86 protein-coding genes and 9 pseudogenes are annotated in these 115,343 nt (G+C 57.8%); 44 read left to right on the top strand and 51 right to left on the bottom strand.

Features of this window, described 5'->3' with window-relative positions; genetic code table 11:
• Window positions 1-223 precede the first annotated feature (223 nt).
• Window positions 224-1,549, top strand: a complete 1,326-nt coding sequence (locus L9059_RS03045; protein ID WP_247287350.1) for a sigma-54 interaction domain-containing protein — start codon at window positions 224-226, stop codon at window positions 1,547-1,549.
• Between the two features lie 92 nt (window positions 1,550-1,641).
• On the opposite strand, the gene L9059_RS03040 is transcribed toward L9059_RS03045, so the two are convergent.
• Window positions 1,642-2,820 carry a trans-sulfuration enzyme family protein gene (locus L9059_RS03040; RefSeq protein ID WP_247287348.1) on the bottom strand — a complete coding sequence of 393 codons (1,179 nt, stop codon included), beginning with the start codon at window positions 2,818-2,820 and terminating at the stop codon, window positions 1,642-1,644.
• The gene (locus tag L9059_RS03035; protein ID WP_247287346.1) at window positions 2,817-4,193 is read right to left on the bottom strand and encodes a pyridoxal-phosphate dependent enzyme; all 1,377 of its coding nucleotides are present in this window, start codon (window positions 4,191-4,193) and stop codon (window positions 2,817-2,819) included. Before L9059_RS03035 ends, L9059_RS03040 begins: the two co-directional genes overlap by 4 nt.
• Window positions 4,194-5,031: 838 nt before the next feature.
• On the opposite strand from L9059_RS03035, the gene L9059_RS03030 reads away from it, so the two are divergent.
• Window positions 5,032-5,679 carry a hypothetical protein gene (locus L9059_RS03030; protein ID WP_247287344.1) on the top strand — a complete coding sequence of 216 codons (648 nt, stop codon included), beginning with the start codon at window positions 5,032-5,034 and terminating at the stop codon, window positions 5,677-5,679.
• Between the two features lie 283 nt (window positions 5,680-5,962).
• Here the strand turns inward: L9059_RS03030 and L9059_RS03025 are convergent, their stop codons facing one another.
• Window positions 5,963-6,373 carry a RidA family protein gene (locus L9059_RS03025; protein WP_247287335.1) on the bottom strand — a complete coding sequence of 137 codons (411 nt, stop codon included), beginning with the start codon at window positions 6,371-6,373 and terminating at the stop codon, window positions 5,963-5,965.
• Window positions 6,374-6,494: 121 nt separating this feature from the next.
• Here L9059_RS03025 and L9059_RS03020 point away from each other — a divergent pair, with 121 nt between their 5' ends.
• Together L9059_RS03020 and L9059_RS03015 are read left to right on the top strand one after the other, a co-directional pair.
• A complete protein-coding gene (locus tag L9059_RS03020; protein ID WP_247287333.1) occupies window positions 6,495-7,439 on the top strand; it encodes a LysR family transcriptional regulator in 945 nt (314 codons plus the stop codon).
• A 288-nt stretch (window positions 7,440-7,727) separates the two neighbouring features.
• Window positions 7,728-10,313 (top strand): bifunctional diguanylate cyclase/phosphodiesterase, encoded by a 2,586-nt coding sequence (locus L9059_RS03015; protein ID WP_247287331.1) that lies wholly within the window; start codon window positions 7,728-7,730, stop codon window positions 10,311-10,313.
• 102 nt (window positions 10,314-10,415) lie between these two features.
• On the opposite strand, the pseudogene L9059_RS03010 reads toward L9059_RS03015, so the two are convergent.
• The 8 genes and pseudogenes from L9059_RS03010 to L9059_RS02970 form a co-directional block, all read right to left on the bottom strand.
• Window positions 10,416-10,658: pseudogene (locus tag L9059_RS03010) on the bottom strand (hypothetical protein); the annotation flags it as partial.
• A 171-nt stretch (window positions 10,659-10,829) separates the two neighbouring features.
• A complete protein-coding gene (locus L9059_RS03005; RefSeq protein ID WP_247287329.1) occupies window positions 10,830-13,007 on the bottom strand; it encodes a TonB-dependent siderophore receptor in 2,178 nt (725 codons plus the stop codon).
• Window positions 13,008-13,435: 428 nt separating this feature from the next.
• The gene (locus tag L9059_RS02995) at window positions 13,436-14,074 is read right to left on the bottom strand and encodes a VOC family protein (protein WP_247287327.1); all 639 of its coding nucleotides are present in this window, start codon (window positions 14,072-14,074) and stop codon (window positions 13,436-13,438) included.
• Between the two features lie 139 nt (window positions 14,075-14,213).
• Window positions 14,214-15,140: a universal stress protein gene (locus L9059_RS02990; RefSeq protein ID WP_247287326.1), complete on the bottom strand. Its 927-nt coding sequence runs from the start codon at window positions 15,138-15,140 to the stop codon at window positions 14,214-14,216.
• A gap of 239 nt (window positions 15,141-15,379) precedes the next feature.
• Complete coding sequence (locus tag L9059_RS02985) at window positions 15,380-16,447, bottom strand: ArsO family NAD(P)H-dependent flavin-containing monooxygenase (RefSeq protein ID WP_247287323.1); 1,068 nt, start codon at window positions 16,445-16,447, stop codon at window positions 15,380-15,382.
• A gap of 88 nt (window positions 16,448-16,535) precedes the next feature.
• The gene (locus L9059_RS02980; RefSeq protein ID WP_247287313.1) at window positions 16,536-17,873 is read right to left on the bottom strand and encodes a TolC family outer membrane protein; all 1,338 of its coding nucleotides are present in this window, start codon (window positions 17,871-17,873) and stop codon (window positions 16,536-16,538) included.
• A 1-nt stretch (window position 17,874) separates the two neighbouring features.
• Window positions 17,875-19,221 (bottom strand): HlyD family type I secretion periplasmic adaptor subunit, encoded by a 1,347-nt coding sequence (locus L9059_RS02975; RefSeq protein ID WP_247287303.1) that lies wholly within the window; start codon window positions 19,219-19,221, stop codon window positions 17,875-17,877.
• Window positions 19,222-20,958 carry a type I secretion system permease/ATPase gene (locus L9059_RS02970; protein ID WP_247287301.1) on the bottom strand — a complete coding sequence of 579 codons (1,737 nt, stop codon included), beginning with the start codon at window positions 20,956-20,958 and terminating at the stop codon, window positions 19,222-19,224. It lies immediately after the preceding gene.
• Window positions 20,959-21,271: 313 nt separating this feature from the next.
• Between L9059_RS02970 and L9059_RS02965 the strand changes: the two genes are divergently transcribed.
• Window positions 21,272-21,970 (top strand): response regulator, encoded by a 699-nt coding sequence (locus L9059_RS02965; RefSeq protein WP_247287299.1) that lies wholly within the window; start codon window positions 21,272-21,274, stop codon window positions 21,968-21,970.
• Here L9059_RS02965 and L9059_RS02960 read toward each other — a convergent pair whose 3' ends face one another.
• A complete protein-coding gene (locus L9059_RS02960) occupies window positions 21,971-23,461 on the bottom strand; it encodes a sensor histidine kinase (protein WP_247287297.1) in 1,491 nt (496 codons plus the stop codon).
• 73 nt (window positions 23,462-23,534) lie between these two features.
• On the opposite strand from L9059_RS02960, the gene L9059_RS02955 reads away from it, so the two are divergent.
• Window positions 23,535-29,456, top strand: a complete 5,922-nt coding sequence (locus L9059_RS02955; RefSeq protein WP_282615311.1) for a peroxidase family protein — start codon at window positions 23,535-23,537, stop codon at window positions 29,454-29,456.
• 66 nt (window positions 29,457-29,522) lie between these two features.
• Here L9059_RS02955 and L9059_RS02945 read toward each other — a convergent pair whose 3' ends face one another.
• The 5 genes from L9059_RS02945 to L9059_RS02925 all read right to left on the bottom strand — a co-directional run bounded on the left by L9059_RS02945 (window position 29,523) and on the right by L9059_RS02925 (window position 34,300).
• The gene (locus tag L9059_RS02945) at window positions 29,523-30,224 is read right to left on the bottom strand and encodes a VIT1/CCC1 transporter family protein (protein ID WP_247287287.1); all 702 of its coding nucleotides are present in this window, start codon (window positions 30,222-30,224) and stop codon (window positions 29,523-29,525) included.
• 3 nt (window positions 30,225-30,227) lie between these two features.
• The gene (locus L9059_RS02940; protein WP_247288278.1) at window positions 30,228-31,226 is read right to left on the bottom strand and encodes an FAD:protein FMN transferase; all 999 of its coding nucleotides are present in this window, start codon (window positions 31,224-31,226) and stop codon (window positions 30,228-30,230) included.
• Window positions 31,216-33,396 carry a PepSY domain-containing protein gene (locus L9059_RS02935; RefSeq protein ID WP_247287277.1) on the bottom strand — a complete coding sequence of 727 codons (2,181 nt, stop codon included), beginning with the start codon at window positions 33,394-33,396 and terminating at the stop codon, window positions 31,216-31,218. The genes L9059_RS02940 and L9059_RS02935 overlap by 11 nt, the downstream gene beginning before the upstream one ends.
• Before the next feature lie 25 nt (window positions 33,397-33,421).
• Window positions 33,422-33,892 (bottom strand): DUF2271 domain-containing protein, encoded by a 471-nt coding sequence (locus L9059_RS02930; protein ID WP_247287275.1) that lies wholly within the window; start codon window positions 33,890-33,892, stop codon window positions 33,422-33,424.
• Between the two features lie 84 nt (window positions 33,893-33,976).
• Entirely contained in the window at window positions 33,977-34,300 is a 324-nt protein-coding gene (locus L9059_RS02925; RefSeq protein WP_247287273.1) for a PepSY domain-containing protein, read from the bottom strand.
• A 131-nt stretch (window positions 34,301-34,431) separates the two neighbouring features.
• On the opposite strand from L9059_RS02925, the gene L9059_RS02920 reads away from it, so the two are divergent.
• Together L9059_RS02920 and L9059_RS02915 are read left to right on the top strand one after the other, a co-directional pair.
• Window positions 34,432-35,091, top strand: a complete 660-nt coding sequence (locus L9059_RS02920) for a response regulator transcription factor (protein WP_247287271.1) — start codon at window positions 34,432-34,434, stop codon at window positions 35,089-35,091.
• Window positions 35,088-36,422 (top strand): sensor histidine kinase, encoded by a 1,335-nt coding sequence (locus L9059_RS02915; protein ID WP_247287269.1) that lies wholly within the window; start codon window positions 35,088-35,090, stop codon window positions 36,420-36,422. Before L9059_RS02920 ends, L9059_RS02915 begins: the two co-directional genes overlap by 4 nt.
• A gap of 86 nt (window positions 36,423-36,508) precedes the next feature.
• Here the strand turns inward: L9059_RS02915 and L9059_RS02910 are convergent, their stop codons facing one another.
• On the bottom strand, window positions 36,509-38,857 hold the full coding sequence (locus L9059_RS02910; protein WP_247287267.1) for a response regulator: 2,349 nt from the start codon (window positions 38,855-38,857) through the stop codon (window positions 36,509-36,511).
• Window positions 38,858-39,484: 627 nt separating this feature from the next.
• Between L9059_RS02910 and L9059_RS02905 the strand changes: the two genes are divergently transcribed.
• From L9059_RS02905 to L9059_RS02880, 6 genes are all read left to right on the top strand, one after another.
• Entirely contained in the window at window positions 39,485-41,026 is a 1,542-nt protein-coding gene (locus L9059_RS02905; protein WP_247287265.1) for an NAD(P)H-hydrate dehydratase, read from the top strand.
• 169 nt (window positions 41,027-41,195) lie between these two features.
• Window positions 41,196-43,568: an Orn/Lys/Arg family decarboxylase gene (locus L9059_RS02900; RefSeq protein WP_247287263.1), complete on the top strand. Its 2,373-nt coding sequence runs from the start codon at window positions 41,196-41,198 to the stop codon at window positions 43,566-43,568.
• A gap of 53 nt (window positions 43,569-43,621) precedes the next feature.
• Window positions 43,622-45,877 (top strand): Orn/Lys/Arg family decarboxylase, encoded by a 2,256-nt coding sequence (locus L9059_RS02895; RefSeq protein WP_247287244.1) that lies wholly within the window; start codon window positions 43,622-43,624, stop codon window positions 45,875-45,877.
• 3 nt (window positions 45,878-45,880) lie between these two features.
• Entirely contained in the window at window positions 45,881-47,404 is a 1,524-nt protein-coding gene (locus L9059_RS02890) for a basic amino acid/polyamine antiporter (RefSeq protein ID WP_247287242.1), read from the top strand.
• Window positions 47,405-47,536: 132 nt separating this feature from the next.
• Window positions 47,537-47,986: a c-type cytochrome gene (locus tag L9059_RS02885; RefSeq protein ID WP_247287241.1), complete on the top strand. Its 450-nt coding sequence runs from the start codon at window positions 47,537-47,539 to the stop codon at window positions 47,984-47,986.
• 173 nt (window positions 47,987-48,159) lie between these two features.
• Window positions 48,160-50,241, top strand: coding sequence for a copper-transporting P-type ATPase (locus L9059_RS02880; protein WP_247288276.1), 2,082 nt, complete (start codon window positions 48,160-48,162; stop codon window positions 50,239-50,241).
• A 78-nt stretch (window positions 50,242-50,319) separates the two neighbouring features.
• On the opposite strand, the gene L9059_RS02875 is transcribed toward L9059_RS02880, so the two are convergent.
• The 4 genes from L9059_RS02875 to L9059_RS02860 form a co-directional block, all read right to left on the bottom strand.
• Window positions 50,320-51,114 (bottom strand): PRC-barrel domain-containing protein, encoded by a 795-nt coding sequence (locus L9059_RS02875; RefSeq protein WP_247287239.1) that lies wholly within the window; start codon window positions 51,112-51,114, stop codon window positions 50,320-50,322.
• A gap of 161 nt (window positions 51,115-51,275) precedes the next feature.
• Window positions 51,276-52,559, bottom strand: coding sequence for a C4-dicarboxylate TRAP transporter large permease protein DctM (dctM, locus tag L9059_RS02870; RefSeq protein WP_247287237.1), 1,284 nt, complete (start codon window positions 52,557-52,559; stop codon window positions 51,276-51,278).
• Entirely contained in the window at window positions 52,559-53,188 is a 630-nt protein-coding gene (locus L9059_RS02865) for a TRAP transporter small permease (RefSeq protein ID WP_247287235.1), read from the bottom strand. Before L9059_RS02865 ends, dctM begins: the two co-directional genes overlap by 1 nt.
• 65 nt (window positions 53,189-53,253) lie before the next feature.
• A complete protein-coding gene (locus tag L9059_RS02860) occupies window positions 53,254-54,249 on the bottom strand; it encodes a TRAP transporter substrate-binding protein (RefSeq protein WP_428480247.1) in 996 nt (331 codons plus the stop codon).
• A gap of 444 nt (window positions 54,250-54,693) precedes the next feature.
• Here L9059_RS02860 and L9059_RS02855 point away from each other — a divergent pair, with 444 nt between their 5' ends.
• The 12 genes from L9059_RS02855 (at window position 54,694) to L9059_RS02800 (ending at window position 65,062) form a co-directional block, all read left to right on the top strand.
• The gene (locus L9059_RS02855; RefSeq protein WP_247287233.1) at window positions 54,694-55,458 is read left to right on the top strand and encodes a Crp/Fnr family transcriptional regulator; all 765 of its coding nucleotides are present in this window, start codon (window positions 54,694-54,696) and stop codon (window positions 55,456-55,458) included.
• A 128-nt stretch (window positions 55,459-55,586) separates the two neighbouring features.
• Window positions 55,587-57,065, top strand: a complete 1,479-nt coding sequence (atpD, locus tag L9059_RS02850; RefSeq protein ID WP_247287231.1) for a F0F1 ATP synthase subunit beta — start codon at window positions 55,587-55,589, stop codon at window positions 57,063-57,065.
• Window positions 57,046-57,450, top strand: coding sequence for a F0F1 ATP synthase subunit epsilon (locus L9059_RS02845; protein ID WP_247287224.1), 405 nt, complete (start codon window positions 57,046-57,048; stop codon window positions 57,448-57,450). The genes atpD and L9059_RS02845 overlap by 20 nt, the downstream gene beginning before the upstream one ends.
• Complete coding sequence (locus L9059_RS02840; RefSeq protein WP_247287223.1) at window positions 57,447-57,788, top strand: AtpZ/AtpI family protein; 342 nt, start codon at window positions 57,447-57,449, stop codon at window positions 57,786-57,788. The genes L9059_RS02845 and L9059_RS02840 overlap by 4 nt, the downstream gene beginning before the upstream one ends.
• Window positions 57,781-58,107 (top strand): ATP synthase subunit I, encoded by a 327-nt coding sequence (locus tag L9059_RS02835; protein WP_247287221.1) that lies wholly within the window; start codon window positions 57,781-57,783, stop codon window positions 58,105-58,107. Before L9059_RS02840 ends, L9059_RS02835 begins: the two co-directional genes overlap by 8 nt.
• Complete coding sequence (locus L9059_RS02830) at window positions 58,098-58,799, top strand: F0F1 ATP synthase subunit A (RefSeq protein ID WP_247287211.1); 702 nt, start codon at window positions 58,098-58,100, stop codon at window positions 58,797-58,799. Before L9059_RS02835 ends, L9059_RS02830 begins: the two co-directional genes overlap by 10 nt.
• 42 nt (window positions 58,800-58,841) lie before the next feature.
• On the top strand, window positions 58,842-59,132 hold the full coding sequence (locus tag L9059_RS02825; protein WP_247287182.1) for a F0F1 ATP synthase subunit C: 291 nt from the start codon (window positions 58,842-58,844) through the stop codon (window positions 59,130-59,132).
• A gap of 3 nt (window positions 59,133-59,135) precedes the next feature.
• The gene (locus L9059_RS02820; protein ID WP_247287180.1) at window positions 59,136-59,909 is read left to right on the top strand and encodes a F0F1 ATP synthase subunit delta; all 774 of its coding nucleotides are present in this window, start codon (window positions 59,136-59,138) and stop codon (window positions 59,907-59,909) included.
• The gene (locus L9059_RS02815; RefSeq protein WP_247287169.1) at window positions 59,906-61,504 is read left to right on the top strand and encodes an alternate F1F0 ATPase, F1 subunit alpha; all 1,599 of its coding nucleotides are present in this window, start codon (window positions 59,906-59,908) and stop codon (window positions 61,502-61,504) included. The genes L9059_RS02820 and L9059_RS02815 overlap by 4 nt, the downstream gene beginning before the upstream one ends.
• Window positions 61,504-62,412 (top strand): F0F1 ATP synthase subunit gamma, encoded by a 909-nt coding sequence (locus L9059_RS02810; protein WP_247287167.1) that lies wholly within the window; start codon window positions 61,504-61,506, stop codon window positions 62,410-62,412. The genes L9059_RS02815 and L9059_RS02810 overlap by 1 nt, the downstream gene beginning before the upstream one ends.
• A 202-nt stretch (window positions 62,413-62,614) precedes the next feature.
• Complete coding sequence (gene arcC, locus L9059_RS02805) at window positions 62,615-63,565, top strand: carbamate kinase (RefSeq protein ID WP_247287155.1); 951 nt, start codon at window positions 62,615-62,617, stop codon at window positions 63,563-63,565.
• A gap of 174 nt (window positions 63,566-63,739) precedes the next feature.
• Complete coding sequence (locus tag L9059_RS02800) at window positions 63,740-65,062, top strand: chloride channel protein (protein ID WP_247287153.1); 1,323 nt, start codon at window positions 63,740-63,742, stop codon at window positions 65,060-65,062.
• Here L9059_RS02800 and L9059_RS02795 read toward each other — a convergent pair.
• Entirely contained in the window at window positions 65,056-66,351 is a 1,296-nt protein-coding gene (locus tag L9059_RS02795; RefSeq protein WP_247287151.1) for a DUF2254 domain-containing protein, read from the bottom strand. The two genes, L9059_RS02800 and L9059_RS02795, sit on opposite strands and share 7 nt — an antisense overlap.
• 298 nt (window positions 66,352-66,649) lie before the next feature.
• Here L9059_RS02795 and L9059_RS02790 point away from each other — a divergent pair, with 298 nt between their 5' ends.
• The 3 genes from L9059_RS02790 (at window position 66,650) to L9059_RS02780 (ending at window position 70,862) form a co-directional block, all read left to right on the top strand.
• The gene (locus L9059_RS02790) at window positions 66,650-68,104 is read left to right on the top strand and encodes a TrkH family potassium uptake protein (protein WP_247287149.1); all 1,455 of its coding nucleotides are present in this window, start codon (window positions 66,650-66,652) and stop codon (window positions 68,102-68,104) included.
• A 161-nt stretch (window positions 68,105-68,265) separates the two neighbouring features.
• On the top strand, window positions 68,266-70,140 hold the full coding sequence (locus L9059_RS02785) for a DUF294 nucleotidyltransferase-like domain-containing protein (protein WP_247287147.1): 1,875 nt from the start codon (window positions 68,266-68,268) through the stop codon (window positions 70,138-70,140).
• The gene (locus L9059_RS02780; protein WP_247287136.1) at window positions 70,140-70,862 is read left to right on the top strand and encodes a 3'-5' exonuclease; all 723 of its coding nucleotides are present in this window, start codon (window positions 70,140-70,142) and stop codon (window positions 70,860-70,862) included. Before L9059_RS02785 ends, L9059_RS02780 begins: the two co-directional genes overlap by 1 nt.
• A 121-nt stretch (window positions 70,863-70,983) precedes the next feature.
• Here L9059_RS02780 and L9059_RS02775 read toward each other — a convergent pair whose 3' ends face one another.
• From L9059_RS02775 to L9059_RS02760, 4 genes are all read right to left on the bottom strand, one after another.
• Window positions 70,984-72,471 (bottom strand): SulP family inorganic anion transporter, encoded by a 1,488-nt coding sequence (locus tag L9059_RS02775; RefSeq protein ID WP_247287134.1) that lies wholly within the window; start codon window positions 72,469-72,471, stop codon window positions 70,984-70,986.
• Between the two features lie 326 nt (window positions 72,472-72,797).
• On the bottom strand, window positions 72,798-73,919 hold the full coding sequence (locus tag L9059_RS02770; RefSeq protein ID WP_247287132.1) for a mechanosensitive ion channel family protein: 1,122 nt from the start codon (window positions 73,917-73,919) through the stop codon (window positions 72,798-72,800).
• Between the two features lie 100 nt (window positions 73,920-74,019).
• On the bottom strand, window positions 74,020-75,690 hold the full coding sequence (locus L9059_RS02765) for a BCCT family transporter (protein ID WP_247287130.1): 1,671 nt from the start codon (window positions 75,688-75,690) through the stop codon (window positions 74,020-74,022).
• A 312-nt stretch (window positions 75,691-76,002) separates the two neighbouring features.
• The gene (locus tag L9059_RS02760) at window positions 76,003-76,650 is read right to left on the bottom strand and encodes a BON domain-containing protein (protein WP_247288266.1); all 648 of its coding nucleotides are present in this window, start codon (window positions 76,648-76,650) and stop codon (window positions 76,003-76,005) included.
• Between the two features lie 211 nt (window positions 76,651-76,861).
• Between L9059_RS02760 and L9059_RS02755 the strand changes: the two genes are divergently transcribed.
• Window positions 76,862-77,554: an HAD family hydrolase gene (locus L9059_RS02755; RefSeq protein ID WP_247287112.1), complete on the top strand. Its 693-nt coding sequence runs from the start codon at window positions 76,862-76,864 to the stop codon at window positions 77,552-77,554.
• Here the strand turns inward: L9059_RS02755 and L9059_RS02750 are convergent.
• Genes L9059_RS02750 through L9059_RS02740 form a run of 3 tightly spaced genes read right to left on the bottom strand, consistent with a single transcriptional unit; the run spans window position 77,541 to window position 81,225 of the window.
• Entirely contained in the window at window positions 77,541-78,584 is a 1,044-nt protein-coding gene (locus L9059_RS02750) for a class I fructose-bisphosphate aldolase (RefSeq protein ID WP_247287110.1), read from the bottom strand. The genes L9059_RS02755 and L9059_RS02750 overlap by 14 nt on opposite strands.
• Window positions 78,581-81,004, bottom strand: a complete 2,424-nt coding sequence (locus tag L9059_RS02745) for a phosphoketolase family protein (protein WP_247287108.1) — start codon at window positions 81,002-81,004, stop codon at window positions 78,581-78,583. Before L9059_RS02745 ends, L9059_RS02750 begins: the two co-directional genes overlap by 4 nt.
• A gap of 2 nt (window positions 81,005-81,006) precedes the next feature.
• Complete coding sequence (locus L9059_RS02740) at window positions 81,007-81,225, bottom strand: hypothetical protein (protein ID WP_247287106.1); 219 nt, start codon at window positions 81,223-81,225, stop codon at window positions 81,007-81,009.
• Window positions 81,226-81,700: 475 nt separating this feature from the next.
• On the opposite strand from L9059_RS02740, the gene L9059_RS02735 reads away from it, so the two are divergent.
• Window positions 81,701-82,564: a sensor domain-containing diguanylate cyclase gene (locus L9059_RS02735; RefSeq protein WP_247287104.1), complete on the top strand. Its 864-nt coding sequence runs from the start codon at window positions 81,701-81,703 to the stop codon at window positions 82,562-82,564.
• 75 nt (window positions 82,565-82,639) lie between these two features.
• On the opposite strand, the pseudogene L9059_RS30835 reads toward L9059_RS02735, so the two are convergent.
• The 9 genes and pseudogenes from L9059_RS30835 to L9059_RS02690 all read right to left on the bottom strand — a co-directional run.
• Window positions 82,640-83,074: pseudogene (locus L9059_RS30835) on the bottom strand (methyl-accepting chemotaxis protein); the annotation flags it as partial.
• 108 nt (window positions 83,075-83,182) lie between these two features.
• Window positions 83,183-83,866, bottom strand: a pseudogene (locus tag L9059_RS30830) (PAS domain-containing protein); the annotation flags it as partial.
• 357 nt (window positions 83,867-84,223) lie between these two features.
• Complete coding sequence (locus L9059_RS02720; RefSeq protein ID WP_247287102.1) at window positions 84,224-84,364, bottom strand: DUF2256 domain-containing protein; 141 nt, start codon at window positions 84,362-84,364, stop codon at window positions 84,224-84,226.
• A complete protein-coding gene (locus L9059_RS02715; RefSeq protein ID WP_247287100.1) occupies window positions 84,361-85,899 on the bottom strand; it encodes a cryptochrome/photolyase family protein in 1,539 nt (512 codons plus the stop codon). Before L9059_RS02715 ends, L9059_RS02720 begins: the two co-directional genes overlap by 4 nt.
• A gap of 25 nt (window positions 85,900-85,924) precedes the next feature.
• On the bottom strand, window positions 85,925-86,230 hold the full coding sequence (locus L9059_RS02710) for a DUF6482 family protein (protein WP_247287098.1): 306 nt from the start codon (window positions 86,228-86,230) through the stop codon (window positions 85,925-85,927).
• Window positions 86,231-86,244: 14 nt separating this feature from the next.
• On the bottom strand, window positions 86,245-86,955 hold the full coding sequence (locus L9059_RS02705) for an SDR family oxidoreductase (protein WP_247287096.1): 711 nt from the start codon (window positions 86,953-86,955) through the stop codon (window positions 86,245-86,247).
• Entirely contained in the window at window positions 86,952-87,494 is a 543-nt protein-coding gene (locus L9059_RS02700) for a DUF3833 domain-containing protein (RefSeq protein WP_247287093.1), read from the bottom strand. Before L9059_RS02700 ends, L9059_RS02705 begins: the two co-directional genes overlap by 4 nt.
• Before the next feature lie 120 nt (window positions 87,495-87,614).
• Window positions 87,615-88,175, bottom strand: coding sequence for a GTP cyclohydrolase I FolE (gene folE / locus L9059_RS02695; RefSeq protein WP_247287084.1), 561 nt, complete (start codon window positions 88,173-88,175; stop codon window positions 87,615-87,617).
• 281 nt (window positions 88,176-88,456) lie between these two features.
• A pseudogene (locus L9059_RS02690) lies at window positions 88,457-88,822 on the bottom strand (oxidoreductase); the annotation flags it as partial.
• A gap of 133 nt (window positions 88,823-88,955) precedes the next feature.
• Between L9059_RS02690 and L9059_RS02685 the strand changes: the two are divergent.
• From L9059_RS02685 to L9059_RS02645, 9 genes are all read left to right on the top strand, one after another.
• Complete coding sequence (locus L9059_RS02685) at window positions 88,956-89,762, top strand: HpcH/HpaI aldolase family protein (protein ID WP_247287082.1); 807 nt, start codon at window positions 88,956-88,958, stop codon at window positions 89,760-89,762.
• A 21-nt stretch (window positions 89,763-89,783) separates the two neighbouring features.
• Complete coding sequence (locus tag L9059_RS02680; protein ID WP_247287079.1) at window positions 89,784-91,892, top strand: TonB-dependent receptor family protein; 2,109 nt, start codon at window positions 89,784-89,786, stop codon at window positions 91,890-91,892.
• 75 nt (window positions 91,893-91,967) lie between these two features.
• Entirely contained in the window at window positions 91,968-93,167 is a 1,200-nt protein-coding gene (locus L9059_RS02675; protein WP_247287078.1) for an ATP-grasp domain-containing protein, read from the top strand.
• Window positions 93,164-94,945, top strand: coding sequence for an IucA/IucC family protein (locus L9059_RS02670; RefSeq protein ID WP_247287076.1), 1,782 nt, complete (start codon window positions 93,164-93,166; stop codon window positions 94,943-94,945). Before L9059_RS02675 ends, L9059_RS02670 begins: the two co-directional genes overlap by 4 nt.
• Window positions 94,930-96,072: an MFS transporter gene (locus L9059_RS02665; protein WP_247287074.1), complete on the top strand. Its 1,143-nt coding sequence runs from the start codon at window positions 94,930-94,932 to the stop codon at window positions 96,070-96,072. The genes L9059_RS02670 and L9059_RS02665 overlap by 16 nt, the downstream gene beginning before the upstream one ends.
• The gene (locus tag L9059_RS02660; RefSeq protein WP_247287072.1) at window positions 96,069-97,844 is read left to right on the top strand and encodes an IucA/IucC family protein; all 1,776 of its coding nucleotides are present in this window, start codon (window positions 96,069-96,071) and stop codon (window positions 97,842-97,844) included. Before L9059_RS02665 ends, L9059_RS02660 begins: the two co-directional genes overlap by 4 nt.
• A complete protein-coding gene (locus tag L9059_RS02655) occupies window positions 97,841-99,025 on the top strand; it encodes a type III PLP-dependent enzyme (protein WP_247287063.1) in 1,185 nt (394 codons plus the stop codon). The genes L9059_RS02660 and L9059_RS02655 overlap by 4 nt, the downstream gene beginning before the upstream one ends.
• 375 nt (window positions 99,026-99,400) lie before the next feature.
• Window positions 99,401-100,216, top strand: coding sequence for a hydantoinase B/oxoprolinase family protein (locus L9059_RS02650; protein ID WP_345894247.1), 816 nt, complete (start codon window positions 99,401-99,403; stop codon window positions 100,214-100,216).
• A 312-nt stretch (window positions 100,217-100,528) separates the two neighbouring features.
• Window positions 100,529-101,746, top strand: coding sequence for a DUF3422 domain-containing protein (locus L9059_RS02645; protein ID WP_247287061.1), 1,218 nt, complete (start codon window positions 100,529-100,531; stop codon window positions 101,744-101,746).
• Between the two features lie 130 nt (window positions 101,747-101,876).
• On the opposite strand, the pseudogene L9059_RS02640 reads toward L9059_RS02645, so the two are convergent.
• Window positions 101,877-102,246, bottom strand: a pseudogene (locus L9059_RS02640) (IS30 family transposase); the annotation flags it as partial.
• Here L9059_RS02640 and L9059_RS02635 point away from each other — a divergent pair.
• Complete coding sequence (locus L9059_RS02635) at window positions 102,182-102,403, top strand: hypothetical protein (protein WP_247288317.1); 222 nt, start codon at window positions 102,182-102,184, stop codon at window positions 102,401-102,403. The pseudogene L9059_RS02640 and the gene L9059_RS02635 overlap by 65 nt on opposite strands.
• A gap of 57 nt (window positions 102,404-102,460) precedes the next feature.
• On the opposite strand, the gene L9059_RS30825 is transcribed toward L9059_RS02635, so the two are convergent.
• The 6 genes and pseudogenes from L9059_RS30825 to L9059_RS30820 form a co-directional block, all read right to left on the bottom strand.
• Entirely contained in the window at window positions 102,461-102,691 is a 231-nt protein-coding gene (locus tag L9059_RS30825; RefSeq protein WP_428480246.1) for a DUF7693 family protein, read from the bottom strand.
• A gap of 35 nt (window positions 102,692-102,726) precedes the next feature.
• A complete protein-coding gene (locus L9059_RS02630; RefSeq protein WP_247287036.1) occupies window positions 102,727-103,167 on the bottom strand; it encodes a PAS domain-containing protein in 441 nt (146 codons plus the stop codon).
• 163 nt (window positions 103,168-103,330) lie between these two features.
• Window positions 103,331-103,471: pseudogene (locus L9059_RS02625) on the bottom strand (short-chain dehydrogenase); the annotation flags it as partial.
• Window positions 103,465-103,596, bottom strand: a pseudogene (locus L9059_RS02620) (GTP cyclohydrolase I FolE); the annotation flags it as partial. The pseudogenes L9059_RS02625 and L9059_RS02620, both read right to left, overlap by 7 nt.
• 145 nt (window positions 103,597-103,741) lie before the next feature.
• Entirely contained in the window at window positions 103,742-104,206 is a 465-nt protein-coding gene (locus tag L9059_RS02615; protein ID WP_247287034.1) for a thiol-disulfide oxidoreductase DCC family protein, read from the bottom strand.
• Between the two features lie 284 nt (window positions 104,207-104,490).
• Window positions 104,491-105,018 (bottom strand): annotated as a pseudogene (locus L9059_RS30820) (methyl-accepting chemotaxis protein); the annotation flags it as partial.
• A gap of 1,850 nt (window positions 105,019-106,868) precedes the next feature.
• Here L9059_RS30820 and L9059_RS02605 point away from each other — a divergent pair.
• Together L9059_RS02605 and L9059_RS02600 are read left to right on the top strand one after the other, a co-directional pair.
• Window positions 106,869-107,966, top strand: coding sequence for a carboxynorspermidine decarboxylase (locus L9059_RS02605; protein ID WP_247287030.1), 1,098 nt, complete (start codon window positions 106,869-106,871; stop codon window positions 107,964-107,966).
• A 29-nt stretch (window positions 107,967-107,995) separates the two neighbouring features.
• Window positions 107,996-109,240 carry a saccharopine dehydrogenase family protein gene (locus L9059_RS02600; protein WP_247287028.1) on the top strand — a complete coding sequence of 415 codons (1,245 nt, stop codon included), beginning with the start codon at window positions 107,996-107,998 and terminating at the stop codon, window positions 109,238-109,240.
• Between the two features lie 205 nt (window positions 109,241-109,445).
• Here the strand turns inward: L9059_RS02600 and L9059_RS02595 are convergent.
• Window positions 109,446-109,682 (bottom strand): annotated as a pseudogene (locus tag L9059_RS02595) (TonB-dependent siderophore receptor); the annotation flags it as partial.
• 183 nt (window positions 109,683-109,865) lie between these two features.
• On the opposite strand from L9059_RS02595, the gene L9059_RS02590 reads away from it, so the two are divergent.
• On the top strand, window positions 109,866-110,738 hold the full coding sequence (locus tag L9059_RS02590; RefSeq protein WP_247287025.1) for a patatin-like phospholipase family protein: 873 nt from the start codon (window positions 109,866-109,868) through the stop codon (window positions 110,736-110,738).
• Window positions 110,739-110,954: 216 nt separating this feature from the next.
• Here L9059_RS02590 and L9059_RS02585 read toward each other — a convergent pair whose 3' ends face one another.
• From L9059_RS02585 to L9059_RS02570, 4 genes are read right to left on the bottom strand one after another with little or no spacing between them, the layout of a single operon-like run.
• Window positions 110,955-111,374, bottom strand: a complete 420-nt coding sequence (locus L9059_RS02585; RefSeq protein ID WP_428480245.1) for a group I truncated hemoglobin — start codon at window positions 111,372-111,374, stop codon at window positions 110,955-110,957.
• Window positions 111,374-112,237, bottom strand: coding sequence for a DUF3034 family protein (locus tag L9059_RS02580; RefSeq protein ID WP_247287024.1), 864 nt, complete (start codon window positions 112,235-112,237; stop codon window positions 111,374-111,376). Before L9059_RS02580 ends, L9059_RS02585 begins: the two co-directional genes overlap by 1 nt.
• A 5-nt stretch (window positions 112,238-112,242) precedes the next feature.
• A complete protein-coding gene (locus L9059_RS02575; RefSeq protein ID WP_247287022.1) occupies window positions 112,243-114,600 on the bottom strand; it encodes a putative bifunctional diguanylate cyclase/phosphodiesterase in 2,358 nt (785 codons plus the stop codon).
• The gene (locus tag L9059_RS02570) at window positions 114,584-115,267 is read right to left on the bottom strand and encodes a methylamine utilization protein (protein ID WP_428480244.1); all 684 of its coding nucleotides are present in this window, start codon (window positions 115,265-115,267) and stop codon (window positions 114,584-114,586) included. The genes L9059_RS02575 and L9059_RS02570 overlap by 17 nt, the downstream gene beginning before the upstream one ends.
• Between the last annotated feature and the right edge of the window lie 76 nt (window positions 115,268-115,343).

The following is a 115,343-nucleotide window of genomic DNA, read 5'->3' as shown; positions in this document are numbered from 1 at the left end:
GGGGGCTTTTACCAAGCCGCTCACACTAAGGACTGACATTGCAATAAGTCTGCCAGGCCGAAACTGTACAGAAATACGTTATTAACTATTTGATTTTAATAGAGTTTAATTCTTCGATGGGATTGGGGGTTTTCTCCATTCGCCTCGATTTACTGCCATTGGCAGTGCTTGTTGACAGAGGTGGCAGTGTCACAACAGGATGGATGGATTCAAAGGAGCCACGATGAAGACTATCCTGCCTATCCCAACCCATTCCATCCCGGACCCGGACCAAGTGCAGTCACTTGTTTCGTTTCTTGAGCACGAGCCCCAACCGATGATCGTGCTCGATCCGGACTACAACATCCTGGCTGCCAACACGGCCTATCAGCGGCAGTTTGGCAGCGCTGATAAACCCTTTATCGGCCATAAGTGCTATCAAATCTCCCACCACTACGATGTGCCTTGTGATCAGGCGGGTGAAAACTGCCCGATGAAAAAGGCGCAGGAAATGCGCGGGCCGGATCGTGTGTTGCACATTCACCACACGCCTCGGGGTCCAGAGCATGTCGATGTCGAATTGCGCCCGATTCTAGACGAGCACGGTTCCATTACGGCCTATGTGGAGCGTCTCACACTGGTTCGCAGCGCATCAGCGCGACCCAGCAACGAAGGGCTTGTCGGCCGTTCTCCAGCCTTTAACCGTGCCCTGTCGGAGCTGCAACGGGTGGCACCGTCAATGCTGCCGGTGCTGCTGCTGGGTGAGTCCGGTACGGGCAAAGAGCTGTTCGCCCGCGCCGTACATGAAACCAGTGAGCGGGCCACTGGACCCTTTGTTGTGGTTGATTGCTCTGGATTGACCGAAACGTTATTTGAGAGCGAACTGTTCGGCCATGAAAAGGGAGCGTTCACCGGTGCCACCACGCGTAAGACCGGCTTAGTTGAAACGGCTCAGGGCGGCACATTGTTTCTCGATGAAATTGGCGATGTTCCGTTGGCCATGCAGGTGAAATTGTTGCGCCTGATTGAATCGGGCACCTATCGCCGTGTCGGCAGTGTCGAGACCCTTCACGCCAACTTCAGATTAGTGGCTGCGACCCACAAGCCATTGGAAAAAATGATGGAGAAAGGTGAATTCAGGCAGGACCTGTACTACCGCATCAGCGCCTTCCCAATTCAGTTACCGCCCTTACGCAACCGAGTTGAAGACATTGGTTTACTTGTGAATTCATTTCTACAACGTGCCGGTACAGGCAAGCGCCCGCTGACAATAGAGGCGGATGCTCTGACACAATTGCAGCAGTTTTCCTGGCCCGGCAATATCCGTGAATTACGCAATGTTCTAGAAAGAGCCAGTCTATTCGCTGACGATGGAGTGATCCGCTCCATACATTTACCCCAGGCATCTGCCGTGATATTTCCTCAGCCCTCGACTTCCGGTCCTTTTGAGGCCAGCACGTTGGTACAGGCACTCGCTACCTTTAAAGGTACCCGCAGTGAGCTGGCCAAGCACATGGGTATTAGCGAACGTACGTTGTACAGACGACTGAAAGAGCAAGGTTTGGTCTAGTAGGTCGCGCTCAGGCCGCAAGTCTGCCAATGCCTGCCAACGCTGCGGCCATGCTCGCAATTATGCTCAGATTAATTGAGACTGAGACGGCTTCAAATCAACGCCAACGCCTGCGCCAAATCCGCCCTTAGGTCCTCCACATCCTCAACCCCCACCGATAACCTCACTAACCCATCGCCAATCCCCAACTGCTTGCGGATTTCTGCCGGGATACTCGCGTGAGTCATGATTGCGGGGTGCTCGATCAGGCTCTCCACCCCGCCCAGGCTTTCGGCCAAGGCAAAAATCTGTACGTTCTCAAGGAAGCGTTTGGCCCCGGCCAGGTCGGTGTTCAGATCGACGCAAATCATCCCGCCAAAGCCGTGCATCTGCCGGCGTGCCAATTCGTGTTGTAGGTGAGAGGTCAGGCCGGGGTAGTAGACGTGCGCCACTTGCGGTTGGCGTTCAAGCCATTGCGCCAGTTCCATTGCGTTGCTGCAGTGACGCTCCATGCGCAGGGCGAGGGTTTTCACGCCGCGCAGGGTGAGGAAGGCGTCGAATGGGCCAGAGATGGCGCCGACCGAGTTTTGCAGGAAGCCCAGACGTTCGGCCAGTTCAGGGTTTTGCCCAACGATGGCGATGCCGCCGATCACGTCGGAATGGCCGTTCAAATATTTGGTGGTCGAGTGCACGACGATGTCAAAGCCCAGCTCCAGGGGACGCTGGATCCACGGGCTGGCGAACGTATTGTCGGCGACGCAGATGATGCCTCGGTCGCGGCACAGGTCTGCGATGGCAGTCAGGTCGGTTAGGCTCAGCAACGGGTTGCTCGGCGTCTCGACCCAGACCATCCGCGTGTCGTCCTGCAACGAGGCTTCGAAGGCCGCGAGGTTACTCAGGTCAACGTAACTGAATCGATGCCCGGCGCTGCGTTGGCGCACTTTGTCGAACAGTCGGAAGGTGCCGCCGTAAAGGTCATTGCCAGAGACAATATGCGAGCCGGCATCAAGCAGTTCAAGCACCGTGGAAATCGCCGCCAGACCCGAGGCGAACGCGAAGGCCTGGGTGCCACCTTCAAGGTCCGCCACACAGCGCTCCAGGGCAAACCGTGTTGGGTTGTGCGAGCGGCCGTAGTCGAGGCCTTTGTGCACGCCGGGGCTCTGTTGCAAGTAGGTGGAGTTGGCGTAGATCGGTGGCATCAGCGCGCCGGTGGAAGGGTCCGGTGTTTGCCCGGCGTGTATCACGCGGGTGGCAAAGCCTTGGTGCGCACCGCTGTCATAGTGCTTACTCATGTAAGGGATCTCCGTAAGTGATTAAGCAGGTCAACGCGGGTAATCAGGCCATGGAAGCCCGACGCGTCGGCGATGATCGCGATCAATCCGCGGTCGAGTTCGGCTTGCAATTGCGCCAGGCTGGCGCCGGGCGGCAGGGTTTGCAGTGTGTCGGTCATGGCGCTGGCCACGGTCAGGCGAAAGTGCGAAGCGTCTTCCTGCATGCCCAGCAAGATATCCGACTCGTCAATTACCCCCACCAGTTTCTGTCCGTCTACCAACACCGGCAGTTGTGATACGTCCGCCAGGCGCATGCGCTGGAAGGCCGTGAGCAGCGTGTCGCCCGGGCCGACACTGATCACTCGGCCATCCTCGAAACGCCGGGCGATCAGGTCGCGCAAGTCGCCGTAGCGTTTGTATTTCAGCAGGCCCTGATCGTTCATCCATTGGTCGTTGTAGACCTTCGACAGGTAGCGGGTGCCGGTGTCGCAGACGAACGTGACCACCCGTTTCGGTTCGGTTTGCTCGCGGCAATAGCGCAACGCAGCGGCCAGCAAAGTGCCGGTGGACGAGCCGCCAAGAATGCCTTCGGCGCGCAGCAACTGCCGGGCGTGATCGAAGCTTTCCTCATCGCTGATCGAATAGGCATGGCGCACGCTGGAGAGGTCGGCAATCGATGGAATAAAGTCTTCGCCGATGCCTTCCACCGCCCACGCACCGGGCGTGCCGAGGGTGCCGCTGCGGCTGTATTCGGCCATCACTGAGCCGATCGGATCGGCCAGTATCATTTCCAGGTCCGGCTGCACGCGTTTGAAGAAACGGGTCAGCCCGGTCAGCGTTCCGGCCGAACCGACGCCGACGACGATGGCATCCAGATTATGTTGAGTCTGCGCCCAGATCTCCGGCGCGGTGCTGCATTCGTGGGCCAGCGGGTTGGCCGGATTGTTGAACTGATCGGCGAAGAACGCATCGGGAATTTCCTTGGCCAATCTCGCGGCAACGTCCTGGTAATACTCAGGGTGGCCCTTGCCGACATCGGAGCGGGTGATGTGTACCTCGGCGCCCATGGCCTTGAGGTGCAAGACCTTCTCGGTGGACATCTTGTCCGGCACCACCAACACCACCCGATAACCCTTGGCGCGGCCGACCAACGCCAGGCCCAGGCCCGTGTTGCCGGCGGTGGCCTCGACAATGGTGCCGCCGGGCTTCAACCGGCCATCGCGTTCGGCGACGTCGATCATTGCCAGGCCAATTCGGTCCTTGATCGAACCACCGGGGTTCTGTGATTCAAGCTTGAGGAATAGCGTGCACGGGCCGGTATCAAAACGGCTGACGCGAACCAGCGGCGTATTGCCGATCAGTTCGAGCACGGCAGGGCGTGAGTTGTTCAGCATGTCGTCACCTCCTGTGAAATACGCACTGGATGGACAGTGAATGGCGGCGTTTCATCGCGCGCCAATTGAAGGTCAATCTCGCTTGGACCATAGGCCGGGATGGCGTCATTCGCAACCTTGCATCGCCAGTCGGTATGGCGTTTCGAAGTTTTGAATATAGAGTCATTAGTGAGTATTAAAAATAATCAAAGGTATAAATGGGCTTGCCAATAGTTGATGGCGGGCGGGGACATGGCATCCGAAGCAAAATAACTCAGCTTGAGCGGCCGTTGAAGGCCGATTCCGTCACGTCGCTTGCTTGCTAAATAGTATGACGTTTTGAGTGTGTGGAGGGCGTAAATGAGAGTGCGTTGCTATTGCGCCTGTTTAAAGCTGTACAGTAACTAATGGATCCAATAATCAATACATCAGTTGCTCTGTAATCGAGCAGGCCAGTTGTCATGGGCGTTGCCGAGTTAGTTGCTGCATTAGTTCGCGTTAAGAGAGCGTTAAGCGGGACTGCCGTTTGTCGGTAGCCTGCTCAAAAAATGAACATTCCTGCATTATGGGCCTCTGATTCTTCAGCACCTCACCCCATGACGTGCTTTTGCAGTCGCCGTAAAGAAGTGGAAATTGAACCTCATGTGCAGAGTATGCAAATGGGGATTTTTTTATCTGAAAATCAGGAGGCAGTACCTATACCGTTCATTGATTTGCCACGCGAATCAATGGGCTTTGCAGTGCCAAGTCCATGATTTGGCTTGTCTTGTGTCAGTAAGGTCGTGCAGGGTGTTATTAAACAATCCAGTGCCCTGTTAAAGAGCCGATCTGTACTATCTAATAAGGTGGAGAAAATACCGTGGCGATAACTACAATTATGAGCTTGCTCGAAAATAAAGAGTTCATGGAGTTTTTACGTTTAGGTGTTGTGTATGTTCATTTGGTCGCCTGTTGTGTGGCGATTGGTCTGGTGCTGACCAGTGATATTGCAATGGTTAAAGATTTGGTACAACGGAAATTACTCACTGAGCATGACAGTGCTCACATGGAAAGTCTTCAAACCTCTGTAGTCGTTGCTTTGATAGCACTATGGGTGAGCGGCATCGTCATCGTCGGCATTGATTATCTGGACAAAGGCACGGATTATTTCATGAATCCAAAACTGCAAGCCAAAGTGATCATTGTCATGATGTTGAGTTATAACGGCGTGCTGTTGCATCGCCTGGTCTTGCCGGCACTGCAAAAGGCGGGTTCCTTGCTCAATCTGGGGTTCAGCGCACGGATGCTGGCGATGTTCTGTGGCTCGTTGTCGGCGGTGTCCTGGATGTATGCCGCGATGCTGGGCGTCGGTCGTCCGTTGGCCTGGAAATATTCACTTTCTGAGCTGTTGATGGCGTATCCGGTACTGATCGTGTTGGGCTTCCTGACGATGCTGGTATTGACCTGGCGAGCGAAACAAACCGACGCCGTCGATACCCATCACCGGGCAGTGGCGAGCGCTTGCTAGAACGGTTTAGTGTTTAAGTCTCGGGGCCTCTTTCGAAGCCGGGAAATGGAAACGACCCTCTTTGTGCAGGCTGGTGATAACGGCCGGCACCGGGAAGGTCGCTTTTGTTTTAAGTCATCCCTGAGACGACGGAACCTTGGGCCGGGTTGGCGCCATCGGCAACTAATCGCTTGTCTGTCCGTCCCCGTTCAACGGCACGCCCACAACTGCTGCGGCGCTAAAAAAGCATCGATGAACGCTGCAAAGGGGGGATCCCCCCCTCGCAACAGGTTCAGTGTCTATTTCAGATGGGGTGATTGCCGCTTTCCGGCAGCTTGGCAATCACCTTGATCTCAAACTCAAAACCGTACAGCCACGTCACCCCGACGCCGGTCAGTGTCGGGTGCGGTGCCTCGCCCCAGAATTCGGGCAACACTTTCCAGATCGTGTCGAACTTCGATTCCGGGTCGACAATGAACACCGTCACATCAATCATGTCGTCGAAGGTGCAACCAGCGGCGCCCAGAATTGCGTTCAGGTTGTTGAAAGCGAGCCGCACCTGCTCCTCCAAATCCGGTTCGGGTGAGCCATCCTCCGTGCTGCCGACTTGTCCGGAAACGAACAGGAAGCCATTGGATTTAATCGCCGGCGAATAGCGATTGCGTTCATACAAGGCCTGGCGTTCAGGCGGAAAAACCACATCACGCGGGTTCATACAGTGTCTCCATCAACGGATTCAAAACAACGATGAAGTGACTGTAAGGACTTGCGCCGGCCCGATAAACGAGCAACCGTAGGTATCACTGTTTGTGATTCCCAAACAATCGGAAGCCGAAATGGACCGTTTTGATGCGATGCAAGCGTTCGCGCGGGTGGTGGAGGCGGGCAGCTTCACCAAGGCTGCCGAGACGCTGCACATGAGCAAAACCAGCGTGACGCAACTGGTGCAGCAACTGGAAGCACGCCTGCGGGTCAAGTTGCTCAACCGCACCACGCGCAAGGTCAACCTGACCGCCGACGGTGCCGTTTACTACGAGCGCGTTGTGCGGCTGCTGGCTGATCTGGACGATGCTGAAACCAGTCTGTCCACGGCAGCGGCGTTGCCTCGGGGCCGACTGCGGGTCGATGTGCCCAGTCCGTTGGCCAGCATGATTTTGATGCCAGCCTTACCGGCGTTTCACGCGCGATATCCCGACATCCAGATCGACATGGGCGTCAGTGATCGCATGGTGGACATCATCGGTGAGAACGTTGATTGCGTTGTGCGAGGCGGCGAGTTGACCGATCAATCGCTGATGGCCCGGCGGGTCGGCGACCTGCAACTGGGCGTGTACGCCGCGCCAAGTTACCTGGCGCGCCTCGGTACACCGTCACACCCCCAAGACCTTGAAGACTCGGTGCATCGAATCGTCGGTTTTCTCTGGGCGCGCACGGGCAAAGCGCTGCCTTACGCCATGCGTAACGGCAGTGAAAGCGTCAATATCAAGGGTCGCTATGTGTTGGCGGTCGATGACGGTACTGCCTACCTAGCGGCAGGCCTGGCCGGCATGGGGGTGCTGTGGCTACCGGATTACATGGCCAAGGCTCACAAAGCCCGGGGCGACCTGGTTCGCCTTTTCGAAGACTGGCGCCTCGAATCGATGCCGATTTACGTGGCGTTTGCGCCGAACCGGCACATCAGCCTCAAGCTGCGGGTGTTCATCGATTGGGTCGCTGAACTGATGGCACAACATGCACCGATCATAGTCCGACCTACTCAGCCAGCCCAGAGCCCCGGCTAGTTGCGGTCCGCCACCTTGCGCGTGATTTCATCCGTTCACGCCGCAACTCCTCGGCGAACTGCACCTTGAAAACCGTTGAACCTACCTCCGCCAAAGTGTCTTAATGTCATTCACGTATCCCGCTATCCATGCTGTAATTTCGATCCTCTACAGAATGCGGGACAAAACCTGGGCGAGCCTGCGTGAGAGGATTTAAAACGGCTTTGTGAAAGAGATGACTCACCGATCCGTTAACGCAGCCGATAGCGCTATAAGCGACTGACTTGTCTCTACGACTATCTGGAAATTATGCCAAAGAATCTCGCCTCCATCGTTTGTACGCTGACCCATCGCTCCAGTGTTTCGCTGACGCGAGCTTCTCTTTTCAAGTTTGCGGGCCTGCTGGCTGGCGTGTTTGTACTGGCCAGCGTCTCACTTGTTTACCTTGCCCACGATTTAGACCGAAAGGAGGAGGTAGAAAGCGCTTTCTATACCCAAAAGGCGATGCAATCGCTGGAAAAGTCGCTGCGTTCAACGGTAAAGGACTACGCCTTTTGGGGAGATGCTTATAAACACCTGCACACCGAAGTAGACCCAGACTGGGCTTTCGTTCGACAAAACATCGGGCCGACGGTTTATAAGGATTTTGGATTCCAGGGGCTGTTTGTTGTCGATGACGTCAATCGCACTGTGTATTCGGTGGTCAAGGGTGAGCTCAAAACCGTTGAAGTCGCAGAGTGGCTGGGGCAGTCCATTACCCCCATTCTCGATAAGGCTCGCGCTGGCGCGGAAACAGAAACGCCGACCACTGTCTTTATCAATGTAAATGGCGTACCCGCCGTCGTTGCGGCTGCCGCGATCACGCCGGGCACCGACCCCACCGTAGTGCCGGATGACAGGCAGCCGTCGGTGCTGATTTTCGTGGATGTTTTGAACAGCACCAAGCTGGCGCTGATCGGCAACGATTTCGGGGTGGATCGGCTGCAGATCGCCAGCGCCGGTGAAGCCGGCTCAGCGTCGCTGCTGCCATTGGGTGATGGCGGCGTCGCAGGCACTGTGCATTGGAAATCTTCAAAGCCAGGCCTGCGTTTGTTGGGCATCGGGTTGCCATTGATCGGCATCGCCGCATTGTTGGTGTGCCTGATGGTCTGGACCATTTTGCGTCGCACCACCGCCGGGGCACAGGCGCTGGACGCCAGTTACGCATCGCTGCAAAGCAGTCAGAACGCCCTCGCCACCAGTGAAGCGCGTTTTCGCGACGTCGTTGAAGCCAGCTCGGACTGGGTGTGGGAAATCGATGCTGGCTGGCGCCTGACCTTTTTGTCCGAGCGCTTTGAAGTCGTTACCGGGCTGTCCCGGGAGGCCTGGGTCGGTGCGACGATCGATGATCTGTTATGTACGGAACTAGGCACGCTATCCCAGTGGCTAAGCATTCCGAACCGTCGTCCGGATATCAGCGTCCAGTGCCGCTACGTCGACCCTCAAGGTCGGGAGCGCATCACTCGCCTGTCGGCGCGAGCAATGACCGGTGGAGGATTTCGCGGCACTGCGACGGATGTCACAGAGGAAGTTGAAGCCCGTCAGCGAATCGAATTCCTCTCGCAGCACGACGCCTTGACCGGGCTCCCCAACCGGACCCGCCTTCGGGAGTTTCTTGACGGCAAACTCAATGCATTGCCGACGCTGGAGCAGCCGCTGATCATGCTCAGTCTGGACCTTGATCGCTTCAAGCCGGTCAATGACTTGCTCGGGCACGCCGCCGGTGATGCCGTCCTGAATGCAGTATCGAGCCGCTTGGCCGACTGTGTGCGCGATGGCGACCTTGTCGCCCGTATCGGGGGGGATGAGTTTGTATTGATCCTCACTGACATAAGTTCCCAGGATGAAGTCGAGACGCTCTGTCGTCGTCTGATCGACTCCATTGAGCGGCCGATAGCTATCGACGAGCAGGAAGTGTTCGTCAGCGTGAGTATTGGCATCTCGATGGCGCCGACGGACGCATTGGAAGCCGCCGAGTTGCTCCGCTATGCGGACATCGCCCTGTACGAGGCGAAGAGCGCAGGGCGTAACACATGGCGCTTTTATGCCGGGGATATGAACGCCAGGATCATTGAGCGTCGTCGTTTGGAAAGTGACCTGCGATTTGGGATCAAGCACGGTGAGCTGCGGCTGCATTTCCAGCCGCGCTATCGCATCGCGGATGGCCAGATGGTCGGCGCTGAAGCGCTGGTACGGTGGCAACATCCTGAGCGCGGTTTAATCCCACCTGACACGTTTATTCCCATTGCCGAAGAGTCTGGGTTGATCATTGCTTTAAGTAACTGGGTAATCAGCACCGCTTGCCGTTGCGCGGCGCAGTGGCCGGAAAACCTGTTTGTTTCCATCAACCTGTCATCTACCGAGTTCAAGCGTGGCAACCTGGTTGAGCGCATCCAGAAAGCACTTCACGACACCAGAATCGACCCTGCGCGCGTGGAGCTGGAAATTACCGAAAGCGTGATGCTCGAAGATGCCGCTGGCGCCATGGAGGTGATGCGCACACTCAAACGCCTCGGCGTGCGCATAGCCATGGACGACTTCGGAACCGGCTATTCATCGCTGAGCTACCTGCGCACTTTCCCTTTTGATGGCCTGAAAATAGACCGCAGCTTCTTGAACCGGCTGGGTGAAAGCGAGGATGACAACGCGATCATCCTCGCCATCGTGGGCTTGGGGCGTGCGTTATCCCTTACCGTGACCGCTGAAGGCATTGAAACGGCTGAACACCTGCAACTGCTCAAAGCGGTGTCGTGCGATGAAGGCCAGGGGTATTTCCTGAGTCGGCCGCTGGAAGTTGAAGCGTTCGACGCGTTGCTGGAACGCCTGGGCCACACCGGCAGTACAAGCAACGCCTGACGCTCAATGCCCAAAACGAGGCCTGCTGTAGCGAACGCACGAAAAAGCCCGGCTGATTAGGCCGGGCTTTTTGTTGGGTACTGCGGTAAAGGCCTTCATTCATGCAGTGCGTTTTTGGATCAAATGGTCGGAACCGCCTTCAGCCACACGTTTTTCAATCAGACGATCCGAGCCACCTTCAGCGACGCGGTTCTCGATCAACCGGTCCGAACCACCCTCGGCCACTCGGCTTTCAATCAACCGGTCCGAACCGCCTTCAGCGATCATCGTATGGGCTGGCGTTGCGGCAAAAGCGTTAACTGCGAAAACCGAGAAAGCGATGCTGAGAAGAGTTTGGCGTTTCATGAGTGTGTGCTCCGGGGTGCTTATGGGTTGGGTATGGAGCGGATGTTACGCGGGGGATTTTTTATGAGAACTTCATTGATGTGATGATGACTATCGACGCGAGCAATGGTTGGGCGCGGGGAGCGTTGAACCACTGCTACCCATGCTCGGCAGCAGCGTCCTCAATCACCGTCAGAAGGTGTACTTAGCCGTCAGCGCATAACTGCGTGGGTTGCCATACGTGTCGGTGGAACCCCACGTCGTGCTGGCGCCAATGGCCGAGTAATAAACCCGGTCGAAAATGTTGTTGGCGTTCAGTTGCAAGTCCAGGTGCTTGTTGACCTGATAACCCGCCATCAAGTCCGCCACGGCGTAGCTGCCTTGCTCAAGACGGTACGTGCTATTGGCCACCGGGACGTCGTTGTACATACGGCTCTGCCAATAGACGTTGCCTCCCACCCGGAGTTTTTCCAGCGGACCCTGGAGGCGGTAAACGGTCGAGAGCTTGAACAGGTGCTCCGGCGTGTCGGTCTCGAAACGCTGATTCTTCTTCGCCGGGTCGGCGTCCTTGAGGTAGTGGGCACGGGTGTAGGTGTAGCCGCCGCCGACCTGCCAGTTCTCGGTCAGCGCGCCTTGCAACTCCATATCAATACCTTGGCTGCGCACCAGGCCAGACGCGTCGTAGCAGGTCAGCTCCGGGCAACCCAACTGAGTCGCGGATTGAGTGGCGCGGTTTTTCTGGTCGATCTGGAACACCGCCAGGCTGGCGTTGAGTGCGCCATTGAAGTACTCGCCCTTGATGCCGACTTCGTAGTTTTCCCCAACGATCGGTTCCAGCAGTTTGCCGGAGAGATCCTTTTCAGTTTGCGGGTTAAAAATATCGGTGTAGCTGGCGTACACGGAATACTGATCATCGAGCTTGTAGATCAGACCGGCGTAGCGCGTCAGGTTGCGGGTGACTTTGTAGTCGGCGTCGCCCGCGCGGTCGTCGTAGTCGTACCAGTCCAGGCGACCGCCGAGAATCAGCGTCAAGGGATCGGCCAGGCTCAAGCGCGTGGTCAGGTAAACCCCGTCCTGTGTGGTAATGCTGTGGCTTTTGCCGTCGCGCACGAAGTCCGGTTTGGGCGCGCCAATGGGCAGCCCGGTGTCGTAGGGGCTGTATTCCTTGGTGGTGTTGTCGTAGAGGCGTTTGCTGGTGCCGACCACCACTTCGTGAGTCCGGCCGAAGGCGTCGACCGGGCCGCTAGCATACGTGTCGAACGCGGTCTGCTTTTCGTCTTGGCGTGATTGCCAGGCCGTGGTCTCCAGCGGGCCGTTGTAGCGCGACAGGTAGGTGCCGGAGAACAAACCGTCCAGCGTCGAAGTCGAGCCCGCGACGTGCAGTTTCCAGCCGTTATCGAAACGGTGTTCGACGTCGCCGAACACCGTGTCGATCCGCAGCTTTTTGTTTTCCCAATCGGTGCCAGGGTAGGTGGAGCGGGGCAGGTTGAGGTGGTGCCCGTCGGTGCCAAGAGGCAAGCCGCCCCAGAAGAAATTGGTCTGGTCTTCCTGGCGCGAGAAGCCCAGCGTCGCGGTGGTGCTGTCGCTCAGGTCCGCCTCGGTAATCCCGTAGAACAGACCGTGATCGCTTTGCTCCTTGTCGCGGAAACTGTTGGCATCCTGATAAGACCCGAGCATTCTTCCGCGCAAGGTGCCGCTATCGTTGAGCGGACCGGACGCATCAAACTGACCGCGATAATCATCCCAACTGCCGGCCGTCCCCGTCAGGCTAATCTGTGGGGTGAACGTCGGGCGTTTGCGCACCATGTTGATCGCCGCCGACGGGTTGCCCGCGCCGGTGACCAGCCCCGTGGCGCCGCGAATCACTTCCACGCGATCAAACATCGCCAGGTTCGGCTGCACGCCCATGGTGTAGCCCGAATACGAACTCGGCAGGCCGTCGTACATGATGTTGTCGATGTCAAAACCACGAGAACTGTAGGTCTGACGCCCAGGCCCACTGTCCTGATTGAGGAACAGGCCGGGCGTGTTCTTCACCACATCGTTGATGCTGGTCATGGCCTGATCGTCCATGCGCTGGCGCGTAATCACCGTCACCGCCTGCGGGGTTTCACGCAGGGTCAGCGGCAACTTGGTCGCCGTCTGCATCGGCCCGGTGGTGTACGACCCCGAACCTTCGGTGGTGGCACCCAGTTGAGTGCTGGTGATGCTCGTGGCGTCCAGCTCCAGCGTCGCCGGTTTTGGCGTGGCGTCAGCGTCGACAGGCTGGGCGTCGGCGGCGCTGGCGGCTTGAGTGCTTGCCAGGCTAATGGCAAAGGCCAGCAGGCCCGGTGAAAAAAACGTACGGCTTTGCGGTTGATACACAAACATGAACCTGACACTCCCCCGATAGCCATTCCTTGGCAAATAGTAATCGTGATGATAATTATTCGCGTCAGTGTGGCAGATTGTTTCAGCGCTAAAAACCCTGCGGGGACAGGGAATTGACAAATTTTTCACATTTAGGTGGGGGAAGAAGTGCGATTTAGAGCGGTTGGCCGCGTAGGCCGGGAGGATTGTTGGCGATGAGTGTCGGGCTACAAGCGGCCTATCCCGTAGCGTGCCGGCGCCTTTACAGCGCCCGATGCCGTTGCGGTCAAACCCGTCAGCCGTCCTGCGGCCACTGATCCGCTATCTCAAACCACGACGCCTTCGACGCGACACACGCCTGCCGCTGCTTCGTCGCCTGGAACGGCGTATCCAGCGTACCGATCGCAATCGAAATCCAGAAGATTGAGCGGTTGGTGTAGGGGCGGCGATTACAGCGGCAGTGTCTTCAAACCGTCGGGCGTTTGGATATGCGCCACCAGATAGGGCGTTGAACCTGCGGCCAGTGCATGCAGACGAACCGGCCCGGAAAAGTTGATCGCGGTCAGCAGCGCCTGAATTTTCCCCGGATCAGGATCAAACACGTCCAACGCCACCAGCGAACAACCCCGATCGACCATCGCGCTCGCGGGGGGTGGCGCCTGTTCCCACTGAATCAACGTCGGCGCTGAGCCGTTCAACGGCAAGCTGCCGTCAGCGGGAATGGTGATTTGCCAGGCCAACGCGCCTCGGGTCATGGGCTCGGGGTTGCCGAGGATGTTGCGACAGGCTTCGCTCATGCCATGAATGTCGTCGGTGCGCGCCACCCACGTCGTCAGCCGTGCCGGCGCATCTACGGCCGATTGATCCATGCCAAACCAGCGCGGGCGGTCGGGACGTTTGGCGGACGGGTCGATGGCGATTACTTCCAGGTAAGTGTCCGGGCCCAGGCACAGCAGCCGATTGTGAGTGCCCATGCGCGGATGCGCACCGCCGGGTTGCAGCTCGGCGCCGAGCACGCGGGTCACGAAGGCGCAGCCGGTGTCGAGGTCGGGGGCGACGATGGCGAGGTGATCGAGGGTGCTTTTCATGTGCGGAGTGCCTTACCGAGGTTTATCCATCGCGAACAAGTGTAGGTGCTGCCGAACGCGGGCATGGGTTGATCTTCGCTCATGCAAAAAGGGGCCAACGCTCACACGTCGGCCCCTTTTTTTCGCGCGCACTCGCCGATCAGTCCTCCAGGACTTGCGGCGACACCACCCAAACACTGCAAGGCATTTTGTACAACAGATGTTCCACGGTGCTGCCCACCAACCGGCCGACACCATGATGGCCGACGCGGCCCATAACGATTACATCGACGCTGTAGGCATCGACATAACTGGCCAGGACCTTGGCCGGGTTGCCCATGACCATGTGGCGTTGCTCCGGTGGGATGCCGTTGCGTTCGGCCAGGTCGTTGAAGGCCTGGCCCTGTGCGTCGAACAGGGCCTTGGCGTTGCCTGAGGAGAAGAAGGCCGACGCATTGTCGAAGCCGAATTCATCGGCGTTGATCGAGGAAAGGTCATAGGCGTACAGCACATCGACCCGGGCATTGCACGCAGTGGCCAATTTCACCGCTTCGTTCAAGATCCGGTCGTTGACGCCTTCGTACCGGCCATCGTGATGGAAGGGGTCGACCGCCGCGACGATTCTGCGCGGCAAAGCGTGCTGCACATGACTTACAAAGTGCAGGGGCACCGGGCATTCGCGCAGCAGGTGAATATCCAGCGGGGTGAACATCAACCGCGAAAGCAGCGATTCGTGTTCCAGCGCCTTGATCAACAAGGCCATAGGCTGTTCTTTGAGGTGGATCAGGATTTCCTGCAAGGGGTTTTCGACCCAGACCACTTCGGTGGTGACGGTCACGCCGATTTTGCGCAACGGGCGGGCTTGTTCCTCCAGCCATTGGCGATGGCGCTCGACATAACCCAGGCGCATCTGCTCCAGCGCTTGTTCGTTGACCATGCCGGCGGTGGCCAGGCCCTCCAGGTAATCGAAGGCCACAATGTGCAACGCGGCGCCTTCAGCCTTGGCCAATGCGGCGGCCCGATCAAACGCGGGACTGTTTTGCATCAGGGCTGAGGCGACCAACATGAAACGTGCTTGCTCAGACATGGAAATCTCCCTTGGGTCATCACACAAACGCTGGCCCGACATGGCTGCGCGAGGTTGTTTGCGGTGACGTTTGATGACGATGCTGGCGCTGAATGGCATTTGGGGCTTGATCTGTATCAAGCAGGCGCGTTAAGGCAGTTGCCACCCCGACGTGTGGTTGCCGGGGTAACCGCAGATGCTCATGGGGTTGATCATCGGCATCGCGGGTGCCCCCAAAGGCATGGTGATAACCGCCCGACTCAGTGCTCCGTTAAAAACTGCTCAATTTCCTCGACGGTACTGCGTGCCGTGCGGGTGACGCCGATCAATGTTGCGGAGGCGGCGCCTGTCCAGTCGCCATAGCCCACCAACCACAAGCGCGGCTCCTGAGTTGAATGCGTGCCTTCGACGGCCACGCGTCCGTCGGCGGTGCAAACACCCAGTGACTCGAGATAGCCGAGGGCAGGGTGGAAACCGGTGCACCAGATCACCACATCGACCGGCGTGTGCGAGCCATCGGCCCACGCCACGCCCGTTTCGGTGAAATGCTCGAAAGGCCGAACCGCATTTAACACGCCACGCTCCCGGGCTTCGATGACGGGCGGCACCATCACGATATCGCCCAACCCGCCGACCGGTTGTTCAATAACGATGCCCGCGAGCTGGGCTTTCCAGCGTTCGGTGGCGCGTTCAAAGAGCACCCGGCCGTCAACATCATCGGCAAGAAACTGCGGCGGCTGCGGGGTGACCCATAAGGTGTCGGCTACTTTGGATACTTCGGCCAGGATCTGGGCGCCGGAGTTGCCACCGCCCACCACCAGGACTGTTTTTCCGGCAAACGGGGCGGCGTCGACGTAGTGGGCCGAATGTAGTTGCTGGCCAGTGAAGGTTTCACTGCCGGGGTAGTGCGGCAGGAAGGGATGACGCCAGGTGCCGGTCGCGCTCACCACCGCGCGGGCCAGCCAGCTGCGGCCCCGAGCCTTGACGTGCAGGCGATTGTCCCAGCGCTCAATAGCGCTCACCCAATAGGGGCGCTCTGTCGGGAACTGGTAGCGTTGTTCATACTGGCTCAGGTAATTGAGCACGTGGTCGCGGCTTGGGTATCCGTCTGTGACCGGCGGCATCATCCAGCCGGCGATGGAACTCCAGGTCGAGGGTGAAAACAATCGCAGCGAACTCCAACCGTGCCGCCAGGCGCCGCCCGGCGCGTCTTCGGCGTCGATGATCACAAAGGAGCGCCCGGTTCGGCGCAGGAAGTAAGCCACGGCGAGTGCAGACTGGCCGCCGCCGATAATCGCGACATCCACTTCGGTGCGGGTAGAAGGCATGGGGAAGCCTCAGGGGTGAGAGTCACACCAAGGTAACCCATCGGGAACAGGTATTTGTTGATGTTCCTCAAGCGTTCGGTGCATTGGCTCAAAACGCTAACTTCGGCCCCAGATAAGCATTGGCACTGGCAATGTCATCGTCCCCCAGTGCACCGACGTTGGCGGCCAGCCGCAGCTTGGCCAGCAGGTAACGCAGCTTGGCTTCGAACAGGTCGCGGCGGGCGGTGTAAATCTGTTCCTGGGCGTTGAGGATGTCGACGTTGGTACTGCTGCCGGCCAGAAAGCCTTTTTTCGAGGAGTCCAGTGAGCGTTCGCTGGACTTGACGGCTTTTTCCAAGGCATGGATACGCGCTTCGCCGCTTTGCACGCCGCGAAATTCCCGGGTGGTGCCGGAGATGATTTCTTCGCGGATGGCGTTCAAATCCTCTTCGGCCTGATCCCGGGTGGCGACACTTTGCCGGGCTCGGGCGCTGACGTAGCCGCCGCTGTAGAGCGGAATGTTTAGTTCCAGCCCGGCCGAGGTATAGCGGTTGCGCTGGTTTTGGGTGGACAGGGTTTCGCTGTCCGCAGCAGTGTAGCCCAGCACCAGATCGAGGGTCGGCCAGTGCCCGGCCTTGGCCTTGGCGACTTCCTCGTCTGCGGTGTTGACGTTCAAGCGCCGGGCCCGGATCAAGGGGCTGTCGGTGCCTGCGCGGATGATCCATTCCTGCAAGTTGTCCGGTTGCAGGGGCGGGGTGGGGAAGGTGTCCTGCAGGGTGGCGACCTCTTCGGGGGGCTGGCCGAGGTATTCCTGCAACAGGCGTCGGGCCACGGTGACGCTGTCCTCGGCCTCAATCAGTTCGGCCTGGGCCAGGTCGCGCCGGGCTGCTGCTTCGTCTACGTCGGTGATGGTTCCATCGCCCAGGTCTTTACGCCGCTGGGTCGAGGCTACTTGCTCGTTGAAGGATTTGAGTTTGGCCATTGATAGCTCTACGGTTTCGTGGGCCAGCAGCACGTCGAAGTAACGTCCGGCCAGTTTCACTGCGGCGTCCTGCGCCTTGCCGTCGAACACCGCTACGCCGTAGTCGGCCTGGTACTCGCCCTGGCGATACTCGGCCATTTTCTGTTTGTTGAAGAGCGGTTGGCGCAGTTGCAGGGTCGCGCCACGGGAGTTGTAGTTCAGATCGTTAGTGTGGCTGTTGCCGTAAAAGTCCGGCTGTTTTTGCGTGCCGTTGATGTGGTTGTCGAAGGCGGTAATGCCAATTTTAGGCAGCACCCCGGCATGGCCAATGGCACGGTTTTCCAGCGCCGCGTCCCGTTCGTGACCGGCGGACAGGTAGGTCGGCCCCTGGAATTGCATAAGGTTCCATGCTTCGCGAAGGTCCAGGGCCTGGGCCGGCGGGGCCGAGCAGACCAACACGGCGATAAGCAGACGGGCGCCGATCATGTCATTGCTCCTTGAACGCGCTATTGACGCGATCGAGCAGTGGTTTCAACAGGTAACTCAGCATGTTGCGCTCACCGGTCTTGATGGTGACCGAGGCGGGCATGCCTGCGCGGATGTGGTTACTGCCGAGCATGGCCATGCCCGCCGGCGTCACTTCGATCTGCGCCAGGTAAAACGGCTGCTTGTTTTCTTCGTTCAGCAACCGATCAGCGGAGATGGTCAGAACCTGGCCCGGAATGTTTGGTGTTTGCACATGATTGAACGCAGGAAACGAAATAATCACCGGCAGGCCCGGCGTCATGCGGTCGATGGCTTGCACCGGAATCATCGCGTCGATCTGCAACGGCTCGTGGGCTGGCACGATTTCCATGATTTTGAAACCGGGGGCGATCACGCCGCCGATAGTCGATACGCTCAAACCCTGAACCATGCCGTCGATGGGCGAGCGGATGACCGTGTGGCGCACCTGATAATCCAGGGCTTGCAAACGGTCGGTCAGGGCGCTGTTTTCCTTTTGCACATCGGCGAGCATCGACTGCACTTCCTTGCGGTAGTCGAATTCGCGCTGAAGGATGCGCAACTTGATGTCGGCCACCTGGCCCTTGGCCCGGGCAATGTTGTTGAGGTTGTCGGCCTGGGAGGCATTGAGGTCCGAACCGGTGCGTTCGAGTTCGAGCATCCGATTACGCGGCACATAGCCTTCGGCCGCCAGTTGGCGCACCCCGACCAGTTCCTGATTGAGAAAACCGATCTGCGCTGAGCGGGCGCCGTAAATGTGTTGCAAACCCTTAATTTGCGCTTCGGCGGAGACGAGTGACTCGCGCAGGATGCTGACCTCGCCTTCAAGGCTGGTGCGGCGCGTGGCGAACAGATGACGTTGCAGGTTGATGGCGTCGTTCAGGTGTTCGTTGCCGGCAAAGCGCTGCAACATGGCCGTGTCGAACACCACGTCAGGCAAGCCGTCGCGCTCGGCTTCCAAACGGTTTGCCATGGTCATGGTGGCGATGAACTGGGCGTTCACCACCCCTTGTTCCGAGAGCGCCTGGGTGGCGTCGAGCCGCACCAGTTCCTGGTCTTTGCTGACGCTGTCACCTTCGCGCACCAGAATTGCCTCGACGCTGCCGCCCGTGAGGTGCTGGATGGTCTTGCGGTTGCTGGTGACTTTGACGGTTGCGTTGGCGACGATCCCGGCGTCCAGCGGCGCCAGCCACGACCAGAGCATAAACCCGCCAAACCCCAGGACCACCAGCAACACGCCCCAGCGCGCCGGGCGATGGTCGTCGACATCGATGTTGGCCTCCGCACGGGCCAGTTCCTGGCCGCGAGGATCAAGACTCAAGGCACCCATTTATTCTCTCCCGCGAACGGCTGACAGGGTGGGGGCGCCCACGGTCGGCAGCACGCTGGTCTGGCGCAGCGCGGCAAACACTTCCTCTCGGGGGCCGAACAGTTGTGTGCTGCCTTCGCGCAGCATCAGCACTTTGTCGACGGTGCCGAGGATGCTCGGGCGATGGGAGATCAGCACTGTGGTACACCCCCGAATCTTGAGATCTTCAAGGACCTCGATCAGGGCTTTTTCCCCGGCGTCGTCGAGGTTGGCGTTCGGCTCATCCAGTACGATGATCGACGGCTCGCCGTAGAGCGCGCGGGCCAGGCCAATGCGCTGGCGCTGCCCGCCAGACAACGGATTGCCGTCCACATCCAGGGTGGTGTCATAACCGTGGGCAAAGCGCAGGATCATGTCGTGCACGCCGGCACGCTTGGCGGCCACGATCACCGCGTCACTGTCGACCACGCCGAAGCGGGCGATGTTGTCGGCGATACTGCCTTCGAACAATTCCACATCTTGGGGCAGGTAACCGACCCAGGGACCGAGTTCTTCCTTGTTCCACAGGTAAACGTCAACGCCGTCCAGGCGAACCTTGCCGCTTTGCGCCGGCCAGATGCCTACCAGCAAACGCGCCAGGGTCGATTTGCCCGATGCGGAGGGGCCGATGATGCCCAGGGATTCCCCCGGTGACAGGTTGAAGTGCGGGCCGCGAATGATCGATTGGCTCATGCCCGGCGCTGTAGCGTGCAGGTGCTCCACCGAGAGCATGCCCAATGGCCGTTGCAGCTTCATCGCATCGGCACGGGGCGGGAACTCTTGCAGCAGGTGCGTTAAGCGCGCCCAGGCCCGGCGGCTGGTCAGCAGTTGTTTCCAGGCGCCGATCAGTTGTTCTACCGGTGCCAGGGCGCGGCCGCTGAGGATTGAGCACGCGATCATCATGCCCGGGGTGATGGAGCCTTCGATCGCCAGTAGGGCGCCAGTGCCGAGGATCAGCGATTGCAGGGTGATCCGCACGAAACGTCCCAGGCCACTAATGTAGGCCGCCCGGTCGGAGGCCAGGGTTTGCATTTCCAGTATCCGCAGGTGGCTGCCAAACCAGCGCTGGGTGATCGCCGGCAACATGCCCATGGCTTCGATGACTTCGGCGTTGCGCAGGTTGTTGTTGGCAAACGTACCGGAGACCTGCGCAGCCATGCCAGCCTCGCCCAAGGGTTTTTTGGTGGCGATTTCGGTCAGCCAGGTGAGGGCCACCAAAATCAATGAACCGCACAGGGTGACGATCCCGAGCAATGGGTGAATCAGGTAGGCGACGAACAGGTAGATCGGTGTCCATGGCGCGTCGAAGAACGCAAACAGACCGTTACCGGTGAGAAACTGGCGCACCTGCGCGAGGTCTTGCAGGGCCTGCGCCGGATTGCCGCCAGCCCGTTGCAGGTTGCGTTCGAACGCCGCGCTAAACACCCGTCGGTTGAGGGCCATGTCCAGCCGATTGCCGACCCGGATCAACACCCGCGTGCGAACCACTTCCAGCATCGCCAGAAGGGTGTACAACCCGATCATCAGGATTGTGAGCATTAGCAGCGTCGTGAGGTTGCTGCTGACCAACGCTCGGTCATACACCTGCAGCATGTAGATGGCCGGCGCGAGCATCAGCACATTGATCACGCCACTGAACCCGGCCAGCGAATAGAAGGTATGGCGCAGCCGAAAAAGCACTTCGGAGAACTCGGATCGCGGCTGGGTTTTCTTGTCCATCGGGAGGTTCCAATGCCGGGGTTTTATGTACCTCAGCGTAGGAGAACGACTGTTGGTCGGATGAGGCGCCGGGCCGGGTTTATGCTGGCGGCGTTTTATTGGCGATTTATATTGGCTTCTAAAACAAAGGTTTGTAGTTGTTTATTTCAAGAAGTTGTCATGAAGACGCTTGATTGGCGATAGAAGTTCGTAAGACCTAAGTCTAATTCGCGACGCTCCAGGCCCCGGCATACCCGACCAGCGCCCGGCATACGCGCGGGTTACCTGCTATTAATCAATGGTGTCCGGACACTTGCCCTCCCAGGAGCGCGTTATGAACCCGTTTATCCGTATCGGCATTGCCGATGACCATCCGTTGTTGCGTGAAGGCGTGGCCAATACCTTGAGGAAAAGAACAGACCTGCAAGTGGTGGAGCAGGGCGCCAGCGCCGACGATGCCCGGGATATCGCGCTGCATTCGCGTCCGGATGTAATGCTGATGGACGTCAATATGCCGGGAGATGTGTTTGGCACGGTGCGGTTCATTACCACGCAGGTGCCGGACGTCAAAGTGCTGATGCTGACGGTTTCCGAGTCCGAGGATGATGCCTACTGTGCGCTGGAAGCCGGGGCTCGCGGTTATGTATTGAAGGGCGTGAGCGGGCCGGACCTGGTGCTGGCGATCCGCTCGGTCGCCCGGGGTGATACGTATATCACCCCCGAGTTCGCCAATAAGCTGCTGAGTAACTTCAAGAAACATGAAGCGCAAGTGCGCAAAATCGACCTCACCCATCGGGAGGAGCAGATCATTCGTGAAGTCTCAAAAGGCCTGACTAACAAGGAAGTTGCTTCAAAGCTGTTGATCAGCGAAAAAACCGTCAAATACTACATGACCTGTGTGATGCAGAAGCTGCATGCGCGTAATCGGGTGGAAGCCGTCACCGCCCTGCGCCGCTATTGGGAACACGAAGCCATTGGCCGATTGCACATCAGCTCGGCGGCGGCGCCAATGGACGCTCGGAGCGGTTCCTGACTACAACTTGAATTGCGCGTTCACCGAGGTGCCTTTGCCGGGGGATGAATCAATGCTGAATTGCCCCCCCAACGATTCGACCCGATAACGCAAACCCGCCAGCCCCAAGCGTGTCCGGCCGTGGGTGTCGACCACCAGGGCGTCAGGGGCCATGCCCGGGCCATCGTCCTTAACCGTAACGAGCAACTTCCCGTTGAGATGGTTCCCACTCACGACCTGGCCCTTGCCGCGGGCATGGCGATACGCATTGTTCAGGGTCTCCTGCACGAAGCGATAAAGACAAAGCTTGAGCGGCAGCGTTGCCGCGTCGGGCAACGAGCCCAGTTTCAGTTCGACCTTGGTGCCGGTGCGTTGCTCGTGCCGTTTCGCCACCAGTTGCAATTCCTCCAGCAGCGTCAGGTCATTGATTTCCGGCAGGGCCAGCCCCCGGGATAAGTCCCGCACCTCGCGCAATGCATCGGTCGCCGCGCCGCGAATGGTTTCCATAGACTCCTGATCGACGCTCGCGCAGTTTTCGGCCAGGTCGTCGAGCCTGATCAGGATCAGTGTCAACAGCTGTGCCGGGCCGTCGTGCAAGTCCGCGCCAATGCGGCGCAGGGTCAGTTCGTTGATCCGGGAAAACTCCTGGGTCGCGGTGGTCATCTTGCGCTGTAACGCGGCGTTGCTGACGTGCAACCGGGTTTGTTCCAGCAGACGCAGGCGCAACGCCACTTGCTGGCGCTGGATGATCTTGTCCCCGCGCCACACCAGAAAAAACAGCAGAATCAGCATCGCCAGGGTCGCGGCGCCGACCACCATCCAGACCTGCTGGCGTACCCGATTTATTTCCTGCTCCAGGCTTTCAGCCTTCTCATAAAACTCGCCCACCGCAATGATTTTTCCGGAGTGAAACTCTCGTAGCGGCGCATAAATTTCATAGAGCGGCACGTTGAGTGTTCGTTCGAATTCGTTCTCCTCTTGACTCAGGTCTTCCAGGTCGGTGACCACTTTACCTTTGAGCGCTTCGGCGATTTCGTCCATCGGGAATTTGCGATTGGTGATGGACTTATCCGTGCTGTACACCACCGTGCCGTCGGCTCGCCAGATCTTGATCGAGACGATGTGCCGTTTCAGCGAACGACTTCCCATAAGACCATCCAGGGACTTGATGCTGGAAGGTGCCAGCGCGTTATCGCGGCTCATCTCCTGCACGTAGGGCTCCAGAAACGCCTCCATGTAGTGGGCACCGGCCTCTGCCGCACTTTGCACGGCGGCCCGTTCTATCCGCGCACTGACCAGTTTGCCAACGAAAAACATTGTCAGTCCCAGGATCAACGCGGCGGCAATCACGAACTGGGTGGAACGGCTCAGGTTGCGCGTCTGGACCTTGATACGGCTGAACCAGTGACGGGCGTTACCGGCCTCGATGGCAGGCGCGGACTCGACCAAAGTCTCAGTCGGATCACCGCCAAAAGTCTGGTTTTTTGATTCGACTTTTGCATCTTTTGCCATTGCTTAGGTTCCGTGATGATCGTGATAAGTCGGTTGGAAAACCCTGCCACTCAACGGATATCTGGAGATTGCCATGTATGAGCTAAAGCGCTTCACCCTCAATCAAAACGATGTTTCGTTTCTTGAGCAGCAGGTTGCTTTCCCAACCATTCATGTTGTTGGCTATAACACCGCTGGTGAGCCGCTCTACGGCTACAAAGGCTCAGACGGGAATGTTCACGTACTCGGCGTATTGGGCAGCTTCAATCCGCTTGACACTCCTCCGGGAGAAACCGTCTGGTACAACGGCGCCAGGGACCCGATCGGCTTGCGTGACGTTTCCGGACACTTCAACAACTTGACCCAGGATGGGCAAAGCTGGGGCAGTTTCGATCAGAACTTCATCCGGCTGACTCGCGCGGATTTCGCGCATTATGTTCCCCAAAATCTGGCTAATGACGCCCTGGCTGGGCCGCATGTTCCGGCGGGTGCTGTCTCTGACAGTAGTTCACTGTACAGCGACCCGACAGTTTCTGTGGTGGACTACACCCCTCGAATGATCAGCCAGACGATTGTCAGTGGCGGGGTCACTTTCGAAACTGATGCTCAGGGGCATATTGTGCATACCGCCACCGGTGTGGCGAAAGTCATCGATCCGGGGCTTATCAAAGACCTGGGAGAGATCGATAATTCTTCTCCGGATTCCGGTCAGTACTTCATTCGTAACCAGAACACCGTCAGTGGTGACCCGTCGACCACTGGCTGGTTCACCCTGTTCGGGCAATTCTTCGATCACGGGCTGGACTTCATCGAAAAGCCTAACCAGAACGCCACGATCACCATCCCCCTGGCGGAGAGTGATCCACTGTATGGCACTATCGGCCCTGATGGACAGCCGGTGTATTCGATCAAGGTTCACCGTGCCACGGTCAGTGAATTCGACGGGCAAGGGCAAGCGCAATACGTCAACCTCGACTCGCCCTATATCGATCAGAATCAGACTTATGGCTCCAATGACGCCGTGACCCAATTGCTCCGCCAATGGGTGGAGGACCCTAACCATCCTGGCCAATACATAGCCGGGGCTGCACTGTTTGACGGTAACACCTTGAGTGACGAGGCGGCCTGGACCCTCAATGGCGTGCTCACCCACCAGACGCTACCGACCTTGAACGAACTGCGCGCCCATATATTGGGCACCCTGCGTGACGACCTGACCTGGGATGACATCGTCAACTTCCGCGTGCGCGATGCCAACGGCCATGTGCTCGATGCCGATCCAAGCACGCCTGGCGTGCAAGTGGTGTACACCCGCGAAGCGATCCTGCTGGACATGAACCCGCACTTCGATGATGCGCATATCGATCAGGCGAAGCTGATGATGCTGGACCCGACTATTACGAGCATTACTTTTGATGCGAATAACCCTTTCGGAATGGTCTTCAACTATGAGTCCGGGTCGAAAAACCTGTTCAGTTTCGTCAATTTCACTGACTTCTCCATTAGTGCAGCATTGGGCAGCGCCGACTATGCAGTGGCCAACGAGCTGCTTCTGGAGTCGGTGGGTGACCACTACATTGCCGGTGACGGCCGGGCGAACGAAAACTTTGGGCTGACAGCCATTCACCACGTCTTCCACGAAGACCACAACGTGCAGTTGATCAACTTGCAAAACGAGGTGCTGTCGCTGACCGATGTCGCGGTACGGCACAATTGGCAAGTGCAGGTCAGCAATGGCAGCGGCGGGTTTTACTCCGACGGTAATGGCAACTTTACGTTGGCCGACGGGGTCACGGTGTCCTGGGATCAGGACAAGCTGTTTTACGCCGCGAAGCTGACGGTGGAAATGGAGTACCAGCACGTTGCAATTGACCAGTACGCCCGGTTGATCACTCCGGATTTGCCGGAGTTCGTCAGCTACGATTCGGGCATCAACGCCAATATTTCCCTGGAGTACGGCGAGGCTGCCTTCCGTTTCGGGCACTCGCAATTGCGCGAAACTATCGATGCCCTCGAAAAAAATGCCAGCGGAGGCTACGACCTGACTGGCGCAATTACCCATTACGCGCTGGAGCAGGCGTTCCTAAACCCCGCCGGTTTTGCCGAGATAGGGCCTACAGCCATTGCGCTGGGCATGACTCGGCAGGTCAGCGCCGAGATCGATGAATTTGTCACGCCGGCGTTGCAGCAAGGCTTGCTCGGCCAGCCACTGGATCTGGCAACGATCAACCTGGCCCGTGGTCGTGACCTCGGTTTACCGACCCTGAACCAGGCACGTCAGCAGATTCATGATGCGCTGATTGCCGAGCGGGCCTCACCGGCTGGCGCGCAGCATCACACCAACCTAATCGTTGATAGCCTGACCCCCTATACCAGCTGGAGCGATTTCGCCAACAACATGATTCACCCAGAGTCCCTGGTGAACTTCATCGCGGCCTATTCGTTCGACGGTGACGTGGTTCATGCCCAGGCGATCATCGATGCCGATCAAACAGGTGTGGCGCAAACTTACGCCGGTATTACTATCACGCCCGAGGAGGCGGCTTATTTCCTCTCCGGAGCCGCGATTCCCGGGGTGGGCCACGTAGTCGGTGATGATGGGTATAACTCGATTGACCTGTGGATCGGTGGTTTGGCGGAAAAACACGTGTACCTTGGACAACTGGGCCCCACCTTCAACGCTATCTTCGAGGATCAGATGGAGCGGTTGATGGACGGTGACCGGTTCTATTACCTGTACCGCCTCGACCTGGGCTTGCCGGCGATGACCAACCTCAACGAACAGGTGGTGACCGAGCAGTTCAAGGACATCATTGAACGAACCACTGATGCCCGGCACCTGGCGGGTGATGTGTTCGGTTACGCCGACAGCTACATCGAGTTGAGCTACACCGCGACCGCCGACTACAAGAGCGAACACAAGTATGGCGATTTGATCGCGCAGAAACAGGTCGGCGTTTACTCCACGGGTGGGATTGGCGGGATCGGGGGTAACGGCTTGATGATAACCCTGACCAATCCGGAAACGCATACCACCCAAACCTATATCCGTGACTATCGTCCAGACAATGGTGAGAACCCCGATGGAACGGCGTCTGTGGGTTACAACTCACACGAAGTGCTGGTAGGTACCGACTTCAACGACTGGATCGACGCCGGTGATGGCGACGATACGATTTACGGTGAAGGCGGCGATGACATCCTCGATGGCAAGGCGGGCGCCGACCACATCTATGGCGGCGACGGCAACGACATCATCTATGGCGGTGACATCGAGGACTTCCTCGATGGCGGTGAAGGCGATGACATCATTTACGCCGGGACCAGCGCGGGTGGCATCGATATTGTGATCGGCGGTGGCGGCAACGATCACCTCTATGGCGAAGCCGGGATCGACGAGATTTACGGTGGCGCCGGCGATGACTACATCGACGCCGGGGGGGACACCGACCTGGTGCATGGCGGTGACGGCAATGATGAGATCTACGGTGGTGACGGCCCGGACATCCTGTTTGGGGATGACGGTGACGACATCATTTCCGGCGGCTCAACTGGCGACCAGGAATTTGGCGGTGCCGGTGACGACATCCTGCTGCCGGGCCTGGGTGGTGCGCCTGGCCAGGGTGACGGGGATGAAGCCATTGGCGATATCGGTTTCGACATCGTGGCTTTCAGCGATGTGAACATTGCCCTGGATGCGGCTGCCGACCTTAACAATCAGAACGTGGTCGCGGCGCCCGGCACCGGCGTCCTGTTTCAGCCCTTCAATGCCTTGTTGACGGACATTGAAGGCCTGATCGGTTCGCGCTTCAGTGACAGCCGCCCGAACTCGGCAGCACCGGGCAATCCTTCGGCGGGGCTGATCGGCGATGCCACGGAGAACTGGCTGATTGGCGGCAGCGGCGACGATGTTGTTCAAGGTAACGGCGGCAACGACGTTATTGTCGGTGACTCGATCAAACTCGCCGATTTGAATCACCTGCTTGCCAGTCAGGGCTTTAACCAGCACTTCACCGGTTTGCAGGCGAGCCGTCCCAATTTCGTCCTGGGTGACAACCATGAGGCGCCCGGTACGGCTGATGGCACGGCGGACACGGCGGTGTTCAGTGGCGACTATGCCAACTACAGCATCACCAAGTTCACCGATACCCGGCCGGGTGGCGAACTGATCACCGCCTTCAAAGTGGTGGATTTACGGGTGGGCGCAGCGAACGTCGATGGCACGGATATCGTGATTGGCGTGGAAAAACTGCGTTTCGCTGATCGCACGATCAGTCTCAACGTCAACAACCAGTTGCCCACCGGTAATGTGGTGCTGTCGGGTTACGCGACTGCACCGACCACACCGAGTCGTCCAGTCCCGGCCCAATATCGGCTGACTGCCAACACCTCGGCCATCCAGGACGCGGACGGTTTGCCTGGGCCAAGCGGCTTCTCCTATCAGTGGCAAGCGCTGGTGGGGGCGGCCTGGCTGAGTATCGCCGGGGCAAACGCGTCGACCTTTGCGCCGACCTCGGCACAGTTCGGCCAGCAACTGCGGGTGATCACCACCTACACCGATAACAACGGCACGGTGGAGCAACTCACTTCCGACCCGTCGGAGGCCGTCGGGCGCTTCATCGAAGGCACTAACTTCGGCAATGTGCTCAATGGCACCGACTTTCAGGACATTTTGCTGGGTTACTCGGGTAACGATGTCCTCAACGGCGGCTTGGGTGCCGATTTGCTCGACGGCGGTACGGGCAGCGATACGATGCGCGGCAACGCCGGCAACGACACTTACATGGTCGACTCCAGCGGCGACGTGGTTCAGGAAAACCTGAACGAGGGCTCCGACACGGTCATGTCTTCCGTCAGCTTCACTCTGGGTGCGAACGTAGAGAACCTGACCTTGCTGGGGTCGAACAACATCAACGGCACCGGTAACGGGCTGGACAACATCATCCATGGCAACAGTGGCAACAACCAGTTGAGAGGTCTGGCTGGCAACGACACGGTCTTCGGCGAGGCGGGCAACGACACGCTGCTGGCGTCGGTCAATGACGGCAACGACCACTATGACGGTGGTTCGGGCACCGACACCTATGACTTGTCGGCCACCTCGGCGGCGGCCACGGTGGATTTGCAGGCCGGGACGTCAACCAGTACCCAGACGGGCAGCGACACCCTGACAGGCATTGAAAACGTCATCGGCAGTTCCGGCAACGATCACATCCAGGGTGATGCCGCCAATAACGTGCTGCAAGGCGGGAGCGGCAATGACTGGATGGACGGTGGCAGCGGAAACGACATCTTGGTCGGCGGTACGGGCCAGGACACGCTGTTTGGCGGCCTAGGCAACGACACCTTCCAGGCTTCGCTCAACGACGGCAACGACAGCTATGACGGTGGTGATGGTATCGACACCTACGACCTGTCGGCCACCTCGGCCAATGCCTCGGTCAACTTGACCACTGGCCTGGCCAGCAGCACACAAACGGGCAATGACACGTTGACGGGCATCGAAAATGTGATTGGTAGCATGGGTGCCAATACGTTGACCGGTGACGCTGGCGACAACGTGCTGATGGGGCTCGGCGGCAGCGACACCCTGGTGGGTGGCGGGGGTAACGACACCCTGGTGGGTGGCGCGAACCGTGACACCTTGACCGGCGGAACAGGCAATGACGTGTTCGTGTTCTCGGCCATCGGGGATTCAGGAACGTTCACCCAGACCCGGGACGTCATCACTGACTTCACCCAGGGGCAAGATCACATCGACCTGTCGCAGATCGATGCCCGGACCTCCGGCGCCGGATCGGCCGGTAATCAAAACTTCACCTTCCTCGGCGAGTGGAATGGCGCCGGCAGCGAGTTCAATAACCAGGCGCAATTGAAGTACCACTTCGTCAACGTCGGCGGGGTTGATCACACCTACGTGGAGGGCAATGTCAACAACGGTAATGCGGCTGATATCCAGATCGACCTGGTCGGGCATGTCGCCCTGACGGCGAGCGATTTCGTCGGCGTGGTCTAGTCGTTAACGCAAATAAGGCGCCCCATCGAGGATCGGGCGCCTTTTGCATTTTGGAGTCTCGACGCGCTAAACCACCGCCCCAAACAACGACCCCACCAGCGCCGTGATGCCCATGGCCAGCACGCCCCACAACGTCACGCGCCAGGCGCCGGTCAATACGCTGGCACCCCCGGCCCTGGCCGCCACAGCCCCCAGGCTGCCGAGAAAAACCAGCGACATGCCGCAAATCCACGGCACAACGCTCTGCGCTGGCGCGATGAAAATTACCGCCAGCGGCAACGCTGCGCCGACCACGAAACTGGCCGCCGAGGCGAGGGCGGCCTGGAGCGGTTTGGCGGTGAGTGCTTCGCTAATGCCCAGTTCATCCCGGGCGTGGGAGCCCAGGGCGTCATGGGCCATCAATTGGTCGGCTACTTGATGAGCCAGTTCGGGCGATACACCACGATGCATGTAAATGTTCGCCAGTTCGATATGTTCGGCCTTGGGGTCGCTGGCCAGTTCGGCCCGCTCCCGGGACAGGTCGGCCCGTTCGGTGTCCGCCTGGGAATGCACAGAGACGTATTCCCCCGCCGCCATGGACATGGCGCCCGCCACCAGCCCGGCCATGCCAGTGACCAGCAGGGTGGCGTGACTGGCGTTGGCGGCGGCGACGCCGATCAACAGGCTGGCGGTGGACACGATCCCGTCGTTGGCTCCCAGGACGGCCGCGCGCAGCCAGCCGATACGATCACTGCGGTGTAGCTCGGTGTGCCGGTGCATGAATTTCATGGTTTAACGGGACTCACTGTCATTGGGCAAATCATTCGGACGGGTTTCAATGTGCGCCTGCAATTGGCCGCCGACTATAGAAATTTCCTTGAACTGTTCTCCGTCGTGCAGCACAAACAGCGCGTCCATCGCGCGTTCCTGAGCCAGCCGCGGGCCTTCGATTTCCCCCAGCACCATCAGCGCCGTGGCCCACGCATCGGCGAGCATGCACGAGGCCGCCACCACGGTGACCGCTGCCAGTGAGTTGCGCAGTGGTGCGCCGGTGACCGGGTTCATGGTATGGGCGAAGGTTTGCCCACTCATATCGACCCACTGTCGATAGTCCCCCGACGTCGCAATGGCGGCATCGCTAAGTTCCATCACACCCATGACTTCACGCACGCCCCGACAGGGTTTTTCAATGGCCACGACCCAGGGTTGCGCATCAGGCTTGACGCCACGAGCGCGCATCTCGCCGTCGATGCCCACCAAGTAGCGAGTGATGCCAAAACCTTCCAGGCAGCGGCCCAGTTCATCGACGCCGAAGCCCTTGGCGATGCCATTCAAATCAAGGTGCAGTGGCGCACGTTTGCGCACCTGATTGCGTTGCGGGTCAACCACCAGCGCTGCGCTGGCGGACAGTCGGGTGCGCGGTGAGGTTGCCGCCAGTGCCTGTTCAGTGACCGACTGTTCGCCGGGACCGAACCCCCAGGCGTCCACCAGATCACCGACGGCGATGTCGAAGGCGCCGCCCGATTGCTGACTGACCCGCAGCGCGGCGGCCAGCACCGTGGCCAGTTCCTTGGGTACTGAAAGCCACTCCTGTTCGGGGGCGGCGTTGAGGCGGTTGAGGTCGGAGTCGGCTTTCCAGGTGGACATTTGCTGGTCCACCCGGGCTACGGCATGGGCCAGGCCATGGCCGATTTCGTCAGTGTCGATGCCTGCATCGGCATAGAACAATGCGGTGTAGCGGGTGCCCATGGTCTCGCCGCTCAGGCTGTAGCGTTGCCCATCAGTAGACATCTTCACGATAGCGTCCTTGTGTCTTGAGGGTCAGCACGCTCAGGTTGATCGGTGCCAACACTTCATCCAGGGCCTGCATCACGCCTTTGGCCATTTCGCGGCTGCCACACACCAATACCTGGGCGCCTTTCTCAATCAGTCTGCGCAAGGCCAGGGCGTCGCTGATCAACCGGTCTTGCACGTAACTGCGGTCCTGAACCTGGGAGAACGCGGCACGCAATGCGGTCAGGCGTCGGTCTGCCAGGTAACGGTTGAGCTCCGGTTCGTAGAGGAAATCTGACGCCGGGTTGCGTCCGCCCCAATACAGATGCATCGGGTGCCGGGCCTTGTTGTTACGGATAAAACCGGCCAAGGGACCAATACCGGTGCCGGCGCCGATCAGGATCACCGGGTGTGCGCCCGATGCTGGCCGAAATTGCGGATTGGGCTGGATAAAGGCTTGGATCGATGCGCCAAGGCTCAAGCCATGCAGGAACTCCGAGCACACGCCACCTTCGTGTTTACGGACGCAGATTTCCAGCACGCCGTCGTCGGCGCTGCTCGCCAGTGAGTAGAAGCGCGGGACCGGGCTACCCGGCGGGACAATCCCGACCAGGTCCCCGGCTTGAAAGTCGGGAAACTTGTCCGGTGCCTTGAAGCGCAGGACGTGGGTCGGTGCATTCACCTGTTCGCCGTACACAATGCATTCCTGCAACTCCAGTAGGTGGGTAAGCGGTTGCTCGGGGGTGTGGACCAGCGTCAAGTCATGCCCCAGTACGTCGCCCAGGGCATGACCCCAGCGCGCGAACTCTTGAGAGGACTGGCGATTGACGGTTTCCAGCCCCAGTAATTGCACGCCACCGGCCTGCACCAGCGCCGCCTGCACTTGATGGGCGTACTGACAGAATTGCGCAAATTGTCGATCCCCCAAACCCAGCACCGCAAACGGCAGGCCCGGTTTTAGGCCGACCTTGCTCAGCCGTGTGAGGAAGTGCGACGCCGAGGCTGGGGCATCACCATCGCCATGGGTCGCGGTGAGGATGAATAGCCTTTGCGCACTGCGGTAATCGCCTGTCCATTCATTCATCGCTGCGCTGTGCACGCGGTGCCCGGCCTGGCGCAGGGCTTCATGCAGGGTGTTGGCAAAGCCCCAAGTGCTGTTGTTTTCACTTCCTACCAGAATCACGCTGTCAGCGGAGTGGGCGGGGGTGTTGTGGCGGATGTTCGGGCCGGCCTTGCGGCGGCGCCACCAGAGCAGGACGCCGGTCACGCTCATCAAAGGCACGCAGATTGCACAGAGCCCGAGCGGCAGGGCCAGCCACCAGAGGCCTTCACCGGTGTGCAACTGGTAGATCAGTTCGTAAGCGCTTTGCATCGAGTCGTGCGGCTGCCAGGACAACAATGTGCCGCTGACCGGGTCCACGTAGCCATCGCCCTGAGCCGTGCGCAAGGAAAACACGTCTTGCGGGTTGCCGGGGCTGGGGTAGACCAGTTCGCGCAGGTCATTCAGGTCGGTGGCCTGCAACGCTTGCAGGTTCGCCACCGGCAACGCCGCACCGGCGCTGATGTGAGTGGGGAAGGCCGGCTCGCTCTGACTTCCGTCGGCGATCAAACCGAAGGTGGTGGCGGACATGTAGAGCCCGCTCAGGGCCGACAGCAGCAGCCCGAGCAAGGCCAGACGTCCGACTTCGGCGTGCCAGCGCTGGCTGAATGTACCGCGCAGTGGCCGCAGCAGGTTGCGCCAGCCACCCAGGCGCCGGGCCAGCAGCAACGCGCCCGACACCGAGAGGATCAACATAAACAGCGCACCGACGCCTGACACCCCGTGGCCTGGTGTGCCCATGAACAGTGAGCGGTGCAGATCTTTCATCCAGCGTGAGAAGGCCGAGGGCTCATAGGGTGCAAGGCCGTGGCCGGTCAGTGGATCAACCTTTTCGGCCCCGGCCTGACCATCCTGGTTGTAGTAGACGATGACGGTTCCGGACGCGCTGCGCTGAATCTGCTCCACGCCGGGGTACTGGCTGGCAACACGGGCGGCCAATTGACCGACGTTGAGTTGCCCAGTGGCGATCGGTGCGTTGTGCAGGCGTTCCAGGATCGGGTCGACAGACAGTGCTGCGCCGCTGATGGCCAACAACATGACCAACAGGGCGGCGACCAAACCGGGCAGTGAGTGCAGCTGGCGAAGCATGTTCAGCCTCCAGAAATGGCGGGTGCTACAGATCGTAAGTGAAGGACTCGACGTAAGTACTGCCCGTCGCCGGTTTGCCTGCGCCCTTGGACGTCAGGGGTACGCTGATATCGGCGCGGGCGTCACGCTTGTCCTCGACGGCGCTGTCGATGCGGATCTGATACCCGGCATCGATCAGGGTGTCTGCCAGCTCAACGCTGACTTTAAGCGTGCGCCCGCTGCCGACACTGGCACCGCTGACCCCGTCAAACTCGCTCGGGCTCATCCCGCTGCCACGGGCCCAGTCGCCCAGGTGCTTGTAGTACTTGGCCTTCTTGCCGGCGACCCACAGGGTTTTGTGGTATTGGCCGTTGGCGTCGGTGACATAGATCGCCAGGTAGGCGTCGTTGCCGCTGTAGTCCTTGAGCTGGGTGGTCAATGTCACTTCACGGGCCTGGGCCAGCCCCGGCAGGGCAATTGCGCTGGCGAGGCAGGTTGCAGCGATGATTTTTTTCATGGGTGTGTCCTTTTAAACGTCAGGAGGAGAGCCTGGACCCGCTGGCTGACAGCAACCTGAACAGCCTGGAAAAATCGGCAACGATCATTTGCGGGCAGGGCTGGCCAGGTAATCGGCGGCGTCGCCGTCGTCACCGAAGTCGATCTGCAACGTGCGCAGCCGCAGCGACGCAGGTGCATAGCGGGCTTGGATGGCGTTGCCCTTGCGATCGGCGCCTTTGAGCTTGTAGCAACCGTCATCGACCTTGATGCGCTGCACGCTCCAGCCCCATTGCTGCTCCACTTGCTGGCGCAAGGTTTCGCGCGGTTGCCAGTCGCTGACCGGCTCGTTGCAGTCGTCATCGGCCAGGGCGTAACCGCTGAGCAGAATGCTCAACAGGGCGGTACTGGCAACAAAAGCTGATTTCATGATCTGTCTCCTGCCGGGTCGGCTTCTTTGGCATACCCTAAGGTGCATTCCTGACAACCAGCTGAATCTTCAGATTCACGTCAGGTAAAGCGGCTAGGGTGCAGCACTACAACCATCACAGGAGGTGCCAGATGCGGGTTTTATTGGTCGAGGACGCACCCGGGGTAGGGGAAGCGGTGCGCGAGCAGATCGCCGATGACGGCCACGCCGTGGATTGGGTACAGCGCCTGGACTATGCGCGCAGTAGCGTGCGCACCACGCCTTACGACCTTATTTTGCTGGACTTGATGCTGCCGGACGGTCGCGGGCTGGACTTCTTGCGTCAGCAGCGTTCGGCAGGGGACGTGACCCCGGTGATTATCCTGACCGCCCAGGATCAGATATCCGAGCGTATCGCTGGCCTCAATGCCGGGGCGGACGACTACTTGGTCAAACCGTTCGACCTGTTCGAACTCTCGGCCCGGGTGGCGGCCGTGGCCCGACGCTACAGCGGCAATCCCAATCCGCAAATCAGGCTCGGTGAATTGCAGGTCGACATGAATGCCCGCACGGTACAGCGTGCCGGTACCACCGTAGACCTGACGGCCCGTGAATGGGCGCTGTTCGAGGCCTTTGTGCAGCGCCCCAGTGCGCTGCTGTCCAAGTCGCAGCTCGAAGAGCGCTTGTACGCCTTTGGCGCCGAAATCGAGAGCAACACTATCGAGGTCTATATCAGCCGCCTGCGCAAAAAACTCGGGCGTGACCTGATTGAAACCGTGCGCGGCATGGGTTATCGGTTGATGTCTGTATGAAGTCGTCAAGCCTGCAAAAACGTCTCGGCCTGGGGTTGACCCTTGGCATGACCTTGCTCTGGCTGGGGGGGACCGTCGGCGCCTGGCTGGTGGTGCAACATGAGTTGAACGAAGCATTCGACAGCGCATTGGAAGAGACCGCGCAACGCATCCTGCCCCTGGCCGTGCTGGAAATCAGCAACCGCGAAGCGCCTCGCGAGGCGCAACATATCGCGACCCTGAAAATGCACAAGGAATACCTGACATACCTGGTGCGTGACGCCGAGGGCGAGATTCTGATGCAGTCCCACGACGCCAACCCGAAGATCTTCAACAAAAGGCCGCGCGAAGGGTTTTCCACCACTCAAAAGTATCGTCTGTACGGTGCCTCTGCGCTGCGCAATACTGTGTTTATCGAGATCGCCGAGCCGCTGAATCATCGCCGTGAAGCCGCGCGGGAAGCCCTGTTTGCCTTGTTGTTGCCGTTGTTGGCGCTGATCCCCATCTGCCTGTTGGGCACCTGGTTGTTTGTACGCATCAGCTTGCGCAGCGTGTTGGCCTATCGTCATGCCGTGGAAGCGCGGGGCGTGGGCGATCTGTCACCGATCAAAGTGACGCGACTGCCGGCGGAAATCGACCCGCTGGCCGATGCGGTCAACCATTTGCTGGGGCGCTTGCGCAAGGCGTTGGAGGCTGAGCGCAGCTTCACGGCCAACAGCGCCCATGAATTGCGCACACCGTTGGCGGCAACGTTGGCGCAGATCCAGCGCCTGCGCCACGAAGCCCCCGAAGGCCCGTTGCAGGTGCGTGCGGCGAAGATCGAGAACTCGTTACGGGAGTTGGCGCGGCTCTCGGAAAAACTCATGCAACTGGCCAAGGCTGAGGGCGGAGGTCTGTTGTCCGAAGCGCCCCAGGACCTGATTCCGTTGCTGGCCCATGTGGTCGATGAGTGGAACCACAGCAGCGGTCAGCGTATCGCGTTGCACTTGCCGAGCGAGGCCAGCGTTTACTCGGCCATTGATCCCGATGCGTTTGCCATCCTGTTGCGCAACCTGGTCGAGAATGCGCTCAAGCATGGCGCCGCGGATCAACCGGTTGAGGTCAGCCTCACCGATCAAGCGCTGCTGCGGGTGGTCAATGGCGGCCCGCCGGTGCCGGAAGCGGTGTTGCAGCACCTGACCGAACGTTTTGTGCGAGGTAACAGTGAAGCCAGTGGTTCAGGGCTGGGGTTGGCCATTGCTAAAACCATTGTGCAAGGCGTCGGCGCCAGCATGACCTTGGTATCACCGGCGACAGGAAGGGGGGAGGGCTTTGAAGTGAACGTCCAGTTTTGTAAACATGCCGCAAGGTGAACGCTTATCAGCGTCCTTAACACAGGTATTATACGTGCTTGCCATGCAAGATCGTCCAGACAAACTGGGCATCACGGCAGCTTTTTTCACATCCTCGAATTAGCTGCCAGTGCAATGCGCGCCAGTGCCGGAATGGACTTGGAGTGTGTTCGATTCATGACCGAGGCGCGGTGATTTTCCACCGTTCGCTGGCTGATTCCGAGTTCCGCTGCAATTTTCTTGCTCGCAAACCCAGCGAGAACCATGTCCATGACTTGTCGCTGCCGAGCGGTCAGGCTATCGATGCAACTACTGGCTTCTTGTAACCAGGCCAGTTTTTTATTCGCGTCCAGTGAATGTTCCAGCGCCCGCGCAATACATTGAAGCATCTCACTGCGACCAAATGGCTTTTCAATAAAATCCGATGCGCCGGCCTTCATGGCATCTACAGCAATCGAAATTTCATTGCTACTGCTGATCACTACAGCTGGCAAGTCGTAGCCGCTCTTTCTCAATCGGTGCAGCAGTTCAAGGCCGTTCATTCCTGGCAGGTGGGCATCAATCAGCAAACAGGCGGGTTGGCCGGGTGCATAGCCTTCAAGAAACGCCTCGCTTGATGTGTAGTCCTGAACCAGATAGCCGTTGGACTCAAGGACGCCTCGGATCGTATTGCGAAAAAGATCATCGCGATCCACCACGAAGACTGTCGATGCGTGAGCATCGCAAGGCGCGATTTGCTCAAGTCGCTCAGCATCGATTTTTGCAGCGCGTTGCTGTGCAAGCAGAGAAGCAATGACGAACGTGACCTCTTTGAGTTTCGCGGGCTTGTTAAGCTGAATGCAGTGTTCAAATGCCACATCGCGGGAGGTTTGGCGCGAAATATCACCCGTCAGAATGATCGCAGGAATGCTGCGATGAAGTGTCATGCGTAACTGTGTGATCATCTGTAAACCGTTGATTGATCCAGGCAGATTAAAGTCGGCCAAAATCAGATCGGGTTGCACGCCGCCACGCGTGACACTGTCCAGTGCCGCCTTCCCGTCGATCGCCATTGCCACTTGATAGCCTGCGGATTTAAGCAGTGAACCCAACAATTCGAGCAGTTCCACGTCATCTTCGACCGCCAGAATCATTTCGCCGCCGGCCACGGGGTTGTGTGCCAGTGCTTGCGCCGGTTGCATCGCTCCTGACAATACCGGGCTTTCACTCGCCAAGGCGATATCAATGGAGAATGCAGACCCTTTGGTGATGCAGGACTGCGCACGCAACCGATGCCCAAGTAGAGCACACAAGTGTTTGACGACAGTCAATCCGGTGTCATTGCCAGAAGCTGGCTCTTCATCCAGCGACTTGGCTTCGAGGATTGAATCCAGATGCGGTGGCTCGATACCGAGTCCAGTGTCCCAAACTTCGATACTCAACCAGGCTCCATGCCGACGACAGCCCAGCAGTATCCGGCCTTCATGGGTGTATTGCAGCGCGTTGGAGAGTAAGTGGCGCAACACCTGCTCCAATAAGCGCGGATCACTTTCGACCGATAGATGGCAGGGCACGAGCCTGAGTTGTAAACCTTTGGCACCGGCCTTGTAATTGAATTCGTCGGCAAGTCGGTCCAACAGATCACTTACTCGGAAAGTAACGGGATTCGCCCGAACCGCGCCGGTTTCAATGTGGTTGATATCCAGAAGCGCATTCAACATGCCGGACATGGCGCCCACGGTTTCGCCAATCCGGATGGTCAGTTTTCGAGACTGTTCCTCCGTCAACAGGCTGAGTAACAAGCCTTGTAACAACTTGAGCGTTTGTAAAGGCTGACGTAAATCGTGACTGGCACAGGCCAGAAACCGCGTACGGGCAGCCGTCGTTAGTTGCGCATTGTGCGTCGCTTGTTCAAGTGCTTGGGTGATTTGCTTTTTGTCGCAAATGTCGGTGAAGGTGATGACCACGCCTTCAACACAATTGTCTTGTTTGATGTAGGGCGAAATCCGCCGGGTAAAACTCACACCACTCTGTGACCGGACCTCGCGCTCCAGCGGCTGCTTATCACGCATCACCGTCCTGGCGTCTTCCAGAAGATTGGCATCAGTGGCCAACGGACATAGGTCGGCCAATGGTCTTCCGATGTCGGTGGCACGCATGTTGAACAACGACCGGGTAGCCGGTGTGAACAGGCGAATATTCAGTTGGGTGTCCAACAAGACAACACCAATGTTGATGCCATTTAACACATTCTGACAGTCCACCGATGCGGCCTGTTGCTTGTCGAGCTGGGCATGAAGCTGCTGATTCATTTCGGTCAGTTGGTTATTGCGCAAACGTAACTCATCGAGGGAGCCCGTTGTGTCATCAGGCACTGATCGCTCTTTGGAGTACAGCGTTGCAGCATCAGCCAAGGAAGATTGGGTCAATATGCTTGGCGTGGCGGGTACCGTGTCGCGAGGCGGACGAGCAGTCATATGACTTTCCGCATGAGTGCATTCCGAATGAGTGCGTCCCTGAATCCTACACCCCTTTAGTCACCAGGCAATGCCCCGTGGGGAAGAGGCACGAGGTTCAATGCCATACATAACGGCATCTGCGGCCGTCCACCCCGATTTTGTTGCGCGCAGGCCGTGCTCGTGCGGCTGACGTCAGTCAGTGCTCTCGGACCGGCGGTCATCGTTGCAAGCTTATTCATTGAGAATGAACGGTGCCGACAATAAAACTCATGACCGATGCGAGCACTGTAGAAAGAGGTTTGGCACTCAGAGTGTAGGTAGTTTCCGAGGCTACTCATCGGTCGGCCAGGCGCCTAACTTGAGGTTTGCGCAGTAGCCGGGCCAGAACCACCGAGATTGGGGTGTTAAGGCCACAGGAGTGGCAGACGCAGAGTGCTGTCATTGAAGCCGCTCAGCAGCGATATGGAATGGGTGTTCCAGCGCAACGAAGCCGCCGGTGCAGTCCGCTATCTGCGGGACGCCAAGGGCATCCATCGAATTGCAGCCGCTATCGGCAAATAACCAGATTTTCGAGCGCCTCGAACACGGTGATGTTCCATCGCGAGTGGTCATCGATTTCACTGCAGGCTGAATGAGTGCCAAAACATGAACATGTTGATTTGCGAGGCTGCGCTGAACAATCGCCAGACCGCAGTCCTGACGGTTCGGCAGATGGAGGATGTCGATCGGTTATCGGTCGCTGCCGGTGTGACCTCTTATGAATTGATGGCCAATGCCGGTGCGGCGATCGCGCACCAAATCGAGCGTCACTGGACGCCAAGACCTGTGGTGGTGCTATGCGGGCCAGGCAATAACGGTGGAGATGGGTTTGTCACCGCGCACGTGTTGGCAGAAGCGGGCTGGCCGGTGCGGGTGGCAATGCTGGGTAGCCGGTTTAGCCTTAAGGACGAAGCGAGACACCATGCCCGGCGATGGCAAGGGGACGTCGAAGCATTGAGCCCCTCGGTGCTTGAGGGGGCTGAATTGATCGTTGATGCGCTCTTCGGTGCAGGCCTGGGCCGTCCACTTGAAGGCCAGGCATTAGCGACGCTTGCCGCCGCCAGCGAGGGTGGCGTACCGATTATCGCTATCGATATGCCCAGCGGGGTCATGGGGGATACCGGTGAAGCAGTAGGGGCTGTTCCCGCAGCTTTGACGATTACGTTTTTGTGCAAAAAACCGGGCCACTTGCTACTGCCAGGCCGGGACCTGTGCGGCGAAGTCATTGTTGTGGATATTGGCACCCCCAAGGCTGTGGTCGACAGCATCGCCCCCCGCATCTTTGAGAACAGCCCGGCGGTATGGCTGGCCAGCCTGCCGGGCGTCAAGACGACTACCGACAAACACAGCCGCGGGCATGCCCTGATCTTTGGTGGGTATCCAATGACCGGCGCTGCTCGAATGGCAGCCAGAGGCGCAGCGAGAGCGGGAGCGGGGCTCACAACTATTGCGGTGCCGGAAATAGCATTGTCGATTTATGCGGCCGCGTTGGACAGCATCATGGTACGTCCATGGGTGACACCGGAAGATATTGGACATCTGCTCAATGGCAGTCGTTTTTCAGCCTGGTTGATAGGCTCCGGTGCAGGCGTTGACAAGGAAACTTTCGGGCATGTGCTGGCGATGCTTGCAAGTGGACGCCCGACAGTCTTGGACGCTGATGCGATCACTGCCTTCCAGGATGAACCCGGAGTACTGGATCGTGCGATTAACGGCCCTTGCGTGCTGACACCCCATGAGGGTGAGTTTCGACGAGTATTCGATGCTGCTGGCGACAAGCTGACACGGACCCGTGCGGCCGCCTTTCGCTGTGGAGCCGTTGTGGTGCTCAAAGGCAGTGACACCGTGATAGCGGCTCCCGACGGTACGGCAGTGATCAACGCTAACGCACCCCCAACATTGGCCACCGCAGGCTCGGGAGATGTCTTGAGCGGGATAATTCTTGGCTTGCTTGCGCAAGGGATGCCGGCCTTCGCCAGCGCTGCCGCGGGTGTCTGGCTACACGGTGAAGCGGCCGCCGAATTCGGTCCCGGATTACTGGCCGATGACCTTCCTAACCTGCTGCCCGGGGTGTTGCGTCGACTTCACGAAGTCTGGTTGCCTGTCGAAGCCACACAAGCCCATGTCAGCGTCAGTCATAGCGACTGACGACAATCTGATCATGGCCCGATATGCCTCGCAACGGCTGCACAATTTTTCCTGAGATACCGGGTGTGTGGGTTGGCGTACAGACTCGGTTTTGAACGAGGCGAATAGTCAACAGTACACCGGCTACGCGTTATGTCGCGGGGCCGCCACGTTGATTAGAGGTGTTGAAATGTCGGTTCCCTACCACACGTTATTTCATTTCATGCTTTACAGCCCCGTGTTCGTTCATGCACCTGAAAGCAACCAGGCGCGGCTTGTCCAGCGCCTGATTGATGCAATTGATGAATACGACTATCGAACTGATATCGTTCCTACCCTGACCGGGGCCAGGGTTGCTGCAGAAAGTGATATGGGGATCGGTTGTTTCCTGCTGTCGATCGATGGTCCGGATGAGCCCGAGGTGCAGGCACTCATCAACACCATCAGGCACGAGCGCGGACTTGATACGCCCATCTACCTGATGAGCGAATTGAAAGGCATCGAGTCGCTCTCGCTCGCGCCATTGGGCGAGGTCACCGGATACATTTACCTCGACCACGAAACACCAGCCTTTTCGGCAAAGGAAACGATTTTCGCGCTGGAGCGTTATGCCATAGGCCTGAAGCCACCGTTCTTCGGCGCACTGATGGACTACGACTACGAAGGCAACCAGATGTGGACGTGCCCGGGCCACCAGGGCGGCGCGTTTTACCGACGCAGCCCAGCTGGACGGTTGTTTGTAGAGCATCTCGGCGAGGCGGTGTTTCGCAACGACATCGATAACTCGGTGCCCGAAATGGGCGATCTCCTGACCCACGTCGGTCCGGCGCTTGCCGCGCAAATGGCGGCAGCCAAAGTCTTCGGCGCCGATCGCACTTACTTCATTCTCAACGGCACCTCGACGTCGAACAAAGTCGTGACCGCCGCGCTGCTCAAGCGCGGGGACTTGGTGCTCTTTGACCGCAACAACCATAAATCCAATCATCAGGGCGCGTTGCAACTGGCCGGGGCGATCCCGATATACCTCGAAACCGACCGCAATCCACAAGGGCTGATTGGCCCGATCGATTACGACGCACTGGACGAAAAGAAACTGCGCGAGCAGATCCGCAACCATCCACTGGTCACTGACCCTGAGGCCTGGAAGCGTGAGCGCCCGTTCCGTCTGGCGATTGTCGAGCAGTGCAGCTACGACGGTACGATCTACAACACAGGGAGTTTGATCGAACGAATCGGCCACCTCTGTGAATACGTCCACTTTGACGAAGCCTGGGCCGGTTTCATGAAATTCCATCCGCTGTTTGCCGGGCATTTCGCGATGGGCCTGGAAAATCTTGGCGCCGAGAGCCCTGGCATCGTTGCCACCCAGTCCACGCATAAGCAACTGGCGGGTTTTTCACAGGCTTCGCAAATTCATGTGCGCGACGAACACATCAAGGGCCAAACGCGGCGCACCGGGCACCGTCGCTTCAACGAGATGTTCATGCTGCATTGCTCGACCTCGCCGTTTTATCCGCTGTTTGCCAGCCTCGATGTCGACGCGCAGATGCACAAGGGCCGCAATGGCCTGGCGCTCTGGGACGATGCGATTCGCGTTGGTATCGAGACGCGCAAGAAAATGCGCATGCTTAAACGCGGATTTGCAGCGACCGCCAAGGGTGGCGCGAGCGATTGGTTCTTCGATCCATTTGTGCCCGATGTGGTGACGATTGCCGACTCCACGTTCAGCCCGCCACTCGAAAGCGTGCCTTGGGAAGACATTCCTACCGACGTGCTGGCGCGCGAGCCTGCCTGCTGGGCGTTGGTGCCGGATGCACGCTGGCATGGCTTCCGCCATGCCTCGCCGAATTGGGCGATGACGGACCCAAACAAGCTGACGCTGATTACGCCCGGTTTCGACCGCAAGAGCGGCGAATACAGCGAGCGCGGAATCCCGGCAACGCTGCTGGCCGCCTACCTGCGCGAGAACAATATCGTGCCAGAGAAATGCGACCTCAATAGTATTTTATTCCTGCTGACACCCGCTGTTGAGGCCGGGAAATGCGCCTCGCTGATTTCCAGGCTGGTGGCGTTCAAGAACCTTTATGACTCAGACGCAGCGCTTGGAGACGTGCTGCCGACGACGTTGGCGCGCTATCCGCAGCGTTACGCCGGCTACACGTTGCAGCGTCTGTGCGACGAGATGCACAACTTCTACCGGGAGCACGACATTGCCTCTTTGCAAAGGCTGTGCTTTCGCGGTGAGCACTTTCCCGAGCAGGCGATGTCGGTGGCCGATGCCACCGAGGCGTTCGTCGGCAACCGGGTCGACTATTTGCCGCTGTCCCAATGCAAGGGCCGAATCTCGGCGACGTTGGCGCTCATTTATCCACCCGGAATCGGCATCGTCGTGCCCGGTGAGCGCTATGACGACCGAGCGCAACCGATGCTCGATTATTTCCTGGTGTTCGAGGAGGCGTTCAATCGGTTTCCGGGCTTCGAGTTCGAAGTGCAGGGCGTGTATGCCGACGATGTCGACGGCCGCGTGGTGTTTCACACCTACGTCGTGCAGGAGTCGATATGAGCGGTTACTCAACGAACGTGCCCGGAATTCTCTATCGACGTCGGGTGCTGGTGGTGCATAACGGCACCGGCGTCGAGCATGCAGGTGGCCAGGCCACCGCTGCGCTGATCGAGGCGCTGACCGACCGGGATATCGATGTCATTGATGCCACCTCGCAAAGCGATGCAGCAGCGCAAATCAGCCTGCACTCGTTGTTGCAGGCTGTATTGGTGGATTGGGATCTGGCCGGTGCGAAGGATCATCAGGCTGCACGCAACGTGATTGATGCCGTCAGGGCCCGCTCTGAGCGGTTGCCGATTTTTCTGCTGGCGGCCAGTGGTTCGCTTGAGGAGATTTCGGCCGAGGTGCTTTCCCAGGTCAACGATTATGTGTGGCTCTTCGAGGACACGAAGAGCTTCCTTGGCGGCAGAATCGTCGCAGCCATCGACCGCTACCGAGCAACGCTGTTGCCGCCGATGTTCAAAGCGCTCGCCCGCTTTGCCGGGGAATATGAATATTCCTGGCACACCCCCGGACATGCCGGCGGCACGGCGTTTATGAAGCATCCGACCGGGCGTGCCTTTGTCGAATTCTTCGGCGAGGAGTTGTTTCGCTCTGATTTGTCGATTTCGGTTGCGCAAGTGGGCTCATTGCTTGATCACTCCGGGGCTATCGGCGAGGCGGAACACAACGCTGCACGGGTGTTTGGCGCCGATCGCAGCTATTTCGTGACTAATGGATCATCCACCTCCAATCGCGTGATTCTGATGTCAAGCGTAACGCGCAACCAGATTGCACTGTGTGATCGCAATTGCCACAAATCCATCGAACACGCGATGACGTTATCCGGTGCGATCCCGACTTACCTGATGCCGGTTCGCAATTACCTGGGACTGATCGGCCCGATCCCGGCGTCGCGCCTCACGGCTACGGCGGTCGCGCAGAGCATTGGGGCAAATGCTCTGGTCACTGAGCAGATAGAACCCGCCGCCGTGCATGCCGTCATCACCAATTCGACGTATGACGGCTTGTGCTATGACGTCGAACAGGTCGAGTCTCTGCTTGGGCAGTCAGTCGATCGACTGCACTTTGACGAAGCCTGGTATGGCTACGCACGTTTCAATCCGCTGTATGCCGGGCGTTATGCCATGCGCGGCGACCCCAACAGCCCCCGTCCCGACGGACCGACGATATTTTCGACTCAGTCGACGCATAAGTTGCTTGCCGGGCTCTCCCAGGCTTCTTACATCCATGTCCGTGATGGCCGCCGACCGATTGAGCATGGGCGCTTCAATGAGGCGTTCATGATGCATGCCTCAACCTCACCGCAATACGCGATCATCGCGTCCAACGATGTGGCGGCGGCGATGATGGATGGCCCCTCTGGCAAAGCGCTCACGGATGAAACGATTGTCGAGGCGATTGCTTTTCGTCAGACAGTGGCACGCTTGCATGCTGAGTTCGCCGCCAAGGGCGATTGGTTTTTCACCGCTTGGCAGCCAGATACGGTCAATGAAGGCAAGGGCCACAAAAAGACACCGTTCCATTTGGCCGACCCTGAGCGCCTGGCGCGCGACCCCAAGGCGTGGATATTGCACCCGGGCGATGCCTGGCACGGGTTCGAAGACCTCGATGACGGATACTGCATGCTTGATCCGATCAAGGTTTCGGTGGTCACGCCTGGCATGGGCCAGGATGGCCAGCTAAAAGCAACGGGGATTCCCGCGTCACTCCTGGCCGCTTATCTCGATGCGCAAGGGATCGTGGTGGAAAAGACCACCGACTTCACCAGTCTTTTCCTGTTTTCGATGGGGATCACGCGGGGCAAGTGGGGAACCCTGATCAATGCACTTCTGGGTTTTCATCGAGACGTGCATGCCAACACGCCTCTGGAACGATGCATTCCCGCGTTGGTTGCCGCTCATCCGCAGTCTTACGGCACGCTCGGGCTTGGTGAACTCGCCGAGTCGATGTTTGCCGCGATGAAAACGCACAGGACGACCGAACTCATGTCGGCGGCATTTTCGGTGTTGCCAGTGGCCGTTCTGTCGCCGGTCGGGGCGTACGAACAACTCGTCAACAATCGGGTGCAATTGCTGCCGCTCGACCAGATGGCAGGGCGCACCGTCGCCACCGGAGTTGTGCCTTACCCGCCAGGCATTCCGATGCTGATGCCTGGCGAGAATGCCGGTGAGGCATCTGGCCCAATACTTGGCTACCTGAAAGCGCTTGAGGCGTTTGATGCCCAAATGCCGGGCTTTTCCCATGATACGCACGGCGTTGGAGTCGTCGGCGGCCGTTTTCAGATTCTATGCATCACTGAGGATTGACCCATGAAAGCATCCACAGTCCCAGGCGATGTTCTGGATTCCGACGCCTCAACCGCTCCAAAGAAAGCAACCACCACCGACAAGCTCGGCATGGTTTCGATGACCTTGCTCGTCATTGGCGCCATGGTGGGAGGCGGCGCCTTCAACCTGCCACAAAACATGGCGCAACACGCTGGACTCGGTGCGGTATTGATCGCCTGGCTGGTTTCCGGGTTGGGCATCTTCTTTCTGGCACGAACGTTTCAGGTGCTTGCCGAGATCAAGCCAGACATAACTGCAGGTATCTATATGTACTCACGCCAGGGCTTCGGCAAGTTCGCCGGATTCCAGGTCGCCTGGGGGTACTGGCTGTCGTCCGCCTTCGGCAACGTCGGTTTTGCAGTGCTGTTGATGGACACACTCAACTACTTCTTTCCCCCGCATTTCAAGGGTGGGAACACCTGGCTGGCGATCCTGATCGGGTCGAGTGTGTTCTGGATGCTCAACTGGCTGGTATTGCGGGGCGTCAAAAGTGCCTCGGCGCTAAATGCGATTGGCACGATTGCCAAATTCGTCCCCATTGTCGTGTTCGTTGGTGTGGTAGCCGTCTCGGTGAAAGCGGGGCTGTTCACGAACGACTTCTGGGGCAACGTCAGCGACAACGTGGCCGGCGCCAAGCCACTGGGTAACCTGCTGGAACAGGTTAAAAGCACTATGTTGGTGACCCTGTGGGTGTTCATCGGCATTGAGGGCGCGGTGGTCATGTCCGACAAGTCGGATGCCAAGACCGTGAGTCGAGCGACGTTGTTGGGTTTCTTTGTGACTTTGCTGCTCTATGTCCTGATTTCCGTGTTGCCCTTCGGGATCATGACGCAGGCGCAATTGTCGGTCATCGCGCCGCCGTCCATGGCAGCGATCCTAGGTTCGATTGTCGGCAAGTGGGGCGAGTACTTCGTTAACGCCGGGGTGTTGATCTCGGTGCTGGCGTGTTGGCTGGTATGGACCATGCTCGTGGCGGAACTGCCATGGGCTGCGGCGAAGGACGGCACCTTTCCGAAAACGTTCGCGGTGACCAACAAAAAGGGGTCGGCCTCGGTATCGCTATGGGTTTCCACCGCAGTGATGCAGGCCGTGATGATCCTCATGTATTTCTCGAACAACGCCTGGAACGTGATGATCTCCATCACTGGCGTGATGATTTTGCCGGCCTACATCGGCGCTACCGGTTTCTTGTGGAAAGTAATGGCTAACGGGAGTTATCCAGCCACCGCAAAAACCGCCAAAACCACGGCGCTGGTCACTAGCATCCTGGGCACGATCTACGGATTCTGGCTCGTGTATGCCGCCGGCCTTGAGTACATGATTGCCGGCGCGGTGTTCTTCGCCCTCGGCAATCTCGTATTCATCTGGGCACGCAAGGAGCACGCTCCGAAAGAGCCAGTGTTCAAGATGATTGAGATGATTGTGGCAGGTGTGCTCGTGGTGCTTGGGGTGATGGCGATTTGGATGCTGTTCAGTGGGCATCTGACACAGGTCTATAAGCCTTGAACGATTGCTTTGTTCATCGCTGTGCGCACGAGCCCTGACTCGTAAGACCCAAATGGCTCTTGCCGTTGCAAAAGACTTGGGCTGCCAAGTCCAGGCCACAGGGCTTGGCTCACTCATAACCGGGAGTTTTCAATGAAAAGTTCATATCTTGCGTTTGTGATGATCTTCAGTTCGACGTATTGCCTGGCAGCGTCACTCGATGGAGCGGCCCTGTACCAAAGCAACTGCGCCCAATGCCATGGCGAACGTGGAATGGGCGGGGTGGTTGGCATGGGCACGATGACACCCGGTATGGGCGGTACCAACGGAGGACAAGGCATGATGAATGGGATGGGCGCGATGTCCGGTAAGGGCGGCATGGGAATGAAGGGGGTTCAAGCGCCGAAACTTGTAGGCGATGCCAGCACCTGGAAGCCTGAGCTATTTGAACGTGCTGTGCTTCAAGGCATTGATGATGAGGGTGAACCACTGAGCAGGGTCATGCCCCACTGGGGGTCATCGAGCTTCAGAACCGACCATGGGAAACCGCCCACCAAAGAGGAAATCGACGCTATTCAGCATTATTTGCAAGCGCAGAAATAGTTGGGTTGTTTTGCGTTGCGTCATTGATCCGCAAGTAGCCAATCGGCACGGTGCGCCACTCGCGCTCCCCACCGAGAAGGGGAAATATCATGAATATGCAAGACACCCACGTCCCGCAAGCGGATCTTCACGCCAATCCGGACGCCTCCGAAGCCACTATTTATACCTGCCCGATGCACCCGCAGGTGCGACAGAGCGGCCCGGGCAACTGCCCTGAGTGTGGCATGACGCTGGAACCCGTCATCCCCACCGCCGAGGACACCGAGAACCCGGAGCTACAGGACTTCAGCCGCCGCTTTTATTGGACCCTGCCGCTGAGCGTGATCGTCGCGATACTCGCCATGTCCGGACCCTACCTGCACTGGTTGGATATGGCCCTGCAGAGCTGGATAGAACTGGCGTTGACCTTGCCGGTGGTGCTCTGGGCAGGTTTTCCGTTCTTCAAACGGGCAGTGCAATCGGTTCTGCACGCCAGTCCGAACATGTGGACACTCATCGGCCTGGGGACGTCGGCGGCCTTCGTTTACAGCGTGGTTGCCACTGTAGCGCCTGGGGTTTTTCCGGCCTCGTTCGTGGCCATGGGGCGGGTGTCGGTGTACTTCGACGCGGCGGCCATGATCATTTCATTGACCTTGCTGGGCCAGGTACTTGAGCTCAAAGCCCGGTCGAAGACGGGCGCGGCTATCAAATCATTATTGGGGCTCGCCCCGAAAACGGCACGGCGTATGGCTGACGACGGGAGCGAAACGGATGTCGCGCTGGCCGATGTGCGGCCCGGGGACCAACTGCGTGTGCGCCCTGGCGAGAAGGTACCGGTTGACGGTGAAGTGCTTGAGGGCACCAGTGCGGTCGATGAATCAATGCTCACCGGCGAGCCTATGCCCGTGAGCAAAGGCGTCGGCGACAAGCTGATCGGCGCCACCCTCAATACCAGCGGCGCACTGGTGATGCGGGCGGACAAGGTTGGCGCGGATTCGGTGCTCGCAAGCATTGTGCAGATGGTCGCGCAGGCACAGCGTTCAAGGGCTCCAATGCAGGGTATGGCCGATACCGTGGCCCGTTATTTCGTTATAACCGTCATCAGTGTCTCGTTGCTGACATTTTTCATATGGGGGCTGTTCGGGGCCACATCGACCGGGGAGTCGGGTTGGGTGTATGGGCTGATCAACGCCGTAGCGGTGCTTATCGTCGCATGCCCTTGCGCCTTGGGCCTGGCCACCCCGATGTCGATCATGGTTGCCAGCGGCAAGGCTGCGACACGGGGCGTACTGTTCAAGGACGCTGCGGCGATCGAGAACTTCCGTAAGGTCGACACCTTAATCGTCGACAAAACCGGCACCCTGACCGAGGGCCGGCCACGCTTTGACCGAGTGATCGCGGCAGCGGGCAGCACCGAGGACGAAGTACTTCAACTGGCTGCCAGCCTGGATCAAGGAAGCGAACATCCTCTAGCAGCAGCCATAGTGAGCGCTGCGCGTGAACGGGGCATGACCCTTAACAAGGCCGAAGACTTCGAGTCGAGCACCGGCATCGGCGTGCGCGGTCGAGTAGGGGGCAAGACCCTGGCCCTGGGCAACGCACTATTGATGGCGCAGCTCAAGGTCTCGGTGGACAGCTTGAAATCCCAGGCCGAAGCACTCCGGGCCGAAGGGGCCAGCGTGATGTTGCTGGCCATCGACGGCAAAGCCGCAGGGCTGCTGTCGGTATCAGACCCCATAAAGTCCAGTACAGCCGCCGCTTTGACGGAACTCAAGGCTGAGGGCATCCGCGTCATCATGGCCACGGGTGATGGGTTGACTACAGCCAAAGCCATTGCGGCGACGCTGGGAATCGAAGAAGTACACGGGGGCGTCACCCCGGCCGATAAGCTCGCGCTGGTGGAGCAACTGCAACAACAAGGATGCGTTGTCGCAATGGCAGGAGACGGTATCAATGATGCCCCTGCGCTGGCCCGGGCCGATGTCGGCGTAGCGATGGGAACAGGCACGGACGTTGCCATGAACAGCGCCCAGATCACCCTCGTCAAGGGCGACTTGCGTGGCATTGCCCAAGCCCGTGCGATTTCGCAGCAGACGGTCACCAACATGAAACAAAACCTGGGCTTTGCGCTTGTCTACAATGCGCTCGGCGTGCCGTTGGCTGCCGGTTTGTTGTTTCCGTTCACTGGCTGGTTGTTGTCGCCGATGGTTGCCGCTTTTGCCATGAGTCTGAGTTCATTGTCGGTAGTGACCAATGCATTGCGGTTGCGTGGCTAGGGTTCTACTGCGCAGAGTCGGTTGCCCGTTCAAATATCTGACGGGCAAACGATGTTTTCTCTCTGATTTGTCGTGCACTTACTTCTTGTGCTCAATGACGGTTTCGACCAGCCAATAGCCGGTCCGTCCATAGTGTTTGTGCAGGTTCGATTCTTGTTCCCGGTTCAACTGCTCAGACGACTCATAAGGCGGCGATGCCTTGATCGAGGCGCATTCGAGGTCGACCGACACGGATTTATCCAGCCAACGGATATCGTCGATCCATTCAGGAGCTATCAACACCTTGTGCCCAAGCCACCAGTTGCTGGTGTTGACCACAAGGTACTGAATCGCCCAGGTCTGTTCATTGATCAGCAGACTGTCGACGTGTCCTATTTCGCCATCGGTGGCTTTGATGTGATATCCGATGATGGCTTTGCAACTGCGTAAATGCGGGTCGTCATCCTCATGGCGTGCGCGCTCGGCTTTTGCATTTTGTTCGCGAGCATGTTCGTCTTGAGCGGGGCCACCCGGGAGCCCGAAGCCTCCAGGGTACATCCCTGCATTCCACATGCCTGCGCTCCCCCAGTAGTACGGATAACCGTAGTAACCCAGGTATTGCATCTCATGTTGTCGAGAGACAGGTTTGTCGACGTCGATACTGGGGCTGTTTTTGACTTGTTCCTTGGTGAGCGCTACGTGCAGCCGACGTTGCGTCCAATCAGCGTCCTGGATGGAAAGGGGTGTAATCAGCACTTTGCGGCTGGCAAGCCAGGCACCGGTTTCGACGATCAAGTACCGGATCACCCACGCCTCATTATCAAAATAGAAGTCTTTGACTTCCCCGATATCACCATCGGTAGCCGCAATGGTGTAATCCTTCAGATCTTGCATGCTTCGTAACATAGGACTGTCCTTCGTAGCGCACCGATCGATGTCCTCGGTACATGGAAAGGCTGCAGGCCGATAATTCGACTTGCCCAAGGACACGGTGCGCTGTCGCCCGCGTCAGCGTCTGTTCGCTGACGCACGCAGGTTGACAGGGTTGAGGTGGATTAATTCATGCCCAGCCAGTTTGGTAGCGCCAGGGTAATCCATGGGACATAGGTAATCAGCATCAGGAACAACAGCAAGAGCATCAGCCAAGGCATCGCGGCCTTAATGGTCGCGGGCACTGTCATTCCCGTCACGGCGGAAGTCACGAATAGGTTCAGACCGACGGGCGGTGTGATCAAGCCGATCTCCAGATTGACCACCATGATGATGCCAAGGTGAATCGGGTCGATACCAAGCTTCATGGCAATGGGGAAAAGGATCGGTGCCAGAATCAGAATAATGGCCGAGGGTTCCATGAAGGCACCGGCGATCAACAGAACCACGTTAACCACCAGCAGGAAGGTCACCGGCGTCAGTCCGGCCTCAATGACCCAGGTGGTGATTTGCTGGGGTAATTGTTCGGTGGTCAATACGTGAGCAAATAGCATGGCGTTAGCAATGATGAACATCAGCATGATGCTCAGCTTGGCCGAGTCCAGCAGGACTTTAGGCGCCTCACGAAACGTCAGGTCCTTGTAGACAAACAAGGCGATGAATGCCGAATACACTGCGGCAACGGCAGCAGCCTCTGTGGGGGTAAACATCCCGGTGTAGATGCCTCCCAGGATAATCAGCATCAACAGCAGGCCCCAGATCGCCTTGCGCGCGGTGCTTAGAAACTCTCGCAGCGTTGCGCGTGGCATGGCGGGCAGGTTTTTCTTCACCGCTACGATGTAGATAGCCACCATCAGCGACAAGCCCAGCAACAGGCCAGGTATGACGCCGGCCATGAACAACTTGCCGACGGACGTCTCGGTAGCGGCAGCGTAGACCACCATTACGATCGAGGGCGGTATCAGAATGCCCAGGGTTCCTGCGTTACAGACGATTCCCGCGCCGAAGGCTTGCGGATATCCCGAGCGAACCATGCCGGCAATGGCAATTGACCCGACTGCGGCCACCGTTGCCGGGCTGGAGCCGGAAAGGGCTGCAAATAGCATGCAGGCCAATACGGCGGCAATCGCCAGACCACCTCGGATATGACCGACACAGGCGTTGGCAAAGTCGATCAGCCGGCGTGCGACGCCACCGGTGGTCATGAAGGCGCCTGCCAGCAAGAAAAACGGAATGGCCAGCAGTGTGTAGTGCTCTGAGGTTTCAAACAGTTTGATTGCGAGCGAACGGACGGAGTCCGGACTGAAAAACACAATGGTCAGTGAGCCGGCCAGGCCCAGGGAAATGGCTATCGGCACACCGATGAACATCAGTGCGAAGAGTGTCGCGAACAGGAAGGCAATGGTCATTATTTGTCGTCCTCGTGTTCGGTCAGTTTCATCACGTCAGCGGCTTCATCGGCCAGGCCCAGACCTGTCTGGCGGTGCAACAGGATGCGCACGAAAATTTCAGCGAAACGGATGAATACCAACGCAAAACCCAAAGGAACAATCAGCCCTATGTGCCATTGCATGATGCCGTAATGGCCCAGATCTTCGGCGCCTATGCCTGCTGTCATCAAGGTATGAATCCATTCGAAGCTGGCCACACTGAGTAGTCCGGCGTAGGTCAGGCAGCAAAGGCAGGCCAAAATGCCAATGAGCCGCTGAACAGGTTTACTGGCCAGTTTTACCAGGGCGTCAACGCCGATGTGACCGGCTGTACGCACGCCGTAGGACAATCCGAAAAAGATCAGCCAGCCAAATAGCGCCTTGGTCAGCGAGGTGCTCCAGGTCATGGCCTGAGCCATTGTCATGACCTGATCGCCCATGGCGAACAACGTCTCGCTGGCGCCTTCCCAGTGGTCGGCAAGCCGGTAAAAGAGGGTATAGAGGTTGTTGAGGATGACGTAGACGAACGTCACCAAGGTCATGGCGGCCAAAAGGAAGACAATGAATCCCTCCTCGAAGTGTTCCCATATGCGCCGAAAGGCATTCATGGATGGCATCTCCTGTGTCGTGATGACAGGCAGGTGCTGCCGCGCCGGCAGCACCTGCCCACCGGTCATTTGGCCTTGTTGGCGGCTTCGGCAGCAGTGATCAGCTCAGGGCCGATATCCGCTTCGAATTTTTGCCAGACCGGCTTCATCGCCACTCGCCATTGCTCGCGTTGTTCCGGTGTCAGGGTGATGATTTCGGTGGTTTTGGCGGCAATGATGCTTTGCTTGGCGTCCTGATTGAGTTGCTCAGCCTCTTTGTTCACCTGGGCGGTGACTTCCACAATGATCTTGTCCAGCTCACTGCGAATATCCGGCGGCAAGCCATTCCAGAACTTGGTATTGGTGATCAGCATGTAATCCAGCACGCCATGGTTGGACTCAGTGATGTATTTCTGTACCTCATGCATTTTCTGGCTGTAGATGTTCGAGTAAGGGTTCTCCGCACCGTTGACCACACCGGTTTGCAACCCCTGATACACCTCGGCAAAGCTCATCTTGCGCGGATTGGCGCGCAGGACCTTGAACTGTTCCTCGAGTACGGCTGAGGCTTGCACCCGGAATTTCAGGCCTCGGGCATCGCCAGGAACACGCAGCGGCTTGTTGGCCGACAGCTGCTTCATCCCGTTGTGCCAATAGGCCAGGCCTGTGATGTTTTTGCTTTCCATGGACTTGAGCAGTGCTTGGCCCTGCGGGCTCAACTGAAAGCGGTCGACCGCGGCGATGTCATCAAACAAGAAGGGCAGATCGAACAGCTGAACGGTCTTTGTGTACTGTTCGAACTTGGCCAGTGATGGCGCAATCAACTGTACGTCCCCTAACAGCAGGGCTTCCATCTCTTTACCGTCACCAAATAACGATGAGTTCGGATAGACCTCAACCTTGACCTTGCCGGGCAAGCGTTCCTCGACCAGCTTCTTGAACAGCACTGCGCCTTGTCCCTTTGGGGTCTGCTCGGCGACCACGTGTGAGAACTTGATGATGATCGGATCAGCAGCCATGACCGTGCTCATGCTTCCCAGAGCAAGAGTGCAGGCGAGTGCCTTGCATATGGATTTGAACATTTGGGGGAATTCCTCTTGTTTTAGTTTTTGTACAGTTCCATGTTCTGACGCGCATTCGTCATACGGCCAACGACAAGTCTAGGCAAAAAATCAAGTTTGAAGGCTGATTCCCGGATATTGCTGGAGCGCAACGCAGATAACGTCAGGCGTCAGCGCGCAAAGGCCTGCGATTGCCCCTGAGTAGTTGCCGAACCTTTTGCCAATAACCAGCACTGCCCTGGCACTCAAAATCATTGCGTATAGGTAGTTTCCGAGGCTACTCATGACCCATTCAGGCGCCTAAATTGAAGTCATCGCGGTGTAAAGCCAGGGCTGGCGCTTTGGCGTTATGGCCCAATGCCTGGCAGTGGTTGACGACTCCCACTTGCGCAGCCTTGGCCCCAATCCATTTTGATAAAGAGGCAGACAGGCGAGTTTATCTGGCTCTCACAAAAGGCTACTGATATGTCCGAGATACCAAGCCCTCAGCAAAATCATCTGCTTGCCGCGTTGCCGGTCGAGATTCGGCATCGCCTGCTGCCTCAACTGGAACTCGTGTCTTTCCCCTTGGGCAAGGTTCTGTACGAGCCAGGAGACGTTCTGCGCTACGTCTATTTCCCGACTGACTCCATCATTTCACTACTCTACGTAATGGAGAACGGTGCGGCGGCGGATATTTCAGTGGTGGGTAATGAGGGGCTGATCGGAGTCGCGTTGTTCATGGGGGGCGAGAGCACTTCGAGCCGGGCTGTCGTCCAGAGTGCTGGCTACGCGTTTCGCCTCAGAGGGCAGTTGCTCAAGGACGAGTTCAATCGCCACGGTGAAATGTTGCGTCTGATGCTGCGCTACACCCAGGCGCTGATCACGCAAATGGCCCAGACGGCTGTCTGCAATCGTCATCACTCCATCGACCAGCGACTGTGCCGTTGGTTGTTGTTGTCGTTGGATCGCCTGCCGGGTAACCAGTTGGTCATGACTCAAGAACTCATTGCCAACATGCTCGGTGTGCGTCGTGAAGGCATCACCGAGGCCGCCCGCAAGTTGCAAAAACTCGGCGTGATCGAGTACTGCCGAGGGCTGATCACCGTGCTCGACCGTGCGCAGCTCGAGGAATTGAGTTGCGAGTGTTACGCCGTCGTTAAACATGAGACCGATCGACTACTCCCTTACGCAGTGCCAGAACCCTTGAGCAGACCCGTCTGTCATGCGTTTACAGCGCATGCTCACTGACGCTATTACGGCCTCTTGTGTTCGTTACCGCACAGCGGCTGATGAGTGTGCCGGTGATGATGAAGCAAGGCTGACGGAGTGTCGCTTCGACACCCGCTCTGCACGACGACTCGACGGGAGACTACGAGATGAAGGAGCGCCAGGTTAGAACCGATAAGGATGCGGCTGACTTTGGTGTGGTCGCGGCAGTGCGTGGCAGTGTCGTGGACATTCGTTTCGATGCTGCGCTGCCGCCCATCCACACCCTGCTGCGCGCCGGCGATGCGGGCAGGATTGCCATCGAGGTATTGGCCCAGCGCGACGAGCACCATGTGCGGGGTATCGCGCTGACGCCCACGCAGGGGCTGGCACGAGGAATGCCGGTGCACGACACCGGGGGGCCGTTGCAGGCCCCGGTCGGGAAGAAGATCCTGTCGCGCATGTTCGACGTCTTTGGCAATACCATCGATCGCCAGCCCGCGCCGGATGCGGTGCAATGGCGTTCTGTGCATCAGCCGCCACCGCCCCTGGTACGTCGTTCAACTCGATCCGAAGTGTTTGAGACCGGTATCAAAGCCATTGATGTGCTGACGCCCCTGGAGCGCGGCGGCAAGGCGGGTCTCTTCGGCGGGGCTGGCGTCGGCAAGACGGTACTGCTGACCGAAATGATCCATAACATGATCGGTCATCAGGAGGGCGTGAGCATCTTCTGCGGTATCGGCGAGCGCTCGCGCGAGGGCGAAGAGTTGTACCGCGAAATGAAGGCCGCCGGCGTGCTGCCCAATATGGTGATGATCTTTGCCCAAATGAACGAGCCGCCCGGGGCGCGCTTTCGGGTGGGGCATGCCGCGCTGACGATGGCGGAATATTTTCGCGACGATGAACAACGCGATGTGTTGCTGCTCATCGATAATATTTTTCGCTTCATCCAGGCCGGCTCGGAAGTCTCTGGCCTGATGGGGCAGATGCCATCCCGTCTGGGTTATCAACCGACGATGGGCACCGAACTGGCGGCACTGGAAGAGCGTATTGCCAACACCGACAGCGGCGCGATCACCTCGATTCAGGCAGTGTATGTACCCGCCGATGACTTCACCGATCCGGCGGCGGTGCATACCTTCTCGCACCTTTCGGCGTCGATCGTGCTGTCACGCAAACGCGCCAGCGAAGGGCTGTTTCCAGCCATCGACCCGCTGCAGTCCAGCTCCAAAGTGCTGACGCCGGGTATCGTCGGCGAGCGCCACTACCAACTGGCGCAGGCCATCCGCCGCACGCTGGCCCAATACGCCGAACTCAAGGACATCATCGCCATGCTCGGGCTGGAGCAATTGTCGCCCGACGACCGCAAAGTGGTGGCCCGTGCGCGGCGGTTGGAGCGTTTTCTCACGCAGCCATTCTTCACCACCGAGCAGTTCACCAACATGAGCGGCAAGCTCGTCAGCCTGCAGGATTCGCTGGATGGCTGCGAGCGCATTCTGGCGGACGAATTCAAGGACTTTCCTGAGAGCGCGCTGTACATGATCGGTACGGTCGACGAAGCCAAGGCCAAGATTAAAACCAAAACCGAGACCGAGCCGCAGGCCAGCGAGGCTGCCAAGGAGCCGACTCATGCTGTTGATGACACTTAAAGTGTTGCTGCCCTTCGAAGTGTTTGCCGTCGAAACGAACGTGTCGTGCATCGTTGTGGAAACGGCACAAGGGGCATTCGGCTTGCTGCCCAGGCGTCTGGACTGCGTGGCTGCGCTTGTACCGGGCATCCTCAGTTTTGAAATCGAGGCGCAAGGTGAAGTGTTCCTGGCGCTGGACGAGGGCGTGCTGGTCAAGGCCGGAGCGGATGTCGTGATATCGGTGCGTCGGGCGTTACGCGGCGATGATCTGGCCCACCTGCGCGATGCAATCGAGCAACAGTTCCTGACCCTGGACGCGCAAGAGCAAGCCATGCGCCAGACCATGGTGCGGCTGGAAACCGGGTTTATGCGCCGGTTCGTTTCTTTGCGCGAGCACTCGTCATGAAACCGGATCCCAAACGCACGCCTGCCACCCCGACTCTGGCTGAACAGGTCGGCGCCAAGGCGTCCCGCAAACTCAAGGCGCGCCGCAGGGACACGCCTGTGGTGTGGTTCGGCTTGGGCATGATGGGTTTGATTGGCTGGTCGGTGGTGGTGCCCACGTTGCTCGGCGCGGCCCTTGGACTGTGGCTCGATAAGCACCATCCCGGCGGCCATTCCTGGACGCTGGCCCTGCTGGTGGCGGGCCTCACCCTCGGTTGCCTGAACGCCTGGCACTGGGTGTCAAAGGAAGATGAGGCCATGCACGACGAACCTGATGAGAAGGAGCAGGGCGATGATTGACCATGGTACCTGGGCTCTGGTTGGGCTGGCCGCGCTGTTGGCGGGCGCCGCGCTGGGCTGTGTTTTTTTTGGCGGACTATGGTGGACAGTGCGCCGTGGCGCTTTATCGCCGACACCGGCCCGCTGGTTTTTTGCCAGCCTGATATTGCGAACCACCACCGTGTTGTTTGGTTTTTACCTTGTCGGTGCCGGTCAACCGGCGCGGCTGGGCCTGTGCATGTTGGGTTTTCTAATGGCTCGCGTGATCGTCTTGCGTGTCACACAACCGACTGCGGCCCCGCTGGCGCCGCCAACATCCGGACCGCCACCATGCGCCTGACACCTGATGCCTGGATCTTTTGGCAATATGGCTTCTTTAAGCTCAATGCCACCATTGTGTTCACTTGGGCGCTGATGACCGTACTGGTGTTGGGCGCGGCGTTGATTACGCGCCGCCTCGCTACCGGTCACCAACGCTCACGCTGGCAGAACCTGCTGGAGATCGTGGTGACCGCGATTGTCGGGCAAATCAATGATGTCGGTCTGCAGCAACCCCATCGCTACCTGAGCTTTCTCGGAACGTTGTTCCTGTTCATCGCTGCGGCGGCGTTAGCCACCGTGATCCCAGGCTATGAGCCGCCCACCGCATCGCTGTCGACCACGGTAGCACTGGCCCTGTGCGTGCTGGTGGCGGTTCCTCTGTTTGGCATCTGGGGTCAGGGGCTGGCGGGCTACCTGAAGTCGTACATGCAACCGACGCCGATCATGTTGCCGTTCAACCTCATCAGTGAAGCGTCGCGCACGCTGGCGCTGGCTGTGCGTCTGTTTGGCAACATGATGAGCGGCGCGATGATCATTGCCATCCTGTTATCAATCACGCCGTTTGTCTTCCCGATCGTGATGACGTTGCTGGGCTTGCTCACTGGCATGGTGCAGGCCTACATCTTTACCATTTTGGCGGCGGTCTACATCGCCGCGGCCACACGCCGCAGCAAAGCGGCTAACGCACCCTCATCGACGCCGGACACCTGAGCCGCGGCGCCATTTCCTGTCAACTCAAACTGAGGCACGCTTATGGACTCTCTCACCTGGATCGCCGTCGCCTCCATTGTCATGGCCGGCCTGACTACCGGCTTCGGTACGATGGCGCCCGCACTGGCCGAGGGCAGGGCGGTTGCCACGGCGCTCAGTTCGTTGGCCCAGCAGCCCGACGCGTCGGCCACCATCACTCGTACGTTGTTCGTCGGCCTGGCAATGATCGAATCAACGGCCATATATTGCTTCGTGGTGTCGATGATCCTGATCTTCGCCAACCCGTTCTGGAACGCCGCCATCACCGCAGCGACCCAAGCGGCAGGAAAGTAGACCGTGCTTATCGACTGGTTCACCGTTGGCGCGCAGTTGCTCAACTTCCTCATTCTGGTGTGGTTGATGAAGCGCTTTCTTTACCAACCGGTCCTGGACGCAATCGCGTCGCGGGAGGCGAAGATTGCTGCCGAACTCAAGGACGCCGCCGACACCAAGGCGAAGGCCCATCAGCAGCAAGACGAGTTCGAGCGCAAGAACCAGGCTTTCGACGAACAGCGAGACGCTTTGCTGAGCAAGGCCACCGAGGAGGCCAACGCGCAGCGTCTGCGCCTGCTGGCCGAAGCGCGCCAGGCCGCCGAGGCTGCCAGTGTGGCGCGCGCGAAGGCGCTGGTGACTGAAAAGCAGCGTTTGCACGCTGAGATCGTGCGTCGCACACAACGGCAGGTATACGACATCTCACGCCGGGTGCTGGGCGATCTTGCATCGGTCAGCCTGGAGCAGCGTGCGTGCGAGGTGTTCATCCAACGCTTGCAGGCACTCGAAGGCACCACGTTGGACGCATTAACCGCTGCGCTGAAGAGCACGACCGAGGGCGAATCCGCCCTGGTACGTAGTGCATTCCGATTGCCGGACGCGCAACGTGCCTCGATCCAGGCCGCGCTGAACGAGTTGCTGGGCCAGCCGCTGACGCTCACGTTTGAGTCGGACCCTGAATTGGTCACCGGCATTGAACTGAGTGCGAAGGGTGTGAAGCTGGCCTGGAGCATTGCCGAGTACCTCGATGCCTTGGCAGCATCCCTGAAAAAACCACTGTTGACGACGGAGCGCGCATGACTTTGCCCGCGTCGTTGGACGTGACGCTGCAAAGCGTCCTTGAAGACGCGTTCGCCAGCATCAGCCAGGGGCTCCAGGCGTTCACTGCGCAATTGGTATTGCACGAAGTGGGCACGGTGGTCAGCGTTTCCACGGGTATTGCGCGTGTCCAGGGATTACCGCACTTGGGCTTTGAGGAACTGGTTTCTTTTCCCGGTGGCTTGTCGGGCATCGCCTTCAACCTGGACGAAGAGGGTGTCGATGTGGTGCTGCTGGGTGACTACGCTCACTTGCACGCCGGCCAGGAAGTGCGCCGCACCGGTCGTGTGATGGACGTGGCCGTGGGCGAGGCGTTGTTGGGCCGGGTGATTGATCCATTGGGTCGCCCCCTGGATGGCGGCGCACAGTTGGTGACGGAAAAGCGCCTGCCCATCGAACGGCCGGCAGCGCCGATCATGGACCGTGCGCCCGTCACCGAACCGCTGCAAAGCGGATTGAAGGTCATCGATGCGCTGATCCCCATCGGGCGTGGCCAGCGCGAACTGATCCTGGGTGACCGCCAGACCGGCAAGACAGCGATCGCCATCGATACCATCTTCAACCAGCGTGACAAAAACGTATTTTGCGTGTACTGCGCCATCGGCCAGCGAGCGTCGGCAGTGGCCAAAGCGGTGGCCAACCTGCGCGAAAAAGGGGCGCTGGCCTACACTGTGGTAGTGGTGGCCGAAGGCAACGAGGCGCCGGGCCTGTCCTACATCGCGCCTTATGCCGCCACGAGCATCGCTGAGTACTTCATGGAGTCTGGTCGCGACGTGCTGATTGTCTACGATGACCTCACGCACCACGCCCGTGCCTACCGCGAGCTGTCGCTGCTGCTGCGTCGCCCTCCGGGCCGCGAGGCGTTTCCGGGGGATATTTTCTACATCCATTCGCGCATGCTGGAGCGCGCCACCCACCTCAATGACGAGCGCGGAGGGGGGTCGATGACCGCGCTGCCCATCATCGAAACCGAAGCGCAGAATATTTCGGCTTACATCCCGACCAATCTGATTTCCATTACAGACGGGCAGATTGTGCTGTCGCCGTCGCTGTTCGAACTGGGCGTGCTGCCGGCCATCGATGTCGGGCAGTCTGTCTCGCGGGTGGGCGGCAAGGCTCAGCGCGCGGCTTATCGTGCGGTGGCGGGCGACCTCAAGCTTGCCTATGCGCAGTTCGAAGAATTGGAAACTTTTGCGCGCTTCGGTGCCCGCCTGGACGAAGACACGCGACAGTCCATCGTCCACGGTAAACGTATCCGCGCCTGTCTGGGCCAGGCGGAATTGTCGCCGGTGACGGTGCCTGCGCAGATCGCTATTTTGCTGGCATTGAATGCCGCGCTGTTCGACCCGGTGCCGCTCGACAGCATGATTGCCGCACAGCAAGCCGTGGAGGAGGCTGCCAACGGCCTGCCCGAGGATGTGGGCCAACGACTGGCATCAGCCGGTCAACTGACCGACGCCGATCGCGAACAGGTCACCGAAGTCGCACGCCAGGCCATTGCCGTGTTCCTGGCGCCAGCGCAGTCAGCACCGGTTTCGCCCGCCTCAGGTGCCGCGACCGACACCGGCCAACCCTGATGGCCGCCAACATTACCGCACTGCGCCGTCAGATCAGCAGCGCCGGGGACCTGAAATCCGTTGTACGGGTCATGAAAGCCTCTGCGGCCTCGGCGATCGGGCAGTACGAGCGCTCGGTGGCCGCATTGGCCGATTACGCACACACGGTCGAACTGGGATTGGGTGTGTGTTTGCGCACGGTCGATTCCAGTGGGCAGCCGCTGCGGTTATCGTCAACGCACGCCGAGGACAACGTGGTGCACGCGGTGGTATTTGGCTCCGATCAGGGATTGGTGGGACGGTTCAACGAGGTGGTGGTCGACTATGCCCTGGGCCAGTCGGCGTCCGGTGCGACGAAGATCTGGGCGGTGGGCGAGCGCGTACATGAGCGACTGATCGATGCCGGCCGGCAACTTGAAGGGGCATTTGTCGTGCCGGGGTCGGTTGAGCAAATCACGCGACTCGTCGGACAGATCCTGCAAAAAATCCCCACTGCCGGCAGCGCAATCGAGCCACAGAACACCACGTTGATCCTTTTCTATAACCGACCCAATGACGCGGGCTATAACCCTGTGAGTCAGCGGCTGCTGCCCCTGGACGGGCACTGGGAGCGCGGCTTGGCACAGCAGCCTTGGCCCACCGCGCAACTGCCCGAAGTTCTAAGCGCCAATGCGCAGACCCTACGCGCGTTCATTCGCGAGCACCTGTTCGTGTCATTGTTTCGGGCCAGCGCCGAGTCGTTGGCCAGTGAGAACGCCAGTCGTCTCGCCGCCATGCAGCGCGCAGATCGCAACATCGGCGAGCTTCTGCTAGAGCTAAATGCCAACTACCACCGCTTGCGCCAAGCCGGTATCGACGAAGAGCTGTTCGACGTGATCTCCGGCTTCGACGCCTTGTTACCCAGCGCAGATTCTGGCGCTCAGCCCTAAACAGACTTTGTGTGCTGTCGAACAGACAGACCGAGGCATGGCACACAGACTAACTGCGCAGGACCTGCCGGCTCGCACTGGCGTGGCGGTGACTTTTGTGAATAGAACACTGTGAATAGGAAACCCACGTCATGACCGAAGGTGTGAACGCTGAAGTTGGCCGACCGTGTCAGGGGCTGGCGCAGCCGCGCCGGAGCCACTCATGAAGGTCGTGGTCGCGTTGGGCGGAAATGCGCTGTTGCGGCGTGACCAACCGCCGACGGCAGAAAATCAGTTGGAGAACATCCGCGGTGCAGCTGCACAACTGGCGCGCGTGGCCGCGCATCATGATCTGGTGCTGACACATGGCAATGGTCCTCAGGTGGGGTTGCTGGCCCTTCAGGCTGCTGCCTACGAGAAGGTAAAAGCCTACCCGCTGGATGTGTTGGGCGCGCAGACCGACGGTATGCTCGGCTACCTGCTGGAACAGGAACTGGCCAACTTGCTGCCCGCCACGAGGTCGGTGACGACACTGATCACACGGGTTGAGGTGGATCCGCACGATCCGGCTTTCAGCCATCCCAGCAAGCCGATCGGGCCGATGTACACCCAGGCCGAGTCCGAGCGTATCGCTTCGCAAATGGATTGGGTCATGGCGGTGGACGGTGACGCGTTTCGGCGTGTCGTGGCATCGCCGGCGCCGTTGCGTGTGCTCGGATTACAGGCGATTCGGTGGTTGCTGGAGCATGGCGCGCTGGTCATCGCCGCCGGTGGCGGGGGCATTCCAGTGGCATCCACGGGGGCGAGTGGCGACAAGAAACTGCACGGCGTGTCAGCAGTGATCGACAAGGATCTGTGCACCAGCTTGCTCGCCCGCGACCTTAAAGCCGACGTGCTGATCATCGCCACTGACGTGTCGGCGGTCTACCTCGACTGGGGTTTGCCCACGCAGCGCGCGCTCGGCAACGTCACACCGCAGGAGCTTGCCCGGCACCCTTTCCCTGAAGGTTCGATGGGACCGAAGGTCGAGGCGGCGCGAAGCTTTGTGCTCGCGACCGGTCATCGTGCCGTCATCGGTTCGCTCGACCAGATTGAAGAAATGATCGCCGGCAACGCGGGCACCCAGGTCTGCCTTGCGAAAAACGGTGATGACGTCAGCTCATCGAGGCCTTGAGCAAGAGAAGGCGGTAGCTGTTAGTCACTATCGCCTTAAGCCGCAGGCCTAACGTGTGCCAGGCCGCGTTGCGCCGTTTCTTTATCGATGTGGGCCGGTGCGGTTGGAGGACACCCCGTAACCGGTTAATCTGGGCTGCCTCACATTCTTGAACTTCAACGGGAATCCGCTCGGGTGATCAAACCGCTATTGCTGATACGACGTCGTTTTGCCTCGATCCGTTGGCGCACTCGAGTGACGCTCTGGGCAGCCGCCACCCTCGCAGGCCTTCTTGTGGTGATGTTCGCTCGACTGGCCGACCTGGCACTGACCCAATTTACCCTGCAGACCGCCGAACGACCCTGGCTACCGTTCATATACACACCTTTGATCGGCATGCTCGTGGTGTGGATGACCACTCGGTTTTTTGACGGCGCCCAAGGCAGCGGAATTCCTCAGGTCATCGCCGCTACACGTCTTGCACACCAAGGCAAACCGGTCGGCAAATTGGTCTCACTGCGTATTGCGTTTGCCAAGATCGGTCTTGGCACACTGGCGCTCACCGGCGGCTTTTCAGCCGGACGCGAAGGTCCTTCTGTTCAGGTCGCTGCCTCGATCATGCATTTCTTTCACCGTTACCTGCCCAATGCTCGAATTATCCGCCCCGAGGACCTGATTCTGGCCGGTGGCGCAGCAGGCATCGCGGCAGCGTTCAATACGCCGCTGGCCGGTGTGGCCTTTGCGGTAGAGGAACTGGGCCGCAAACTGGAAACACGGACCAGTGGGGTATTGCTCAGCACGATCATTCTGTCAGGAATGGTCGCTATCGCCTTGCAGGGCAATTACAACTACTTCGGCCACTTTGACGTGCAGGATATCAATCTCGATATCGTGGTACCGGTGCTGGCAAGCGGAATCGGCTGCGGGCTTCTGGGTGGACTGTTCAGCCGGATGCTGCTTTGGCCACAACGGCATCATCGATTTGTTGTCTGGGAGTGGCGCCGCATGCATCCGGTCTGGTTCGCCGGTGCGTGTGGAATGATCGTAGCGATTCTTGGCTGGCTCAGTGGCGGGATGTCATTTGGCAGTGGTTACGGGGTTACTTCGCAGATCATCGCATCCGATGTCGGTCTGCCATGGCACGCGCCAATTACGCGCTTTCTCGCGACTGTGGTGACTTATTTTTCCGGGATCCCCGGTGGAATTTTTGCTCCATCCCTGGCGGTTGGGGCGGCGGTCGGTGCGAACGCAGCGGAGCTCTTCCATTTGGCTACGCAGCCGATCATTGCGCTTTGTATGGTCGGTTTCCTGGCGGCTGTAACGCAATCACCTATCACCTCCGCAATCATCGTGATGGAGATGATCGACAGCCATGGGATGGTGATCAGTCTCCTGGCTGTCGCGCTGATTGCCAAAGCGGTCAGTTCAAGGATGGGCCCCGAGTTGTATCAGCAGTTGGCTCGCGGCTTTCTGCAATCATCCGCGGTGAAGCCGCCAAGCGACAACGCCCATCAATAGGCGCTAGCGTTTTCGTTCAAAAGCGCCGCGGCCGCGGCTCTCAGCCGCTCTTTGTCCTCCTTCAGCGTGAGTGCATTGTCTGCGCGCTTGAGCAAAAGAATCGCGTGCCGGGTACAAGGACTTTTGAATAAAATCGGGTTGATCTGCGCCAGACTCACAAGGGTCTTCATCATCCGAAGATCGACTTCAAGCAAGGCCGCCCCGTCACGGGCAATCGGCGCGAAAAAATCATCGAACAAATCATCGACCACCAGGCCACGAAGGTAAACCTGCTCGCAATCGGAATGGATTTTGGCGACAGGATCTTGTGGTTGACCCCAGCAGGTGAGGCTTCTGAGCCCGCGGCCGATGACGTCAATGGCTGTCCCGGGATCATTGACCGCAGGCGACAGGGCTCGTGAGGCGATCTCTGAGAGCACTGATAGCCCAAACCGAGGGTCGTGCTCAAACGTTCGACGTACCCCTATGGTCAGGGCCGCGAGGATTTTTTCGTTGCAGGCATGTGAGTCGTCGACGCGCTCCGTGTTGAGGCTCACGATCCGCGCGAGCGGCATGCCCAGGTGAACAAAACTTCCCGGAAGAACCTCTACAAATAGCTGTATCTCGCACGCTTTGGCAATAGCCCCCAACGCGTTCACATCGATATGTTGGACATACCCCGTTTGCTGGCTTGCCAACGTATAAGCGGAGGCGGGAATGCCCGAAACGTCAGGGTAAGGCGCACCGCCCAAGTAAGGCCATTGCACTCGATTATCTATCGCGTCGATAGTCGCCTGTTCGACACGGTCAATGGTTTCGCCTACCCGTCCAAGCTTGGAAAGGTGATCGATCCAGCGCAACAGGGTGTAGACAATCAGAATCACCACGACAATGGTCACGGCAAATAGCAGAACCCTTCCTTGCCTGCCGTAGGCCCCTGTGCTCAAGGCAATGATCCCCACCAAGCTGAAAAGAAATGAGCCGATGAAGGTCGCGAGGGCATTTTGTGTCGTGGTGTCTTCCATCACCAGCGTAGTGGCGCGGGGGGTCACGCCGCTGCTGGCCGCACCATAGGCAGTCACCATTGTGCTTAAAGAAAAGGTGGTCACCGCGAGCATGCTTGAGGCGATGATGCCCAGTATCTTGTCGACGGCGTCGGCACCAATACGGGTGGGCAGTGATGCGGGAATATAGTCTTTGAAGACAACGGCAAGTAATGCGGTAGCCACGCCCAGCAATGAAAACAGGCTCGCTCTGAACCAAAGCCGTTTGGTCAGTTGTTGCAACAACCAGCGCCAACGAGCGATCATTTTTCATACCTTTTGATAGTGGTGTGATCAGTCAATGATTTCAGGTTCCGGTTAGCAAAGGAGCGGAGATGACTCTCCTTGGTTGAGTTCTCGTGGGTACGGATGGTTCATTCAGCCGTCTCCCTGACCGCAATCTTCGGATAAAACCGGGGGAGAATAAAGTTTTGAGGTGGACATACCCCTTAATAGGCGAGAATCACGCCGACGCATTGCGATCCTGCTGATCGCGCTTAGAAATTGCGGGCCCAGGAGGCTAAGCCTCTGATACCGCGCGGCACTCATTTGTCAGGTTACTTCTATGTCCATCGCGGCAATACGGCTCATTGGCTTCATCTTAGGTATTTTTCTTATTACGTTGGCTGTCAGTATGGCCATCCCGATGATCACGTTAGTGGTCTACGAGCGCAGCGACGATCTATCGGCCTTTCTTTGGTCCAGTTTGATTACCTTCGTCTGCGGTCTATTGTTGATCGTGCGAGGGCGCCCGGATATTGCGCAACTTCGTCCCAGGGATATGTACCTGCTGACGACCGGCAGTTGGGTGGTGGTGTGTACCTTCGCCGCGTTGCCAATGGTCTTTATCAGTCACATCAGTTACACCGACGCTTTTTTTGAAACCATGTCCGGTATCACAACCACCGGCTCAACAGTCCTGAGTGGCCTGGATACAGCCTCTCCGGGGTTGTTGATCTGGCGCTCGATGCTGCAGTGGTTGGGTGGTATCGGCTTCATCGGCATGGCCGTGGCGATCCTTCCGCTGCTGCGAGTAGGGGGCATGCGTCTTTTCCAGACTGAATCTTCGGATTGGTCGGAGAAGGTGACTCCGCGCTCCCATGTGGCAGCCAAGTACATCCTTTTTCTTTATCTGGGGCTTACCGGTAGCGGCGCACTTGCGCTCTGGATCGCCGGGATGACGCCGTTTGAAGCGCTCAACCACGCCATGTCGTTGATCTCCACCGGAGGATTCTCAACATCGGACGCCTCACTTGGACATTGGACGCAGCCCGCTATCCACTGGGTCGCGGTGGTGATCATGATTCTGGGCAGTCTGCCCTTTACCTTGTACGTTGCCACATTGCGCGGTCATCGACGTGCGCTGATCAAAGATCATCAGGTACGCGGGTTTATCGGCTTTTTGATTGTCACGTGGCTGGCGGTGGGGACCTGGCTGTGCTTTAACAGCGAATACCGATGGTGGGATGCGCTTCGTATCGTGGCAGTGAACGTGACCTCGGTCGTCACCACCACCGGTGTTGCAGTGGGTGATTACACCCTATGGGGCAGCTTCGCTGTCCTGCTGTTTTTCTACCTGACCTTCGTCGGTGGATGTTCAGGCTCTACGGCTGGGGGCCTGAAGATTTTCCGTTTTCAAGTGGCTGCCGCGTTGCTGGTCAGTAGCTTGAAGCAACTGATTCATCCTCGAGCAGTGATTCAGAAGAAGTACAACGGTCACCCCATTGATGAGGAGATCTTGCGCTCGCTTTTGACCTTCTCCTTTTTCTTCACCATTACAATTGCCGCCATTGCCTTGGGGCTGGCACTTATCGGGCTTGATTGGACAACCGCGTTGAGTGGCGCCGCGACGGCGGTGTGTAACGTCGGGCCAGGGCTTGGCACGATCATTGGTCCGGCAGGTAATTTCCAATCATTACCTGACGCTGCCAAATGGCTATTGACCATTGGAATGCTCCTGGGAAGGCTGGAAATCCTGACGGTGCTGGTGCTGATAACGCCGGTGTTCTGGAGATATTGACCGCCGTAGTCCTGGAACACGAAGGTGGGAGTCGCTTGATCACTGCCAAAGGTTGAACAACGTGACTGGATATGGTCTGGTAAGCGCTGTCTTCAGCGCGCCAGACCCCACAGGCATGTGCAAGACTCAGTCATCTTTTTCTTGATCGTCTCCGAGGTTCCATGCAAATCGAGTTACAGGAGATTCGCGACCACCTTCATCGTTTCCCTCCCTTTGATCAGTTGCCTCAAGAGTCGCTGGACGCAATAGCCCAGCGAATCGAAGTCAGTTATTTCAAAGCCGGCAGCGATATTCTTGTGGCCGGTGCGGTCATCCAGGATTTGCACTACGTGCGCAGCGGTGCCGTGGAGATTTATCGGCGCAACGGTGATCTTTACAACCGCCTCGTCGAAGGGGATATCTTCGGGCAGGCGGGTTTGTTGCGCAGCAACAAAGTTCGTTTTCCGGCCAGAGCACTGGAAGACAGCCTGATCTACTTTATTCCCGCCGACATGTTCGCAGAGTTGTGCGCGCAGCACGACGCGTTCGCTGACTTTGTCGAGGCTGAGGGCCACTCAAGGCTGCAGACCGCTGTCGAGGCGCAGGGCCGCGCGAGTGAGCTGATCCAGCTCAAATGCCGCGCCTTGATATCGCGTGAGCTGGTGTGGGTGAGCAGCGACACTTCAGTCCACGAAGCGGCGAAAGTGATGACCGAGCAAAGCGTTTCTTGCGTCGTGGTCATGGGGCCTGCGGGGCGGCAAGCAGAAATGGTCGGCATTGTGACCGACCGGGATCTGCGCACCCGAGTGGTCGCTGAAGGACGAAGTGACAGCGCAACCTCCATCAGCGAAATAATGTCGACTGATCCTGCGGCAATCCAGGCCGATGACTCGGTATTCGAGGCCATGCTGGTCATGTTGCGGCGCAATATCCATCATCTGCCCGTCGCCTATAAAGGCAAGACCTTAGGTCTGATCAACCTGTCGGATATCATCCGGTACGAGTCCCAAAGCAGCTTGTACCTGGTCAATCGGATCTCCAACCAAACCTCAGTCGAGGGCCTGCGATCACTGCTGCGTGATCTGCGAGCAACCTACATTCGCATGGTGCGTGACGGCGCTACAGCACACATGATCGGGAGTGCGATCGCAGGTGTTGGTCGTGCCTTCACCCAGCGTCTGATCGAGCTGGCGGAAAAACAACTGGGGCCGCCGCCTGTGCCGTATTGCTTCATGGTGCTGGGGTCGATGGCACGAGATGAGCAGTTGCTGGTGACCGACCAGGACAATGCCCTGGTCCTCGATGATCGATTCGACCCCGTTCAGCATGATGAGTACTTCAAGCGCTTGGCCACATTTGTCAGCGATGGCCTGGCGGCATGCGGTTATAGCTATTGCAAGGGTGGAATCATGGCCACCAATGATCAATGGCGGCAACCGCTGCGGGTTTGGCGCGCTTACTTTGATCAATGGATCGAAAAGCCCAATCCGGCGACCTTGCTTAACAGCTGTATTTTTTTCGATCTGGACGGAGTCTATGGTCAACTGGAACTGGTGCAGGAACTCAAGGAGTTATGCGCCCGTAAATCCAGTACCCATCCAGGATTTCTCCACGCCATGGCCCGGATCGCGCTTAATCGAACACCACCGTTAGGCTTTTTCCGCACGTTCGTGGTGGAAACCGACGGCCGGCAGAAGGGCATCATCAACCTCAAAGGCCGAGGCACTGCGCCGCTGACTGACCTTATTCGCATCCACGCCCTTGCTTGCGCAAGCACGGCGCAGAACTCCTTTGATCGCCTCGATGCGATCAGCAACACTCAGCTCATGCCTCCGGACGCGTTGATGCACCTGCGTTACGCTTTGGAGTTCCTGTCCATGGTAAGGATCCGGCATCAGGCAGACGCGCTGGAGCAAGGCGCGATACCTGACAACTACATAGAGCCAGAGCGGTTTTCCACCAGCGAGCGGCATAACCTCAAAGATGCGTTTCAGGTCTTGAGCAACGCGCAGAATTTCTTGCGATTCCGCTACCCACTCAACGGTCGGCCATCGTAATGAGCGCGGTGAAAGTCGATCGACAGTTCGAGAAGATAGACTGGGCTGCAAGGTTTCAGGTATTGGCGGAGGAAGTGAGTCATCCCGATCTGAAAAAATTCTATCAAGCCGGGTCTGTACCGGCACAGACCTCAATAGAGCATGTACAACTGCTGGCAATCGACATTGAAACGACCGGTCTCGATGCCGAATCCCACAGCATTGTCAGTATCGGACTGATCCCGTTCAGCCTACGGCGGATACGTTGTGGCCAGGCTCTTTATTGGGTCATACAACCGCCTTCCGAGCTCAATGGCCAGTCGGTGACGTTCCACCACATCACCCACGCCGACATTCTGGATGCCCCGCGACTCTCCGACATAGTTGGGGAACTGCTGGAAGCGATGGCCGGTAAAGTGATGGTCGTACATTACCGAAATATTGAGCGCGGCTTCCTCGATCAAGCGCTGCACCGTTTTTTGGGAGAGGGCGTGCAATTTCCGGTTATCGACACGATGCAATTGGAAGCGCGAATGCATCGACAAAAGCGAAGTTGGCTCGACCGACTGCTGCGTCGCCCCAAGCTCTCAATAAGGCTGGCCGACAGCCGCGCGCGCTATAACCTGCCGGCCTACCATGCGCACCATGCCTTGACCGATGCCCTGGCTGCTGCCGAACTGTTGCAGGCACAAATAGCCACCCACTATTCGCCGTCAACGCCGATTGAGGCACTGTGGAATTGAGGCCGGTCTTCAATCACTGAAAAGCCGATGTCAGGGGCCATCGATCACCCTGTGTCCTCAATGCCACGCTACTTGCAGTACGTTGCGTAAGCGCGGGCGGAGAGGGGGCAGGGCACGTCGATTAGTGGCCTATCAGCGTGTCAATGCCATCTGGCTTGTCGTGAACGGCGAATCGATCCACGAGCGTGGCTGTCGCCCTGTTCATGCCAATCACATCGACCTGAATGCCTTCACGACGAAGCTTGAGTACCACTTTGTCCAGGGCCGCGACGGCCGTGATGTCCCAGAAATGCGCTTCGCGCAGATCAATGGTGAGGGTTTCGAGGTGTTCATTGAGGTCGAACGAGTTGGCAAACCGATCTGCCGAACCGAAGAAAACTTGCCCAGTGACATAGTACGTACGGTGGCTATGCTCGGGATCATGCTTGGAGGTGATGTCGAGGTAGTGGGCGATCTTGTTGGCGAAGAACATGGCGGCCAGCAATGTCCCCGCGATCACACCAAACGCAAGGTTGTGGGTGGCAACGACCACAACCACAGTCACGACCATTACAACGTTCGTGGAAAGCGGGTATTGCTTGAGATTGCGAATGGAGCCCCAACTGAACGTGCTGATCGATACCATGATCATCACCGCAACCAGTGCCGCCATCGGTATGCGCGCAAGCCAGTCACCGAGGAAGATCATCATTATTAGCAACAACACGCCCGCGCTCAGCGTCGACAGGCGCGTTCGGCCTCCCGACTTCACGTTGATCATCGACTGGCCAATCATTGCGCAACCCGCCATTCCGCCGATCATTGCGCTCACGATATTGGCAATGCCCTGACCTTTGCATTCGCGGCTCTTGTCGCTGGATGTGTCGGTCAGATCATCGACGATCGTTGCGGTCATCATCGATTCCAGCAACCCCACCACCGCCAGCGCAGCGGAATAGGGCAGCACGATGAGCAAGGTATTCAGATTCAGCGGCACGTCAGGCCACATGAAGATCGGCAGGCTATCAGGCAGCGACCCCATATCGCCGACAGTGTGGATATCGAGCCCCATGTACACCGAAACTGCAGTAAGCACCAGGATGCACACCAAAGGCGAGGGCAGCCACTTACCCACGACCGGCAATAGTGGGAACAGGTAGATGATTGCCAAGCCTGCAGCCGTCATTGCATAAACAGGCCAGGTGACGCCGGTGAGCTCCGGCAATTGCGCCATGAAGATGAGGATCGCCAGCGCATTGACGAATCCGGTCACGACCGAGCGCGAAACGAAGCGCATCAGTTCCCCTAGTCGCAGGTAGCCGGCGATGACCTGCAATACGCCGCAGAGGAGTGTGGCAACCAGCAGATATTGCAGGCCATGGTCCTTGACCAGGTTCACCATCAGCAAAGCCATGGCGCCTGTGGCCGCAGAGATCATCGCCGGGCGACCGCCGACAAATGCGATGACGGTACAGATGCAGAAAGAGGCGTAGAGGCCAACCTTGGGGTCGACTCCGGCAATGATGGAGAAGGCGATAGCCTCGGGAATGAGGGCTAGCGCAACGACGAGACCTGCGAGTACATCCGCCCGGATGTTTGAAAGCCAAGCGGCTTTGATATTTTCAAGCATTGATTTACCCATGTCAGGCACGGCATGACGCGCAGCTCAAAGCCCATGAGCCCTGCAGGCGTGCCTGTATCCAATTGATTGTGGGTTGCTACGACAAAAACTGGGCGCAGCAGAGTGCGACCGCAGCTAGGAGGCGGTCAGGGTTTTGCGAGGGGGCGTAGCGCTATGGCGGCGTAGGCTGCCAGTTGAAGCTGGACAAGGCGTTTCCTTCGAGAAGTCAAAAAATGACGCGGGGATCATAACCGGCGGCGCGGCACCAACACAACCGCAAGGGGAGGCCAGTGTGTCAAGCCACCGGCCGCTCGGTTTTTTTCGAGATCAATACATCAGAGCTGCTGTTCAGTAGCCATTTTTACCGGCCCAGGCGCCTTGGCATCTGGTAATGAAGCGACATAAACAGTGCGCGAAGGGAACGCAAAACTGACACCCAGTTCGGCAAAAGCGTCCATCATCCCGATGTTTATTTCTTGCTGAACATCCATGTAAACGTTGTAGCTGGGATCGAGCACGATATACACCGTTTCGAACTCTAAAGCGCTATCGCCGAAGCTGCGAAAATGGGAGCGATCGAACCGAGCCAGCTTTTGCCCTTTGATGATTTTCTCAATCCGCTGCGGTACTTCCTTGACCTGTTGGGCAGAGCAGTCGTAGGTCAGGCCGACCTCAAACACAATGCGGCGCTCTTGAAGGCGTTTATAGTTTTGTATGGTGTTGCCGATCATTTGTGCGTTCGCCATCACGATCTGCTCACCACCCAGGCTGCGTATCCGTGTGGTTTTGAGACCGACATGTTCTACCGTACCGGACAGTGAACCGACGACAATAAAATCGCCCACTTCAAAAGGCTTGTCGACCGCGATGGAAAGAGAGGCGAATACGTCTCCCAGGATATTCTGCACCGCTAACGCAATAGCAATACCGCCTACGCCAAGGCTTGCGACGAAGGCGGTGATGTTCACCCCGACGTTTGACAGCATTGCCATGACCACGACGACCCACAGAAATACCTTCGCGCCCCATAGGCTAAGCGTCGCCAGGGCACTGGCCTGGAATGTTTCGGCAGAGCCGTGGCGTCGAAAGTATCGGGATAGAGCCAATGCAATCGCACGGTTCGCCCAAAGGCCCGCTTGCAAGGCCGCAACCACAAACCACAGGCTGCTGACACGACCCAGCCAACGCTCGGGCAAATCAAGAAACCCGATACCGATAAGTACCGAGGCTAAAAACAGAAGTGTGTTGCTGGTGACCGAAAGCACGTCGAGCGCGATATGACTTAGGTCGGTGTTGGGTAGCAAGGATCTCTTTCGGATTTTCTTGAGCGCAAATCGAATGGCCGTTCTGGCCAGGACGAAGCTGATGAGTGTTGCGAAGAACGCCAGCAGCCAATGCCCTAAAGCGATCCCCAGAAAACTGTAATTTACAAAGAGGTCAAAAGTGTCTTGTAGCATGCAGGTCTCCAGTAAAGCCCTGCGAGACAGTAACTGCATAACGAAATCACAGTCTCGCAGGTCAATCGAACTTACCTATCCATCTGAAAACAGTAACGCATCAGGATCGGGGTTCAGACAGCAGTCCTTTGACCAGAGAGACACATCCCAGCATCAGTACAATAGCGAAAGGCAGGCCGGTGGAGACTGCCATTGCTTGCAGCGCCACCAAACCACCGCCGAGCAGCAGGGCGATAGCAATCACACCTTCGATCACAGCCCAGAAAACACGCTGCGGAACAGGCGCGTCGACCTTGCCACCTGCGGTAATGGTGTCGATTACCAGGGAGCCGGAGTCCGAGGATGTGATGAAAAAGACGATGACAAGAATAATGCCCAGGAACGAGGTGATTTCCTTGAGCGGCAAATTCCCCAGCATGGCGAACAGCTTCAGTTCCAGGACGGCATCTTTAACGCCAACAAAACCTTGAACAGTCGCTTGATCAATCGCCGTTCCGCCGAACGTCGTCATCCACAGTACCGAAACCACAGTAGGCACCAGCAAAACAGAGACCAGGAACTCTCTTACGGTACGACCGCGACTAACCCGGGCAATAAACATCCCGACAAAAGGAGACCAACTGATCCACCATGCCCAGTAGAAGGCCGTCCAGCCCTGGGTGAACTCAGTGTCAGTTCGTCCAAAAGGGTTTGAAAGGGCAGGCAGGTACTCGGCATAACTCACGAGGTTTTTGAAGAACCCCGTGAAGATGGCCAGGGTGGGGCCCACGACAATGATGAACAGGAGCAGAAGTAAGGCCAGGCCCATGTTGATCTGGGACAGCATCTTGACGCCCTTGTCCAGACCTGCAAGCACCGACCACAGCGCGATCATCGTAATGCCGATGATCAGCAGTACTTTGCTGAGATTCGTCGACTGGATGCCAAAGAGGTATTCGATCCCCGCAGCGGCTTGCTCCGCGCCGATACCCAAGGACGTCGCTAACCCGAACAAGGTCGCAAACACCGCAAGGATGTCGATGATATGCCCCGGCCATCCCCAGATCCGTTCACCCAGCAATGGATAAAAGATCGAACGTATCGACAGCGGCAAGCCTTTGTTATACGAGAACAGCGCGAGCGACAAAGCAACAATCGCGTAAATCGCCCAAGGGTGCAGGCCCCAGTGGAAGATCGTCGTGGCCATTGCCAATTCGGCAGAGCCTTTCATATCACCTGCTGCGCCACTCAGAGGCGCCCAGTCAGTGCGAACCCCACTGGCATCGAGCGTGACGCCCCCCATCGAGGCCGCGTAGTGCGACATGGGTTCGGCAACGCCGTAGAACATCAAGCCGATGCCCATGCCGGCAGCAAAGAGCATTGAAAACCAGCTAAGGTAAGTGTGATCTGGCTTGGCGTCTCTGCCACCCAATCGAACCTTTCCTAGTGGGGAAACGATTAACGCCAGGCAGAGCACAACAAATATGTTTGCGACGCTCATGAAGAACCACGCCAGGTGGCTGGTCAACCAGTTACGGATCGAGCTGAAGAGTGGCTCTACCTCGTTTTGCAGTGCCAGCGTCAAAATGACGAAGAGCACGATCGTGGCTGCCGAGATGATGAAAACTTTGCCGTGGATATCGAGCGAGAACGAAAACTCACCTTTGATATTGTCTTGACCGATGACGTAGTCGGTATCGATCAGATTGGCTGCTCCGCTTGGAGCCGGGATGCCATCCTCACTGGCAGAGTGAGAATTAGCTGGTAGATCATCCATAGGGTTTTTCCCCATGAGAGCCTCCTTGGTAGTGGCACGCTTCGGCGTGCGATGGTCTGTAGCCCCGCTGTTCCTATGGTAAAACGAGAAATTTGCCGCTCTATCCTACCAAGGTTTAGTGCAAATCCCGAAAATCCATCAATATTTTCAATCAATATCGACGAATAACGTGATGAATTCATCCGCACTCTTATGCGTCGACAGGCGAATCTACTTATCGCCAGCGTTCAAACGTGCCGCCGAATGAGCCATGTCGGCGGCGGTCAGTACGACATTTTGTACATCGCAACCGCAAACCTCGATCCGATGAACCGTGCTTCTGCCTGGTCAGCTGATGAGCAGGTGATTTTCTACACGATTTACGCCTGGGACCGCCCAAGCCGTGTGTTCGACTGCTTTACGCTCAAGCCATCTATTAACAGTGCCTTCGAGTGTTACTTGATTGCCATGGACCGTGACGCGGATCTTGCGGGCATCCAGCTCGGCACTTCGTGCCAAGGCCTCTTCGATTAGCGTCTTGATATCTACAATGCTGTCTTTTGGCTTTATGACTACACGATTGTCGATTCCCACGATCCCTTGCAATTGCTGTATGAGCGCTTTCACGGCGTCTTTCTGGTATTGCCATTCCACGTGGCCCTCAATCGTTACCCATCCTTGCTGCACCTTGATGTGAATGGACTCCTTGGAAACCGCCGTGTCCCAGTGGATCAGGTCCAGGCAACGCGAGGCGATCACGCCATCATCAATAGCGTGGGCGCCGCACACCCGTACTTCGAGTTCTTCGGCCACCGCAGCGACGCCTTTAACGCCCTGGACTGCGTGCTCAGCGGCGATTTTTTCAGCGTAGGTCCTCACATGCCCGCGGAGCACAACAACACCGTTTTCGATGGTGACACCAATAGCGGCTGCATCGATGTGCGGTACAAACTCCAGCTCGTCCAGAATACTTCGACGTAACGTCAGGTCATTCATCATCGATCCTCTTGGCGCTTGCTCAATGCCACAGTGGTCTCAAGATAAACCGCCGTCTGTGCGTCAGCACACAGACGTGCTGGAACGACCTCGCGCACGCTGTTTGATCGTCTGCCAAGACAACAAAGGAGCGTCGCGCCTTGATCACTCACCGTATTGCCCCACAAGCATTCGCACCGACGCAGACCGGTCAAACCGATCGAGTCCCTCGATGATGGCTGACGTGGTATTCCTGCTGGACGTCGACAACACGTTGCTGGACGGCGACCGGGTTGTCGCCGATTTTCACCAGCAGTTAAAGAAACAATTGGGTGACGTCCATGCTCAGCGCTACTGGACAGTCTTCAACGCGTTGCGCAAAGAACTCGGCTATGTCGATTACCTGGGCGCCTTGCAGCGCTACCGGCTTGAGATCGGACAGGGCAGTGCAGATGAGCAAAAGCTGTTGTTGATGTCCTCCTTTCTGATCGACTACCCGTTTGCCAATCGACTTTATACACATGCATTGGAAGTCATCACGCATCTGGGCCACTACGGCCTGACCGTAATCCTGTCCGACGGCGATGTGGTTTTACAGCCGCGTAAGCTGCAGCGCTCGGGTCTATGGCAAGCAGTAGAGGGGCGTGCGTTGGTCTATGTGCACAAGGAAAAGATGCTACAGGCCGTAGAGCGCCACTATCCTGCACGCCACTACGTGGTGATCGAAGACAAGCTGAGCATCCTGACGGCCATGAAGGCTATCTGGGGGGAACGGTTGACCACCGTCTTTGTACGGCAGGGCCATTACGCCATGGACCCCGGTATCCTCGCCGTCCAACCGGCAGCTGATTTAACGATTGAGTGCATCGGCGATCTCGTCACGTTTGATCTCTCGCATCTCTGCCCACCGGCTATGTGCCGATGATTGGGCTTGCCTGGTTCTCCATGGCGGGCGAGTAGTCACCTTGCCGCGCAGCTTGGTTGCAGGTGGCGCGGTGCAGTAATGCGCGTTGAGCTTGCGCGACTTTGCCGGGGTCGCCGCGCCAAATCTCAAGGGCTGGCTGCTGTATTGCGCGTGCGAAAGAAAACGTCAACGCCCAGGGCAGTCGAGACTTGAAGCGTCGGTTCATCGCACTCAATCGCGCTGACGCCAGTTCGGCACTCTGGCCACCAGACAGGAACGCGATGCCCGCCACGGCGGCTGGCACGGCGCGTAGCAGCGCCGTCACGGTGGCGTCGGCTACTTCGTCTACGCTGTGCTGATGGCTGCAGTTGAGGCCCGGCAGGAGCATGTTTGGCTTCAACACCATGCCTTCGAGCAGCACGCCCTGAACATGTAGCTGCTCGAAGACCTCGTGCAGTAGTTGTGCGCTGACGTCGGCACAACGTTGCAACGAGTGATCACCCGTCATCAGCACTTCGGGTTCAACCACAGGCACAAGCCCGGCCTCCTGGCAGAGGGCCGCGTAGCGCGCCAGTGCATGGGCATTGGCGACGACGCACGCGGCGCTGGGAAGACCGGCGCCCATTGGGATCACCGCTCGCCACTTGGCGAAGCGCGCACCGATGGCTGCATAGCCTTGCAGCCGTTCGCGCAAACCGTCCAACCCTTCGGTGACCTTCTCGCCAGCGTGCCCGGCCAGTGCCTTCGCACCGGTATCGACCTTAATCCCGACCAGGATGCCAGCGTTAGTCAGCGCTTTCACGAACGGCGTGCCATCGGCACACCTTTGGTGGATCGTTTCGTCATAGAGTATGGCGCCGCCGATACTCTCGGCCAGCCCCGGCGCCGTGATCAGGAGTTCACGCCACGCACGTCGCGACGCTTCAGAGGGTGTAATGCCGAGTGCTGCGAAACGTTCGTTGCAAGTAGGGGAACTCTCGTCCATCGCCAGCAAGCCTTTGCCGTTAGCCAGCATCCGACGCGCCGTGTCGGCAAGCTCCAAAGGGTTCATGCGCCCCCCCACTTCCAGTTGCGAATTTCGGGCAGATCTTCGCCGTGCTGGTTGATGTAGAGCTTGTGTTCGACAAGCTTGTCCCGCGCCATCTGCTTCAGGTAAGCCCCCCTGCTGCCGAGATGAGGCAGACGGTCGACAACATCCTGCACCAAATGAAACCGGTCCAGGTCGTTCTGAACCCGCATGTCAAAAGCCGTGGTAATCGTCCCTTCTTCCTTGTAGCCGCGCACATGCAGGTTGCGGTTGTTTCGGCGATAGGTAAGGCGGTGCACAAGGCAGGGGTAGCCGTGGAAGCCGAAGATGATGTGCTTGTCTTTGGTGAACAGTGAGTCGTAGTCCCCATCGCTCAACCCGTGCGGGTGCTCGCTGGCGGACTGCAATTTCATCAAATCAACGACATTGACGACGCGGATTTTCAGTTCGGGTAAATGCTCGCGCAGGATGGACACCGCCGCCAGAATCTCCAGTGTCGGCGTGTCGCCGCAGCAAGCCATGACGACGTCCGGTTCGCTGTCCTGATCGTTGCTGGCCCATTGCCAGATCCCAACGCCCTGAGTGCAATGCACGATCGCTTCGTCCATGGTCAGCCATTGCGGCAGCGCATGCTTACCCGCGACGACGACGTTGACGTAATTGCGGCTGCGCAAGCAATGATCGAATGTCGATAACAGGCAGTTCGCGTCGGGCGGCAGATAAACGCGGACGATGTCGGCTTTCTTGTTGATCACATGGTCGAGGAAGCCCGGGTCCTGGTGTGTGAAACCATTATGGTCCTGCTGCCACACGTGCGAGGCGAGGAGATAGTTCAGTGAGGCAATAGGCCGACGCCAGGCCAGCTCCTTGGTGACCTTGAGCCACTTGGCATGCTGGCTGAACATCGAATCTATGATGCGGATGAAGGCCTCGTAGCTGTTGAAAAGCCCATGCCGACCGGTCAGCAGGTAGCCCTCCAGCCAACCTTCGCACTGGTGCTCGCTAAGCATCGAATCGAGGACGCGGCCGGCCGGGGCCAGAAACTCGTCGTTCGCAATGGTTGCCGCATCCCATTGGCGGTTGGTGACTTTGAAGACAGCGCCAAGCAGGTTCGACATTGTCTCGTCCGGGCCGAAGATAAGAAAATTGTCGGGATTGAGCTGGATGATGTCCTTGAAGAATTCACCGAGCACCAAGGTATCCTGGGCGAAGACGGCGCCGGGGGAGGGGACACGCACTGCATGCACACGGAAGTCGGGCATGTGCAGATCGCGTAGCAAGAGACCGCCGTTAGCATTTGGATTGGCACCCATGCGTCGCAGGCCTTTCGGCGCCATTTCCGCCAGTTCCTCGATCAAACGTCCGTTGGTATCGAACAGCTCCTCGGCCTTGTAACTCTTCATCCAGCGCTCAAGTTGCGCCAGGTGCTCGGGGTGTTTGGCATCAACCAGCAACGGCACCTGGTGCGACCGGAAGGTGCCCTCGACGGGCAGCCCGTCGACGACTTTCGGCCCGGTCCAGCCCTTGGGCGACCTGAGGACGATCATCGGCCAGAGGGGGAGTGTGGCCGTGCCGGTGGTACGGGCGAGAGTCTGTAATTGTTTGATTTGCGCGATGGCTTTGTCCGTCGCGCTGGCCATCAGTTCGTGCATCGTCGCGGGGTCTTCGCCTTCGACAAAGTAAGGCGCCCAGCCGCTTCCGCGAAGAAACTGCTCCAGGTCGCCATGAGCGATGCGCGCCAGTAACGTCGGGTTGCTGATCTTGTAGCCGTTCAAATGCAGGATCGGCAGCACCGCGCCGTCGGTGACCGGATCGAGAAACTTGTTGGACTGCCATGCGGTGGCCAACGGACCCGTTTCGGCCTCGCCGTCGCCGATGACACAGGCGACTATCAGGTCAGGGTTATCAAATGCGGCACCGAAGGCGTGGCTGAGCGAATAGCCGAGCTCACCACCCTCGTGAATCGATCCTGGCGTCGTTGGCGCAACATGACTGGAAATACCACCCGGAAACGAGAATTGCTTGAACAACTTCTTCAGCCCAGCTTCATCCTGGCCAACGTTCGGATAGACCTCGCTCCAGGTGCCTTCGAGATAGACGTTGCCGACGATTGCCGGGCCTCCGTGTCCGGGTCCCGAAATGTAGATCATGTCCAGATCGTGGTTCTTGATGACTCGATTCAAATGGACGTAGATGAAGTTCTGTCCCGGTGTCGTCCCCCAATGGCTAACGACGAGCGGCTTGACGTGTGCCATTGTCAAAGGCTCGCGCAGCAGCGGGTTGTCGTAAAGGTACATCTGGCCGACCGAGATGTAATTGGCGGCTCGCCAGTAAGCGTTTATTCGCGACAATTCTTGTGCGCCTAACGTGGGGATATCGGCGGCTGGAAGGCCGGTGACATCTACGTTTTCACTCTCTTGCGTCAATGTGAGCGCATCGTTCATGGTCACTGTTCCTTTGGAGGATTGGTGGAGTGAGGAGGCATGGCCGTGGCCGCCCGGCAGATCGCAAGAAAATCTGCAGACTTCAGACTGGCGCCGCCGACGAGGACAGCACCGACTTCCGGCAGCGTCAGGAACGAGTGGGCACTATGAAAACCAACCCTGCCAAATACCAGTTGCTCCAATAGCGGAACGGCATCTTCGCTCTCCCGTTTGAACCGCAAGGATCCTCGATGAGGTTTGACCATGCGCCAGGACGGTGTTTCGTTCTGTGCGCCAGCGCACGCTACGATCAACTTGGTGTGAAAAGTGAAACGCAGAGATGGTCATTGCACATCTGAGGGCAACCCGGAGAAAGCGCACGAAGGAACTGCGACGTCGCGTTTCTTGCCGCTGTTGACTTGGCCGGGGCAATAGAGGTCAAGCAGGAGAGGCGCTAATACTAGAAACAACCATGTGTTCGTGCAGGATACAACGCCAGTTCCCGATGACACATATATGGACAATTGATTTTAATCATGCTCAATTGAAACACTAACTAGTCTTTCTGATGTCATCCCTTCCCTCCGTTCAGGCGCGATGGCGTGACGATTTGGATGCCTGACTTTGTGATTGCTTCCCAGAAGTCGCAGGATTTCTCGCCGGCTCGCTGCGCGATCGGGCTATGATCCAGATATATGAACCGGACTCCCTTGACCTATGCCCGTTGACCTGCAAGCGCTCTACCCCAAACTCATCAATCTGATGCTGGATACGATCTTCGTGGTCGATAGGGACAACCAGATTGTATTTGTGAGTGATGCCTGTGAGGTACTGCTCGGTTACGGTGCCGACGAACTGACTGGCACTTCGATCACCGACTATATGCATCCTGACGATCTGGCGATCACACGGGCATCCATTATCCGGGTCATGAACGGTCAACCGCACATCGATTTTCGCAACCGTTATATCCGCAAGGATGGAGGTATCGTACACATCCTGTGGGCCGCCTTCTGGTCTGAGGACGTGGGTGCGCGGATCGGTGTCGCGCGGGACGTGACTGCACTCAGGCAGGTCGAGGCGGAGTTACGCTTCCTCGCCCATCATGATCCGTTAACCGCGCTGACCAATCGGTCGCTTTTCAATGAGCGACTGGACTCAGCCCTGCGAGCGGCTCGCCGTCACAAGAACACTTTGGCTCTGCTGTTTCTGGATATCAATGATTTCAAGGGTATCAATGATGTCCATGGACATGCGGCAGGCGATCGCGTGCTCTGTGTTATTGCACGCCGGCTGGAAGCTTGCGTACGGGAGACGGACACGGTGGCCAGAATGGGCGGTGATGAATTCACTGTTCTGTTGACGGATATCCAGTCGGAGGACACCGTTCTCGAAAAGGTGGAGCAGATTCTCGCGGTCATGGCCGCGCCGCTGGGCGCTGAATTTGGCGGGATAAAAATGCCCTCCTGCAGTATCGGCGTGGCTTATTACCCTGCGGACGGTGAGGATGCCGATACGCTCCTCAGCCATGCAGATGGCGACATGTACCGGATCAAAAGGCATCGTTCTGCCGCTAACTGACGAGCCGAAAGGGTATCTGCCATATGAAGCAATGTGTCGATCAAGCCAAGATTTTGCGCATGCTGCCACGCCGAGTCATCGTGCTAATGTCGACGCGAAATTACTGATCGCGTGTACGACTTGGCGAGCGCTGTCCTGAATATCGAGGATCACTTGACCAGCCTCACCGGCTAATTTGACTCCTTGTTCTGCCTTGTCTTTACTCGCCTCCATGCTGGCTACTGCCCCCTTGGCCAATTCACGATTGTGCTGCACCACTTCGACAATCTTTATAGTGGCTTGACTTGTGCGCGCAGCCAGGTTGCGCACTTCGTCAGCAACCACCGCAAAACCTCGCCCCTGTTCTCCGGCACGAGCCGCTTCGATGGCCGCATTGAGCGCCAGGAGATTTGTCTGCTCGGCAATCCCACGGATGGTCTGCACGATGCTGCTGATTAACTCCGACTGCAGACTGACAGCATTGACACCTTCGGCTGCGTGATTCAATTCGCCGGCCAGGCCTCGCATGACATCCACGGTCTCCTGCACCACTCGGGCTCCTTCGTGTGCTGTATCGTCGGTTTTCAGTGAAGTCTCATAGGCCATGCGCGCTGCTCGTGACTCAGTTTCCTGCTGTAGAACCTGATCAGTGATATCGCTCGCAAACTTGACTATTTTGTAAAGTCTACCGTTGGCGTCGAACACCGGATTGTAAGTCGCACGTAACCAGACTGTGCGTCCCTGGTTGTTGAGGCGCTTGAAGCTACCTGAGAAAAATTCGCCCTGATTCAGGCGCTCCCAGAACTGGCGATAATCGTTGGATTCACTTTCGCTACGCTCACAGAACAGTCGATGGTGCTTACCAACAATCTCCTCCAAACGGTAACCCATCACTGCAAGGAAGTTTTCGTTGGCGCTGATGACTTCTCCCTGTCGGTTGAACTCGATGGTTGCCATGGAACGGTTAATCGCCTTGATCTGGCTCTCCTGCTCTTGTTCTTTGCGAACCCGGGTAGTTACATCAGTAGCAATCTTGATGATCTTGATCACCTGTCCGGAGATGTCGCGAACAGGGCTATAACTGGCCTCAAGCCAGATCTCACGCCCCTGTTTGTCCAGGCGCAGGAAGCGGTCGTTTATGAACTCACCATTGCCCAGGCGTGACCAAAAACTTTGATAAGCGACGCTGTTGGCGTATTTCGGCGTACAGAAGATGCGGTGATGCTGGGCGTGAATTTCCTCAGCGCCATATCCCATTACCCTCAGGAAATTGCTATTGGCGCAGAGGATCGTGCCATCAGACTGGAACTCAATCAGAGCCATGGAGCCACCTAAGGCTGCAAGCGTGGCTTCGCTGTCAGCCAAGCGCCGTTGGCTGACGGCCAGTTCTTTTTTGATTTGCGCGTTGAACATACGTACCTCAGTGGATATGGGCTGCTTGGAACTTCCTTCAAGTCAACGAAAACCTATGCAAGGAGATATGGAATGTACAAGAATCTTGCGGGGTCAGATACGAATCGTCCATGCCGAACGAGCGGCAACGGCGTTAGAAAGGACGAGAGTATCCAGTGATGGCTGACCAATATCAGAATGACATACATTGGGAAAAACCTATACAAAAATATTAGTCTGTACAGGTTTATTCTGCGGCACATTGAAAATGTATTTCGCCTTACTCCTTCACTGCCCAATGCATCTAAACCGCCGGCAACGTTCCGAGCAGTAGCGCACCTCGTCCCAGCAACGCGCCCATTTCTTGCGCCAGGTGAAGGGCAGTCCGCAGACTGCGCAAACCTTGACCGGGAGCTCACTCTTTTTCACAACGACTCCCCGGCATCCAGTTTGGCGAGCAGTTTCTGGCCACGCTCCCAGAGCGCTTGCTGCTTGAGTTCAGTCATGCGGTCGAGATTTTTGTAGACCATGCTCATGCGCTGATTGCTGCGCAGTAGGTCGCCGTGACGCATTAAAAAATGCCAGTAAAGGGAATTGAAAGGGCAGGCATCTTCGGTGGTGCTTTCACTGACTTTGTATGCGCAGTTACGGCAGTAGTCAGACATGCGCTTTATATATTGGCCACTGGCGCAGTAAGGCTTGGAGCCCAGGTAGCCGCCGTCGGCGTGCATGACCATGCCCAGTGTATTGGGGAGTTCGACCCAGTCGAAGGCGTCCATGTAGATCGCCAGGTACCAGTCGCAAATCTGGCTCGGCGCGATGCCGGCCAGTAGCGCAAAGTTGCCGGTCACCATCAGCCGCTGGATATGGTGGGCATAGGCATGTTTCAAACTTTGGCCGATGGCCTGGCCCATGCAGTTCATCCGGGTGTCGCCCGTCCAATAGAACTCCGGAAGTGGTCTGCTGTTGCCGAACAGATTGCCGCCGGCGTAGTCTGGCATTTTCAGCCAGTAGACGCCCCGTACGTATTCACGCCAGCCGATGAGCTGGCGGATAAAGCCTTCGGCGGCATTGAGTGGAATCCGGTGCGCCCAATACGCAGCCTCCACGTCGCTGCACAACTGACGCAGATCCAGCAGGCCAATATTGAGCGCCGCACTGATACGCGCATGAAATAGAAAAGGTTCATCACTGGCCATGGCGTCCTGATAGTCGCCGAATCCTGCCAGGCCATAATCCAGAAAATATTCCCACAGCGCCTGCGCGTCGGCATGGGTGACCGGATAGTTGAAGTCATCGAGCGCGCCGTAGTGGTGATTGAAGCGCACCCTTACCAGCGCAAGCACTTCGCGGGTGATAGCGTCGTCGCTGAAGCGGGCCGGGTAGGGCGCTTTCACCCCTTTGGGCAGAGCCTTGCGGTTCTCGGCATCGAAATTCCACGCGCCGCCCACCGCAGAGCCGTCGCCATTGAGCAACAACCCGCTCTTGCGTCGCATCTCGCGATAGAAGAATTCCATGCGCAACTGCTTTTTGCCTTCGGCCCAAGCGCCGAACTCTGCGCGACTACACAGAAAGCGCGTGTCGACATGCCAATGGATGGGCAAGCCACAGTCTTTGAGCGCCTGTTCCAGCCGCCAGTCCCCGCACTCGGTGACGTGCACTTCATCTGCTTGCAACAGCGTGTGCCAGCGTCGCAACTCACTCGCAACCGAACCGCTGTTATTCGGATCATCCAGGGTGACGTATTCGACCGGTACACCCTGGTCTTGCAGCGCCTTGGCGAAATGGCGCATGGCACTGAAGATCAGGGCGATCTTCTGCGGATGGTGGGGCACATGGCTGGCTTCTTCCATGACCTCGACCAGCAGCACCGTATCGCACTCGGCATCGAGTTTCTGTAATGAAGCCAGGTCAAAGGACAATTGGTCGCCCAGTACCAGGCACAACCGATGGCGATTGTTCATTCAGTTCAGTCCAGCGTCAACCGGTTCATAAAGGCGTGGTCAGCGAAAACGGAATTCGCAGTTCCTCGACGGGCCCTGCATCCCGGCCGCACATCTCGTCGTGCACGCATTGCTGCACCAACACGCAGGGAAATGCCGGCACGGTCTGCAGCAAGTCACGCAGGTGGGTGATTGAACGCAGGTGCATCGGCTTGGCCGCATCGTCGAGCAAGGTGAACTGGCCATGATCGAGTCGGATCCGTGCCAGATAAAAACCACCTTCGAGTGACAGCAACTCCAGCTCGCGTATTTCGCTGTTGGCCGCACGCTCGGTCAGGGTTTGCAGGTTCATGCTTTTCTCCTTGCCTACCAGGGTAGGCGTTCTCCATCGTAGGCAAAGAACTGGCCGCTATCGGCCGGCGTCAACTGATCAATCAAGGTCAATAGTTCAGCGGCGGCAACGTCTGCCGGACGTGCGTTGGTGGCCCCACGAAAAGGTTGCGACAACCCCGACACAACGGTGCCTGGGTGCAGACTCAGCAGTCGACTCTGCGGACGAGTGCGGCCCAGTTCGATGGCGGCCGTCTTGATCAGCATGTTCAGCGCAGCCTTGGAGGCGCGATAGGCGTACCAGCCCCCCAGACGGTTGTCGCCAATGCTGCCGACCTTTGCCGAAAGCATCGCCATCGCGCCACGGGGATCAAGCAGCGGCAGAAAGTGCCGTAACACCAGCGCCGGTCCCAGTGCATTCACCTGAAACACGGCCTGCAGCGCCTGCGCCTCGATCGCGCTGTAGCTTTTTTCTGGCTTGACCTGGTCGCGATGGAGCAGGCCGGCGGCGTGTACGATCAGCTGATACGGCGCTTCTGCTGCCATTTCGGTGGCGGCACTGGCGATCGTTTCAGGCTGTTCCAAGTCCAATCCTGGCACTGTATTGCGGCCCAGCTCGCGAACCCCGACGCATCGCGGGTCCTGATGGAGCAGCTCGCAAAAAGCCGTACCCAGGGCACCACTGGCGCCGATCACCAGAGCGCGATAACCGTCGCCGAGTGAGGCCATGGTGAACGCGCTGTTCATTGGGTTTCTCCCGCGCCCTGGCGACGGAAGAACAAAGTCACCTGGCCGACCTCTACGCCGAACTTCGACATGCTGGTGCGGTTGATCAACGTGTCCTCGTCCATCAAGTACATCCAGTCGTCCATGCTCATTTCATACGTTGAGCCATCAACCGGCAGGTTCAGGCGATAACGCCAACGCAACGCATTGCCGGCGACTTCGCCCTGAGCGACACCCACTACATCATCCGCGCGACCGCTCCAGCGCCCCTTGCCTTCGGGCGTCAGGGTCCAGACCCTGCGTTGGCGCGTGCCGTCGCTGTACAAGAAGCGCTCGTCGAGAATCAGGTTTTTGCCCTCACGATGGCTGACGATGTTGACCTCGAAGCGCTTGGCCACCTCACCGGAGCGCTTCTGAAACATGCCCCAGGCTTTGACGGGTTTGCTGAAAAAGCGCTCCAGATTCAATGCCGGTTGCTGATCCGCATAATGGGTGACATCTACGCTGCCACAGCTTGCAACACTGAGTACCAGAGCCAGTAAAACCAAAAGTCGGGTCATTGCCTTTCTCCCTGAGTGCACAGGTGACGAGGGTGAAGTTTCGAAATCCATGCTTGTACATCAAGTAGGTCTTGTACAGGTTTATGGCTCGTGTCGAAGATCAGAAGCCGGCTAACTGCATCAACTTCGCCGCCCGATCAGTTGCAGGAATTCCTGGCGCGTCGTGGAGCTCTCGCGGAAGGCGCCCAGCATCACGGAGGAGGTCATGATCGAATTCTGCTTTGCCACGCCGCGCATCATCATGCACATGTGTCTTGCTTCAATGACCACGGCCACGCCGGCGGCATCGGTAATCTGCTGGATCGCCTCGGCAATTTGCCGCGTGAGGTTTTCCTGGATTTGCAGGCGACGCGCGAACATGTCCACCACCCGCGCCACCTTCGATAGGCCCAGCACCCTGCCAGTGGGGATGTACGCCACATGCGCCTTGCCGATAAAAGGCAGCATGTGATGCTCACACAAGGAATAAAGCTCGATGTCGCTGACGATGACCATCTCATCGCTCTGCGACTGGAACAAGGCACCGTTGGTGACGTCTTCCAGGCTCATCGTGTAGCCATTGCACAGATACTGCATCGCTTTGGCCGCCCGTTTTGGCGTGTCCAACAGGCCTTCACGCTCGGGGTTTTCACCGATGCCGACGAGAATTTCACGGTAATGGTTGGCTAGTAGTGGGTTCATTCAGGCTTCTCGCGGCGATGTTGCACGTTATCGGGGAGGCCGCCCCTGGCAGCAGGAGAAAGCCTGTTGATGGGGGAGTGGGGGCCACTCTATTGATAATAAGTTGTACGAATAAGTGATCGTTGTATAGGTTTATTCAAGATAGGCTGAAAAAAACCACCTGACAATGAGTCAGCAATCTTTTTGTGTAGACGCGATAACGTCACATCAAAAAGCACGGGAGTTGATCGGGTAACGGAAAGGAGAGGGGGGGAATGCGCGCTCCCGGGGAAATGGGAGCGCTGCGCTGGCAGATCCGGATTGGCCATGGGCGGGCGGCCGAAAGCGACCAGATCGGCCAACCCCCACTCAAGCAACTGCGCGGCAGATTCGGCGTTGTAACGCCCGGCGTAAATGATCGCGCTGGTGACGGTGTCACGCACCGCACGACGAAAGGCTTGCGGCATCACAGGTGCGTCGCCCCAGTCGGCTTCGGCGATCACTTCACGCACAAAACGCAGGCGATTGCGCAGCAAGCCACCGTACTGATCGGTGCGCACATTGCTATGGGCGCACATGAACTGGTTCACCAGATAACCGTTGGCACAGTGCCGTTCGATACCGTCGAAGCCTGCGTCCATCGCATTTCGCGCAGCCTGAATATAAAGCTGAAGCTGAGCGAAGATCACGCCGTAATCCGGGGCGACTCAGTGAACAGCATTACATCAAGAACGGGATTTTTATGAGGACCATCACGAATAGCACAAGTCGTTGACTAAAAATGTTTACTTATGATTGGGAATGATTATTATTAGCGCCTCGATCCCTGAAGGACATGCGCCAGTGATACGGACCTCTTCGGTGTTTTCCCGGTTACACGCAGGGAACAACGTCTACGGCTTGCTCAACTCTCTACCTTCACCGATGCTCTGCGAAATGCTCGCGTTTGCGGGCTACGATTTCGTGATTCTCGATCTTGAGCACTTACTGCGCTCCGAAGAAGACATCATGCATTGTGTCCGCGCGTGTGAGGCCGCTGGCATTTCGCCTTGGCTGCGCATACCTCAAGTGGACGAAAAACTGATCGGTAGGGCACTGGATGCCGGCATCGAAGCCATTGTCCTTTCACGCACCGAAAGTGCTGCGCAAGTTCAACGCGCCATTGAAGCGGCGTTCTTTCCGCCCTTGGGAAAACGCGGAATAACCGGCGGACGCATTACCGGTTTCGGTCGCCTGCCATTACCCGAATACATCGATCTGGCCAATCGTCAGACCCCTATTATTCCCATGATCGAGAGCCGCGTCGGGGTCGACGCGCTCGGCGAGATTCTGCAACTGCCCGGGGTAGGCATGATCATGGAGGGTGCTCTGGATCTGTCGCTCGATCTTGATCTGGGCCCCGACCCGCTCAATCCTCAAGTCTGGCAAACGCTGCAAAACATGGCCGATGCCTGCCTCAGCGCCGCCATACCTTTCTGCGCAAATCCCCGCACGGCCGAACAGAACACGCTGTGGCGTGCTCGCGGGATCCGCAGTTTTCTGGCCGGTGAAGACCGAGGCTTGCTGCATAACGCATTGAAAGCCCGCCTGCATTCTCTCCAACAGTAAAAATGAGCCAACGTAGTCCACATGAAAACAACAACAAACTCCTTACATTTTTCACTCAGTCTTATCGCCTTGGGCATCTGTCACGGTGCCATGGCCGCCGATCAACCCGCTGAATTGCCCACCGGACCTTCCAGCAGTTTGTTACTGGCGCCCATGACAATTCAGGGTGACGTTCTCGGCACGGCCAGCGATCAGGAAGTGCGCACCTATGCCGGCAGCCGCAGCGTTATCAACTCCAGCGAATTGCAAAAAGCCAGCGCCCGCGGTCTGGACGATGCGCTGCAACGGGTACCGGGCATCAAGATTTTTGACGAAACCGGCACCGGCGCCTTGCCGCAGATTTCCGTACGCGGGCTGTATGAGAGTCGCAGCGGCCGGATTCAAGCGTTGTCAGATGGCATTCCACTGGCATTGGCGCCGTATGGCCAGACCGGTCTGTCGTTGTTTCCAATGACCATGGCTACGGTTGACCGTATTGATATCGTGCGCGGGGGCGCAGCGGTGCAATACGGTCCGAACAACGTTGGCGGGGTGATCAACTTCATCAGCAAGCCGATTCCGCGCGAGTGGGAAACCACTCTGCAGGAGAAGTTGACATTCAACCCTGGCGGGCGCCAGTTGTGGGACAACTATGTGGGTACCGGCGGCTATCTGACCGACAACTTCGGCCTGCAACTGGACCTCAATACCCTGGGTGGCGAATACGGGCGCGAGCACTCCGACACCGATGTTCAGAACTACCGTCTGCGCGGCCAGTGGAACATAGACGACGATCGCGATCTGAGCTTCGGTATCCAGCACTACAAGGCCAATATGGACCTGGCCGGAGCACTTAGCGTGCAGGATTACAAGGATGATCCACGGCAATCGACGCGTCCGCTGGACCGCTTCGAGGGCGACACCAATCGCGTGTGGGGCACCTACACCCAGCGCCTGGGCGCCATGGGGCCGTTCGACTCAGTAGAATACAGCTGGACCAATTTCGCCCACGACAGCTACCGCAACTTCGTGGTCGGCCTACCGTTCACCCCGGACGGTACGGCGGTAACCAAACAGGACGGCCCACGCGACTTTAAAGTCTGGGGCTCGGAGCCGCGCATCAGTGCCACCATCGATGGCGACACGGTTGGCCAGACCTGGTTGCTGGGCGCCCGTTATGTCAGCGAAGACATCGACTACAAGGTCAACCGCCAGACCGTCGCTACCGGCGTGACGACGCCGTTCCGGGACTGGAAGTTCGATGACGACGCTCGCGCGTTCTACCTCAGCAACGCCATCAGTCTGCTCGATCATCGCCTGACCATCACCCCCGGCGTGCGCTACGAAAACGCCCGCATGGATTACGCGGACGGCATCACCGGGTTCTCGCGCGAGAACAAATCCGAAGAATGGCTGCCGGGCCTGACAGTGGGTTACCAGGCGACCGACGCCTGGTTTGTCTACGCCAACGCCCAGAAGTCCCTGCGTCCACCGCAAGTCACGCAGATCGTCAAGGAAGGCGATGTCGGCGCCGAACTGGCGTGGAACTACGAGACCGGCGTGCGCTATACGCCTTGGGACGGCATGCGCGTCGACTTCAACTTGTACCGCATCGATTTCGACGACCAAATCAGCTACAACGCCACGACTGACCGTTTCAATAACCTTGGCAGCACACGTCACCAAGGTTTCGAGAGCGAGATTTTCTGGACGCCGCAAGCTCTACCTGATCTGGACCTGCACGCCAGCTATGCGTACCTTGATGCCAAGCAACGCAACGGCACATTCAAGGACAACGAAGTACCGTATTCCTCGCGTAATCAGTTTACGGTTGACGGTCGTTACCGTTTTGCCGAGCACTGGACCTACAACCTAGACGGTCTGTACATCAGCAGCGCTTATACCGATGCCGCTAACTCAAACGATGAAAATGCCACTGCCAGCGTGGGCAAACTACCTGCTTACTGGGTCTGGAACACCGCCATTGAGCGTGAGTTCGAGCTGGCAGACAAAAGCGTCCTGACCGCGTCCGCGGGCATCAGCAACCTGTTCAACCGCGAGTACTACTTCCGCGGTATCGACACCAGCCCGTGGGGTCGTCAACCCGCGCCAGAGCGCTCGCTCACCCTAGGCGTCAACTACCGCTTCTAAACCGCGCACTCGCGCACGTGTAAACCAGTTGCCCGATCCTCCGGGACGGGCAACTGCTGCCCCCAGGAAACTGCCATGCAACGTCCATTCGTTATCCTTGCCCACGTCGCCCACCCTGCCATTATCGAGGGCTTCCTGCCTGCCGCGCACAAACGCGGGTTGCCGATCGTGGTCATCACCGACCACGCTCAGGAACACCGGCGCCTGCTCGCCACCTCGCACATTTCGCCGGATGAGCTGCACGTTATCGAATGTGATGTGTTCAATCCGCTAGCGGTCATCGAGACACTCAACGGTCAGGGTCTGCGCCCCGCCGCAGTGTTCTCCAACAGCGATCACCTGCAGACGGCGACAGCAATGGTGGCCGAGACATTCGAATGCCCCGGCAAGGACTGGCGACTGTGCTATGCGGCAAAGAACAAGGCGGCCATGCGCGAGCGCATGCAACGTCTCGGCTTGCCCGGGCCATGGTTCCAGGTGATTACATCGAATTCCCGACTGCCGACCGATGCACCATGGCCGGTGGTCGCCAAGCCTCGTGAAGGCGTCGCCAGCCTGGACGTCAGACTATGTCAAAACGCCGCCGATCTGGCCGTTTACTGCGAACAGTTCTGGCAGCAGCAACCGGACCGGGCGTTGTTGCTGGAGGCGTACATAGAAGGCCCATTATTCACCCTTGAGACACTGGGCGACGGGCGCAACCTGCAAGCCATCGGTGGCTTCGACGTCAGCCTTTCAGCACCGCCGCATTTCGTAGAACTCACCGCACGCTGGAATGGACAACTCAGCCGCGCGCAGCGCGCCGGCGCGCTGGCTCAAGTGGCCGCGTTCGGGGTCAATTTCGGGGTTTGCCACAGCGAGTTCATTCTGACCGCCCAAGGCCCGGTGCTGGTTGAGATCAACTATCGCAGCATCGGCGATGGTCGCGAGTTCCTGCTTGATCGGCTGCTGCCACAGGGTTGGTTCGACCGCATCGTCGCTTTGTATTTGGGAGGCAGCCTGAGCGACGCGCAACCGGCGCAAGCCGAAGCAACCGTTCATTACCTTGTGGCCGACCGCTCGGGGCGTCTGGATCAGGCCAGCGCCAGCTTCAACGTCGAACGAGAGGGCCATTGGTGCGATTACCGCGCACTTCGTAACACCGGCGACATCGTGACCATCAGCCATTCCAACAAGGACTACGTCGGCGTACTGAGACTGATCGCGCCGGATGAGGTGAGCCTCGAAGCGCAACTGAATTCCACTCTGAACGACCTGAAGTGGGTGATGGCATGAGCCTGTATCCGGACGCCGCGGATCAGGCGTTCATGACTCAACGCATCATCGATTGCTGCCTGCGCGAGGACATCCGAGGGATCGTCAGCACAGGACAGATTTGTCGGTTGCCGGAAGAACTGATTCAACACTTGCAGCATCAGCCCGACGCAAACTGGCTGCGGATTGTCCATCTGGGTGCCGACGAACTATGGCTGCCGGTGGTCAAGGCGTATCCGTTGCAGGACTGGATTGGTACAGGCGACGCCTGGATCAAAGTGTCGCCGCAAAGCCACGGCGAGGTTCAACGCGGCTACGGGCTCTGGCTGGGCCACCTGAGCCACGGCCTGGACGAAGAAAGTCAGACGCTGTTCGCGGCATACCTGACAGAAGCGGATTGCGCGACCGAACACCGGATCCTGTGCAATCAGGCATATCGCCAGCATGGCCCTGCGCTGAGCGACGTGACTGGCCTGAAAGACTGGTCGCAGAGGCTGATCAAGATCGATCAACTGGCGAGCTACCTGGATCATCCGTTCTATCCAACGGCGCGGGCCAAAAGCGGCTTCGATGCCGCCGCGCTCAGAGGCTACGCGCCGGAGTTCGCGCCGCACTTCGAACTCAATTGGCTGGCGATTCCCAACAATGCCGTGACCCTGACCAGCCCGCAGCCACCGCACTGGCCGAACTTCGAGGAAGTCGGCCTGGCAGCGACCTTGCAAAACACCCATTCATTACTGCCAGTGCACCCGCTGACCTGGGGCGAGCTGGATCAATACGGCCTACCTGAAGGCACACTCAAGGCTACACGTTCGGCCATGCAGGTCGAGCCTACGCTGTCCGTGCGCACGGTGGCCTGCATTGATCACCCTCAGTGGCACATCAAACTGCCGTTGTTGGTCAGCACGCTCGGGGCGCGCAACTTGCGCCTGATCAAACCCAGCACACTCTACGACGGTCACTGGTTCCAGACCACCCTGTTGGCCTTGTCCGAACGCGATCCGGCACTGGCGTCACGTTATCTGCACGTCGACGAAAAACACGGTGGCCATGCCGCCGAAAGTCGTCACCTCGCCTATATCGTGCGCCGTTACCCGACGGGTCTTGAGAACACCACACTCGTACCTGTCGCCGCGTTGGCCAGCCCGCTTGCCGACGGGCGCCTGTTCCTCGAACAACTGGTCGAGCGCTTCTACGCAGGTTCGTTGCAACACTGGCTGGATGATTATCTCGATCTGCTGCTGCAGGTCCATCTGCGGCTGTGGCTGCATTACGGCATTGCGCTGGAGGCCAACCAGCAGAACGCCGTCTTGATGTTCGAACAAGGTCAGCCATTGCGCCTGCTGATGAAGGACAACGACGCCGCTCGCCTGTGGCCTCGGCGCTTCACCCATGCGTGCCCAGATCTCGCTGATCTGCCGGCAGCCTTGCAGGATGAGCGCATTCGCGTGGACAGCAGCCAACCGTTGGCCGAGATGTTCTGCACCATCACCTTGCAGCTGAATATTGTTGCGATCCTGGAAGCGATAGCGACCGCAGGCCTGGCCTCTCGATCCGGTCTGTACGGCACGCTGCGTCAGCGTCTCATGACCTGTCTGCAACATCTCGAAGCAGAAGGCATCGATTGTCACGACGCACGCCGATGGCTGCTCGACAGCCCGAAACTGCCGGTGAAATACCTGCTCAGCGCCGGCAGCCTGTTCAGCAAGGCGCATTCCGGTGCCAGCGATATCAACAAGTTCTATGGCTACAGCGCGGCGAACTTCCTGCTGGAGGATGCTCCATGCAACGGCGTCTAATCACCAGCGTTCTGCTGGGGCATTACCTGTCGGCCTTCACGGCGCTGGGTATTCCGTTGTACTTGCCGCGCATCCTTGCCGACCTCGCACCTGACACACCAGGTTGGGCCATCGGTGTACTGTTCGTGTTGCCGACGCTATGCACCGCACTGGCGGCGCCGATCTGGGGACGCTGGGCCGATCGCAACGGTTGTCGCTTGTCGCTACTGCGTGCGCATGCCGGACTGTTCGCGGGTTTTCTGCTGGCAGGCTTCAGCCCTAATCTGACGGTGTTCGTCCTGGCGTTGATCATCCAGGGCACCTTCGGCGGCGCAATGGCGGCGTCCAACGCCTACCTGTCGACCCAGTTCAAGGGCGGCGATTTGTCCCGCGCCCTGAACTGGACACAGTATTCGGCGCGCCTGGCGATGATCAGCGGCCCGATCCTGTTGGGACTGCTGACCGCGCAAGGCATGGGATTGAGCCTGTATCGCTATCTGGCCTGGTTACCGCTGCTGGCCTTCGTACTCATCCTGCCGCTGCCCAAGGACGCCCCCAAGCATGTCTTGGACAGCAAAAAAGCAGAGGCATTGGGCGACCTGCCGGAAGACATGCCGCGGCTAATGGCGGTGCAGTTTCTGTTCAGCTTCGCGATGGTCGTCACCTTTCCTTACTTCATGCCCTTCGGCGAGCAACTGGGAATTGGCAGCGATGCCATGATCGGCGTGCTCTACAGCCTGCCGCATCTGGTTTACCTGCTGGCTCTGCCCTGGGCTCAGAAACATCAGGGCAACCTGCTGTTGCCGGGGCTGGCACTGCTGGCAATCAGTAACGCGCTGCAATTTTGGAGCGTGCAGGCCGAGCCGCTGTTCGCTCTGCGTCTGCTCAGCGGGGCCGGCATGTTGCTGAGTTTTGTCGGGCTGCACCGTTGTCTGAGCCAGCGCAGCCGCCAAGGCAGCGCCGGCCGCCTGTTTGGCTGGTTCGACTCAAGTGGCAAATGGGCCGGCACGGCTGCCGGGGTCACTGCCGCACTGGTCAGTCAGACCTGCGGCATCGCATCCCCCTTTCTCGTTGCGTGCCTGGCGGCCACAGCGGCCATGGTGCTCGCCCGCCCTCTATTGATGACTTCCCGGGAGATTCCGGCATGACGTTCGCTCTGAATACCGTATCGCTGAGCACCGTATCCCAGCATGACCACGCCCTCGATGGCGAAGCCCAACGACATGCCATCGAGTGCCTGCTCAATTGCTATTTGCGCGAATACGCATTGCCCCGCAACGAAGTGAACCTGAACGATCAAGCACAGGATCTGCCGATGAGCCTGCGCCAGGCCAACAGTCGTTGCATCAGCATTCGGCTGCCCAGTGGCCGCTTGGTCGTACGCATCGACCGTGCCAGCCTTCTGGGCCGTTGCCACTACATCAGTGCACCCTATTTCAAAGGCAACAACCAGAGTTGGCGACCGTTGAAGGCCCACGAACTGGCGCGCCTGCTGTGTACCCCGTTGAGTGGCGCCGACCGCGTCGGCGAGATGCTGCAACAGATCGGTAACAGCCTGCAGATCACCCGCACCTTTCTGCGGCATTCAGGCCCGGGCAACCAAGCAGCGGACAGCCTGTTGGCGTCCGAGCAACATCAACTGTGGGGCCATGCCCTGCATCCGACACCGAAAAGTCGCGAGGGCATCTGCCATGACGATTTGCTGACCTGCTCGCCGGAAGTTGGGGCGCGCTTTCAGTTGCACTGGTTCAAGGTTGATCCGCCGCTGATTCGTCATCAGGGCGAGGATCCGCGCAGCACGTTGCGCCAACTGTCGGGGCGCGAGGACGCCTATCCGTGCCACCCTTGGGAAGTCGCCCGCGTGCTTGCCGACCCGCTGGTACAGCGTGCGCAACAACAGGGTTTGATCGAATACCTCGGCCCCCTGGGTCAGGCCATGTACCCGACGTCGTCAGTGCGCACGCTCTACCATCCGCAGTTGGCCTATTTCATGAAGTTCTCGATGCACGTGCGCCTGACCAACTGCGTGCGCAAGAACGCCTGGTATGAACTGGACAGCGCCGTTGCCCTCACTCGACTGCTCCGCCCCGTCATAAGCGAGTTGGCGACGCAACAGCCGGGTTTCATGTTGATGCCCGAGCCCAGTGCCACCAGCCTGGACCTCAGAGCGCTCGGTACGCTGGATGAGGCCCGCGAAGTCACCGAATGTTTCGGTATCGTTTACCGGGAAAACCTTCCCGTCGCCGAACGCGAGCGTTATCAGCCACAAGTGGCAATGGCGCTATTTACCTGGGACCAACAAGGTCGCAGTGTCTGCCGCCCACAGGTACAGCGCTACGCCGACAAAACCGGCTTGACCATTGAGCAAGCCACGCTGAACTGGCTGGATGCCTATGCCGGTCAGATGCTCGGCGGTGTGCTGTATTGCCTGTTCCGTCAGGGCGTGGCGCTGGAGCCGCATTTGCAGAACACGGTCATCGGCTTCGCTGAAAACGGCCTACCCAGTCAGGTCTGGATTCGCGATCTGGAAGGTACCAAACTGGTCCCTGAAATCTGGCCCGCTGAACGCCTGAGTGCGCTGGATGAACGCACCCGCAGCTCGGTGTACTACAGCGCGCAAAAGGCCTGGCAACGAGTGGGCTACTGCGCACTGGTGAACAATCTTGGCGAAGCGATCTTCCATCTGGCCAACGGCAGCGGCACGCTGGAACAACAATTATGGGACCGAATCGGCGACCTGCTGCACGCGCAATCCACGCGTCTGGGCCATCCGACAGAACTGCGTGAGTTGTGCGCCGGCGCTCCCTTCCCAAGCAAGGAAAACTTCATGACGCGCCTGATGATGCGCGCCGACCGCGAGGCCGGTTACACCTTGCTGCCCAGCCCGCTGACGATGACTGAAAAGAGAAAACACGCATGAGCCTTCCTGCCTCTGTCACCCAACGCATCGAGCAGCTCAAGACTGAACATGACGCGCCATTGTGCGCCTACGTCTACGACCTGCCTGCCCTTGAGCGGCACGTAAAGGCAATGCGTCAGGTACTGCCCGAAAACTGCGAATTGTTCTACGCCGCCAAGGCCAACCCGGAAGCCTTGGTGCTGAAAACCCTGGCGCCGTGGGTGGACGGTTTCGAGGCGGCCTCCGGCGGCGAGCTGACGTGGCTGCATGAACAGTGCCCCGACAAGCCGCTGATCTTTGGTGGCCCCGGCAAACTTGATCGCGAACTGGATATCGCCCTGCAGTACCGGATTTCGGCGTTTCACGTGGAGAGCGTGACCGAACTGCGCAGTCTGGCGCGCATCGCCCGCGAACGCGGTGTGCGGGCTCCGGTGATGCTGCGGCTGAATCTGAAGTTGGTCCAGGCACCGCAGAGCCGATTGGTCATGGGCGGCAAACCCACGCCGTTCGGACTGGACGAGGACGGTCTGGCAAGCGCTCTGCAACTGCTGCGCGAAGAACCGTCTCTGGAACTCAAGGGGCTGCATTTTCATCTGCTGTCGCACCAGTTGGATGTCGACGCGCACCTTGAGTTGATTCGCAGCTACTTTCTGACCTTCCGCCAGCTGTGCGCCGACCACGACCTGCAACTGCCGCTACTGAATGTCGGCGGAGGGATGGGCATCAACTATCAGGACGCGGCTAAGTCATTCGACTGGCCACGGTTTTGTCAGGGCCTGCTGGGGTTGATCAATGAGTACGACATGGGCGCGACCCGCATACGTTTCGAGATCGGCCGCTTCATCAGCGCTACCTGTGGTTACTACGTCATGCAGGTGCTGGACATCAAAAGCAGTCACGGCGAGTTTTTTGCCATTGGACGCGGCGGTACCCATCACTTTCGCACGCCTGCGGCTCAGGGCCACGACCATCCGTTCACGGTACTGCGAGGCATTCAACCGGCACAAATCAGCGATAAGTTCGTGACGCTGGTGGGTCAATTGTGTACGCCAAAGGACGTCCTTGCCAGACTACAACCGGTGGCGCAGCTAGCGATTGGTGACCTGCTGGTATTTACTCTCGCGGGCGCCTATGCCTGGAACATCTCGCACCAGAACTTCCTGATGCACGAACCACCGTTGAAGGTTTTTATCGAGGGCTGATTCCGCGCATATCTGTGGTTGCTTGTCCGATGTGTCCTTCAAACTCTTCGGACAGCTTTCATCCTGTGTAATCAAATTTTCAACCTGCTCTGGCTGCGGAACTTGGGATTCCGAAAGTCATCATTCCGCCATTCGCCGGCGTCTTTTCAGCGTGGGGCATGTTGAGGCTCGATTCCCGCCGCGATTACATACAGTCTCATCTTCAACTGCTTGATGACGAAGGGTTGCTTGGCCTGACTAGGGCTTTTGCCAGTCTTCAGGCCACGGCCGAAGCACAATTTTCCGACGACGGTGTCTCGCGCGAAAAGCTCCGTTTCGAATGGCACATCAATGCTCGTTATACCGGCCAGGAACACACGGTAAAAGTAGTCCTTGATGAGTTGCAGTTGCCGTCAATACTCGAGCGCTTTCACGCGCAGCATGAACAAGCCTATACCTTCCGGCTGGAGTTACCGATCGAGGTGGTCAACCTCCATCATCTGCACGGCTCAGCGTCCGGCACCGGTTTCTGCTTACTTCGAGTCAATGGTGGCGGCGGCCGATGTGATACGTCGGGCATTGGCTCAAGTGTTGCCCGATCGATTGATCGCAGGGCAACTCGGTTCCGTGTGCTCAATTTTATTGAACGGGCGCCACGCCACTACCAATGATGAGTACCTCATGGTTCAGCCGTTGGTTGGCGGTTGGGGCGCCGGGCATGACAAGGATGGGGAGAGCGGTCAGTTCTGTGTGGGCAATGGTGAAACCAGCAATATTCCGGTCGAGTTGACCGAGCGCTGCTATGAAGTATTCGTCGAACACTATGGTTTTCATCATGAAGACGGCGGCGCGGGGCGTCACTGCGGTGGAAGAGGAGTAGTGCTCGATTATCGGATCCTGTCACCCAAAGCTTGGGTGTCGACTTTCTTCGGGCGCGGCATCACCCCGCCGTGGGGCATCGACGCAGGTCTTGAAGGCTCGTGCAATTATGCCGAAATTATTCGCGCAGATGCTCCAACCGAGCGCTTCAGTCGAGCCAATCGCGTAGCGCTTGAAGAAGGCGATTTGCTGCGGCTGGTCACTGCCAACGGCGGTGGTTGGGGGCCGGCTAAAGCGCGGAGCCTGGAAGCTATCCAGGATGATATAAAAAACGAATACATCTCAATCGAACAAGCTCGGCGCTACTATCCAGACCAGATGCCTTTGGCATAGCCGAACGGGTGCTAGTGAACAGAACTGGCAGCAGAATTTGCATGAGAGGTGCCTGCCAGGGACGGCAGGGCTTCGATACTACCGAAGGTAACCCGATAACTCATTCGAGTCTCGCTCGTTCGACTCCAGAGGGGGCTCGCCTAAGGGAAGCCCACTCTGTGACTGCCTGACGCTCGTCATCTGGCAGTGACTCATGAGCTTGCCAAGCTGTCCCACCAACAACAGCAATCGATGATGCACCGAAAGACTTGGCACCTGGCACGGGTGGGCATTCATCGCAGCCGCAAAAACAATTCGAAGATGGCCCACCGCATGCACCCGTTACGACAAAGCCTGCACAATGAGCTACACGCGCGCCCGTCATTGTATTTCGATGAGCCGGCCCATGTGTTTCATTTGGCCTTCCTTGGCAGCGATGAGGCGTGCAATGCATTCCTTGAACAATGCTGCGTTGGTTCTCTCGACCTCAATGCCGCTCAGGGCATTACACAACTCGGTGGTCATGCTCTGAAATGGGAGCGCCATGCGGAGTTTTTCACCCTGACACTGGTGGTCGCCTCACCCTGTGACGACTTTTCTTGGACATCGCTGCCCGAGGTGCTGGCGTCAAAGGTTGAAGGGCATTTGTCAGTTCTGATCAACTCGGTGCAGATTGTCGTGCGTGGTGAAGCCGACCTGGATCTGTCCCGTTACGGCTTCAAGGATCCGAGCGGCTCATGCGTGGGTGGTGGCGATGCAATGGTCTGGAGTGATTTCCGCTTGAGCGAAGATGGCAACAACCACTTTTTGTTCGTCAACCGACGCCTCAATGCCTTCCGTCAGGGCCGGATGATACGCCGCCTGCTGGAAATCGAGACCTATAGGATGATGGCCTCGTTATCGTTGACCATGGCCAAAGACTTGAGCGTGCAGCTCGATGTTTTTGACAAGACCTTGGTAACCCTTTCCGAACGGAACGCTGATCCCGACGGCAGTAATGCGAAAGCCCTGCTTGCGGATATTTCCAACCTTTCTGCCCAAGTGGTAAGCAGCTCTGCAAAGACCAGGCACCGCTTCAGTGCCACACACGCCTATGCGCAATTGGTGTTCGAACGTTTGGGTGAGCTGCGAGAAAGTCACGTTGGTGATTGCCAACGCCTGGGTGTATTTATTGAGCGCCGCTTCAAACCTAGCGTCAGGTACTGCACCGCCACCGAACAGCGTCTGGAGCATCTGGCTGAAAGCGTGGCCAACCTGGGCGATTTGTTACAAGCACGAGTGCAGGTAGAAATGGAGGAACAGAACTCGGAAATCCTGAAAAGTCTGAATGCTCGCGCCGATGCTCAGATCAAGATCCAGCGCGCAGTGGAGGGGCTGTCGATTATTGCCATTACCTACTACCTGCTCAGTTTGCTCAAGCTGGGTTACTCAGGGCTGCACCTGCTTGGCGTTGGGGTGGCCCCGAGAGAGGCCATGCTGGTAATGGCGCCGCTCGCGCTCAGCATTCTTGCGTTGATCGTGCTCCGTATCAAGAAAGTGAAAGAGCATTAAGGCGGTGATCTGACTGATTTTATTTACTAGGGCGCGTGCTGATAAAAACTGGCAGCGCACACATTATTGAAGTCGCTGAAGGACTGCTTGCGGGGGGGGGGGGCGGTTGCAGGAGCTGAGTGCAACACGGTTATTGAATTGAAGCACAAGCCTCATGTTGCAAGCCCATCAGCTGAGTAAATACCTCGATTGGACACTGCCAGTTAAATCGTTTGCGCGGTCGGATGTTCAGCAAATAAGCAACCGTGTCCAACTCCTCTTGGGTGTACTTGGACAGGTCGGTTCATTTGGGCAAAAAGCTCGCGGACAACGCCGTTGGTGTTCTCGTGGGTTCCCCGTTGCCATGGGCTTTACGGGTCAGAAAAGTAAACCGCGATACCCGTCTTCTGAGTGAGCTCGCCGTGCCTGGTCATTTCCTTGCCCTGGTCATACGTCATGCTTTTACGAACGGCCAGCGGCATGCCGTTGAGCGCCGTGCTGAACCCTTCGACCGCCGCGCTCTCGGAGCAAATGAAGCACCAGTTCGAAGCGTTCGTTGCCCAGAATCAACTTTCTGGCAGAGCGGAAAACTTTACCGCGCTCACGAGTGTGAGCCAGTGCGACGTGGGCAACGTATCCCCCCATTTAGGGATCGATTGCGACGCAACTCGCGGCTGATCGTTCTCCAACCCACTGAAAAACTCCACTGGATCAGTGCTAAAACGCTGCCAAATTTCAAGAGAGCTGGCACGATCGTTCAGGCGGCCTGCAATCCTCGCAATCGCCCAGGGTGTCACAGTCATTCAAGAGAGTGAGTACCCAGCCATAAATCGCCAAGGGCATGAGGTCGTGATAGATCTCATTCAATGACTGGGTGCCGCCTCCCTTCATTACGCGTGCGCCAAGCGCGACATCCCCTAAGCATCTGTTAGACCTCTCGGGTGTTGACAGGGAGGTTATGTTCAAAGTTTTTCTTTCTCTGAGTGTTCTTAGGCTTAGCGTTACAATTGATCCAGTTGGTTCTTCAACAGTGCAACTTCAGCTTCTAGTTCGCGCACTCGCTCGCTAGCCTCAACCTCGACGCTGACGTCCTTCTGGATACCGATGAAGTAGGTGAGTTGATCTGCGTCGTTGAACACAGGGCTAATCGACAGTTCGTTCCAGAACGCACTGCCATCCTTGCGATAGTTACGAATGATTTGTCTGCAGGGGTGAAGGTTCTTTATCGCCTCGCGAATAGCTGACAAGCCGGTTTGGTCGCGGTCATCACCCTGCAGAAAACGACAGTCCTGGTAAAGGATGTCGTCAATACTGTAGCCCGTCAGGCGCTGGAAAGCGGGGTTGGCGTAGATCAGTATGTTCTCGTCGCCTTCCTGCTCTGCTACCACGATTCCATCGTTGGATGCTTCAACCACCAGTTGCAGCAATTCTGCATTGATCATTTTCAGAGCCCCAGTGAATGTCACATCATTCTAGGGCAACTTGAGGCTTCTGAGCGCTTTCGAGATCATTCGACAGCATCCCTGCGACTCACCAAGGCGCAGCCAGCGAGAAAGGTAGGCGCAACGACTCGATGGCCCCCTGGCGTGAGCCGCACAACGCGTCGGGATGAAGACTCAGCAAGCGGGTTTGCGGGCGGGTTCGCGCCAGTTCGATCGCCGCCGTTTTAATCAACATGTTGAGCGCGGCATTGGAGGCGCGACAGGCATACCAGCCGCCCAAACGGTTATCGCCGATGCTGCCAACCCATTGCACAGGTACTGCATCGCTTTGGCTGCGGGCCTGGGCGTGTCCAGCAGTCCTTCACGTTCAGGGTTCTCGATTACGCCTACGAGAATTTGACGGTAGTGCTCGGCTAGTGATGGAATCATTTTGATTCCTGGCAGCTATGCTGCACCAAATGTGCCGGCAATCCTTAGCAGTAGGGGAGTGCCTGCTGCGCACCAGATAACAAGGGGGTCGCCAGATTATCTGTGGCTCAGGTTCTTCGTCGGCCCAATGGCAAAGCGAAGTTTTCTAGGTCTGCTTTGTTTTCAAAATGGCCCGCTCGTCTGATGCGGGTTTTGACTCCGGCACCCCGCAACGGTCATCGACACAGCGACGGCGGCCATCAGGGTGAGGAAGCCACGCCAAATGGGGGCGTAAGCGGCAGAAGAGGCTATAACCTAAAGCAAGCAGCGGTCGGGTGGCACGCCATGTCAGTGGCGCTGCCCAAAAACCCAAACCGGCGGCTCGCCAACTCCACAGGGTGGCGTCCAGACCGGTTACCCAGCGGCCATCGGCGAAACGGGCGTGCAGCGAGGACTGCATTTGCTCGAACGAGAACCCGAGTGCCTTGGCATCGAACGCACCGCTGCTGATGTCAATAAATAGCAGTCGACTCTCTGCGGCGTGTCGATGCAGGATCTTGATTTCGCGCGCACACAGCGGACATTGACCGTCAAAGTACAGCGTCAGTGGCCAAACATTTTTATTGTGCATTTATAGCGACCTTGTATAGGTTTTTCACACGATATGCTGAAAGAAAAGGACTGACAATGGGTTCTATTCTTTTGCCGCGAGATTGGCCGTTACGCGCAATCCAGGGATGGTTTGCCTGTATTCTTGGACTCGCTTATCGCTGGGTATCTACATGATCTAGCCAGCGCCAAGGAATCATCTAGATAGTGGCGCGAGCCTTTGATGACCACCTCGCTGGCCTCGATACTCGCTCCGTACACGAGCTTTGTAGAACCGTTCGTGTATTACTGAGCCTGCGGGCTCGCCTAAGCCACGCTGAAAAATGCGACCTTCTGGGTAAGACGATCAGCAAGCAGCGCTAACTCTTGGCTGGCCGTTGCAACTTCACGAGAGCCCGTTGCCGATTGCACTGTTGAGCTATGGATGCGCGTGATATTTTGCGCAACGTCTTCGGCCACGACGCTTTGCTGGATAGATGCGCTGGCGATTTGGGCGTTCATGTGGTTTATGGCGCCGACTTGCTGGCTAATTTTAGCTAATGCCGTCTGGGCGTTGCGGGTTTGCGCAACGGTGTGGCTTACCAGTTCGCAACTATTACGCATGGTTTGTGCAGCAGTTTCAGTGCCGCTCTGCAGGGTGCCTATCATTTCGCGAATTTCCCGCGTCGACTCCTGAGTTCGGTTAGCTAGAGAGCGCACTTCATCGGCCACAACTGCAAACCCTCGGCCATGCTCACCTGCTCGGGCCGCTTCGATGGCAGCGTTCAGCGCCAACAGGTTAGTTTGCGTGGCAATTGAATTGATTACCTCGATCACTATTTCAATCTCTTCACTACGCTTCGACACTTGTTCTACGGTGTTGGTCGTTTCAACCAGTGTGTTCGCTAATTGTTCGATAGCGACAGTGGTGTCCGCAACGACGCGATTACCGCTCACAACTTCTGCATCGGCTAGGCGCGTCGCGTCCGCTGCTTGAGATGCATAGCCTGACACTTCAGTGACCGTTGCCGCCATTTGCGTAATTGCAGTTGCCACCTGTTCGGCTTCGTGGGTCTGCAGGCTGATCTGATTGTTATTGGCGGACGATGTGGTCAACAGTTGCCTAGATGAATTGTTGACCTCTTGGGCCGCAATGCGTACTTCACTAATGGTATCAGCCAAACGGCTGAGGGCAGTTTTCAGTACACCCATCACACTGTTCGGATAATCGGTAACAATCATTTGTTGCAAATCGCCTGCGGCCAACCGTTGGATAGCCTGCGCCACCTGAGTCGGCTCAGCACCCAGCGTTGACTTGACGAAGCGAATAATAGAGATCGCCAAAATGATGCTCAGTAGCAGCGCTATCCCGGTGGCCATGAGCATCAGTCCTCGAAACTCACTAGCGGTGGTTTGTACCCCACTGAGTTGGCTTTTGATCGAGGCTTCTTCATAGTCAATCAGTGCATTCACGCGTTTCAACCACTCGCTGTATTCACCGGAGGTTTGGCGTAGCAGCAAAGCCTGTGCACCAGAAATATCGCCGGCGCGACGCAGGCTAATTACCGATTTAGTAGAAGCTAGCGTTTGCTTTTCAATGTCTTTAATCGCCCCTAACAGTTGTTGCTCCTGCGATGTTACTCCCGCAATTGCGAATAGCCGATCCATGGGTATAGCTGAGTCGGAGTAGGCCTGTTCTAGATTGATAACTTCACTGAGGTGGACGGCTAAGTCTTGATCACTCTCCACCAACACTGCGTCCCGAATAGCAATGGCCCGGTTGTGCACGCTTCCGCGAAAGTTGATAGCGTAGCGTTGAATCTTCGCCGCATTTTCGCTTACGTGTTCTAGGGTGGAGTCGATAAATCCCACACGTTGAATACCCACGGCGGTGATTAGTATGAGCAACGACACAATTACGGCGAAGCCAAGGCCTATGCGCGAGGCTAGGGAGATTGCGTTTTTCATAGACTGAACTCTTAGCTAGACCCTGTACGGGCAGGACTTGATGGTTCCATTTGCTATCCATGTCAAGGGCTGCTTGTGCGCCTCTACCGCCCATTTGAAAGTGACGACAGCCTGGCGAGGGACGAGCGTGAGCAACTGGTGATAGCTGACTGATGGCAGAGTGACATACATTGCATAAAACCTATACAAGAATTTGACTCTGTATAGGTTTTTCGCCTTTCGCAAAATGAAAGCGCTGCTGGCTGTCGCAATCGGGTTTCGAGAATGCACCAACAGGCGAGCAGATCGCTCCATCAAGCCTATCCATGGCTTCTCCCAATTTGCGTCGATGCTTAGGACGACCCGAAAACTCTCATTCTTGGCCTTCAGGGCCTAGGCCGAGATACGTGCTCATGGAGCGGCCCCGTTCCCTTCCCATCTATGACTGGGGTCACCTGGTAATTTGGACGCACGGTGAATTATCAGATGGAAGCTGCTGGAAAAACGACGGATCAGGTACAGACTGTTAAAAACAACGGTGATCCCATGAGCGGTCTCGTTTTTTGTCTACAGCTGAATACCCTCGCTTGCATTCGCTTTCATATACGTGTGTGACGCGGTGTAGTGAGTGACGCTCTGGGCGCTCGCGTCAGTTGGGTATATTGACTCTGTGAACTTTAACTTCTGCTCTTTCGATATGTAGTCATCTTGGGCACAATGCGGATCCTTTTTTGGCTGGCCTTGCTGGAGGCCTCGAAATGATCAAAACGCCGTACTACCTCATCGACAAACAGAAGCTGCTGACGAACATGCAGAAGATTGCCTATGTGCGCGAACAGTCCGGGGCCAAGGCCCTGCTGGCGCTCAAGTGCTTCGCTACCTGGTCGGTGTTCGACTTGATGCAGCAATACATGGATGGCACCACGTCGTCGTCGCTTTATGAGCTCAAGCTCGGTCGACAGAAATTCGAAGGTGAGGCCCATGCCTACAGCGTGGCCTGGGCCGACGACGAGATCGAGGAGATGCTCGAAAACTGCGACAAGATCATCTTCAACTCCATCAGCCAACTGCAACGCTTTGCCAAGCGTTCAGAAGGTAAAATTCGCGGCCTGCGGGTCAACCCGCAAGTCAGCAGCTCTGATTATCTGCTGGCCGACCCGGCGCGCCCGTTCAGCCGTCTTGGCGAGTGGGACCCGGTAAAGATCGAAGGCGTAATCGACCAGATCTCCGGTTTCATGTTCCACAACAACTGCGAGAACGGCGACTTCGGCCTGTTCGACCAAATGCTCTGCACCATCGAAGAGCGCTTCGGTGAACTGCTGCACAAGGTCAACTGGGTCAGCCTGGGCGGCGGCATTCACTTCACCGGTGAAGGCTATGCGCTGGACGCGTTCTGCGCGCGGCTCAAGGTGTTCTCGCAAAAGTACGGTGTGCAGGTCTACCTGGAGCCGGGCGAAGCCGCGATTACCAACAGCGCCTCGCTGGAAGTGACGGTGCTCGACACCCTCTATAACGGCAAGCACCTGGCGGTGGTGGACAGCTCCATCGAAGCCCATCTGCTTGACCTGCTGATTTATCGCCTCAACGCCAAGCTGGCGCCGAGCGAGGGTGATCACACCTACATGGTGTGCGGCAAGTCGTGCCTGGCTGGTGACATCTTCGGCGAGTACCCATTTGACCGTCCGCTGGCCATCGGCGATCGACTGTCGTTCATCGACGCCGCGGGTTACACAATGGTTAAGAAGAATTGGTTCAACGGCCTGAAAATGCCGTCCATCGTGGTTAAGCAGCTCGACGGTACAGTCGAAGTGGTTCGCGAATTTGGTTATGAAGACTACCTGTCCAGCCTTTCGTAAAACGGACAAATAAAGGAGAGAGAAAGCAATTGAAAAAGAACGTTCTTATCATTGGTGCAGGAGGTGTCGCTAAGGTGGTGGCCCACAAGTGCGCGCAGCACAACGACGAACTCGGTCGTATTGCTATCGCGTCGCGCAGCATCTCCAAGTGCCAGGCCATCATCGACAGCGTCAAGGCCAAGGGTAGCCTCAAGGTACCCGCCGACATCTCCGCCTTTTCGCTCAATGCACTGGATGTTGAAGCAACCAAGGCGCTGATCCGCGAAACTGAATCGCAGATCGTGATCAACGTGGGTTCCGCTTTCCTCAACATGTCGGTGCTGCGTGCCTGCATCGATACCGGCGTGGCCTATTTGGACACCGCCATCCACGAAGAGCCGGGCAAGGTCTGCGAGACACCGCCGTGGTACGGCAACTACGAGTGGAACCACCTGGATGAGTGCAAACGGAAGAACATCACGGCCATCCTCGGCGTGGGCTTCGACCCGGGTGTCGTCAACGCGTATGCCGCACTAGCGAAACAAAAGTATTTTGACCGCATTGATTCGATCGATATTCTCGACGTCAATGCCGGCTCCCATGGCAAGTACTTCGCCACCAATTTTGACCCGGAAATCAACTTCCGTGAGTTCACCGGACAGGTATGGAGCTGGCAGAACAGCCAGTGGACCAGCAATACCATGTTCGAAGTTAAGCGTACCGACGACCTGCCGGTTGTAGGCTCGCAGAATCTGTATCTGACCGGCCACGATGAAGTGCACTCGCTGTCCAAAAACCTCGACGTGCCCAATGTGCGGTTCTGGATGAGCTTCGGCGAACACTACATCAATGTGTTCACGGTCTTGAAAAACCTCGGTCTGCTCTCCGAGCAACCGATCAAGACCGCTGAAGGCCTGGAAGTTGTGCCGCTGAAAGTGGTTAAGGCCGTCCTGCCTGATCCGAGCTCGCTGGCACCCGGCTACACCGGGAAGACCTGCATCGGCGATCTGGTCAAGGGCACCAAGGATGGTCAACCGCGTGAGGTGTTCATCTACAACGTGGCCGACCACGAGGAAGCCTACGGCGAAACCGACAGCCAGGGCATTTCCTATACCGCTGGCGTACCACCCGTGGCCGCAGCGTTACTGGTCGCCCGCGGCGAGTGGGACGTGCAACGCATGGTCAATGTCGAAGAGCTACCGGCTGAGCCGTTCCTCAAGGCGCTGGATGTGATGGGCCTGCCGACACGTATCAAGGACGAAAGTGGAGATCGTCCCTGGAACCGAAACGCCTGAAACTCACATTATAGAGGCTGAGTTTCATTGCCTGTTCCAAAACGCCGCTCACTGAGCGGCGTTTATGTTTGTGCATGTTTTTTTGCATTATGTCGAAGAGACATCGCCACCTATGCTTCCGTTCTGGCAGCTGCATCTAACCCCGTAGTTAAGGACTGTAGGTGCAAGCAAGAGGAGGACTTTGGCTACCATCGCAGCACCGCGTTTAGAAACGCGTATCCACTGCTACTTCGAAGGTTCGAGGTGCGCCCTTGTAATACACCGTGCCGTAGGCCCGCTTGGCATAGATTTCATTTGTCAGTTTGCTCACGCGGGCAGTAATCGCCGTGTGTTCGTCAACTTTGAAACGTGCGAATGCGCCGTACAAAGTGTAAGAGGGCGCTTTCTAAGTGTTGGCGTTGTCGGCGTAGACCGACGCCACGTAACGCGCATCTATCCATCCCTACCTGCCACACCGCCAGGTGCCTACTAGGACGCCACCGGTCTCGAATGCGCGAGTTCGGAATGCATGTTGGCTGGACGCTTACCGAGGTCTGTACTTCGAGTCAAAATCATTCTCGTCGCCAAGGTCGTCAGCCAGCTAGGCTTGTAATGTCAGGAGGGCGTTATCGGTGAGGGTACGTTTATGCCAACTGTAAAAACTGCGCTTGTACTTGCTGGTGGTGGGAGCCTTGGTGCGGTTCAGGTCGGAATGTTACAGGCGCTAGTTGAGGCTGAGGTTTCATTCGACCTGGTAGTTGGAGCTTCGGTCGGAGCCATCAACGGTGCCTACTTCGCAGCCAGACCGAATGCTAAAGGTGTGGGCGAGCTTGCGGATTTCTGGCGCAGCTTACGTAAGTCGGATGTGTTTCCGTTCTCGGCACTCGACACCTTCAAGGGCATTCTGAATCGTCGCGGCCACCTGCTGAGTGCTTCGGCGCTGCATCGTTTAGTGCGCAGATCTTTGCCGGTCGAATTAATCGAAGATACTGAACTACCCCTGCATATTGTCACCACCAATCTACTCAGCGGTGCCGAAGAACTTCTGTCCAGTGGTAATGCAGAACAGGCTTTGCTCGCCAGTGCTGCAATTCCGCTAGTGTTTCCAAGTGTACGAGTCGGAGAAAAGTTCTTGGTTGATGGCGGGGTCACCAGCAATACGCCGATTTCTAGTGCAGTTACATTGGGGGCAACGCGTGTTGTAGTTCTGCCAACCGGATTCGGTTGCGCTTGCCCGTGTCCACCCAATGGACTCGTTGCGTTAGCCTTGCATACGCTTAACTTGATGAGTATGCGTCAACTGGTGCGTGACATCGAATTGTACAGCGCACGTGCAGCTATCCATGTAGTGCCCCCGTTGTGCCCACTGGACGCTTCGGTGTTCGATTTCAACCAGACAGATCAGCTGCTGCAACGCGCTTATCAATCAACCCAAGACTGGATAGAAGAGGGCGGATTGATCCGCGATGGGATACCCGATTCGTTGCTGGCTCATACTCACCATTTTGATGACCGGTGATTTCAGCCTCACAAGTATTGGTATAAAAAAGCCCAAGCCAAGGCTTCCCCAGGGGCGTTTATTCGACCGGACATCGCGGGAGCCTTAACCGATCGACAGTTCGTTCCGGAACGCACTGCCATCCTTGCGATAGTTACGAATGATCTGTCTGCAGGGGTGAAGGTTCTTTATCGCCTCGCCCCTTATGATTATCAGAACTCTCGGCGAATCCCCAACTCACTTTTCAATTACTTCCCCGCGCATAGGGGCCAGTCGCGCAATCAAACGATTCTGCACCGGCACCGCGATCCCCTGATCATCCATCGCTGCAATCAAGTCTTCGACCAGCGCATTGAAGTCACTGCGGCTGACATTTTGCCCCTTGTGACTCTCGGTCATGCTGTCACCGGTATAGGTACAAGGGCCGCCCGCCTCAACACAAAATTGCTCAATCAGTTTGTCCCGCAGCCGCTGGATATCAATCTTGCGGAACCGTTCAACGATTCGCTCGTCCCGAGCTATGTTTAGAAGCATGCCCTCAACAATTCGAGTGATGCCCAGATGTGCGCCAAGGGCTTGATAAAGGCTGTCATCCTGGGGAGCTTTTTGCGCACAAGCACTCAATAGCAAAACGAGAAACAGTGACATCAACCGCATCAGAAACTTCCCTGCACGGACAGATATGTGCCGTTTTGGTTGTCTAGAGTGGCGATCTCCCCCAGGTGCGCATAGGCCAGCACCACCGACAAATGCTTATTGGGGAAATATCCTAAAAAAAGATCCGCCCAATCGCTTTCCCCGGCGAACGACAAGTTGTCCGGCTTCTCCCGGTACTCTACGCCCAGCGCCAAGTGCGGGTTGAACAGCACGGCAATCGATCCCTCCTTCAGCACACTGCGAGTGTCACGACGGTTACCACCAAAACCCAGCAACCCGGTTTCATTGGCGCGGCTGTATCGCAGGCTGCCATTGAGCAGTAGGTTGTAGCCAAATGCTGCGCCTATGAACAAGCGACTGGCTGCTAGGTATCCCTCAGTGTCGCTGTCACGCTGAGCGCCAACCAGGCTTGGGATCAGAAAGTCGTGCTGATGCTTGTACTCCAACCCTAGGGACACTTGCGGGAGAACGTCGTAGACCACGTCACCAAACAAACGCAGCTTCACCCCGAAGGTGTCTTGGCCCAGGGTGTCTTCAGGTAGATCCAGTTTGCGAACCAACGACCCCAGATCAAAACGCTGCCGGGCGAAAGACAGCTCGATACGGTTGTCATAGGCCAAAGCTAACCCAGCAACATCCAGCCGATAGTCCGGCAAATTGACCGTAGTGGCGAACGCGGTTGCGCCCCACTCGTTCTTTTCGCCGTAGCCAGTAAGGATTGCCCACGGTGTAATACCTCCACCTGCTGCACCCTCCAGGCTACTGGCACCACCTGTGGCAATCAGGCGTCCATTATCAGCGAGGGAGGATTGGAGGGTGAGGCCGATGAGACAGCCGATCAACAGAGAGAAACGATAGGCCATGGCGATCAATGAACCATGGACGCATGAAAACTGAGAGGCAAGGCCACCCAGGTTTCAAATGCTGCGGCAGTAAGTGGCCGACTGATTAGATAACCCTGGGCCGTATCGCAATGCCAGCGTTCGAGTAAGCGAAGGCTATGTGCGTACTCAACGCCTTCGGCAACGACCTTAAGACCAAGGTTATGGCTCATTTCGATGGTCGAGCGGACGATCACTGCATCCTCACTTGTTTCATCCAGGTCTCGGACGAAGGACTGATCGATTTTCAGCTCCTGTACAGGGAGTCGCTTTAGGTGAGCCAAGGACGAGTAGCCAGTACCGAAGTCATCTACCGACAAGCTAATGCCGCAATCACGCAGTTGATGCAGGACTTTTAGTGCGCGCTCTGGCTCCCGCATGACTGCGCTTTCGGTGATTTCGAATATCAATTGCTCTGCCGGCAGGCGGTAGTTTCGTAACAGTGCCAAGACCCGAGCGGCCAGCTCATCGCTAAGCAAGTCATCGGCGGAAATATTTAGCGAAAGTTGCAAGCGCAGCCCCCTCTGATTCCACTCCGAGAGTTGGCGCATTCCCTCGTTGATTACCCAATGGGTAAGCAATTGGATGCTTCCAGTACGTTCTGCCAAAGGAATGAATTCAGCAGGCGAAACCATACCCAGTTGCGGGTGCTGCCAGCGCAGTAAGGCTTCGGCTTGGAGGACGTGACCTTTACGGATATCCAGTTTGGGTTGGTAATGCAGTAGGAGTTCACTGTTGCTCGCAGCATGGCGCAGGTCACGAATCAACGTGATCTGACGACGGTGAGCCAAGTCACGCCCGTTCTGGTAAATCTGCAAATGGCCAGGCAATTGCGCGGCGTCTTTCATAGCAATTGAGGCACGTTCCAATAGGATCTGTGCACTTTGTCCTTCAGCGGGAAATGCTGCTATCCCGAGTCTGCAATCCAGAGCCAAATCGTGACCATTGATATGCTGGGGCTTAAGAAGTAACTGCTGAAGCTGGTCAGCTACTGCGACAGCCGCATCACTGTCGAAGCCATCAAGCAACAGCAGAAACTCGTCGGCGATCAGATGCGCCACGGTATCACCTGGATGCAGCGATTCTTGCAGGCGCTGACCGGTTTGACGGAGCAACTGATCAACCGTTTCCGGGTCAGCTGTTTCTTTGATGGACCGTAGGTTGTGAATGCCCAAGACGATCAATGCCATCGGTCGTTGTGCGGCAATCGCGCTACCTAATCGCTCCAATACTAAAGCGCGGTTGGGCAGGCCAGTGAGTGAATCATGCAGGGCGTTGTGAGCCAGTTGCTGTTCACGCTCTGCGATGCCACTCTGCATAGAGTTGACTGCTTTGGCCAGCAATCCGAATTCGTCACTTCTCCGCAATATTACGGGGGTTTGATAATCGCCTTGCCCGATTCGCTCCGCTGCTAATGCCAACGATCTAACGGGTTGCGACACACCTCGGGCCAATAGCAAAGCGCCCACTAATGAGGCGAGCAAGGCGACCAATGCAATTCCAAGTATTTTTTCATCAAGCGGAGCAAACGCTCGCATGGCAGCATCGAGTGGGCTTTGCAACAAGGCTATCACCTGGCCGTCATACTCATCCGCGCCGCCAGCCAACAGCAAAGACTGGCTAAGGAAGTTATGCTCCAAGTGCTCCGTCAGTTGCACTGCGTCGCGCGTAGACGTACTAAGCATCAGACCGGTGATACTTGGGCCAAGAACGTCCGGTTGGGTACTGACGAGTTGCCCCGGCTGTTGCTTATCCACTGCCAGAAACGACACTTCAAGATTGGTCAGTGAGCGCAGCTCCCTGGCGAAGGCACTGTCCATGCTGAAGCCCATCACCACCCTGGCAATCGGTAGAGGCGCGAGCACTGGCGCTTCAACTAGCAAGTGGGGTTTACCCTGAAGTGGCACGATCAACATAGTTTGTTGAATGCGCCGGGCTTCGAGCAGAGCTTGGTCGAAACGAAACAGCGAGCCATCCGCCAAATCGTCCAGAGTGCTAGCGAGGACTTTGCCATCCATGCTGAGCAGAATCATGTCACTGGCATTGATGCGCTTGCCATGATTTAACAGCACCGAACGTATAGTTGCAGAATCTCTGCTGGCCACCGCATCGCGAAAACCGAAGTCGGCTGCGAGTAATTGCACTCCGTCGGCCAAGCGTCGCCCTCGCACCTCCAGCAGGCGCTCGAAGACTCGCGTACCGACGTCCAATTGAGTATTGGCCTGGCTACGCACCGCTGAGTTGGTCGCCACTTTTACGCTGAAATAAAGTGAGCCAATCACCACCAGCAAAAGCAGGATCAAAACTGCAGTGACTTGAGCCTGAAAACTATTGCGCAGTTTCACGGGCAGCTCGCTTGAACGCGTCGCCGAAGGTATTCGGTGCCGGTGCGGTCGGTATGTTCGTAGACGCTGGGTCCAGCGTGAGGTCAAATGTCTGCTTGAGCCCGCTGAGCGGTACTTTTATAGAGCCTGCACTGAGGGGTTGCATGTCTATCAGTTGCGGATGCCAGAGGGTGACCTGGTAAACACCGACGGGAAGGTTATCAAGCGTCAATTTTCCTTGAGCGTCGGTGACACCAAAACGTGGGTCATCAGTGACGTAAACGTAGCCGAGCATCCAGTCATGGATGTTGCATCCAAGCACCACAACACCGGGTTTGTCGAACAGGACTGGGTCGGACGGTGTGCCTTCGTAAAGGCGTAGCTCGAAGCGTTTTGCCGGCGAGAACGAGTAGACCTGATGGCGGATATTGTCGCTGTTAGGGAACTTGATAGGCGTACCGGTGTGCACCGCCAGTACATGCGGGGCGAACTGTTGAGAACGCTGATCCATATCGGCGTTCCGATGAACTGAGGGCTGGCCAATTGGCCCTTGAAGGGTGAGTACCGCATCGGGCAGCGGATTGCCGTTTTGCTCGTTTATTTCGACCTCAAGCTTGGCTATACCAGCCCAACCATCAGCACACATCAAAGCTGTAACTAGCGAAAGAAGCGAGCAAATCCTGGCCATACCGATTCCAAGCAAAAGCGATTGTGGTGGGCAGTCCTTGCCGGTGAGATAAGTAGGTGCCGATAATTGGCCAGAT

It is taken from the genome of Pseudomonas violetae (assembly GCF_023072615.1).
GTDB classification, from domain to species: domain Bacteria; phylum Pseudomonadota; class Gammaproteobacteria; order Pseudomonadales; family Pseudomonadaceae; genus Aquipseudomonas; species Aquipseudomonas violetae.
Note: the sequence above shows the minus strand (reverse complement) of the source record. Positions and strands in the feature narration are given on the sequence as shown.

What these genes read in the sequence shown, in the direction of transcription:
- L9059_RS02775 (WP_247287134.1), bottom strand. Translation starts at nt 72,471, where the DNA reads ATGCTTGAAAATATCAAAGCCGCTTGGCTTTCAAACATCCGGGCGGAT.
- L9059_RS02660 (WP_247287072.1), top strand. Translation starts at nt 96,069, where the DNA reads ATGACGTTCGCTCTGAATACCGTATCGCTGAGCACCGTATCCCAGCAT.
- L9059_RS02770 (WP_247287132.1), bottom strand. Translation starts at nt 73,919, where the DNA reads ATGCTACAAGACACTTTTGACCTCTTTGTAAATTACAGTTTTCTGGGG.
- L9059_RS02815 (WP_247287169.1), top strand. Translation starts at nt 59,906, where the DNA reads ATGACTTTGCCCGCGTCGTTGGACGTGACGCTGCAAAGCGTCCTTGAA.
- L9059_RS02835 (WP_247287221.1), top strand. Translation starts at nt 57,781, where the DNA reads ATGATTGACCATGGTACCTGGGCTCTGGTTGGGCTGGCCGCGCTGTTG.
- dctM (WP_247287237.1), bottom strand. Translation starts at nt 52,559, where the DNA reads ATGACCATTGCCTTCCTGTTCGCGACACTCTTCGCACTGATGTTCATC.
- L9059_RS02885 (WP_247287241.1), top strand. Translation starts at nt 47,537, where the DNA reads ATGAAAAGTTCATATCTTGCGTTTGTGATGATCTTCAGTTCGACGTAT.
- L9059_RS02735 (WP_247287104.1), top strand. Translation starts at nt 81,701, where the DNA reads ATGCCCGTTGACCTGCAAGCGCTCTACCCCAAACTCATCAATCTGATG.
- L9059_RS02855 (WP_247287233.1), top strand. Translation starts at nt 54,694, where the DNA reads ATGTCCGAGATACCAAGCCCTCAGCAAAATCATCTGCTTGCCGCGTTG.
- L9059_RS02665 (WP_247287074.1), top strand. Translation starts at nt 94,930, where the DNA reads ATGCAACGGCGTCTAATCACCAGCGTTCTGCTGGGGCATTACCTGTCG.
- L9059_RS02915 (WP_247287269.1), top strand. Translation starts at nt 35,088, where the DNA reads ATGAAGTCGTCAAGCCTGCAAAAACGTCTCGGCCTGGGGTTGACCCTT.
- L9059_RS02795 (WP_247287151.1), bottom strand. Translation starts at nt 66,351, where the DNA reads ATGATCGCTCGTTGGCGCTGGTTGTTGCAACAACTGACCAAACGGCTT.
- L9059_RS03025 (WP_247287335.1), bottom strand. Translation starts at nt 6,373, where the DNA reads ATGAACCCGCGTGATGTGGTTTTTCCGCCTGAACGCCAGGCCTTGTAT.
- L9059_RS02860 (WP_428480247.1), bottom strand. Translation starts at nt 54,249, where the DNA reads ATGTTCAAATCCATATGCAAGGCACTCGCCTGCACTCTTGCTCTGGGA.
- L9059_RS02960 (WP_247287297.1), bottom strand. Translation starts at nt 23,461, where the DNA reads ATGGCAAAAGATGCAAAAGTCGAATCAAAAAACCAGACTTTTGGCGGT.
- L9059_RS02920 (WP_247287271.1), top strand. Translation starts at nt 34,432, where the DNA reads ATGCGGGTTTTATTGGTCGAGGACGCACCCGGGGTAGGGGAAGCGGTG.
- L9059_RS02635 (WP_247288317.1), top strand. Translation starts at nt 102,182, where the DNA reads ATGCTTTTACGAACGGCCAGCGGCATGCCGTTGAGCGCCGTGCTGAAC.
- L9059_RS02590 (WP_247287025.1), top strand. Translation starts at nt 109,866, where the DNA reads ATGCCAACTGTAAAAACTGCGCTTGTACTTGCTGGTGGTGGGAGCCTT.
- L9059_RS02985 (WP_247287323.1), bottom strand. Translation starts at nt 16,447, where the DNA reads ATGCCTTCTACCCGCACCGAAGTGGATGTCGCGATTATCGGCGGCGGC.
- L9059_RS02975 (WP_247287303.1), bottom strand. Translation starts at nt 19,221, where the DNA reads ATGGGTGCCTTGAGTCTTGATCCTCGCGGCCAGGAACTGGCCCGTGCG.
- atpD (WP_247287231.1), top strand. Translation starts at nt 55,587, where the DNA reads ATGAAGGAGCGCCAGGTTAGAACCGATAAGGATGCGGCTGACTTTGGT.
- L9059_RS02765 (WP_247287130.1), bottom strand. Translation starts at nt 75,690, where the DNA reads ATGGGGAAAAACCCTATGGATGATCTACCAGCTAATTCTCACTCTGCC.
- L9059_RS02700 (WP_247287093.1), bottom strand. Translation starts at nt 87,494, where the DNA reads ATGACCCGACTTTTGGTTTTACTGGCTCTGGTACTCAGTGTTGCAAGC.
- L9059_RS02785 (WP_247287147.1), top strand. Translation starts at nt 68,266, where the DNA reads ATGCAAATCGAGTTACAGGAGATTCGCGACCACCTTCATCGTTTCCCT.
- L9059_RS02615 (WP_247287034.1), bottom strand. Translation starts at nt 104,206, where the DNA reads ATGCACAATAAAAATGTTTGGCCACTGACGCTGTACTTTGACGGTCAA.
- L9059_RS02755 (WP_247287112.1), top strand. Translation starts at nt 76,862, where the DNA reads ATGATGGCTGACGTGGTATTCCTGCTGGACGTCGACAACACGTTGCTG.
- L9059_RS02685 (WP_247287082.1), top strand. Translation starts at nt 88,956, where the DNA reads ATGATTATTATTAGCGCCTCGATCCCTGAAGGACATGCGCCAGTGATA.
- L9059_RS03040 (WP_247287348.1), bottom strand. Translation starts at nt 2,820, where the DNA reads ATGAGTAAGCACTATGACAGCGGTGCGCACCAAGGCTTTGCCACCCGC.
- L9059_RS02810 (WP_247287167.1), top strand. Translation starts at nt 61,504, where the DNA reads ATGGCCGCCAACATTACCGCACTGCGCCGTCAGATCAGCAGCGCCGGG.
- L9059_RS02650 (WP_345894247.1), top strand. Translation starts at nt 99,401, where the DNA reads ATGAGTTGCAGTTGCCGTCAATACTCGAGCGCTTTCACGCGCAGCATG.
- L9059_RS03015 (WP_247287331.1), top strand. Translation starts at nt 7,728, where the DNA reads ATGCCAAAGAATCTCGCCTCCATCGTTTGTACGCTGACCCATCGCTCC.
- L9059_RS02760 (WP_247288266.1), bottom strand. Translation starts at nt 76,650, where the DNA reads ATGAATGACCTGACGTTACGTCGAAGTATTCTGGACGAGCTGGAGTTT.
- L9059_RS02680 (WP_247287079.1), top strand. Translation starts at nt 89,784, where the DNA reads ATGAAAACAACAACAAACTCCTTACATTTTTCACTCAGTCTTATCGCC.
- arcC (WP_247287155.1), top strand. Translation starts at nt 62,615, where the DNA reads ATGAAGGTCGTGGTCGCGTTGGGCGGAAATGCGCTGTTGCGGCGTGAC.
- L9059_RS02875 (WP_247287239.1), bottom strand. Translation starts at nt 51,114, where the DNA reads ATGCAAGATCTGAAGGATTACACCATTGCGGCTACCGATGGTGATATC.
- L9059_RS02670 (WP_247287076.1), top strand. Translation starts at nt 93,164, where the DNA reads ATGAGCCTGTATCCGGACGCCGCGGATCAGGCGTTCATGACTCAACGC.
- L9059_RS02965 (WP_247287299.1), top strand. Translation starts at nt 21,272, where the DNA reads ATGAACCCGTTTATCCGTATCGGCATTGCCGATGACCATCCGTTGTTG.
- L9059_RS02715 (WP_247287100.1), bottom strand. Translation starts at nt 85,899, where the DNA reads ATGAACAATCGCCATCGGTTGTGCCTGGTACTGGGCGACCAATTGTCC.
- L9059_RS02745 (WP_247287108.1), bottom strand. Translation starts at nt 81,004, where the DNA reads ATGAACGATGCGCTCACATTGACGCAAGAGAGTGAAAACGTAGATGTC.
- L9059_RS02970 (WP_247287301.1), bottom strand. Translation starts at nt 20,958, where the DNA reads ATGGACAAGAAAACCCAGCCGCGATCCGAGTTCTCCGAAGTGCTTTTT.
- L9059_RS02955 (WP_282615311.1), top strand. Translation starts at nt 23,535, where the DNA reads ATGTATGAGCTAAAGCGCTTCACCCTCAATCAAAACGATGTTTCGTTT.
- L9059_RS02645 (WP_247287061.1), top strand. Translation starts at nt 100,529, where the DNA reads ATGCACCCGTTACGACAAAGCCTGCACAATGAGCTACACGCGCGCCCG.
- L9059_RS02580 (WP_247287024.1), bottom strand. Translation starts at nt 112,237, where the DNA reads ATGGCCTATCGTTTCTCTCTGTTGATCGGCTGTCTCATCGGCCTCACC.
- L9059_RS02990 (WP_247287326.1), bottom strand. Translation starts at nt 15,140, where the DNA reads ATGTCTGAGCAAGCACGTTTCATGTTGGTCGCCTCAGCCCTGATGCAA.
- L9059_RS02945 (WP_247287287.1), bottom strand. Translation starts at nt 30,224, where the DNA reads ATGAAATTCATGCACCGGCACACCGAGCTACACCGCAGTGATCGTATC.
- L9059_RS02585 (WP_428480245.1), bottom strand. Translation starts at nt 111,374, where the DNA reads ATGCGGTTGATGTCACTGTTTCTCGTTTTGCTATTGAGTGCTTGTGCG.
- L9059_RS02930 (WP_247287275.1), bottom strand. Translation starts at nt 33,892, where the DNA reads ATGAAAAAAATCATCGCTGCAACCTGCCTCGCCAGCGCAATTGCCCTG.
- folE (WP_247287084.1), bottom strand. Translation starts at nt 88,175, where the DNA reads ATGAACCCACTACTAGCCAACCATTACCGTGAAATTCTCGTCGGCATC.
- L9059_RS02605 (WP_247287030.1), top strand. Translation starts at nt 106,869, where the DNA reads ATGATCAAAACGCCGTACTACCTCATCGACAAACAGAAGCTGCTGACG.
- L9059_RS02905 (WP_247287265.1), top strand. Translation starts at nt 39,485, where the DNA reads ATGAACATGTTGATTTGCGAGGCTGCGCTGAACAATCGCCAGACCGCA.
- L9059_RS02865 (WP_247287235.1), bottom strand. Translation starts at nt 53,188, where the DNA reads ATGAATGCCTTTCGGCGCATATGGGAACACTTCGAGGAGGGATTCATT.
- L9059_RS02780 (WP_247287136.1), top strand. Translation starts at nt 70,140, where the DNA reads ATGAGCGCGGTGAAAGTCGATCGACAGTTCGAGAAGATAGACTGGGCT.
- L9059_RS02900 (WP_247287263.1), top strand. Translation starts at nt 41,196, where the DNA reads ATGTCGGTTCCCTACCACACGTTATTTCATTTCATGCTTTACAGCCCC.
- L9059_RS02750 (WP_247287110.1), bottom strand. Translation starts at nt 78,584, where the DNA reads ATGAACCCTTTGGAGCTTGCCGACACGGCGCGTCGGATGCTGGCTAAC.
- L9059_RS02570 (WP_428480244.1), bottom strand. Translation starts at nt 115,267, where the DNA reads ATGGCCAGGATTTGCTCGCTTCTTTCGCTAGTTACAGCTTTGATGTGT.
- L9059_RS02890 (WP_247287242.1), top strand. Translation starts at nt 45,881, where the DNA reads ATGAAAGCATCCACAGTCCCAGGCGATGTTCTGGATTCCGACGCCTCA.
- L9059_RS02655 (WP_247287063.1), top strand. Translation starts at nt 97,841, where the DNA reads ATGAGCCTTCCTGCCTCTGTCACCCAACGCATCGAGCAGCTCAAGACT.
- L9059_RS02935 (WP_247287277.1), bottom strand. Translation starts at nt 33,396, where the DNA reads ATGCTTCGCCAGCTGCACTCACTGCCCGGTTTGGTCGCCGCCCTGTTG.
- L9059_RS03035 (WP_247287346.1), bottom strand. Translation starts at nt 4,193, where the DNA reads ATGCTGAACAACTCACGCCCTGCCGTGCTCGAACTGATCGGCAATACG.
- L9059_RS02940 (WP_247288278.1), bottom strand. Translation starts at nt 31,226, where the DNA reads ATGTCTACTGATGGGCAACGCTACAGCCTGAGCGGCGAGACCATGGGC.
- L9059_RS02925 (WP_247287273.1), bottom strand. Translation starts at nt 34,300, where the DNA reads ATGAAATCAGCTTTTGTTGCCAGTACCGCCCTGTTGAGCATTCTGCTC.
- L9059_RS02710 (WP_247287098.1), bottom strand. Translation starts at nt 86,230, where the DNA reads ATGAACCTGCAAACCCTGACCGAGCGTGCGGCCAACAGCGAAATACGC.
- L9059_RS02630 (WP_247287036.1), bottom strand. Translation starts at nt 103,167, where the DNA reads ATGATCAATGCAGAATTGCTGCAACTGGTGGTTGAAGCATCCAACGAT.
- L9059_RS03005 (WP_247287329.1), bottom strand. Translation starts at nt 13,007, where the DNA reads ATGTTTGTGTATCAACCGCAAAGCCGTACGTTTTTTTCACCGGGCCTG.
- L9059_RS02840 (WP_247287223.1), top strand. Translation starts at nt 57,447, where the DNA reads ATGAAACCGGATCCCAAACGCACGCCTGCCACCCCGACTCTGGCTGAA.
- L9059_RS03020 (WP_247287333.1), top strand. Translation starts at nt 6,495, where the DNA reads ATGGACCGTTTTGATGCGATGCAAGCGTTCGCGCGGGTGGTGGAGGCG.
- L9059_RS02980 (WP_247287313.1), bottom strand. Translation starts at nt 17,873, where the DNA reads ATGATCGGCGCCCGTCTGCTTATCGCCGTGTTGGTCTGCTCGGCCCCG.
- L9059_RS03045 (WP_247287350.1), top strand. Translation starts at nt 224, where the DNA reads ATGAAGACTATCCTGCCTATCCCAACCCATTCCATCCCGGACCCGGAC.
- L9059_RS02845 (WP_247287224.1), top strand. Translation starts at nt 57,046, where the DNA reads ATGCTGTTGATGACACTTAAAGTGTTGCTGCCCTTCGAAGTGTTTGCC.
- L9059_RS02825 (WP_247287182.1), top strand. Translation starts at nt 58,842, where the DNA reads ATGGACTCTCTCACCTGGATCGCCGTCGCCTCCATTGTCATGGCCGGC.
- L9059_RS02995 (WP_247287327.1), bottom strand. Translation starts at nt 14,074, where the DNA reads ATGAAAAGCACCCTCGATCACCTCGCCATCGTCGCCCCCGACCTCGAC.
- L9059_RS02705 (WP_247287096.1), bottom strand. Translation starts at nt 86,955, where the DNA reads ATGAACAGCGCGTTCACCATGGCCTCACTCGGCGACGGTTATCGCGCT.
- L9059_RS02880 (WP_247288276.1), top strand. Translation starts at nt 48,160, where the DNA reads ATGCACCCGCAGGTGCGACAGAGCGGCCCGGGCAACTGCCCTGAGTGT.
- L9059_RS02830 (WP_247287211.1), top strand. Translation starts at nt 58,098, where the DNA reads ATGCGCCTGACACCTGATGCCTGGATCTTTTGGCAATATGGCTTCTTT.
- L9059_RS02790 (WP_247287149.1), top strand. Translation starts at nt 66,650, where the DNA reads ATGTCCATCGCGGCAATACGGCTCATTGGCTTCATCTTAGGTATTTTT.
- L9059_RS02675 (WP_247287078.1), top strand. Translation starts at nt 91,968, where the DNA reads ATGCAACGTCCATTCGTTATCCTTGCCCACGTCGCCCACCCTGCCATT.
- L9059_RS02910 (WP_247287267.1), bottom strand. Translation starts at nt 38,857, where the DNA reads ATGACTGCTCGTCCGCCTCGCGACACGGTACCCGCCACGCCAAGCATA.